The organism is Commensalibacter nepenthis (genome assembly GCF_029953305.1).
In the GTDB taxonomy this organism is placed as follows: Bacteria; Pseudomonadota; Alphaproteobacteria; order Acetobacterales; family Acetobacteraceae; genus Commensalibacter; species Commensalibacter nepenthis.
The window spans coordinates 1,192,843-1,308,185 of record NZ_JASBAN010000001.1; the positions used below are offsets into that span (position 1 = coordinate 1,192,843).

Here is a 115,343-nt window from a genome sequence, read left to right on the forward strand (position 1 = left end):
GCAGGCCAGACTGCTTTGGCGATACCTTGATAAGCTTGGTCAGGAATAGGGAGTTTGCTATTTCTTAATGCGGCAATAGCTAAACCAGCATTGCGGAATTGATGTTGCCCCAAAAGGCTAGGCAATGGCAACTCCAAAGTCCCTTTTGCATCTTTGTATATCAGTTGGTTGGCTGTAGGTGTAACGCTCCATTCTTGATCTTTAATAAAATAAGGGGCGTTTAATGTAATGGCGGTTTCTTTGATAACGGCCAGTGCCTCTGGATCTTGTTGATCTACAACCACAGGAATATTAGCTTTGATAATGCCAGCTTTTTCAGTGGCAATTTTTGCCAAATTATCGCCCAAGAATGCTTCATGATCCATTGAAATAGACGTAATGACGCTGACCATTGGGGTAATGATATTGGTTGCATCAAAACGCCCACCTAAACCGACCTCGATAATTGCTAGGTCAGCAGGATGTTTGGCGAATAATACAAAAGCAGCAGCTGTTAATACTTCAAAAACAGTGATTGGTTGTTGTTGATTAATCCGTTCAATTTCAATGAGAGTCTCAGAAAGTTCTTCTTCGCTGACCAACTGTCCAGCAATACGGAAACGCTCTGTCACATCAACAAGATGAGGGGATGTGGAAACATGAACTTTTAATCCAGCTTCTTCTCCTATTGCTCTCAAAAAAGCACAAGTGCTGCCTTTTCCATTGGTTCCAGCAACGTGGATAATAGGAGGCATATGAAGTTCTGGATTTCCAAGATCATTTAGTAATCTTATCAATCGATCCAGTGAAAGATCAATGAGAGCAGGATAGAGCTTGTTCAGACGCTCTAGGATTTCACCTGAGCGTCCTGAAAATTCTGTCAAGATAGGAGAGGAAGGAGAAGACATCAATTATGCAACTTTTTCAGAAGACTGAGTGGTATTGGATAATAATCTGAGTATTTTAGCCAAAGCAGGGCGCAGCTCTTTTCTGCTGGCGACAAGATCAACCATGCCATGTTCTAATAAATATTCCGAGCGTTGGAAACCTTCTGGTAATTTTTCATGCACCGTATTTTCAATAACGCGAGGGCCTGCAAACCCAATTAACGCGTTCGGTTCAGCAATATGAATATCACCCAGCATTGCAAAAGATGCGGTAACACCCCCTGTTGTTGGGTCTGTAAAGACAACAATATACGGGATTTGTGCTTCTTTAAGCATTTCCACGGCAATAACAGTGCGTGGCATTTGCATTAAACTGAGCATACCTTCTTGCATTCTTGCACCACCAGAAGCTGTGAAAACAACTAAAGGTGTTTTTTGCGCTAAGGCCAAACGTGCAGCAGCGATAAAGCCTTCACCAAATGCAGCCCCCATTGTGCCAGCCATAAATTCAAAAGCCATTACAGCGACAACTGTCTTTTGTCCTTCGATGGTTCCATGTGCCACTGCAATGGATTCATCAATCTGTGATTTGGTTTTGTTTTCTTTTAAACGATCTGCATATTTCTTTTTGTCTTTGAATTGCAAAGGATCAACAGGTGCTTTAGGCAGATCAAGGCGTGTGTAAGAATTAGGATCAAACGTCCAATCAAAGCGTTGTGTCACAGAGGCACGCATATGATGATTGCAATGCGGGCAAATATTCAGATTTTTTTCTAAATCTTTGATTAATAACATTTGACCACAAGAATCACAGTTTTTCCAGACATTATCAGGAACTTCTTTTTTTAAAAACCCTTGGATTTTAGGTCGGACATATTCGGTAAGCCAGCTCATAAGATAAACCTTTAAGTTTAATAAAATATTTTAATAGTATATGGTTATTTCAGAACGCTATGTGTGCCTTGGGCAAGCGATCTTGCATGTTCAATAACTTTGGTAACGGTATCTTTTGTTGGTTGATTATGTTGATCCAAAGTAGAGGTCAGCGTTTTTAACAAAGCAGACCCAACAACAGCAGCATCAGCGATTTTTACTGCATTTGCTGTATGTTCAGGGGTAGACAGCCCAAAACCAATTGCAATTGGTAAACTGGAAGCTTCTCTGATCATTGGAATTGCTTTTTGTAAACTATCGTTAGTTGCTGTGCTCGTGCCTGTAATCCCTGTGATACTAACGTAATAAATAAATCCAGAGGCTTCTTTTAACACCATTTTCAAACGATCAGCAGACGTTGTTGGTGCAACCAGATAAATAATATCAATTCCATGTTCAATGGCATAAGGTTTGATATTATCAATTTCTTCTGGAGGCATATCCACAATAATCAAACCATCAACCCCAGCTTTGGCAGCATCGTGACAGAATTTTTCATAACCATAATATTCAACAGGGTTTGTGTATCCCATTAAAATAATCGGAGTGTGTTGATTATTATTTCTAAATTCTGTAACCAGTTGCAACGTTTTTTGCATCGTTGCACCCGCTTGTAAAGCCCGAATAGCAGCGGCTTGCACCGTGGGACCATCAGCCATAGGATCACTGAATGGCATCCCAACTTCAATCAGATCTGCACCTGCTTTGGGCAGTGCCTTTAGGATTTCTAAAGAAGTTTGATAGTTCGGATCATTTGCCTCTAGATAAGGGATAAAAGCACCACGTTTTTGTTGTTTTAACGCGGCAAAACATTCTGCAATACGGCTCACAATTCCACCTTTAAATATTTAGCGACACTGTCAATATCTTTATCGCCACGCCCTGAAAGATTAATAATGATAATATCCTCTTTTGACATGGATGGGGCAATTTTTAACGCATGAGCAATAGCATGAGAACTTTCCAACGCAGGGATAATGCCTTCTTTGGTTGTGCATAGTTGAAACGCATCAATGGCTTCATCATCATTGATGGCGACATATTCAACGCGTTTAATATCATTTAACCAAGAATGCTCTGGTCCAACACCAGGGTAATCTAAACCAGCACTGATGCTATAGGGTTCAATGATTTGCCCATCTTCATCTTGTAGCAAATAAGTACGATTGCCATGCAATACACCAGGAGAGCCACGCTCAATGGAAGCAGCTGTTTCGCCACTATCCAGACCCATGCCACCTGCTTCTACGCCAATTAATTCAACAGAAGAATCATCAAGGAAAGGGTGAAAGATACCGATTGCGTTTGATCCACCACCAATGGCAGCAATAATTTTGTTGGGCAATTTGCCTTCGGCTTCTAAAATTTGATCTTTGGTTTCATTGCCGATCACACATTGGAAATCTCGCACCATGGCGGGATAAGGGTGAGGACCCGCAACGGTTCCCATGAGGTAATAGCTATTATGAACATTTGTAACCCAGTCACGCATTCCTTCGTTAATAGCATCTTTTAATGTACTATTTCCTGAGGTCACAGAGACGACTTTTGCTCCTAATAATTTCATGCGAAATACGTTGGGTTTTTGGCGTTCAATATCAACAGCCCCCATATAAATAACACATTCCATATTAAACAATGCACAAACCGTTGCTGTTGCGACACCATGTTGTCCAGCACCAGTTTCCGCAATAATACGTGTTTTACCCATACGACGTGCCAATAAAATCTGTCCCATCACATTATTGATTTTATGTGCGCCCGTATGATTTAAATCTTCACGTTTAAGATAAATTTTAGCGCCCTGACCAGCGTCAGTTAATCTTTGTGCAAGCCATAATGGGCTGGGTCTTCCAACATAATGTTTCAAATAGTAATTTAATTCCTTTTGAAAGGTCGGATCCTTTTGAATGTCTGCATAAGCTTGTTGTAGTTCAAGGATCAAAGGAATTAATGTTTCTGAAACAAAAATACCACCAAAAATGCCAAAGCGACCATGGTCATCAGGTCCTTGACGCAAGCTATTTAAAGGCAGGTCAGATTCTCGCCTCACGTTGTTCTCCTCAAAGATAACTTAAAAATTCATCGTGTTTTGTAATTTAATCTTTTAATATACCATTAATTACAAAGTTAGTCTAAATTATATGAATAGCAAGGTGAATGGGTTGGAAATTTTTTGGCATATAAACCCTGATATCGCTTGATAAAAACCGCTTGACATTCAAAAAAAATAAAAGTATTTTTTAGCAATAGTTTAGATATTTATATCTAAATATCCCTCTCGTATGGAATTATGTATTTTTAATTTTAACACTTAGTCTAAAATAAAAATCGCTGTTCATTCAATCTATATAGTTTTATGGTGTTTGAGCGATATTTCCTTTTTCATTCATGAGTTTTTCTATAATTAGAGCTATCAATGCAACTTGCCGACCTTAAGGCTCAATCTCCCGCAGAACTTCTTGCATATGCAGAGAGTTTAGAGATTGAGAATGCATCTTCGCTGCGCAAGCAAGATATGATGTTTGCAATCCTCAAAAAATTTGCAGATAATAATCAAGCAATTTATGGGGAAGGCACATTGGAAATTCTTCCTGATGGGTTTGGGTATTTACGTTCCCCCGAATCTAATTATTTGCCAGGACCTGATGATATTTATGTCTCTCCTGCTCAGTTAAGACGGTTTAGCCTAAGGACTGGGGATACAATCTCGGGGGAAATTCGTGCGCCTAAAGAAGGTGAACGGTATTTCTCTTTGTTAAAAGTAGATTCTATTAATTTCCAAGATCCAGAAGCTGTTCGTCATCGTATTAACTTTGATGACTTAACACCGTTATTTCCTAATGAGCGTTTACAAATGGAAATCCCCTCTTTGATGGAAGGCAAAAACCCCAGCAAAGATTTTACCCATCGTGTGATTGATTTGGTTACCCCAATAGGTAAGGGACAGCGTGCTTTGGTTGTTGCCCCTCCCAGAACGGGTAAAACCGTCATGTTGCAAAATATTGCGACTGCGATTGCGACTAACCATCCAGAAGCAGTATTGATCGTTCTATTGATTGACGAACGCCCAGAAGAAGTGACTGATATGATTCGCTCTGTAAAGGGCGAGGTGGTTTCCTCTACATTTGATGAGCCAGCCAACCGTCACGTGCAAGTTGCCGAAATGGTATTAGAAAAAGCCAAACGCTTGGTTGAGCATAAACGGGATGTGGTGATTTTATTAGATTCGATTACGCGTCTAGCTCGTGCTTATAACACGGTCGTGCCATCATCTGGTAAAGTATTGACAGGTGGTGTGGATGCTAATGCCTTGCAACGTCCAAAACGCTTCTTTGGTGCAGCTCGTAATATTGAAGAGGGTGGTTCTTTAACCATTATTGCGACGGCATTGATTGATACAGGAAGTCGTATGGACGAAGTGATTTTTGAAGAATTCAAAGGCACAGGTAACGCTGAATTAATCTTGGATCGCAAATTAGCTGATAAACGTACTTTCCCTGCGATTGATATTACCAAGAGTGGCACTCGTAAAGAAGAGTTACTTGTGGATCGTGCTAGCCTTTCCAAAATCTGGGTATTACGTCGTATCTTGGCTCCGATGGGAACAATGGATGCAATGGATTTCTTGCTTGATAAATTAAAATATAGCAAGAATAATCAAGATTTCTTTGATGCGATGAATACATAATCTTGGACAAATAAGTTAAAAGCCAGCTTTTATAATTAAACGCTGGCTTTTTTTATGTTTATTTAAAGAGGTGTTCCATATTTAATAGATATTCTTTTGTTTCAAGACCTTCTCCACCTGAATAGCCTCCAAGACCATTTTTACCAATCACTCTGTGGCATGGAATAATCAAAGGAAGAGGATTGGCACCATTGGCTCCGCCAATGGATCTGGGACTGCCACCAGCAATTTTGACAAGATCTTGATAAGAACGGGTTTCGCCATAGGGAATGGCTTGCAAAGCTTGCCAAACTTTTAATTGATAGTTGGTGCCAAAAGGGCGAACAGGTAAATCAAACTGTTTTAACTGACCATCAAAATAAGCATCAAATTGTTTCTTTACCTTAATTAGTAAGGGTGTTTCTTCTTGAATACTACCCCAACCCCAATCAACAGAAACGATAAATCCATTATCTTCGGCAATACTGAGTTCCCCTATAGGAGAATGAAATGACATTTGTGACATAGAAATAACTTTGTTTATTATGGAATGCTTAAAAGAGTATAGTATATGAAGAATAAAAATAAAGAATGATTTTGGTTGAGTACATTCTTTTATTGGTCTTGTCGCAAATATTGAATGAAGTTGTAATTATCTATAAAGCTAGCTAATTTAGACGGGTATATTATTTAAGCCGAAGATATTTTGAATGAGATTGATTTGCTCATTGATTGTCCATTTTCCTTTAAATCTCAGTCCTTTTTGAATCCAGAGTATAGCTTCATATCCTTTGAGTGTTTTTCTAGCTGTATGGAAAGACTGAAAACAGTCATTCTTTGGGATAACTTTCTTTACTCTAAATTTGTAGGAATTGTTCTGGTTATTTACAGATTTTGTTTAAAATAATCATCTAAGACCTCATAGGGTGTTTTTCCTTGAATGCCTTTATGGGGTTTAACAGTGTCATAATAATTTATAAAACTTTTCAACTTTAACTTTCGATCTTGAGCATTATCGAATACCTCTCTTTCATGCCACATTTCCATGAGTGTGCGAATGACGCGCTCTGCTTTGCCATTGGTTTGAGGGCAAGCTGGCTTGGTAAATTTCTGGTTAATCCGATTGGTATAACAAGATTTAACAAACAGATGTTCAAGCATTCCTTGGTATTCTCTGCCATTGTCAGAGTAAACGGTTTTGTCGCAAAGTTTAAATTTTACTAAAATTTTAGTAAAATTTAAACTTTGCGACAAAACCAGAGGGAGAGGATTAGGAATGTAGTGGTTTGCAATATTGTAACAAATTCTCTATTGCACAGTTGAAATAATTTTCCAAATTTTCTTGAGTGACATATCCGATGTGTGGAGTACATAAAATGTTCTTAGAAAAAAGAAGGTTACTATGATAAACAGGTTCATCATCAAAAACATCTAATACAAATGCAATAGATTTGTTAATTTTAAGTAATTTTTGAATAGAATTTTTTTCTAATAATTGTGATCTAGATGTATTAACAAAGATAGCATTTTCTTTCATTTTTGATAAATCATTAAAAGTGATACTCTCCCTTGTGTTATTACTTAAACGTAAATGGACAGAAATAATATCGCATGTTCGAAAAAATTCATCCCGACTGGATAAAAATTTATATCCATTTAACAATGATTCTTGTTTAGCACCTTCACTACCACAAACGACAACTTCTGTATCAAAAGAGCTTGCATATTTTGCAACCAATTTACCTATTTTTCCAAATCCTAGAATGCCAATCCGTTTATCTTTAATTTGTCTTCCAGTTACAGTTTGCCATAATCCATTTTTCATTGATTCTATTGATTCATATAATTTTCGATTGGCTGCCATAATTAATAACCACGTGAGTTCCGCTGCAGATGTTGGGTCGCCACCACCTTCTAATATTGTGATATTTAATTTTTTGCAAACATCCAAATCTATATGTTTGCCAACAGGACCTGTTTGACATATTAATTTTAAATTAGGCATTTTTTAAGAAGGTCTTGATTAATAATTGTTCTTTCACGGATTAATATTATCGCTTCTATGTCTTTAATTTGTTCTGCTAGATTTTCCTCTTCTTGAAGATTACCTAACACTAAAATTTCATGTTGATATAATTTTTTTATGCAATTTAATTGTAATGATGCGTTTTGATAATCATCGGGAATTAATATTTTCATTTTTATCTCTATTTAATAAAAACAGTCTTATCGCAAATTTGAAATTGGGTTGTATTTTGCTATAAAATGAGCGAGTTAGCAAGGAAGTGTATTATTTAATCCGAAGATATTTTGGAAGGTGTAGGAATTGATCGCGTTGTTTACAGTGATATGGAATATTACTGTAATGAACATGCATAGGAAAACGAAGCTTACACTGTATCATCGAGAAGAGATATGGCGGTTACATCATCAAGAGAAAGTCACGGTAACGGATCTGGCTAAGCGTTTTATGGTCAGCAGGTCTACGATTTATGCTGTATTAAGGCGTGCTCGGTTGCAATTATTTTTGCCGATGTCCGCACGAATGAGCGTTATAAAACGATCAAATATGGCATTAAACGCCTTGCTAAGATTGAAAAAACACTTGAGGACAACCTCAGACGGCAAGCCAAAAAATATAACAAATCTTATCCTAGGGAGATGGTGCATGTCGAGACTAAACAGCAAACTCGGGAGTATCTTTTTGTAGGTATTGATGATTTTTCTCGAGAACTCTATGTTGGGATTTACAACGATAAATCTCAGTTTAGTGCAGCTCAGTTCCTACAAGACGATGTGCAGGTTCAATGCCCTTATACGATCGAATGTGTTTACTCTGACAATGGCAGAGAATACCAAGGAACGCTTGAACATCTGTTTGTTAAATCTTGTTATACCAATCGGATTAACCAGAAATTTACCAAGCCAGCTTGCCCTCGAACCAATGGCAAAGCAGAGCGCGTCATTCGCACACTCATGGAAATGTGGCATGAGCGTGAATTGTTCGTCAATGCTCAGGATCGAAAGTTAAAGTTGAAACGATTTATTCATTATTATAACACTGTTAAACCCCATAAAGGCATTCAAGGAAAAACACCCTATGAGGTCTTAGATGGTTATTTTAAACAAAATCTGTAAACAACCCGAACAATTCTTACACGTGATAAAAACAAGATTAGAATCTAAAACTATTATTTTTAACCTTTGTCTGCCATTCATTCATAACAAAGAAATATTTGTTTTTTACTTGGAAAATTATCATAATATAGTGACCTAATGGTAATTTTTATTTTGAAATTTAATCGATTCAACCTCAAACAAAAAAGAGAATATTATTTATTTTCGTCCTAATAGTAAACTGTTAAAATATGACATAACATTCTTGATTATTAAAGGGAAGCGCATGAAGAAAATTGTTTTAACTGCAACTTTGCTGATGCTTTTACAAACCAGTAATTTTTGTTCTGCTGCCCCTTTAGGTGATACTGGCGATCCTTCTGCTATTCCCGCAGGAAATATAGAGGTTCTAGATCAATTTACTGATCCAGGTCCTTCAGGCGTTGCCATAACGCCTGACAAACGATTATTCGTCAGCTTTCCTCGACATGCACAAAATCATAAAGATGCTACGCTCGCAGAAATTATCGATGGAAAAAGAGTTCCTTTTCCTGATAATCGAATGAGTCTTCCCTCTGATCTTCCTTTGAAAGATCGTTTAATCTCTGTTCATGGAATTACATTGGACAGTAAAAATAACTTATGGGTAATTGATGATGGTAAACGCGCTGACATTATCGGCATTCCTGAGGGCGCTGCCAAAATCGTTGGTTTTGATATTCATACTCATACTCATACAGTAATCGCGTCTATTCCTATTCATGCACCGACATTATTACAAGATAGCCATCTCAATGACTTACGTGTTGATTTAACCCATGGAGAAAAAGGAACCGCTTATATTACGGATTCTTCTTTTGGCACCTCTCCAGCCCTTGTCGTTGTTGATCTTGCCACTGGCAAGCAACGCAGAGTTCTTGCGAATCATGTATCAACGCAACCTGAAAAAAAATTTGTTGCTTATTTAGCTGGAAAACCAAGGTTATATAATCCGCAACATCCTTCTTTTCCTGTTGGAGGAGCTGATGGGATTACACTGAGCAATGACTCTAAAACGCTTTATTATGCTCCATTAACCAGTCGGCGTTTATACTCCATTCCCACCGCTATTCTTTCTGACTTTCAAGCTAACGAAGAAACTCTTTCAAAAAATGTTACAGATTTAGGCGAAAAAGGATTTGCCGATGGACTCGCAAGCGATCCTCAGGATCGTATTTATACCACCAATGGAGAACATAATAGTATTTGGCGACGTTGGCCTGATGGTCACATGGATTTAATTGCCAGAGACCCAAGAATTGATTGGCCTGACGGTATTGCTGTTCAAAATAATATAGTTTACGTGGTGGCAGGACAATGGGAGAGATTAGCGGGTTTTCATCAAGGAAAAGATTTACGTGAACCTAATTATCTATTACTTGCTATTCCTATCAAATTACCGCCAATTATCAAACCTAGCCAAAACGCACAGTAACGATTATAAAAAAGCCTTACACTATTTTGTAAGGCTTTTTTATACTGAATTACATTGTTGGCATAGAGAATTGAACACCTTCTCTGCCTCCAGAAGATGGCCAACGTTGTGTCACAGTTTTACGTCTTGTATAAAAACGCACCCCATCTGGTCCATAAATGTGTAAATCACCAAATAAAGACCGTTTCCACCCACCAAAACTATGATAAGCCACAGGTACAGGTAAAGGAATATTCACACCAACCATTCCAACCAAAATATTGTCGCAGAAATAACGAGCTGCCTCACCGTCCCTAGTATAAATACAAGTACCATTGCCATATTCATGATCGTTAATCAATTTCATAGCTTCTTCCATTGTTTTCACGCGAATAACTTGTAAAACAGGTCCAAATATTTCCGCTTTATAACTATCCATATCGGGTTTAACGTAATCGATTAAGGTTGCCCCAACATAAAAGCCATTTTCATACCCACTTACCTGAGTATAACGTCCATCAACAATAATTTTTGCTCCTTGTTGCTCTGCGCTAGTAATGTGACCAATAATTTTATCTTTATGCTGTTTGGTAATCACTGGACCAAAATCATTGCTCATTTCAGAATATGCACCCAGCTTTAATTTTTTCATTGCTTGGGTTAATTCTTGAATAAGCTTATCAGCCATTTCATCACCAATGGTCACGGCAACTGATAACGCCATACAACGTTCACCAGACGATCCAAATGCTGCTCCTAATAAAGAGCTAACCACATTATCTAAATCTGCATCAGGCATAATGATTGCATGATTTTTTGCCCCACCCAATGCTTGGCAACGCTTACCATTCGCCGCAGCTGTTTTATAAATATATTCTGCAATCGGTGTAGAACCTACAAAACTAATGGCTTGCACTCTTGAATCATGTAACAATGTATCAACAGCTTCTTTGCCACCGTTGACCACATTCATCACCCCTTTGGGTAATCCTGCTTCATGCAAAAGTTCGGCAATAAATAGAGTAGAGCTGGGATCTCTTTCAGAGGGTTTTAAAACAAATGTATTTCCACATACAATCGCCATTGGGAACATCCATAAAGGCACCATGGCTGGAAAATTAAAAGGCGTAATCCCAGCAACCACACCTAATGGTTGAAAATCACTCCAAGCATCAATATTGGTTCCTACATTTTTAGTATATTCACCTTTTAATAATTCAGGAGCACCACAAGCATATTCAACGACTTCAATCCCTCTTTGCAATTCACCTCTGGCATCATGGATGATTTTTCCATGTTCTTCACCAATTAATTTGGTAATTTTATCTGCATTTTGTTCAAGCAACTCTTTAAAACGAAACATGATTCGAGCACGTTTTAAAGGAGGCGTATTTCTCCACTCTGGAAACGCTTTTTGTGCCGCAGCAATGGCTTGCTCTACTGTTGCTTTAGAGGCCAATGAAACTTGCTTGCTAACTTCCCCTGTAGAAGGATTATATACGTCTTGTGTTTGCGTTGAATCTTTTACAGTCTCACCGTTAATGAAATGTCCAATAATACTCCCAGTCATTATTTTTTCCCTTGCTAAATAATTTTAAAAATATCTTTCCAAAACAAAATAGAAAAATATAAATATAGAAATAAAATTCTATAAATTATTCAAAACAAAAACAATACATTTTCACGTGATACAACTTTAAATATGATATGACATCTCATTGAATAATAAAAAACTATTGTAGATTTACAAATAATATTATAAACCTTAGAAAATAGTATATTAATAAAAACACTTTTTAATTTGATAAAATAGATATAAGATATTACATATCTACTATTATTTTTATATCCTATAACAGACAGTTCCCTCATTATGACGTGCAACAACTCTAGCGCTTGGAAAATTTTGGCTGCTTTTTTAATGGTGGCACCTTTATCTTTTCAAACCATACATGCCAAAACAGTGACGTTATTAAACGTGTCATACGATCCGACACGAGCCTTTTATCATGCCTATAATCAAGCATTTGAAAAATATTGGAAAGAAAAAACAGGCGATAATGTCGTTGTTTATGAGTCCCATGGCCCTTCGGGAAAACAAGCACGATCCGTCATTGATGGAATGCAAGGAGATGTTGTTACCCTTGCGTTGTCAGGGGATATTGATGCACTCAATAAATACAAACCGCTTATTAATCCAAAATGGCAAGACAGGCTGCCTTATCATAGCTGCCCTTATTATTCAACGATCGTTTTTTTAGTTCGCAAAGGGAATCCTAAAAATATTCATGATTGGGATGATTTAATTAAACCTGGCGTGCAAGTGATGACTCCTAACCCCAAAACATCTGGCGTAGCACGCTGGAATTTTCTAGCTGCTTGGGCGTATGCTTTGGAAAAATATGGATCTGAAGACAAAGCATATGATTTCGTAAAGCAACTGTATCAACACGCCCCCATTTTAGATACAGGCGCGCGATCTTCCAGCCTCAGCTTTATTCAAAGAGGCTTAGGAGATGTCTTAATTTCTTGGGAAAATGAAGCCTATATGGCGTTAAACGAGTCAAAGCCGGGCGAATATGAATTAATTACACCTTCCGTTTCGATTTTAGCAGAACCCCCAGTAGCAATTGTGGATTCTGTAGTTGACAAAAAAGGTACTCGTACTGTCGCAGAAGGATATTTAAATTACTTATATAGTGACGAAGGTCAAAACTTGGCTGGGCAATATTATTATCGCCCCAGCAACCCAACAATTGCAGAAAAATATAAAAATAAATTTCATGACTTGAAATTAATCCCTATTGACAAAGTGTTTAAAGGATGGAAACAAATAAATAACAAATTTTTTAAGGATAATAAAATATTCGACAAAATTATGAGTGAAATTAACCGCTAACTTTTTTGAATTAAGGAACCATAATGTTTTCTTCTAGATATTCAGTTATTCCAGGATTCTGGCTAAGTTTAGGATATACGTTATCTTGGCTTTCCTTAATTGTTTTACTTCCTTTGGCTGCATTATTTTTATATGCCAGTCATATTCATTTCGACCAGCTCGTTACTATTCTAAGTAATAGACAACTTCAAAGCGCTTTAAAACTCTCTTTATATACCTCTTTCTATGCTTCTTTGTTGGCTTCAATTTTTGGTGCTTTTTTAGCATGGATGCTGACACGTTACTCCTTCACAGGTAAAAAAATCATTGATTCAATGATTGATCTCCCTTTGGCGTTGCCAACAGCAATTGCTGGTATTGCTCTAACCACTCTATATGCACCCAATGGATTATTAGGTTCTATTTTACCTTTCAAGGTTGCCTATACGCCTCTTGGAATCATTATTGCTATGGTATTCGTTACGATTCCTTTTACCATCAGAACGCTTGAACCGATTATCAACGATATTCCTTATTCTGTCGAAGAAGCTGCTAAAACATTGGGCGCAACGCCTTTACAAACATTTTTATATATTATTTTCCCCATGCTTTTCCCCGCTTGGCTGACAGGGTTTTCTTTGGCAATGGCACGCAGTTTAGGGGAATATGGATCTGTCGTATTCATTGCTGCAAATATACCTTATAAAACTGAAATTTTACCCATTTTGATTGTCTCTAAATTAGATCAGTTTGACTATACGGGGGCTACTGTCATCAGTTTGTTGATGTTGCTTATTTCTTTTGGTTTGCTATTTTTTATCACTATCGTTCAACGTTGGATTAAACCCCATCGGTTAATTTGGTTTATTACCCATTTATCGTTGCCCTTTTTTTCTAAAAAGAAATCATCATGACACCAATAAGATATAAACAAACTGCATTCAAAAGATTATTTCTTTTGACACTCACATGGATTGTGTTTGGTGTTATTTTTATAGCACCTTTGTCGGTTATTTTAATCGAAGGGCTTTCCAAAGGTTTAGGTTTTTTTTGGCATACTTTCGCCAATCCTATTGCTTTATCCGCTTTAAAACTAACTCTGTTTGCAACAATTGTTTCTGTTATTTTAAATGTAATTTTTGGGGTAATGGCTGCATGGTGTGTTACTAAATATGATTTTGTTGGGAAAAGCTTACTGACTACTTTGATCGATTTGCCTTTTTCTATTTCCCCAATCATTGTGGGGTTAATCTATACATTACTTTATGGTTCACAAAGTATTTTATACCCTTTTTTAATGGAGTATAATTTACAGGTGATTTACGCTGTTCCAGGCATTGTCCTTGCAACCATTTTTGTCACCTTTCCTTTTGTCGCTCGTTCACTGATTTCTTTGATGCAAGAACAAGGAACTATCGAAGAAGAAGCTGCACGTTTATTGGGTGCCAGTGGATGGCAGATTTTTTGGTTAGTGACCTTTCCCAATATCCGTTGGGCTTTATTGCATGGTGTGGTGATGTGTACAGCCAGAGCTATGGGAGAATTTGGTGCTGTATCGATTATTTCTGGTCATATTGAAGGACTAACCAATACCTTACCTTTACAAATAGAAATTTTATATAATGAATATAACGCCACTGCTGCCTTCAGCATCTCCATTATCTTGTTATTGATGGCAATAATTGTCTTATTTATAAGACAATGGTGCGAACGCAAGATCACTACTATAAATTCCAAAACAGGGCAATAAAATGAATATCCGTATTAAAGAATTGAATAAATATTTTAATCAATTTCACGTTTTACAAAATATCAACTTAGATATTCGTAAAGGCGAACTCATTGCCTTGCTTGGTCCTTCAGGCTGTGGAAAAACCAGCCTCTTACGTATTATCGCAGGGCTAGAACAACCCAGCTCTGGTCAGATATTTTTTAACGATCAAGATATTTCAAACAAAGATATCCGTGAGCGTCGCATCGGATATATGTTTCAACATTTTGCTCTGTTCCGACATATGACTGTATTGGAAAATATTTCTTTTGGATTGCGTGTAAAACCTAAAAAAGAAAGACCATCCGCCTCGGATATTTCAGCAAAAGCAAAACATCTATTAGATATGGTTCAACTGAGTAATCTAGCAAATCGATATCCAGACGAATTATCAGGCGGACAAAAGCAGCGCGTTGCATTGGCACGGGCTTTGGTAATCGATCCGAGTGTATTACTATTGGACGAACCTTTTTCTGCCTTAGACACCAAAGTCAGAAGAGAGCTGCGACAATGGTTATCGAACTTGCATCATGAGATTCAATTGACCAGCGTTTTTGTAACCCATGACCAAGAAGAAGCAATGGAGATCGCCGATCGTGTGGTGATTATGAACAAAGGAATTATTGAACAAATTGGCTCACCCAAAGAAATATTAGACACCCCAAAAAATGATTTTGTTTATCACTTTCTTGGCGAAACCAATCATTTTTCAGTGGGTGAACAAAATTTTCAATTCAGACCACATGAAGTTATTCTCAGCATTCATATTGAAAAAGCTGGATATTTCGAAGCAACAGCGCTGGATATTCGCCCTCTTGGTGCCGTGACGAAAATTATATTAAAACCCAAAGACAGCGACTATCCTATTGAAGCCCAGGTACCCAATACTACTCGTAATCTAAGTAGTTTAAAAAAAGGAGATATCGTTTATTTCAGACCTATTATGGATTTTGAGATTTAAAATCCCTAGAAAACCTAGGCGGAATAATTCACTATTTTATTTTGTTAATTATATGGAGATCCTATAAAAAACGATATTTTTATTGATTTATTTCAAAAAATTCATTAAATACATATAAATAAAGTATTATACAAATAACATTCTATTAACCATCTACCTTTTTCATATCTTTTTTGTTAAAAGATAGGTTCTAATCATACCAAAGGATTTTTGTTTTACATCGCTTCCTATTTTCTTTTTTCAGCAAAGCTTACATATAATGACCCCGATAGAACTATACTCTAAAAAACCCAGTGAATTTTATGAACGTAAACTGCTTGAAACTCAAGAAATCCTGCAAAATGCCGTCGCAGAATATGGTCCAATCGTTCAAGCCACTAGCCTTGGGGTAGAGGATATGGTCATTACAGATTTTATTCATCGTTTAGGATTACCTATTTCTATTGCGATGTTAGATACAAAGAAATTACATCAGCAAACGTTGGATCTTAAAGATCAAGCAGAATCTCATTATAATCTGGAAATCAAAACCTATTATCCTGATGAAGATCAAGTGGCTGAATATGTTCAAAAAAACGGTGAAAATGGGATTTTTGAATCCGTTGACCTGCGCAAAGAATGTTGCCATATTCGTAAATTAGTGCCTCTTAAAGCTCTTTTAAAAGGGCATGAAGCTTGGATTACAGGCTTACGCAAAGAACAATCAAATTTTAGAGCCAATTTAGAAGTCATTGAACAAGAGAACCCAAGCGATGCAACACAACCCAAAGTAAAAATTAATCCTTTATTGGATTGGACAATTGGGGATATTTGGCGTTATGTCAAAGAAAATAATGTTCCATATAATCCCTTACATGACCAGTTTTATGTTAGCATTGGATGCGAACCTTGCACCCGTGCGATTGCGTTGGGTGAAGATTTCCGTGCTGGGCGTTGGTGGTGGGAACAAGAAGGCGCAAAAGAATGCGGTTTACATGTTCACGCAACATCTTCTTTATCAAACAGACCTTCAAAATAATAACGATTTGAATTCAGACTTAAAGGCAATTTTATGACGTCTCATTCACCCAATTTATATACCCCTCTCTCTGATCTAGAAGAAGAATCTATCTTTATCATGAGAGAAGTTGCAGGTTCTTTTGAACGCCCTGCACTGCTATTTTCAGGCGGAAAAGATTCTTGTGTTATGTTACGTTTGGCGGAAAAAGCATTCGGGCAAGGTCAATTTCCTTTCCCCTTATTAATGATTGATACAGGGCATAATTTTCCAGAAGTTGTTGAATTCCGTGATCGTAGAGCCAAAGAACTTGATGCAAAGTTGATCGTTCGCAGCGTTGAAGATTCTATGAAACGCGGAACAGTTAGACTAAGCCATCCTTTGGAAAGCCGTAACCCTCATCAATCAGTTACTTTACTAGAAGCAATTGAAGAGTTCCGTTTTGATGCGTTGCTGGGTGGCGCAAGGCGTGATGAAGAAAAAGCTCGGGCAAAAGAACGTATTTTTTCTCATCGTGACTCTTTTGGTCAATGGCAACCCAAAGCTCAACGTCCTGAATTATGGAATATTTTCAATACACGCATTTTACCTGATGAGAATTTCCGTGTTTTCCCAATTTCAAATTGGACAGAGTTCGATGTATGGAAATATATTGCACAAGAAGAAATCCCACTGCCTAATTTATATTATGCACATCAACGCCAAGTGATCCCTCGCAAAGGGTTATTGGTTCCTGTAACCGATGTTACCCCCGTGCAAGAAGGAGAAACCATTGAAACCAGAACTGTGCGCTTCCGTACTGTTGGCGATATGACTTGTACTTGCCCGATCGAAAGTAATGCTGCTAATGCCAATGATATTGTCAAGGAAACTGCCGCTGTAACCATCAGCGAACGGGGCGCAACACGTATGGATGACCAAACCTCTGAAGCATCTATGGAGAAACGTAAACTTGAAGGTTATTTCTAAGTTCACGCTGTCATCATTTTAACTCTTGAGGAAACGATTTTATGTCATCTTTACAAAACAAACATACCCTTAAATTCTTAACGGCTGGCAGCGTCGACGATGGGAAAAGCACCCTGATCGGGCGTTTATTATTAGATAGCAAAGCCATCCTTGCTGACCAACTTTCTGGTATTCAACATAAACTTGCTGATGATGAATCCTATGATTTGGCAAAACTAACCGATGGATTACAAGCCGAACGTGAACAAGGCATTACGATTGACGTTGCCTATCGTTATTTTACCACGCCAGAACGTAAATTCATTATTGCAGATGCCCCTGGTCATGAACAATATACACGGAATATGGTTACTGCTGCCAGCAGCAGTGATGCTGCTGTAATTTTGGTTGATGTAACCAAAATCAATTGGGAAGATAAAGTTGTTAATCTATTACCCCAAACACGTCGTCATACCTTGTTGGCTAATTTATTGAAAGTGCCTTCTATTTTGTTTGCGATTAATAAATTAGACGCGATCAAAGACCCAGATACAGCTTTTATCAATGTCAAACGTACATTGGAAAAATTTACACAACAAGCAAATATCACGATTACCAATATTATTCCTATTTCCGCATTAAAAGGGTTAAATATTACCGCTCGTAATGCCGATAAACATGGGAATATTCTTTGTGAAAAAGTCTATCAAGGTCCTAGTCTATTAGAAGCCTTAACAGCCCTTCCTTCTCATGTTGCTTCGGATACACAAGCCTTTCATTTTCCCGTTCAATTTGTGCAAAAATTACAAGAAGCACATGATGGTTCATCAACCCAACATGGTCGTCGTATTTTTTGGGGAAGAATCGCAGCAGGAGGTGTTAAAATTGGAGATGAATTAATCGTTCAACCTTCTGGTGCCAAAGCAAAAATCAGCAAAATCTTTGCAAATGCATTACAAGGAGAACTACAACGCGCATCGACTGGACAATCTGTCGGATTAATCTTGGATCAAGAAATTGATGTGTCTCGTGGAGATTGGTTGCTAGCACCGTCGTCACCATCGGCACAAAAAGAAGCCAAAGCAACCTTGGCTTGGTTAGATGATGAACCTTTAGTTGTCGGACGTGCTTATTGGTTAAAACATGGGCATCGTTGGATTAAAACCAAAATTGCTTCAATTAATCATCATCTCAATATTCATACATTGGAAACCGAGCCTGCTGAAAATCTGGATAAAAACAGTATTGGAGAAGTTTCTTTAATCTTACAACAACCTATTCCTGTTTTGCCTTATCATGATGCCAAAGACGTTGGTGCTGCGATCCTTGTCGATACCGCCACCAACCGCACAGCAGGAGCTGTCTTATTTAAATAATTTAAAATCTTACAGAGGGATGAATGATTAGAGCATTTAAAGATGATGATTTAGATCAAGTAATGACTATTTGGTTAAAACAAAATCTACTGGTCTTGTCGCAAATAGTGAATTGATATGTAATATCCATAAAGCTAGCTAATTTAGACGGGTATATTATTATTTAGACCGAATATGCTTTGAATGAGTTTTATTTGTTCGTTGATTGTCCATTTTCCTTTAAAACCCAGTCCTTTTTTAATCCAGAGAATGGCCTCATATCCTTTAAGTGTTTTTCTTGCGGTATGAAAAGATTGAAAGCAACCATTCTTTGGGATAATTCTCTTTACTCTAAAATGATCATTTTCTATTCCCTGTTGTAAAGATTTCTTTGTTTCATGAACGCAGTGATTGGGAAGGATATACTCATTCTTCATGGTTTGTATGGTTTTTGGAAACGGTAATGCTTTATCTGTTCCAATATGGGTTGGAGCGAATAGACCCTCTTCTTTAAATGCTTTTATAAAAAAGCGTTGTGCTGCTTTGATATTTCTTTTAGCTGTTAATAAGAAATCAATAGCAGTTCCATTCTTATCAATGGCTCTATATAGATACTTCCACTGACCTTTTACCTTGATATAGGTTTCATCAATCCTCACCTCACCACAATGGGGTTTTCTATAGCTTCTCAAACGTTTTTCTAATAGTGGTGCATAGCGTAATACCCAACGATTTAACGTGCTATGATCAACGCTTACTCCACGCTCTAAAAACAATTCCTCAATATCTCGATAGCTAAGACAATAGCGTAAATACCAGTTTACCGCTTGGATAATCATCACCCCACTAAAGTGGCGACCTTTAAAATCATCCTTAGACCTTAATATAAGCTTGCTATAGATACCAATAGACATAAATCGTTCCTAAAATATAAATACTCACTCCATTTCTACATCATACTAAAATACATAATTAAATTTGCGACTAGACCGAAAAATCTGAAGCTTTAGGAAAAACTAATCCTTTTGAGAATATTACTGTAAACAACGCGAACAATTCCTACAATTTAAAAGCGATATAGTTTTTCTATATTGCTTTTTTTGTGCTAGAAAGAGTGTAATAATCACCCTTCAATCAATTGTAATTTAAACCAATGATTTCTGATTTCTTTAAAAAGAATTTTATTCAAAATTGCCTTGTTGTAATTCTAAGGGCGTATTTAAAATTTGCGCTGCAAACAACACGTTGGCAATTTGAAGTCGAATCAGAAGCACAATTATTATTGACATGCCAAGGGGATGAACCTGCTTTGGTTCTTTTTTGGCATGAGTGTTTGGTATTAAGCCCTCGTTTATGGTGGTGGGCATTACCACAAAATCCCTTTTTAAAACTTTATGTATTAATTAGCCGTAATACAGAGGGACGTTTAATAACACAGATTGTAAAACCTTGGGGAATTTTAGCAGTAAAAGGTTCATCCAGTAAAAATGGTCAAGATAAAGGTGGAACCGCAGCTTTTCGTGAGTTGTTAAAGTATATAAAAGCTGGACATTTGGTCGTTATTACCCCCGACGGTCCCAGAGGGCCGAGACATCATTGTCACGAGGGAGCTTTAAAACTGGCATTATATTCTAAAAGGAAAATTGTTCCCGTTGGTGCTTATTGTCATTCTATTCGATTAAACACATGGGACAAATTGATGATTCCTTTGCCATTTGGTAAGGGAAAGATAGTTTGTGGAAAACCTATGAGGGTAACCCGTGAAAATTATGATACAATCGCAACTGAAATTACCAATGCACTTAATGATATGACCAGTAAAGCACAAAAATAATGTCATCTCATCAGCAGTTTTCTACATTTTTATTTACTTGGAAAATGATTGGGGCTGTTTTACCCCCTTTACTCAAACCATATTTACGTCATCGCTGTAAAAAAGAAAAAGAGATAGAGGGACGATTATCTGAACGGATGGGAATGGCATCACTTCCTCGCAAGCCTGGCAGCCTGATCCATTTTCATGCGGCTAGTGTTGGAGAGGTGATTTCTATTTTTCCGATCGTTACTGAGTTATATAAAATCGATCGGCAGCAAAATTTCTTGATTACGACGGGGACGGTTACTTCATTTCACATTGTGCAACAACATTTTTCTAGTGATTCAGAATTATCAGAACATATCCAACATCAGTTTATTCCTTTGGATGTACCAAAATGGGTTGATCGCTTTGTTTCTTATTGGCAGCCATCATTAAGCGTCATTGTCGAGAGCGAGCTTTGGCCTAACCTTATTGATGCTTTTTCTAAACATTCTGTGCCAGTTGCATTAATTAATGCACGTTTATCGGATCGTTCTTTTAAGACATGGTATCGTTTTCAAAAAACAGCATTCTCTTTGTTATCAAAGTTTAAGTGGATTGCTGCGAGGTCTCTTCACGATCAATATAATTTTGAACAATTAGGTGTAAAAGCAGCATATCTGGGTGATATTAAACAAATTGCCCCAGAGCTTTCTTGTGATTTACAAGCGTTAAATTCTCTTCAAGAGTTATTTAAAAATAAACCAACTTGGTTAGCGGCATCTACGCATACTATGGAAGAAATCGTTATTGCTGAGGCGCATAAAGCTCTCAAAAAAACATATCCAGAATTGATTACGATCATTGTGCCACGCCATCCAGAACGTAGCACAGAGGTTATAGAACAGATTGGAAGGTTACCTCGGCGAAGTTTAAAACAACTGCCAGATGAGGGTGGATTATGGTTATGCGATACGTTGGGAGAGTTGGGATTATTTTATCGCTTGTGTGATATTGTCTTTATTGGAAATAGTTTAAACAACACGCCTAAGGGTGGGGGACATAATCCATTTGAACCAGCAAAATTACATTGTGCAATTGCTTCTGGGGATAAAATTTATAATTTTAAAGAGGCTTATCGTTTGTTAGAAGAGGCTGTGACCATTACACCTAATATAGAGGCTTTGGTTGCTTGGGTTGATGAGATGTTATGCAACTCTCAGAAACGCGAAGATTACGCACAAAAAGCCTTACAAATTATGGATCAGCAAAGTCTTCTTGCTTATGATATTGCCTCTCATTTATATTCTTTAAAAGTTTAATGATTATGAAAGCTCCGTCTTTTTGGCAAAAGAACCCTCCGACTTTGATGGCAAGGGCATTAACGCCTTTTTCTTTGATAACTCAATGGATTACAAAACGACGTTTGTCAAAACTACAATGGAAAGCCTCTGTTCCTGTGATTTGTTGTGGGAATTTAACCGTAGGTGGAACAGGAAAAACAACCATTGCTTTGGAGTTAGGAAAATATTTCCAACTAGAGTATAAGATTGCGTTTTTAACACGAGGATATAAACGTAAAAATCGAACAACAGATCCTGTTTTGGTCAATCCAACCTTTCATACGGTAGAAGATGTTGGGGACGAGGCTTTATTACTAGCACAACACGCACCTACATGGGTGGCCGCTAATCGTGCAGAATCAGCACAGGCAGCGATCCAGAATGGTGCTGAATTATTGATTATGGATGATGGATTTCAGAATCCGACTTTGTATCAAGATATGCCATTATTAGTGATCGATGGAGCAACAGGGTTTGGGAATTACAAAGCCTTGCCTGCTGGGCCTTTGCGAGAATCTTTTGATGATGGTTTATCTCGTGCCAAAGCTTGTATTTTGATCGGTGACGATCAAACCAATATTTTAAAAATACTGCCTAAAAACATGTTGGTTTTTCAAAGTTTTTTAGAGATGGATCAATCTATTGAGGAATATTCTGGAAAATCGGTGATTGCTTTTGCAGGGATTGGTCGTCCAGACAAGTTTTTCGATGCATTAATTGATAACCAACTGCATCTTATAGAAAAGAAATCTTTTCCCGATCATCATTTTTATAGTTCTATAGAGTTAGAACAATTACTATTGTTAAAGCATCACTATCAAATCCCTTTGGTTACGACCCCCAAAGACTATGTGCGATTACCCTCTGTATTTCAGAGCCATGTTATTCCTTTGGGGGTTCATTTGAAATGGCAGAATCAGCAGACTTTGCCTGAATTACAGAGGATTTTGGATGCCATGTTTGCCCAGGACGCATAGGGATAAATTGATTAACAGGCAATAAGCGATCTCTTAGAACACCATATAATGTATGAACAGGTTCATAGGCTTCTTCGCTGCTTAATTGAAACGTTCCCCAATGAATGCCAAGTGCTTGCTTTGCTCCACAATCAAGGAAAATCTTAACTGCTTCTTCTGGATCATTATGATGGCCTTTCAAAATCGCTCTGGGGGCATAGGCACCAATATTGATGACCGCGACATCTAAAGCAGGAAAGTGATCTTTAAGTTGTTTAAAAATCTTTTCATCACCATAGCTGGTATCCCCTGTGAAATAGGCATTATAATGAGGAGACGATACAATAAACCCGCCCCATAACGCATCGTTGCGATCATAAATACCCCGTGCAGACCAATGATAGGCTGGCCATAAAGTGATTTTTAATTGGTTATCTAAAAGTTTCTCTTCAAACCAATCCATGGTGTGAATGGTCATTACATTTGAAATATGCTTTTTTAAGACAATATCATTACCTAGAGGTGTAAAGAAAATAGGATCATATTTTTTATAAAGACGACGTAACGTACGAATATCCATATGGTCATAATGATTATGGGTAATCAGCACAGCATCAATAGGGGGGAGGTGTGAAAAAGGAACACCAGGTGGATTGACACGTTTTTTACCAATAAAAAATACAGGACCTATTCGCGGTGACCATACGGGATCGACAAGAATATTATACCCTTCGATTTGTAATAAAATACTGGCATGACCAATCATAGTCACTTTTAACTCTTTTTCTCGTTCTTTGGGATGGGCTTGAACAACATGAGGGGTTAACCCTGTCCAAGCATTGGTTATCATATGAAAATACCATTTAATCCCATCAAAGCTGTTGAGATATTTGATTTTCTCAGCTGTTGTCAGGTTCTGAAAATTATTTCCATTAAAATGGTCAGTGATGGGACCAGTATAGTATTTTTGCTTCATAATATTTCCTCTATAGCCCCTTGCGCTTTTATAATAAACATTCATACAATGTGAACAGGATCACCATTATATATTATATTTGAAATGCCAATTTTTAATCTTAAAAAAATATCATCACTGAGTTATCGATTTTTACAATATTACGAATATATTTTGGCAAAAGGATGTCTTTCTTTGTTGCGTTCTTTATCGCCTGAAAAAGCGTCTAATATCGGGGGTGTTATTTGTCGTTTGATTGGAATGAAATTACCTGTTTCAAAAGTCGCTGATAAAAATCTACAACTGGCAATGCCATATTTAACCTTTATAGAAAGAAAAAAGATCATCGCAGGGGCCTGGGAAAATCTTGGCAGAACGGTTGCAGAATTTCCGCACTTGGCGCGTTTAAAACAGAATACATCCGAAGGCGCAGGGTGGGAAGTTGTGGGTGGTGAGTATTTAACTGAACAATCTGCAAAAACAGGGGCTGTTTTATTTGTCTCTGGCCATATAGGTAATTGGGAAATGTTACCATTAGGGGTGGCAAAATATGGAATGCCTTTTTCTTCTTTTTTTAGAGCAGCTAGCAATCCTTATGTCAATCAGTTAATTTTGAACTTGCGTGATGAGGCGATGGGGCAAAAGATCCCAATGTTTGCCAAAGGTTCAAAAGGCGCTAGGCAAGCGTTAAAGCATTTGCTGCAAGGACATAGGTTGGGCGTATTAAGCGACCAAAAAATGAATGATGGGGTCGAGGTTCAATTTTTTGGTAGACCCGCTATGACCTCTTCTGCGGTGGCGAGTTTGGCGTTGAAATTGCAATGTCCGATTATTCCTGGATATGTGCAGCGTTTGGGACCAGCACGCTTACGTATTATTGTGGAGCCGCCGATTGATTATTCTCAATATGCCGAGAATAATTTGGATAATATTCATCGTCTGACACAAGTGATTAATGATAAAATAGAAAGGTGGGTTAAACAAAATCCAGAGCAATGGTTATGGCTACATAGACGTTGGTCAAAAGAATTATATAGATAATATGTAGGAATTGTTCGCGTTGTTTACAGTAATATTCCATATCACTGTAAACAACGCGAACAATTCCTACACATAATTAAATTTGCGACAAGACCGAATTGTATTTTCGTTGCAGTGATTTCCGGAAGATTAAGACAAAATAATTCAAACGTCATCATCTGATCTTCTCCCTTTTGCTTATTTTTGATCGCTATTGGATGAATCCCGTAAAAACGCTTCTAACGCTGGATCGACCTTGCCAATTTTAACTTGTAAAGCAACATATAAATCACCTGCTTCTTGATTACCCTTGGCTGATAAACCGCGCCCTTTTAAACGTAACACACTGCCTGTATCAGAATGCGCAGGAACATTTAAAGCTACTTCACCCTTGGGTGTCGGGACTGTTATTTTTCCACCTAATATGGCTGTTTTCAAATCCATAGACCACGTCAGACGAATATTTCTGCCTTCACGTTTGAAATGTGGATGTGCACGTACGTGAATGGTAATTAACGCATCCCCAGCAGGGGCGTTATTAAACCCAAGGTCTCCCTTGCCTCGCAACCTTAAAACTTGTCCGTCTTCTATGCCGGAAGGAATAGTAACATTCAACTCCCCGCCGCCAGGTAGCGTAATGCGTGATTTTTTACCATTTACAGCATCAAGAAAATCAATATCTAAATTATATCGACGATCTTGTCCTTTTTGTGCGCGAAAACCGCCACCGCCTTGTTGAAAATTTCCCCTGCCAGCACCACCAAACATACTAAAAATATCTTGCAAATCTTCTTCAGAAAAATTGCCTTGCGGTCCACCTTGTTGGCTATATCTGAACCCCTGAGCACCATCACCATGGCTTTGATATCGTCCACGACCTCCAGCAAATCCTTGCTCTTGACCATGAATATCAATTTCGCCACGATCAAAACGCGCACGTTTTTCTGGGTCAGACAATAAATCGTGAGCCACGCTTACAAGTTTAAATTGCTCTTCTGCTTTTTTATCCCCAGGATTTAAATCTGGATGATGTTTTTTTGCTAACTTACGATAAGCCTTACGGATATCATCCTGGCTAGCTGTTTTTGCAATTCCTAATATTTGATAAGGATCTGTACTCATGCACTGGTTCCTTTAATTCTTTACTATGTCTTTAAAATCTAATTCATCAGCCAAAGCAATAATTAATGCTTCAAATACATCCGCAGATATCCCCGCAATTGCAGCATCTTTGGCAACTTGTATTAATTTGGCCTTTATGAATTTTTTTGCAAAATGAGGATCTTTGTGAATATCATCGTCCATTATATATTATCTTCCCTAATCATTAAAAGCGTCTTTAGCACATCATAGTATGTTAACATAATTACCAATAATTATTTTATAAATTTACGAACGATATATAAAAATATGGGTCTTGTTGCAAATATTGAATGGTGCTGTGATTAGCCATAAAGCTAGCTAATTTAGACGGGTATATTATTATTTAGACCGAAGATATTTTGAATGAGTTTTATTTGTTCGTTGATTGTCCATTTTCCTTTAAAATCATCCTTAGACCTTAATATAAGCTTGCTATAGATATCAATAGACATAAATCGTTCCTAAAAAAATAATCAATCCATTTCTATATCGTACTAAAATACATAATTAAATTTGCGATAAGACCATTGTTTCCATTTTTATGGTATGGTGAATTGAGTATTAACCATAATAATTTCGAAGCATTAAAAATGAAAATTGGTATTGCAATTACAACCTATAATAGGGCTGAATATTTAATAGAGCAAATTAAACTTATCCGTAAGTTTTCTTTGGGTGATTATGAGTTGATCGTTTGTGACGATGGATCCTCAGATAATACGATTGAACTTTTAGAGAAAGAGGGAGTTTCTTATATATCTTGTGAAAATAAAGGGATTGCTTGGAATAAAAATAGAGGGTTATATTACTTAGCTAATTACACATCTTGTGATGCATTTTTATTGCTTGATGATGATATCTTGCCTTGTATGTATGGGTGGGACGTTGAATGGTGTCAAGGAGCATTGCTTCATGGTCATATGAATTATATTTCTGATTTTGTAAATGCACCCATTGTATTTGGTCGGTGTACAGCACATAACCCCGGGTTATGTGGTCTAGTACAAGGTGCTGCGCTTGCTATAAGTAGAGAGGCATTGCAATTTGTTGGGTACATGGATAATCGCTTTGGTCGTTATGGTCACGAACACACAGAATATACTCATAGATTTGTTAAAGCTGGATTTGGAGGAATTATCCGTAAAGACCAAACGATGCTTTTTGCCATTATGAATAGTGGATTAGAGATGAATCATCTTCCGTCTAGTGGAAGTTTAGAAGAAGCCAAGAAAAATGAACATTTGCTGCGTGAACTAAGTAATGAACCATTATATCGTTTTCCTTGGTTTAATGAACAGCAACGACAAGATTTTTTATCTGAATTCGATGGCGTAGGGTACAAAATCATTATTCCAGAATGGGAAATATTAAAAGATTTTGATAGGGATTTTTATCTAAACACATATCCTGATGTAAGAGCTTCTAATATAGATCCCGTGACTCATTATTTGTTACACGGATGTCGTGAAAATAGGAAGTGCAAACCAGACGAGAATTAAGGGTCTTGTCGTAAATTGATTTTATTAAGTTTAACCTGTTATAGAAATGGGATGAGTATTTTTATTTAGGATTGATTTATGTGTAGGAGTTGTTCGCGTTGTTTACAGTAATATTTCATATCACTGTAAACAACGCGATCAATTTCTACATCTATATCATACTAAAATACATAATTAAATTTGCGACAAGACCTTTTAAACTTGTATTTTAAAAGAGGCTTTGATATTGGTAATAGCACTTCTTAAACGGGTGCATAGCTCAGTTGGTAGAGCAGCTGACTCTTAATCAGCGGGCCCAAGGTTCGAACCCTTGTGCACCCACCATGATACAATAAACAGGGTCGCTATCATTGTATGACACTGTTTCTTTTTTTTCTCATGAACATAAAAGCTGCCTGTAAAATGATCAAAACAAAAGCAGCAATCACGGTTGCAGGACCAATTCCAGCCATTCCCCAGTAACCAATAGAACTATACAGCATAGGCAAAAAGATCAAGACATCTATTCCTCTGGCGCAAATGGCTCCAGTCGTATTGCCTGTGGTGATTAAAATAGGTTCTAAGGACATTCCCCATATCAAAACGAGCTCTGCCCCAGCCAACCAATATAGGAGTGTAAGCGTTTCAGGAGTTGAGTCTTTGTGCAAGAGTAAATGCATAACAGGCACAGCAATATAGGGTAGAATCAAAAAAACAAGAGAAGTAAAAACCCCTGCGAACATTGTGATTTGTAATGCCATTTTATAGAGGTGTGAAGGTTTACTGCTCTGCCAAGAACGTACCATTTCTGGGTATAATGTCGATTGTAATAAGGCGATTGGTTTAGCCATGGCTTCTGCGATTTTATTGGCGATATTATAATATCCAGCAGCAATAGGTCCCAAGGTTCCGCCAATAACGAGTGTTGTAATTTGTTTAAAAGCCAAAGAAAATGTCATATTTAAGTTAGTGTTCCAAGCAAATTTCCATATTCCAGGCAAATTTTTGGTTGGCCCTTGGTTAATCCCTTTTAAGAATCCTTTTAATAAACCATGTAGGTGTAGTTGATATAATGCAAAAGTAAGAAAAGAGATGAAATTAAGGATAGCTGCCAACATCCATATTCCCACGGCATCAACCAATTCTCCGCCTATATAAATTAAAACAAACATTCCTAAGACGCGAGTAAAATTTGCAACGGTGCCTTGTATCGCAATGAGATCATATCGATTGAGCAGTCTTAAAATTCCATTAGAGGTGGCGCTGGTGGTGAAAATAACGCTGAAACTATAAAAAATCCCAAGATAATGCCATTCAGCAGGCCACCCTAAGTAACTCCCGAAATAAACAGCACATAAAAAACCAATAATAAGCGCAAAGATCCCACTGCAAATATCCAGGAAAAAAGCAAATCTTAATACCCTTTGTAACAAAGGGATGTCGTTGTTCGTATAGGGTTTAAAGCCATAGTGCAATACTGTTTGCCAAGACTGAAACTCAGCCAAATCACCTATGGTTTGGGAAAAAGAATGGATTAAAATAAGAAAACCATAGCCTTTATCCCCCAACAGATGAATGGTTAAAGAAATTTGTAATAGACCAAGAGGGACATTAACGGCTTTACCACCTAGTAATTTTAGAAGATTGCGTCCCGAACGCCTTAAACTGCCTCTATTAGAGGGGGAGGTCGTTGTATGAGACACTATTTAACCCCAGATTGTTGATGATTATAATCATTATGAGTCTTCTTGTACAGGCAGTTATCGCAAATGTGATTAGGTTGACCAATGCTGTTTAGATAAAACAAGGTGAATAATGTTCACAATGAGGGATATTCATTGATTGTTAATCCACGCCAGTGATTCTGTTTTTTTTCTAAAACAGTTAAAGACAGATTAACAATAGAAAGCGATAATGCAGAATCTAAAGGAGTTTTTAAACTATGAGCGATGGCCGCTCGTATTGCGCCTCCATGAGAGATAATGATCACATCTTGCCCTTGATGTGATGTGGCAAGTTGTTCTAGTCTTTTGCCAACGCGTTTTATTACATCATACATTGTTTCGCCATTGGGGGGCATTTCTTTGGCGCAAAAAGGCCAAAAAGGATGGGGCGAGTATTGAAAATAGTGATCGGCGGTTCCGTGGGCTTTTCCTTGCCAATCGCCTAGGTTTTGTTCTAGGAAAGAATCGTCTGTTTGAATAGGGCATTGTCCATAACCAGCCTTTTGGATCAGTTTGGCAGTGTCTCGTGTTCGAGAAAGCGACGTTGTAAACCAAGATGTTGATTGGGGCAGCCTGTTCGCTAAATGCTGATAAATACGATGTTGTTGTTTTATATGATCTGGGCATAATGAGACATCCATAGTACCATACAGATATTCTCTGTCTTTTTGATTAACAATAGCATGGCGGATAAACCAAAAACGTGTTGTGTTTTGTAATAAAGCAGGATTATCCAAAAATTGATACGTATTTTTTGTCATTTTTTTTGATGAAGTCCCAGAATAGATGAAAATGTGTCATTTAATTTATGATATCTTATTATTATGGAAAGTAAATTACTTGATATTATACATAGACAAGGCTAAAAAAGAACAAAGTTTTAACTTTAAAGTTTTTTAAAGGTGTATTTTAGTTATGCAAATCCTTGTTACGGGCGGTTGTGGTTTTATTGGTTCTGCTGTAGTTCGTCATTTGATTAAAAATACAAAACATTCAGTAGTCAATGTTGATGTATTAACATATTCAGCTTCTCCTGAAACCGTTGCTGAAATTGAACAAGATGATCGATACCATTTTTGTCAGGTCAATATTACCGATGCCGTAGCATTAACAAAAGTTTTTGAAACGTTCAAGCCAGATGCCGTGATGCATTTAGCAGCAGAATCTCATGTGGATCGTTCGATTGATGGTCCAGGGGTATTTGTTGAAACAAACGTCGTTGGTACGTATACTTTGTTAAATGTGGCATATGAATATTGGAAAAATTTATCCGAAGATCACAAAAAGAATTTCCGTTTTCATCATATTTCAACTGACGAGGTTTTTGGTCACCTTGAACTCAATGACCCACCATTTACAGAAACAACACCTTATGACCCCCGTAGCCCTTATTCTGCATCAAAAGCAGCATCGGATCATTTAGTACGTGCTTGGTTCCATACTTATGGGTTCCCTACTTTTGTAACCAATACGACGAATAATTATGGTATTTGGCATTTCCCAGAAAAATTAGTCCCTTTAATTATTATCAATGCTTTGGAAGGCAAAGAGTTACCCGTTTATGGTAAAGGGGATAATATTCGCGATTGGTTATTTGTTGAAGATCACGCCGAAGCATTGGTAAAAGCAGTTGAAATTGGGTTGCCCGGTGAGACTTACGCTATTGGCGCAAAACAACCGCGCACTAATTTAGACGTTGTTAAAACAATTTGTTCTATTTTGGACGAGTTGAGACCTGATCCACAGGGAAAATATGAACGATTAATTAAATTTGTTGGTGATCGTCCTGGGCATGATTTCCGTTATGAAATTGATCCATCACATGCTGAAAAATCTTTGGATTGGAAAGCAAAACATAATTTTGAAACAGGGATTCGTAAAACCGTCCAATGGTATTTGGATAATCAAGCTTGGTGGCAAGCTATTCGTGATAAACGCTATAGCGGTCAACGTCTTGGGATGAAATGAGGAAATGAAGATGCAGGAAAAACCAATGAAAGGGATTGTTCTTGCGGGTGGATCAGGAACCCGTTTACACCCATTGACGTTGGCAACAAGTAAACAATTACTCCCTGTTTACGATAAACCTATGATTTACTATCCTTTATCTACGTTAATGTTGGCAGGTATTCAGGATATTATGATTATTTCGACCCCGCAAGATATCCCTCAGTTTAAAAGATTGTTAGGTGATGGGTCGGATTGGGGCGTTAATTTTGAATATTGTGTACAACCTAAACCAGAGGGATTAACACAGGCTTTTGTGCTTGGTAAAGATTGGTTGGATGGTGCTCCTTGTGCGTTAGTTCTGGGCGATAATTTAATTTTTGCAGATCATTTAAGTGTTTTGTTACAGCAAGCGGCACAACGCCAGAGTGGTGCAACAGTATTTGCATATCAAGTGCGTGACCCAGAACGTTATGGTGTTGTTTCTTTTGATGAAGAAGGAAAAGCACAACAAATTATTGAAAAACCAATCGACCCACCATCAAATTGGGCTGTAACGGGGTTATATTTCTACGATTCTAAAGTGACTGAATATGCCAAAGAGGTCAAACTTTCTCCTCGTGGTGAGTATGAGATTACTGATCTGAATAAAATGTATCTTGATAATCAGGAATTACGTGTTGAACGTTTAGGGCGTGGTTGTGCATGGTTGGATGCGGGAATGCCCGATAGCTTGATGCAAGCAGGTACTTTTGTACAGACCATTCAATCCCGTCAAGGAATGTTAGTTGGATCACCAGAAGAAGTGGCTTTTCGTCGAGGCTTTATTGATGCCGATCAATTGCGTGTATTAGCAAAAAGAGTGCATAAAACTGAATTAGGTCGTATGCTATTTGAATTGGCAAATGATGTTCATCACAAAGACAGTAAACAATTATAAAGAGATAGACGCATGAAAATAGAATTTTTAGCTATTCCTGAGGTTGCTCTTATTACGCCTCCTCGTTTTCAAGATAATCGTGGTTTCTTTTCTGAAACGTATAATGCGGAACGTTTAAAAGAGGCAGGTATTCATTTACCTTTTGTACAAGATAATCAAAGTCTTTCTACCCAAAGAGGCGTGGTGCGCGGGTTACATTGTCAATTGCAACCGCATGCACAAGGAAAGTTGGTTCGTTGTACGCAAGGCTCAATTTGGGATGTGGCGATTGATGCACGTACGGGGTCTCCTACCTATGGTCAATGGGTTGGTGCAGAGCTTTCTGCAGATAATTGGTCACAATTATGGATTCCTCCTGGGTTTTTGCACGGGTTTTGTACATTAACCGATAATGTAATGGTGCAATATAAATGTACAGGTTTATATGACAAAGCCAGTGAACGCGCCGTGCGTTGGGATTGTAAAGACCTTGCGATCGATTGGCCAATTAAGTCAGAAGAAGCAATTTTGTCTGATAAAGATGCACAAAATCCAGGTTTTGCCGAAGCTAAAGGTTGGTTTTCATATTCAAAATAGGGGAATATAATGACAATTCTTGTCATCGGTGGAAAAAATGGACAATTGGCAGAATCATTTAAACTGTTAAATGATGATCGTTTAGTATTTGTCGGTCGTCCAGAATTTGATTTCACACAACCAGATACATTAAAGATAGTTTTTCAAGGCGATCAAAAACCTAAATTAATTGTTAATACTGCAGCTTGGACAGCGGTTGATGCTGCTGAAACCAATCAAGAAGATGCTTATTTGGTCAATCGTGATGGACCCGCACAATTAGCAAAATTATGTGCCGTTTATGATGTGCCGTTAATTCATGTTTCAACAGATTATGTTTTTTCTGGTGACAAAGGGTCTCCTTATACAGAAACAGATCCTGTTTCCCCTGAAACCGTTTATGGGGCAAGTAAAGCAGAGGGTGAGCAAGCTATTTTGGCAGCACAACCTAATAGTGTGATTTTAAGAACCGCATGGGTTTACTCTGCGCATAATAAAAACTTTGTTTTGACCATGATTAATGCTGGGGCAAAAAATCCTGCACTAAAAGTTGTTGGTGATCAACATGGTAATCCAACTTGTTCTGATGATTTAGCATGGGCGATTATTCAAATTGCTGATCGTTATTTAAAAGAAGGTTGGAACTCTGAATGGAATGGTATTTATCATGCTGTTGGTACTGGGGATGCGACTTGGTATGAATTGGCTGTAGAGGCGCTGCAACAAGCGGCTTTATACGGTCAAAAAATGCCAGAAATATCCGCAATTAAAACAGAAGATTGGCCAACACCTGCAAAACGTCCACAAGATTCTCGTTTAAATACAGATAAACTATATCAAGTATTTAACGTGCGTTTACCTAAATGGCAGGATAGCGTTGCAAAAGTTGTGCAAACAGTTTTTAACGCTTAATTTTTTCTAATATATAATAGATATAAAAAGCTCTGATTATTTCAGAGCTTTTTTATTGGATTGTAATCCATTTTATGAATGATAACCATCATTTTGGAGATGATATACGCTATTTGGATTTTTCTCTTTTTCAAGTTCTGATTTGTTTCTTTCGGAGAGTTTTGCAACTATATCAAAATTCTCAACAAAATTCCTAATTTATAGAGAAGTTATTGAAAGATTATTTATACGATATGTAACTGTTGTAACTCGGTAATCATATGTTCAGGAGGTTCAGCAATTGTTGAGAGGTGAGGGGAAAAAGGTAAAGAAATCTCGCGACTAAAGAGATGTAAATAACGTTCTTTATTACTCTTCGGATTATAAACAGAATCCCCAATAATAGGATGTCCCAAAATTGCACAATGTGCTCTGGCTTGATGTGTGCGTCCCGTTAAAAGCTGTAACTCGAGGCAACTTATGTTTCCATTTGATCCTAATAATTTCCATTTTGTCACCGCAGCTTGTCCTTTGGGATTGGCCTGCATTGACCATTTTTTATCTTTGGTGATTTTTAAAAGGGGCATATCAATTTGCCCATTATTTTCTCGAGGTTTCCCTTGCACAATTGCCCAATAGATTTTAGTAACTTGCTTGGTTTCAAAACAATGTTGTGCAGAGATTAAAGCTTGCTTTCGTAAAGCAATAACAAGGCATCCTGCAGTATCCTGATCCAATCTGTGAACCAACCACGGACCGTCTTGACGTTTGGATAGAATAGGGAAGAAATCTTCTACAGATTTTTGGTTGGAATGCTTGTTATTATACACAGGCATTCCAGCAGGTTTGTTAATAATGATAAAATGATTATTTTGAAATAAAATAGGAAAGGGCAGCACAATATTGGGTCTTATTCGTTAGGAAGTTTATTGATTAAAATCTCTCTTTTTCCTACATGATTTGCAGGACTGACAATGCGTTCTTTTTCCATTTGTTCGATAATCTTTGCAGCACGATTATAACCAATAGATAAATGACGTTGGATGAAAGAGGTAGAGGCTTTTCCTTCTTTTGCGACCAGAGCAATGGCTTGGTTATAAAGTTCATCATCATTATTTCCAGACCGTCCAGTATTATTATTTTCTTCGACAGGTTCAGCCGTCACATCTTCAACATAAATGGGTTCACCTTGCTGACGAAGGTGATGCACTACTTTGTCCACTTCATCATCTGAAACAAAAGGACCATGTACACGTTGAATGCGTCCGCCAGCCTGCATGAATAGCATATCCCCTTGACCTAGTAATTGCTCTGCACCTTGCTCACCCAGAATGGTTCTACTGTCAAATTTACTAATGACTTGAAAGGAAATACGTGTCGGGAAGTTGGCTTTAATTGTCCCTGTAATCACATCAACAGAAGGGCGCTGGGTGGCCATAATCACATGAATACCAGCAGCACGTGCCATTTGAGCCAGACGTTGAACGGCTGCTTCGATATCTTTACCAGCGACCATCATAAGATCAGCCATTTCATCAATCACAACAACAATATATGGGAAATGTTCCAAGGGAATTTGTTGTTCTTCAAAAGTAGGTCTTCCTGTTTCAGCATCGAAACCCGTTTGTACGCGGCGTGTCATGACTTTGCTTTGGTTACGTGCATTGGTGATACGTTGATTATATCCGTCAATATTACGCACACCAAGTTGAGACATCAAACGATAACGACGTTCCATTTCTCTGACTGCCCATTTCAGAGCAGATAATGCTTTGTGAGGGTCGGTAACAACTGGGGTCAAAAGATGTGGAATGCCTTCATAAACCGATAATTCAAGCATTTTAGGGTCAATTAAAATTAATCGACATTCATCAGGGGATAAACGATACAGCAAGGATAAAATCATAGAATTTACCCCAACAGATTTCCCTGATCCTGTTGTTCCTGCAATCAAAAGATGCGGCATTTTGGCAAGGTTGGTATAAATGGGCTCACCAAAAATATTTTTACCCAAAGCAAGACAAAGTTTTGCTGTATGTCTGTGCCATGTTTCTGTTGTGAGCATTTCAGAGAAATAAACCATTTCCCTGCTGCTATTTGGTACTTCAATACCAATGATATTACGCCCAGGAACTGTTGCAATACGTACAGAGATGACTGATAAAGAGCGTGCAATATCATCTGATAATCCGATCACTCTGGCTGAACGAATACCAGGAGCAGGTTCAAGTTCGTATAATGTTACAACTGGACCGCATAAGATTTCGCCAATGGTTCCTTTGACGCCATAATCATCCAAGATCGTTTCCAACATACGCGCATTTGCTTGTAAAATTTGCTCGCTAGGTCTGTTGTTATTTCCTGCGGGATTTTCCCGTAATAAAGACACTGGAGGGAAAGACCATGAATTTTCACTCGCGTAAGGGTCTTGCTGTTTATAAGGGTCAGCAGCTTGCAGAGTTTCTTTGATGGGCGCGATATGTTCGTTTACGATATGTTCTTTAATTGGGGTCAGGCGTTCTTTGATCGGTTTATTGAAAAGTGAAAAAATATCTTTTACCTTGGGAGGGCTAACCGTTTCGCTTTCTTCATATACAGAGCTTTCTTCTTGATAGGTATTACTATTCGTTTCAATAGGTGGTGAAGCAGCAGTTATTTGTGCTGGAGCAGAAGAATAAGGAGCGTGTTTAATATTCTTTTCTTGAGCATCTTGAGGGTTAAAAATCGGGGTATTATCAGGTGCCATTTCGCTTGCTACTTGCTTTTTAGGTGCAGGAGCAGAGTAGGGCGTATGCGTTGTTGCTCTTATTGATTCTTGGTAAGAAGGTGGGGTATAATCTTGTTCGAAAACAGTATTTGGATCGGATTTAAAAGGGGTTTTATCATAGGAACGAACAGGGGCTGAATAGACACTATTGGTATATTGATCTGTTTCAGTCGCGGCTTTCTTCCTTTTGAAAATTAAATAAGCAATAATGCTAAAAATACGTTTAAAAAAGCGAAGAATTCGTTGCCATTCTTGCTTGGATAATCCCATTGATAAAGGAATGAGTAATGCACACAAGATCAATCCTAATGACCAAATTAAGATCTTACCAGACAGTCCCAACGCATCAAAAGCAGCAGTAAAAGAGGTTTGAGCAATCACGAACCCCACAGAGCCACCAATGCCCGATTCACTGGGCCATTCAGGCGAATAATTATTGGAAACAAAAAGTGGAATAGCAGCAATAACCGCAGCACAGACAGGCAAAGCAAAGAACATCGTAATAATACGTAGGATAAATCCCTGTAAATGTTGATGCTTAATAATACGCCATCCCCATGCCATAAAAACAATAACGGGAAAAAAACTGGCGATTCCAACCCATTGGATTAACATATCAGATAAATACGCCCCAATATATCCCAGTAAATTGGTAGGGGATTGCGTTGATGATGTGTTAAAAGAAGGATCAGCAGGATTATAACTAATCAATGCGACGATCAATAGTAAAGCAAATACCCAAAGAATCCAGCCACTAAGCTGCACTACTCTTTTTCCAAATGCAGACTGTAATTCAGAAGAAATAATTTTTTCTGTTTTGTTATGACCGACCACAATGATTATCCGTTTGTTTGTATGATGGTAAAAAAGATTCTTTTAAGAATAGAGCTTCACTCTACCATATTGTTATATTTCCAGAATTTCAAATATGCGGCTCCTACTTTTCGTTCATTGACCAATGTTAATGACTGATCCATTAGTAATGTTTCATCAATAGCTGTTTCGGTAATAATGAATGCATCTTTTGATATACATTGATTTCTTTGTAAATGTTCGAACGTAATAGGGATGAGTTGTTGATGATAAGGCGGATCAAAGAAAACCAGATTACATAAACAATTGCTGAGTGTAGAGGTTAAAACATCTTTATATAGGATACTTTGTGCGTTTGCACGGCAAAGTTGAATGTTTTTTTCCAAAACCTGTCGTGTTTGCATGTTTTTTTCGAAAAAATAGGCTTTTTGTGCGCCTCGAGACAGTGCTTCGAGACCCAACGCACCCGTGCCAGCAAAAGCATCCAGAATAATTGCATTTTCTATAAAGGCGTTTCCTGCCCACGGCGCATGTAACAAGATATCGAACAAAGTTTGTCTTGCACGATCTGATGTTGGGCGTGTTTCTTTGCCCGTTGGGGTATATAATGTGGTGCCTTTATAGCGTCCTGCAATAATACGCATAATGATTTACTTTTTTTTGGATTCTGTGGGGTTCCAACCAAGTTGTTCTTTGATGACTTTTAAGGTGACCTCATCCAATCCGCTTTTGGGTAAAGTTCCAAGTTGAAATGGTCCATAGGAAATGCGGATTAATCGATTAACTTGCAAGTTAATATGTTGCATTACCCGTCTAATTTCGCGATTACGCCCTTCTTGTAAGGAAACGGTTAACCATGTGTTATTCCCTTTTTGAGAATCAATTTTAACATCGATGGGGGCATAATGAACGCCTTCAACCGTTATGCCTTTTTTAAGTCTATTAAAATCGTCTGGATTAATGGTGCCAAAAACACGAACGCGATAGCGTCTGGTCCATTGGCTGCTGGGCATTTCCAGTTTTCTAGCCAAAGCACCATCATTGGTTAATAATAACAACCCTTCACTATTTAAATCCAGACGACCGACACTGACCACACGCGGCATTGTTTCGGGAAGAGCTTCAAAAACGGTTTTACGCCCTTCAGGATCTTTGTGTGTGGTGATTAAGCCTACGGGTTTATGATAGCGCCATAAACGGGTGCGATCTGGTGGGGAAATTACTTGCCCATCCACTCGGATAATATCGTTTTCTTGTACAAAAGTTGCTGGTTGAGTGACAGGCTCATTATTTAACGAGACTTTACCCGCTTCGATCATGGTTTCTGCTTCACGGCGAGAGGCAACGCCTGCTCTTGCCAACCATTTGGCGATACGCTCTCCTTTAACAGCAGTTGGAGCATCAGAATTATTATTTTTGTTGTGCATAGAGTTTCGCCTTGGCAATTAACGCAGAGAAAATTTTACGATCAGGATATTCTATTCCAAATTCGGGGTGCCATTGTACACCAACAAAGAAATCTCGTGAAGGATCTTCAATTGCTTCGATAAGATTATCCTCGGCAACTGCAGAAACAATACCTCGCCCAGTAGATTTAATACCTTGATGATGAGAGGAGTTAACAGCCCATTGCGGTCTTTGGCTTAAAGTTGATAAAATGGTATTGGGTTGAATGATAACGCTATGGCTGCCTTGGTGAGGGGGTAAGTCTTGTTCATGAGGCAAAGCATCAGGAAGATCGTCAGGAAGGTGTTGATAAAGTTCACCGCCTAAAAAAACAGCCATTAATTGTGCGCCACCGCATATTCCTAATATAGGGATATTTCTTTCCCATGCGGCTTTTAAAAGTGTCAGTTCAAACGCAGTGCGTGCTTCGTTTAATTTAACGTTTGGGTGTATTTCTGTGTTGTTATATAAAGAGGGATGAATATCAAAATCTCCACCGCTAATTATCAGTCCATCAATTTGATTTAAAAGAACATCAATATTTTTAGGATTGAGTGGTGGAAGCCCGATAGGAATTCCTCCTGCTTCAATAGTTATTGTTGTATAATTTTTACGCAAAGCAAGCCAAGGATAGGCAGAATATCCATTGGATGAACCATTTAAAGCGTCAAGGGTAATGCCGATAATGGGTGGGGATTGGTTTGTCATTAATAGAATGATCTATCTTATAGAGAATGTGGATGAATATTATTCTTGTTTAAAAAGAAGTGTTCTGTTTGTCAAAGTCTCTTTATACATTATAAAAAAATAAATTTAGTTTTGAATGTAATATAGATAGTTGATTACATTGATTGATAGGGATGTCAGGTTGCAAAAAAAAGAATATTCTTTTTGGAAAATGGATGTCGCGTTGCATTTGGCACAATGTGCATTTGATGCGAATGAGGTTCCTGTTGGGGCATTAATTATATCACCAGAACGACATATTGTCGCCCAAGCCTTTAATCAAGTAGAACGCTTAAACAATCCTACAGCACATGCAGAAATATTGGCATTAGAACAAGCCTGTAAACGGCTGAATCAAAAACGGTTGGTTGGATATACATTAGTGGTTAATCTGGAACCTTGCCCTATGTGTGCAGCGGCAGCGATGCATTATCGAATAGATCGTATTGTTTTTGGTGCATATGATTCCAAAGGTGGGGGGACAGAGCATGGGGCTTGTATTTTTTCCCATCGGCAGTCTTTGCATCGTCCAGAAATTATTGGTGGCGTCAGAGAACAAGAAAGTCAAAAATTATTAAAAAAATTCTTTCAAAAAAGAAGAATAACTTCTTGTCAATTTTTGCCATAATTACCAATCATAATATGTCTTAACTATTCAAGATGATGGATTTTAAAATTAGGTGTTCAATGATTAATCTTTTAAATAAAGACAAAATGGTTAAAGTATTCTCTCAACTTATCCCTTATATACGTCAAGGGGTGATGGTCTCTCTATTGATGGGAAGTTCCATATCGTTGGTTGGAATTCCTTCAGTTTATGCCGCTGAAGGATCAAATTTATTGAATGAACATAGTGGGGCGATAAAACCCGTTACTTCTGCACAAAACCTGCCTAATTTTGTGAGCTTGGTAAAACAAGTCAAACCAGCGGTGGTGTCTATTACGACTAAAATGACCGTTGGTGGTGACGATCAAATGATGAGCGGATTTCCTGACAATGGAAATTTCCCTGGCGGTGGTGGTTTTTCATCCCCATTTCCTTTTCCAATGTTTCCTCAGCAAATGCCTAAACAGGTGGTAGAAGCTCGTGGATCTGGATTTATTATTTCCCCTGATGGCTATGTGGTGACCAATAATCATGTCGTCAAAGGGGCAAAGAAAATCACTGTTTCCCTTGAGAATGGGGCTAAATATCAAGCTAAGGTAATAGGGCTGGATCCAAAAACAGATTTAGCATTGTTAAAAATCCAGTCCGACAAGCCATTCCCATTTATTCAATTAGGGGATTCTAATGGGGTAGAACCCGGGGAATGGGTTGTGGCTGTTGGCGATCCATATGGTTTGGGTGGAACGGTAACGGCTGGTATTGTTTCAGCACGTGGGCGTGATATTGGTGACAGCCCGTATGATTCATTTATTCAAATTGATGCCCCAATTAATCGTGGGAATTCTGGAGGTCCATTATTCTCTCAAAATGGTAAAGTTATTGGTGTAAATACAGCTATTTTATCTCCATCAGGGGGGTCTATTGGGATTGGTTTTGCCATTCCATCAAATACAGTAAAAACGATTATCACCCAACTTGAAAAAACTGGTCATGTAACCAGAGGCTATATTGGGGTTGCGGCGCAATCTGTGACTTCTTCTATGGTCAAAGCATTAAAATTGCCTGAACCTGAACATGGTATTGCCCCTCAAGGGGCTTTGATTGCTTCGATTTCTCCCGACAGTCCTGCTGAAAAAGGAGGGTTGAATGTGGGGGATGTTGTACTTACATTAGATGGAAAACCGGTTCAAAATCCTCGTGAATTGGCAGTTCGAGTTGCTGGTATTACTCCGGGAACGGTTGCTAAATTTGTTGTTTTGCGTGATGGTGTTAAAAAAGAGCTTTCTATCAAAGTTGCGAATTTAAATGATGGTAAAGAAGACGATAAGCAAGAGGTTAAAAAGCCAAGTAATATTGGGGTGGCATTGTCCCCTTTAACGCCTGATGTCAGACAGCAAATTGGGGTTGATGAAACGGTCAAGGGAGTGGTGATTAGTGCAATCAAAAGTGGTTCGCCCGCAGATCGTGCAGGTTTACAACCTGGTGATGTGATTGTTTCAGTGGATAATCATCCCGTCAATAATCCTAATGCTGCGACGGATGCAATTACAAATGTTCTGAAAAAAGATTCAAATGTTTTATTAAGAATATTGAGAGGAAACCAATCTTTATTTGTTTCCATTAGTATAAGTGATACTGAATAGATCAATATTGTGAATTAAGAACTTTAAAAGTCAGAGGTTTTTTCCTCTGGCTTTTTTATTTATTTGGTAAGATCAAAAGAATTTGACAGCTTTATAAAGCTGAATTAAAAGCTAATTCGAAATATATAGGAGATGATATCCTCCTTATAAACTGCCGCTTTTTTTGCGGATGATGATATCTACGTCAAGCCGGTTTTGTACGGAACGCGTAGATCTGTACCTATCTGGCAATGTTATTTGTATAAAAGGATAGAATATGTTTAATTCCATTTTGATGATTAGTAGTGGTGGTGCTTTAGGGTGTTTGCTGCGTTGGTGGCTTGGGTTGTCTTTGAACGCTTTGTTTCCGTACATGCCATTGGGCACATTTGTTGCTAATTGTATTGCTGGATATTTAATTGGTGTGGCGATGGCAATATTTTTACTCATCCCTTCATTAGAGCCTTGGTGGTTATTTATTGTCACTGGTTTTTTAGGGGGGCTATCTACGTTCTCAACCTTTTCTTTGGAAGTTGCAATGGCTTTACAAGAAGGACGTTTTTTTTGGGCAGGAACCGAGATTGTGACCCACGTTGTCTGTTCTGTTGTGTTAACGATACTGGGAATGGTAACGGTTAATTCGTTGCGATAACAATTCATATCTTTTAAAAATAAATTTAAGATTTTAATTGTAGGAATTGTTCGGGTTTTTTACAGATTTTGTTTAAAATAACCATCTAAGAGCCTGACTGATAATTAATTTGAGTGATTTCAGTATATTTATGATTCTCTGTTGTTAGCACAACGACGGAGGCTCAAATGACTTGGACCAAAATCACTCGCAAGCAATTCCTACACTTTATAGATAATTACAGCCTCATTCAATATTTGCGATAAACCCCTTCTTCATTCATGTTTAATGTTCTTTGATTTTTTCTAAAAATCATGCACATCATCAAGGTCGCTAAAGCGAGTAAATTCACCTTCGAAGAAGAGGTCAACTTTCCCCGTGGGACCATGACGTTGCTTTTCTAAGATTAACTCGGCTTTATTATGAACTTTATTCATATCAGCTTGCCATTTTTCCAAAGCAATTTGGTATTTATCTTCGCTTTCAAAAGCAATGGGTTTCGGCATACGTTGTTGTAGGTAGTATTCATCACGATAAACGAACATCACAGCATCTGCATCTTGTTCAATAGAGCCGGATTCACGAAGATCAGATAGCTGAGGACGTTTATCTTCTCTATTTTCAACTTGTCGAGAAAGCTGGGATAAAGCAATGACAGGAATTTCAAATTCTTTGGCTAGGGCTTTTAATCCTTGGGTAATTTGAGAAATTTCTAATACGCGGCTTTCTAGGCGATTGCCAACCGATGGGCGCATGAGTTGAAGATAATCTACAACAATTAAATTTAATCCTCTGGTTCTGGCTAGTCTACGGCAACGTGTTCGCATGACAGATAGGCTGATTGCTGGGGTGTCATCAATATATAAAGGCAGTTGTGAAAGCTCTCGGCTTACTTGAACGAATTTATCGAATTCTTTTTGTCCAATTTCACCACGGCGAATCCGTTCGCTCGATACTCTGGATTCTTCGGATAAAAGACGGGTGGCTAATTGTTCAGAGGACATTTCCAAAGAGAAAATCGCTACTGTGCCAATGGGTTTATTAGAGTTAATTTGTGTTTCAGCATTGCGTAACAGACTTTTTGCAGCATTAAAGGCAATTTTAGTGGCTAATGCTGTTTTTCCCATAGCAGGGCGACCCGCAAGAATAATGAGGTCGGCGGGATGTAATCCACCTGTTCTTTTATCTAGATCCTTTAGACCTGTTGATAAACCAGCAACGCCACTGGAATTTGAAAAAGCATGATTGGCAATATTGATCGCTTCAGTCAAAGCGTTTTCAAAGGAAACAAAACCGCTTTCTTGCCCTTTGTGGGTGGCAAGTTTAAAGAGTTTTTCTTCTCCCAAAGAAATTTGATCTGATCCTGTGATCTCCATATTAGACTCAAAAGCATCATTGACGATATCTTCGCCAATATCAATAAGTTGTCTTCTGATCCAAGCATCATGAATGGTTTTGCCATAGTCTTTGGCATTAATAATACCCACCATCGATTTTAAGAGTTGTCCAAGATACGCAATCCCACCGACCTCATCGAGAATGCCAGCATGTTCAAATTCAGCTTTGAGCGTAACGGCATCGGCAACTTGACCTGCTTCGATACGACGAACAATAGCATCATAGATCTTACCGTTGATAGGATCGGCAAAATGTTCGCTGATTAAAAACTCAGCAACTTTTTCATAGGCTTTATTATTGGTTAATAATGCACCTAGCAAAGATTGCTCGGCTTGAATATTCGCAGGAGGAAGGCGTTGAGAGATACCTAATAATGGAGAAGATGGCTCTGTTTTCGATTCTAAACTAGTCACGTTTTATAATATCACTTTTTAAAATTATTGTCTGTTGTGAATTGTGGGGAAATCTGTGGATAATGTGGATTATTTTAAAGTGTGATGCAGTTGCATATACCCGCTGATGATATGGTAAAAAGAACTGGTTGGAATTTTGCTATTATTATAAGTATAACAATGGGTTAACTGGTCTTGCCACGTGCCAGTCGGACAATTGTTAAAATAGCGTCGTAATAAATTATCAATGATTTTTCCAAGATGTTGATAACTTTTTTCATCATGCATCAAGCTGGTTGCACGAATTGCCTCTGTCTGCACCCATAATCGAGCAGATTTATTGACCATGGTTCCATCTTTTTGCACTTTATCAGCAACCAAGCCTGTGACTTGATCGACAGCATAATTTTCATTAAATTCATACATGCGTTTTATTTCAGTTCGATGGCTTATCCCTGTTAATCGTTCATATTCAGATAAAAGCCAAACCCATTCATATTGATGCCCCGGTTCGACTTCTGTTTTAGAAGGGTAAGGTGCAGAGATCCAATTTTCAACAAAATATTCCTCTAAAACGCCAGCATTGTGATTGAATAATTTGGTTTTAAAGAGATGAATCAGTTTATGCGCCATTCCAAGGTCTTGTTCTGCACCTGTTACTTCATATAAAGCTAAGACTGCTTCTAATAGATGCATATGTGGATTTTGTTGTCGATAATCGGGGATTAAAGGAACAATATTTTTATATCCCCCCTGAGGATACGCCATAAAGCGTTCAATCCATTGGATGGTTTGTCGAGCTTGTTGGATTGGTTTGCGATTATTGCTGAGGCGAGCATACCATGCCAAAGAAAAGATTATAAAAGCAAGATCATATAAATCTGAGGACGCATTTAATATCTGTCCTTCACGTGTCAGGCTCTTTGCCCATTGTCCTTCACCCAATTGAGCATTTTGCATAAAATGATAAATTTGCTCGGTAATTAAATTGGCTTGTGTCCACCCTAGTAAAGCACCTTGGGTAAAGCTGTATAATTGACGCGCTTGAACGCGGAGGCGTTTATATCCTGGTAGATCAGGAGAGCCATCCATTTTTAGTTGTTCATGTGCACCCCACTGAAATGGTTTTTGTTCAGAACCATCCCCACCGATTGTTCCCCAATAGGGAAGTGCAGAATCAAATAACCAACGGGTAAATAGGTCATATTGACTGTGGATATGATGGGGAATGCTCATTTTATTTCCATTAATGTACAAACGTCAAAAACCTTAAGAATTAGCAATCTTATCAATAATATTAGTTGTCGAAAAGCCTTCTTGTAACTCTGCCAAAATGACTTTTCCACCATTTTGTTCAACAATATCCCGACCAACCACTTCTTTATTGTGATAGTCTGCTCCCTTGACTAAAATATCAGGCTTAAAAAGATGTATCAGATTAAAAGGTGTATCTTCGTCAAAAGCAACCACGGCATCAACATATCGTATTGCGGCCATAACTTGGGATCTGCTGATCAGATTATTAATGGGTCTTTGATCGCCTTTCAGGGCTTTGATACTGCGGTCAGTATTCAGGGCAACAATCAAACGATCACATTGTGCTCGTGCTTTTTTAAGTAATGCAATGTGACCTGGATGAATAATATCGAAACAACCATTAGTGAAACCAACAACAAGATTTTGTTTTTTCCACGATTTGACTTGTTCTAATAATTGATCTGGATGTAACAAAGACGGTGAAATCGTTTCAGAAAAACTGCGTGGGTCTTGTGCCTTCAGCTCATTTATTACTTCGGCAATGGTTGTGGTAGAGGTTCCTGCTTTGGCAACAACAACACCCGCAGCAGCATTGGCAATATGCATGGCTTCGGTTAAATCATATCCAGCAGCATAGGCGAGGGTTAAGGTGGCAATTACCGTATCCCCAGCACCAGAAACATCGAACACTTCTCTGGCACGAGAAGGAATGGTTGCTGCAGGCTTTCCACGTTCAATTAAGGTCATGCCTTTTTCTGATCGTGTAATTAAAACAGCTTGCCCTTGAGTGGCTTGTAACAATGTTTTACCAGCTTGTTCAAAATCTTGGTCATTATTTAAAGGATATTGAACGGCTGTGCTTGCTTCTTTAATATTGGGCGTTACACAGGTTGCATATTGATATAATGAAAAATCAGATGATTTAGGGTCAACAAAAACAGGAAGGTTATGCTGTTTTGCTTGTTGCATCGTATGTTTCATAACAATGGGATGACATACACCTTTGCCATAATCAGAAATAATAATGGCATCGACTTTGGAGACTGCTTGGTCAATTGATTGTAATAATTGGGAGACTTCATCGTGATGCAGTGGGATCAAACTTTCTTCGTCAGCACGAATGACTTGTTGATTTGCAGCAATAAAACGAGATTTGCAAATAGTCGGACGATATTGAGATTTGACGAGGTAATGATCTGTAATATTTTGGGTTTGGGTAAGATTTTTAATATTTTCAGCATATTCATCTTGTCCAATAAGCCCAATTAAAATGGCTTTACCCCCTAACGATAAAATATTATTGGTAACGTTTCCTGCCCCGCCTAACATTTCTTTCTTATCGTTTAATTGTAGAACTGGCACAGGCGCTTCAGGAGAGATACGTTGCACGTTTCCATAAATGAAGCGATCTAGCATGACATCACCAATACATAAAATCGTAACTTTGGAAAAATCCATGAGGATTACTTTCGAACGTTAAAGAGTGAAAGAATGCGTAAAGGCATGTAAAAAATTTTGACGCTCAGTCTTTAAGCGTTCGGCTGTGAGGATTGCTTCTATTTGAGCAATAGCATCGTCAAGTTTATTGTTAATGACAACATAATCAAATTCTTCCCAGTGCTCTATTTCGCTCAAAGCAGCATGCATTCGTTTTTGAATTTCATCTGCATGATCCGATGCTCTGTTGGTTAGGCGTTTTTCCAGTTCTTCTAATGAAGGGGGAAGAATAAAGATGCTGACGACATCATCGGGCAATGCTGCTTTGATTTGACGTTGACCTTGCCAATCAATATCAAAAATAATATCTTTCCCTTCGCTTAGATGTTGTTCAACAGGGGCTTTGGGTGTGCCATAGCCTTTGTCAAAAACAATTGCCCATTCTAAAAGCTCACCATTGTCAGCTTGAGTATTAAATTGTTCTTTGGTGATGAAATGATAGTGAATGCCGTCTATTTCGCCTGGACGAGGCAAGCGCGTTGTTACTGAAATCGATGGAAATAAATTTTTCTGGGAGGCTCTAAGCGCATTGGCAATTGTTGATTTTCCAGCACCTGAAGGGGCAGAAAGCACAAAACAAATCCCTCTTCTTTGGGCAGGCTCAACGGGGTTAGAAGATAGCTTAGACATAAAATTCCTCCACGACGTATCTGTTTGATGATTATCTATACCAGAAATTATGTCTTTCATAAACAAGCAAGGTGACGATAAATAGAGATAATCAACATAAGATGTGAGAGAATGAATTTTAGTTAATCCCTTGGGTAGTTGACCAAGGGATATAAGGGAGTATCAATTAATAACGGATAACGGTTCGAATAGATTTTCCAGCATGCATCAAGTCAAAGGCTTGGTTAATTTGATCTAAAGGCAGCTCGTGCGTAATAAAATCATCTAATTGGAATTTACCTTGTAGGTAATCATTAACAATATTTGGTAGCTGTGAGCGTCCTTTAACTCCACCAAATGCAGAACCGCGCCATACACGTCCTGTTACCAGTTGGAAAGGTCGGGTTGAGATTTCTTCGCCTGCACCTGCAACACCGATAATGATCGATTCCCCCCATCCTTTGTGGCAACATTCCAACGCAGAGCGCATGACTTTGACATTACCAATACATTCAAAAGAAAAATCTACCCCGCCATTGGTTAGTTTAACAATGACATCTTGAATAGAGTTTTGGTAATCTCTTGGATTAATACAATCTGTTGCACCTAGTTTTTTGGCTAGGTCAAATTTGTCAGTATTGATATCAATGGCAATAATACGACCTGCTTGTGCAGCTTTTGCCCCCATAATGACAGAAAGTCCAATGCCGCCTAGTCCAAAAACAGCGATTGTATCACCAGGCTGCACTTTGGCAGTATTCGTAACAGCACCCATGCCCGTTGTAATACCACATCCTAGTAAGCATGCTTTTTCTAAAGGAGCATCTTTGCTGATTTTAGCAACAGAAATTTCAGGAACGATTGTATATTCAGAGAAAGTTGATGTTCCCATATAGTGAAAAATAGGCTTGCCATCTTTGAAAAAACGCGTCGTTCCGTCGGGCATTAACCCTTTACCTTGGGTGACGCGAATAGCTTGGCATAGATTGGTTTTCCCTGATAAGCAATAGTCACATTTCCCACATTCAGGAGTGTATAAGGGAATGACATGATCCCCTACGGAAAGACTGGTGACACCTTCACCAACAGCTTGAACAATTCCTGCACCTTCATGCCCTAAAATAGCAGGAAAAATCCCCTCTGGATCAGCACCTGATAATGTATAGGCATCCGTATGGCAAACCCCTGTTGCCATAATACGGATCAGCACTTCTCCTTTTTGAGGAGGCATTAAATCAACTTCTTCGATAGAAAGAGGCTGCTGAGCTTGCCATGCAACAGCAGCACGTGTTTTAATAAATTCCAATTTTAATCCTTTAAGTTTGTATTTTTAATCGTGAGGCACCAATTGAGGATGAGTCATTCGGTATCTCATTAAGATCATAATACAAATTGCAGCCAAACCTGCAACTATGGCAAGAGAAAGACCGTAATTATTATTAAAATATTCGGCAATATAAATTTGTATAATTAAATTGGCTGAAGCAAACAAATTGCCCATTTGATAAAAGAATCCAGGCAGAACCGTGCGTGTGCTGGCAGGTAATAATTCGTTTAGATAAACAGGAATAACGCCCCAAGCCCCTTGTACCATAAATTGCATAATAAAGGCACCAACGCCAAGTAAAATCATATCATTTGAAAACGCCCACAAAGGAATGGCAAACAAAGATAAACCAGCAGCCAATGCGATTGCTTTAGAACGCCCAATTTTCTGAGATAGACTGCCAAAAAAGATTCCCCCCATAATAGAGGCGATATTGTAGGCAATCGCAATTCCTCCAACAATATGAGACGTGAAATGATGTTGCTCTTTTAGGAATAAAGGATAAGAATCTTGAGTACCGTGGCTGAACAGATTAAAACAGGTCATTAATATGATGGCAAATAAACATACCTGCCAATTGTTCATAGCAATGGGTAAAATACGGGTTCGTTTTGCTTTTTCTTGGTTTTTTGCAGCCAACCATACAGCAGATTCTTGAACGAAAAAATGGATAAAAATAACAAGTAAGATTGGAAAAGCACCAATAATAAATAGATATCTCCAACCCAGAGAATCAAAGAATAAAGCATAAACAACCGATGCGGTTAAATATCCCAAAGGATATCCTGCTTGAAATAGCCCTGAAATAAACCCTTTTGATTCCTTAGGGATTGTTTCAAATGCTAAGGAAGAGGCTACTCCCCAAACGCCACCCATTGCAACGCCATAAACACATCTGATTAAAAGAAAGATGATTAAATTAGGTGCAAAGGCAGATAAAGCACTTAATATTGAAAATAAAGCAACATTTCCCATTAAAACAGGTTTTCGCCCATATTGCTCGGCCAATCTTCCGATAAAAAAGGCACCGACTGGGCGAAGGGCTAATGTTAAAAATATAGCAATGGATACCGATTTTTTGGTAACAGAAAAGCTGGTCGCAATATCGTCAATAACAAAAACAAGTAAAAAGAAATCGAAAGCATCTAGTCCCCAACTGCTGAGGGCAGCAAAAACAGTGTTTATTTGATTTGCAGACCATTTTTTCATAGATTTATCCTTTGGTTTGGTAGGAGTAATTTGAAATAAGGTTTTACGTTAAAGAGTTTTCAATTCTCCAGCAAATCACAACTATGCTATTTCGTTATTGAGGGATTATAATGGGTTTTTGTAATTATTTTCAAAGTGAGTGAGGTACATAGAATATATTATTTTGTTTGTCAGTTGTTGATTTTAACATATTGAAAAATAGGTTAATTATGGCGTAATTGCTTTATACGAGTTATTTATAAAGCATAATCTGACATCCTGAATTTCAGAGAGTATATTGTATATTAGTTACTCATTTAAAGTATTTTATAAAGATAATTATGATGCGGAATAAAACATTTCATTCAATATTAATTACAGGTGCTTCTTCTGGAGTAGGGCGTGTGGTGGCATTATATCTTGCTGCTCCTGATGTACGTTTATTTTTAGGAGGGCGAAACCAAACAAATTTAGAAAAAGTTGCTGATGAATGTAAATCTTTGGGTGCTGTTGTAGAGATGAAAAGTTTAGATGTCTGCGATCGGCAAGGCATGGAGGAGTGGATTTACTCTGTAGGTCATTTGGATTTTGTTTTGGCTTGTGCAGGGGTTTCGATAGGTACTGTGGATGCAACCTCTCAACATACTCTTCCTGAAAGTTCAGATAAAATTCGTCAAATTATGCGAACGAATATTGATGGTGTTTTAAATACAGTCTTGCCAGCCATTGAAGTGATGCGTCAACAAAACCTTAATTCGGACGATATTCGTGGTAGGATTGCTGCGGTTGCATCTGTGGCAGGGTTTGTGAATTCAGCTTGGGCACCTTCGTATTGTGCATCGAAATCAGCGGTTGATCGGTTTATGGTTTCAAGCGGTGGGTCTTTAGAAAAGTTAGATATTTATTTATCGAGTATTTGTTGTGGGTTTATTCGCACGCCTATGACAGCCAATCACAAATTTAAAATGCCAGGATTAATGGATGCAGATACTGCGGCAAAATTAATTGTGCAAGGCGTATTGAGTAAAAAGAGGCGTATTATATTTCCTGTGTGGATGGTGGTATTGGCTAGAATGATTGATTTATTACCAGTAACTTTGTTGGAAAAATTGTATTTACCCTATTTAGAAAAAAATCATAAAAATTGATATGGTGAAAGATAGAAAGAAGATTGATCTGCTGGTTATTATTAAAGTATTTTCTTGAAAAAAAGATCATCATTATTCTTAAAAGCTGATACAGTCGGGGCGATTGATTATATATTGTCTTGAATAAGGTTGTTTGATAGTGATGAAGACGTCTGCTGATACAAAAGCGTTTCATAAACCGCGTTTTTGTGAAGGCTCAATCATGCGGCATGTGGTTGTCATGGCTGGTACAGGTACAGTTGGATTAATGGCTGTATTTCTTGTTGATTTTTTAAATCTTTTTTATATTTCCAGACTGGGGAATTCTAATTTTACAGCAGCGATAGGCTTTGCAAATGCGATTGGTTTTTTACAGATGGGCGTTTGTATTGGTATGTCTATTGGCGCAGTTGTGATTACCGCACGATTAATTGGAGCGGGTCAACCAGAATGTGCCAAGAAAATGGTGACATCATTTATCATATTTACAATTTTTCTAATGATTATTATTGGTTTGTTGGTTGCAATTTTTAATCGTGAGATTTTATATCTTCTGGGTGCCAGAGATGTTGTTTTAATCCAAGCCAGCCATTTTGTAATGATTGTGTCTCCTTTTTTATTTTTGATTGCTTTGGGGATGGTATTGTCGGGTTTGCTTAGGGCAATGGGGGATGCCAGGCGTTCGATGAATGTCACAATCATTGGTGCTTTGGTCGCAGGGATTATGGATCCTATTATGATCCTTGTTTTGAATTTAGGATTAGAAGGCGCTGCGATTAGTACTATTTGTTCTCGATTGGGTGTGGCTGTGTTGGGATTCTATAGTTTAAAGCGCTATCAACTCATAGAGAAACCGCATTGGAATGATATTTTTTCTGATTCATTAAAAATATTAAAAATCTCGTTTCCAGCAATTCTGACGAATTTGGCAACGCCTGTGGGTGGGTTATTTGTGATTCATACGATGTCAAATTTTAACAGTGATGCGATTTCAGGTCAAACGGCTATTGATCGTATGATCCCAGTCGCATTTGCTTTTGTCTTTGCATTAACAGGATCTGTTGGACCTATTATTTCACAGAATTTTGGTGCAGGGCTCAGAGAACGTATGCAGGAAACTTTAGTTGTTTCTTTAAAACTCGTTTGTTTATGTGTTTTTTGCGCATGGGGGATTTTTTATATTGGTCAAGATATCTTTGTTAAAATGTTTGCTTTAAAAGCAGAGGGGGAGGCATTGATGCGATTATTTTGTAATTGGGTCATTATTAATAATTTGTTTCTAGGAATGTTGTTTGTTTCTAATACAGCGTTTAATAATCTGGGATATCCTTTATTTGCTACGTTCTTTAACTGGGGGCGTGCGACTTTGGGAACGATTCCTTTTGTGACAATTGGTGCTTCTTATGGTCCTCAAGGGGTGTTGATCGGGCAATCTTTGGGTGTTATTCCTTTTGGAATTATGGCGGTTTGTTGTGCATTTTTTCTTATAAAAACAATTCAAATGAACAAACCAATATAACGAGGATATATTTGATTTAGTGATTTAACATATCCTGTTTATATTGTTTGTTCCATTTATATAATATCGGTAAGAATAATAGTAAAATAACCAAAGCAATTCCTGCTAGACATAGCAGGTTCCAAAATAGCCCTTGATAAATAATTAACGTTTTTTCAGGGGAAAGGTTATTCATATCAGGTGGTGCTGCAATATTAGCAATAATCCCACCAATATACATTGCAATCCCTGATGCCATCAGATAAGACCCCGTCATAAATCCATTGATAGAGGCAGGGACATAACGTGCGACGACAGCTAAACCTAGACCGCTGGTTAATAATTCCCCTAAAGATAAAAAGAAATAACCACTCACCATGATCCAAGAAGATACATGAGGGGTTGTGTTATAAAGACATGCAAGCCACCAAATGAAGAACCCTATGGCGACAAAGAAAAATCCCGCGATAAACTTTGTTGCAATAGAAAAATCTTTTTGTTTGCGACCAAGAGTTGCATATAGTTTGGCTAAGAGTGGGCTGAGTATCATAATCCAAATAGGGTTTAATGCCTGAAACTGTCCTGGTGACCAGTTGAATAAGTGATAGGAACCAATTGCAAAGGACAAATCAACATTACGCAGGGCAAAAAAAGTCAAAGACGTTGACATTTGTTGATAAAATACATAATAGAGCATGCCTTCAAAAGTCAGTAAGTAAACAATCCTGAGACCTGAACGATAGGTTGAATCCATTTTAAAATATAGCTGTACCCACAAAGCCAAGATCAAGAGTGCAGCACCAATTACACACCATTGAGCAACGGCAGGAAATGTTATAATCACAGTAATCAAAGCAACGGAAGCAATGATACCTAAAAAGATATAGATTAGGATAGAGGCAGGGATAGGTCGTTGATCTGTTGATGACACATAAGAGGCAAGTCTTTTTTGTGTAAGTGAATAATTGGTAATTCCTAATAACAACCCAATAAAACACGCGATAAAAGCGGCATCCCATCCATAATGATCTTTTAAATATGGGCATAATAACATGGAGACCGTTGATCCGACATTAACAGCCATATAATAAAGTGTAAAAGCAACATCCAATTGACTGTCATTATCTTCATAAATACGGCGAACCAAAGTGGCTGCATTGGGTTTAAATAAACCATTTCCTGTGCTGATAATTGCCATGGTAATATAAATACCACCCGTATAATGCATGGCAGAGGCCAAAAGTAAATATCCCAAAGCAAGGATAATACTGCCATACAGCATGGCTCTTTGATTGCCTAAGATCTTATCCCCAATCCATCCCCCCAAGGCAGGGGCCGCATAAGTCATCGTGCCAAAAGCTGCGATTAATAGATTGGCATTATAATCACTAAATTTCATATATTGGCTAAGGAATAACACCAAAATGCTCTGCATACCGTAATAGCCAAAGCGTTCCCAAAGCTCAATGAATAAAACAACTGAAAAGGCATTGTTTTTTTGTTTTAATGAAGTGGATGTCATTACCATTTATGCCTAGATGAAGTGGGTGGATCAATTAAAGTAAACTTCTGAATAGTTTGCTTATTTCAATATTTGCTGATTTTCCGGTAAAGTCTATTAATATGTATATATAATTTTATCAATGTATATATTATATAAACAAATTGCGAATATATTGTATAAACAGATTGAAATATGACTATTATACTCTTTTGAAGTATTTTAATTTGAGAAGATCAAGATGTTTTCTAATATAGAAAAAAATAAATGGTTACAAGCTGTATCCTATCTTTTGATGGGGGCAACGCTAATGATAACTCATACGAATAATGTGATAGCAAAAACACCCAAAAAAGAGCCTGCCCCTAATATCTCACATGGCAACAATCCGAATTCCTCAGTCGATGTTATGGATTTATCTGTCCTGCCAGCGATCAAAGGGAATGTGAAGCAATATTTGCCAACCCCTTATGGAAACTTAGGAGGGCTATTATTAAGTGATGGTACTCAGATTATGTTTTCTACGATGTTTGGTGAGGCAGTCAAAACATTTGTTCGCCCAGGACAAAATGTTACTATTCGTGGATTGAAAGCAAAGCATTTACCTTTGTTACAGGCTTTTTTAATTGAGAATGAAAAGGGTCAGAAAATTCAAGAGGATAGTCCAGAGGCAGGATTCTCTCCAGTGCCGATTACAGGACCTGATTTGTTTGTACAAGGACAAGTTGCGCAGTTGTTGCATAATTTGCAAGGACAAGTGATGGGTGTGGTGCTTAAAGATGGCACCGTTGTGTATATTCGTCCATCGGATATTGGAAAGCTAGGGTTTGGTTTGCAACTTGGTGTTTCTTTGTATGTTCGAGGAATGGGCAGCTTTACGTCTATGGGGAAAGCATTGCAAGCTCGGTTGATTGGTCAAACAAAAGATCACATGGTTGAGTTGTTGCAGATTAATGCCCCCCCCTTTGGTGCTCCTGCTGGCAGTCCTGCTTATGATTATATTCCACAATAGTTGATTTTATTTAATTTAAATCTATAAAACGTTACACAATATGATAATTTTTTGATACGATAAAATTATAAAATTGCGTAATCGTTAGTATATAATGTTTGTGCTAAGAGAGTAGATAATATTTAAAGTAGTTGCCGATTTGCAAATGTGATGAATTAGCTGTGAGAAATGTAAAAAAAATATTGCCTTTCTTGCGTAAATAGTCTTTTTTACGAACTGAGTTAACTTGTGATGGACTTGAAGAAAGAGGAGGGGGTATCTTTGGAAGAAGATGCAAAAAAGAAACAGCTCGATTCTTTTGATAAGAAATTACAAGATTTTGAGTCACGATTGAATCCTTCGAAAAAGCATAATCACTCTCAATCTTTTGGGGGCGATAATGATTTGTGGAAGTTTGTTTTAAGGTCAGGAGTAGAGCTTTTCTCTGCGTTTTTAGTTGGGATTATGATTGGATATGGGCTCGATTATTGGTTATCAACCCGTCCACTATTTATTGTCATATTTTCCTTTCTAGGGATGGGTGCAGGTGTGCTTAATGTCTGGCGTATTGTTAAACCTGGTGATATAAAGTCAAAATGATTTTGTTTTTTCGTAAAAGATTCGATTTGGTGTTGGGAGAAAAATAGTGGCCGGTCACAAGATAGACGCACTCGGTCAATTTGAATTGCATGAAGTTTTTGGTGGATTGGGTGTTTATTTTACTCAATCTGAACTGATGATGGTTATTGCAGCAATTATTGTTCCTGTGGCGATTTATTTCGGAATGCGTCATAAAGCTGTTGTGCCTGGTCGTTATCAGAGCGCAACCGAGATGTGCTATGAATTTATTCATGGTATGGCTATTGGAACGATGGGAGCCAAAGGAAAGGGATTTTTTCCTTTTATATTTGCTTTGTTCTTTTTTATATTAACAGGGAATTATTTGGGGCTTTTACCATTTTCTTTTGCTTTTACCAGTCATATTGTTGTGACTGTAACGTTGGCTTTGATGGTGTTTGTTTTATCAATTCTTGTTTCGTTAAAAAACCAAGGATTGAAGTTTTTTGCTCACTTTATGCCTGCAGGGGCGCCAATTGCTATGGCACCTTTGCTTGTTCCTATTGAAATTCTATCTTACTTATCCAGACCAATTAGTTTGTCAATTCGTTTATTTGCAAATATGGTTGCTGGACATGTGATGTTGGAAATGTTCGCAGGCTTTACAATTTTGTTAGCTACAGGATTGGGATTGGCATTGGGTGGCCCGTTGGGGATTCTCCCTATTTTGTTGAATATGGCTTTGACTGCACTTGAATTATTGGTGGGTGCATTACAGGCCTATGTTTTTGCAATTTTGACTTGTATGTATTTACAAGAAGCAATAGAGCATTAACTTCAGTTTCGTATTAACTTTATTTATTTTTTAGTATCAAGGAAAGAAATCAAATGGATCTTACCCTTATTACAGCCGCAAAACAAATTGGTGCTGGTTTAGCTGTTATCGCATTGTCTGGTGTTGGTATCGGTATTGGTAATATTTTTGCAACCCTCGTCAGCAGCATTGCTCGTAATCCAGCTTCTCGCCCACATGTATTTGGTTTGGGTATGTTGGGATTTGCTCTCACGGAAGCTGTTGCGCTTTATGCACTACTGATCGCTTTCCTTATTCTCTTTATGTAAGGGGGGTCTTTACGTGAGACGCTTTTCAGCCCGTTTTTCCCGTCTGGTGGCGTCTCTCGTGGGTGGAGGGGTGCTTAGCTTATTGCTGGCGCCTGCTTTATCCACGAATGCCATGGCTGTTGGTATGCCCCAGATGGATTTTAAAAACCCGTTGGTTATGGCTCAGGTTATCTGGGTTTTAATCATCTTTTTTTGTTTTTTTCTTGCTGTAAAATATTTTTCTATTCCACAGATTGAACATGTTGTTCATAATCGCCGTTCAAAAATTGATGGGGATATGGATTCTGCTAGGCAAGCAAAGGCTCAGGCAGATAAAGCTGTTGAAGCGTTAAATAAAACACGTCGTGAAGCAGCAGCAGAAGCACAAACAAAAATAGATTCAATTATCCAAGAAACAAGGGTTGCTTCTGCAAAACAAATGCAAGAATTGCAAGCACGTCTTGACAATGAAATGCGTGAAGCAGAAACTCGTATTGTTGAAGCGCGTAATGGTGCTTTGAAACAAGTTGATCAAATGGCGAAAGATGTCGCGCAAAGTTTGCTGAAACAATTATTAAAAGAGGACGTTCAAGGCGAAATCGTTAATAATAAAGTTCAACAAGTTTTGACAGCAAAGTCTTAGTAGGCAGAGAAAAAATGGATTTATTAAACGACCCTCGATTTTGGTCTGCGCTTGCTTTTGTTTTGTTTTTTGTCTTTTTTGGTAAAAAAATATGGCATCCGTTGGCTGCGGCTATGGATAATAGAACAAACCGAGTAAGGCAAGAGCTTGAAGAAGCTAGCCGTCTACGTCGTGAGGCTGAAGAGATTTATACAGCTGCTCAGAAAGAGCATGAAGCGGCAAAGCTTGAAGCTGAAAAAATGCTTGCGGCATCTAAAGAGGCTGCAGAGCGTATTGCTGAAAATGCTAAGAAAGAAGCTGATGTAGCTGCTCGTCGTCATGAAGAGTTGGTTCGTCTTCGCTTGGCAGCATCCGAGCAAGACGCTATTAATATTGTTCGCCGTGAGGCAGCAGATGTTGCAGTTAAAGCTGCTTATGAAGTGATTTCTTCTGTATTAACAGAAGAAAAAGACAGTTCTTTGATTGATAATGCGATTGCTGATTTACCAAAAGCGCTTGCTGAAGAACGTCACGTTGCTTAATTTTTTTTCGTCTCGTTAGGGTCCAATGGCCAGTGTAATTTCAATTGTCGTTACGGTTTTAAACGAGGCGGAAAATATTTTTCCTGTTTGTCGCGAGATCGCGGGTATGCTTGTAGAACTTCCTGATTGTGAAGTGATCTTTGTTGATGATGGAAGTACGGATCAAACGTTAAATCAATTAATAGAAGTTAAAAATACGTTTTTACCTTCTTTGGTTATTTTATCTCATAATCATCGTTGTGGAAAATCTGGTGCATTATTGACGGCTATTGCTGGTGCTCAAGGTCAATGGATTGCTACGATGGATGGGGATGGGCAAGATGATCCCAAAGAAATAATTTCCATGTGGAAAAAATCTCAACAGTATAAAGGGCGTGAACCTTTAGTCGTTGGGGTTCGTTTAAAGCGAAACGATAATTTCTCTCGTCGCTTTGCAACGATTTTTGCCAATGGATTGCGCCGTAAATTATTAAAAGATGGTTGTGTAGATACAGGTGCGCCGATGAAGTTATTTCTTAGAGATGATTTTATGAAATTGCCTCATTTTGAAGGGTTGCATCGTTTTTTGCCAGCTTTATTAGGGCATTATGGTGTACCGCTGGTTTGTCACGAGGTTCATCATCGACAACGATTAAATGGTGTATCCAAATATACGAATTTTAACAGAGCTTTGGTTGGTATTCGTGATTTATTGGGTGTGATATGGCTGCTTAATCGGATTCGCCTACCTAAAAAAATTACAAAATATTAATTATAATCAAAGGGATAAAATGACCCTTTCTTCTTTACAAAAGTCTTTTCGTTTAAAGGCAAGTCATTATATATGGCTTGCCTTGTTTGTTTTTGTTTTGTTTTTGCCTGGACGTGCGACGCTTCCTCCATTGGATAGAGATGAAGCAAGATATATGCAAGCAACGTCTCAGATGATCGAAAGCCAAAATTATATCGATGTGCGTTTTCAAGATAAACCACGGTATTTACAGCCTGCAGGGATTTATTGGCTGGAGGCAATAGCGGTTAAAGCTGCCAAAGCAACAGGAATGGTAAAGGATAAATCGGTTTCGCCATATCGAATTCCTTCTTTGCTGGCTGCTGTTGGATCGGTTTTGTTAACAGTGTGGATTGGCAGTATTTTATTTGATTCATATATTGGTCTTTTAGCGGGATTATTTTTGGCAGTATCCGTTTTATTAACGGGTGAGGGTCGTATGGCTACGATTGATACGACTTTGCTTTTTTTTGTTTTATTGGCGCAAAGTTGTTTGGCTCGTGCTTGGATGGCTAGGCTGACGACCGAGAAACTTTCTGTTTCTGTAGGGATTATTTACTGGGGAGCAATTGGGTGTGGTCTGATGTTGAAAGGACCAGTGATGCTTATTCCTACTTTGTTGCCTCCGATTATTTTGGCATGGGTTAAAAAAGATAGAGCATGGTGGAAGCATTTACATCCTAAATGGGGATGGATTTTGATGCTTGTAATCGTTATTCCTTGGTGTGCTGCAATTTGGGTTATCAGTGATGGCAAATTCTTCACAGATGCTGTGGGAACGAATTTGCTCAGTAAAGTAGCATCAGGGAAAGAGTCTCACGGTGCTCCTCCAGGGTTATATTTAGGAATTTTCTTAATTACGTTTTGGCCGGGTTCTTTGTTTACGGCTTGGGCATTGCCCTATATTTGGAGAGAACGGAAATCTGAATCTGTTTGCTTCTTGTTATGTTGGATTATTCCTCATTGGATTGTTTTTGAGTTGGTGAAAACAAAATTGCCGCATTATGTATTACCAACATACCCTGCGATTGCGATTTTAACCTCAATGGCACTTTGGAATATTTCCAAAACTTGGGATGGTCCAACCTCCAGATGGGGGCGTTGGTTGCTGCATATTTATACAGTGTTATGGGTTGCGGTTGGGCTGTTACTTTCTGTGGGTGGGATTATTTATGCACATTATATGACAGGAACTTGGTTCTGGTCAGCAATGATTGGGGCAATAGCAGCATTGTCTTTGATTGGTTATGCTGTTGTATGTATATTGAAGTATAATATGCAGCGTGCTTCTTTGGTATCGATAGGAGCGGCGATTGTTATTTATCTAGAGTTGTTCGTGATTTTGATTCCTGGGTTAAGCTCTGAATGGTTAAGTGGAAAAATAGCAGAAACCGTTCGCCTTTTGAAACCTTGTGAGAATAGCATTGTTGCTTCGGCTTCTTACTCAGAGCCAAGTCTAGTATTTTTAGTCGGTAAAGAAACGAAATTGATTAATTCAGAAAAAACGGCACAATTTTTAAAAGATAATCAAGCCTGTGGATTAGGATTAGTCGATCGTCGGGATGAGAAGAAATTTATGGAATCTATAGAAAAAGAAAACTTAACAGTTAAAGAAATAGGTCGAATTCACGGGTTGAACTATTCGAATGGCAAACAGCTTAGTTTAGGATTGTTTAAAGTTGCCCAATAAATGTATAAAGGCGCTTCAAGCGCCTTTATATCGTTTACGAAATTTTTTTGTTAATATCCAAGAAGCATATAACGCAATATAGGTCGTATAACGAAATCAATCACAAGGAAAACGATAACTGGGCTGATATCAATAGTCCCTAAAGAGGGGAGGAGCTGTCTGATCGAGTTTAGTAAAGGGTCACACATTTGGCTAAGGAACATATATATCCCTCTGATAATGCTGCTGCTGGGATTAACAACGCCAAAACTGAGCAAAAAGCTGAAAATACAATATGCGAGTAAAATGAGCATATAGACATTTAGCAATATATTTAAAAGATTATATAACTCAAGCATGGTGTTTCCCTTAGCATCAATCTGTATGATTGCTATTTATATAAGAAAAATATCTTTTTACATAATTATTTATTTATGTTCGCGTTGCATGATGTTAATGCACAGGCAAAAAAAACTATAATGCTCCGAATCATTGTCCAAAATATATATGAATTAAATTCATATCATTATTGAGTTTTAATTATTAATTTTTTTTGCAAATAATAACATGTAGAGTGTTTATCGTTTTATTTTTTTTTTGCAGGTCAAAGAAATATTGAACAGATTTCAAGAAAAAAAAATTATCTATTGCGTATCTGTTCTGTATGTATTTATATGACATGTTAATAAAGAGTCTTAAGTTGTCTCTTTTACAAGATTAAAAATTCGTAGGTTATTATAGCATTTTTTGTTTTATTAAGCAAAGTTTTGTCTATATATTGAAGGAAAATAGGGAAGAAAAGTGACAATAACAGATTCTTTCTTGACTAAATGGCACAAAGAATGTGCCATATTGTGTGTTTTATTATTGCCACTTGCTGCATGTAAAGAACAAAAATCGGCTCCAAAACCACCAGCGAAGGCTAATTTCGTAGTGGCTAATCCTCAAGATGTGGAATTGCTGATTGATTTAACAGGTCGTATTACGCCGATGCGCGTGTCAGAGGTACGCCCACAAGTAAATGGCTATCTTTACAAACGTTTGTTTGAAGAAGGAACGGATGTAACCAAAGATCAACAATTATACCAAGTTGATCCTCGTCCTTATCAAGCAGCATTAGCGAATGCGCAAGGTAAGTTAAACAGTGATCTTGCAACGTTAAGAGCCCAAACTTTAAAGTTGAAACGGTATGGACCTTTGAAAAATATGGATGCCGTCAGTCGTCAGGATTATGATGATACTTTGGCAGCACAAGAATCAACCAAAGCAACCATAGAAAGTGATCGGGCAACCGTTCGACAAGCACAATTGGATTTGGAATATACTGGGATTAACGCAACAATTTCAGGTCGTATCAGTCGTTCTATTCAAACGCAAGGTGCGTTAATGTCAACGAATCAAACCAATCCGATTGCAATTATTACTCAATTAGATCCGATGTTTGTTGATATTATACAACCTACAGCAGAACAGCTGCGCTTACGTAGCCGTATGGCTAATGGCAAGTTAGAAACTTTGCGTGGCGCTGCTCATGTGCCTGTTGATTTAATTTTAGAAGATAATACACGTTATCCATTACAAGCGAATTTGTTATTTACAGAAGTGGTAACTGATCAAGAAACAGGGTCTGTGATTCAACGTGCTATTGTTCGGAATCCTGATAAATTATTGCTTTCTGGGATGTATGTTCGTGCGGTGATGCATGAGGGGATGGAAAAAGCCTTTTTGATTCCTCAAGAAGCTGTCATGCGCGGGTTGGACGAGAAGCCTTATTTGTATACTATCAATAAAGATAATGTCGTAGAGCGTCGTAATATTGAAACGCAACGAATGCAAGAAACCTTTTGGGTTACCACCAAAGGGGTCAACGCAGGTGATAAAATTTTAGTAAGTAATCCAACGTCTTACCGACCTGGGCAAAAGGTTCAACCAAAAGAAGGTCGTACCCCTGTTGGTGTTGTGCCTGAATAAGCGAAAGAATTTGGAATATTAATATGTCTTTATCACGTTTTTTTATTGATAGGCCAATTTTTGCTTGGGTAATAGCAATTCTTATTTCCTTGATGGGAATGATTGCGATTGTTACGTTACCTATTGCACAATGGCCTAATATTGCTCCGCCGCCGATTACGTTGAGTTTTACCTATCCTGGGGCGACGGCGGATACTGTACAACGTACGGTTGTTGATCCTGTCAGTCAGAATTTGTATGGTGTTGACCATCTAGAATATATGTCAACGGTTGCCAATGCCGACGGCACGGCAACGATTACTTTGACTTTTGAGCAAGGAACAAATCCAGACGTTGCACAGGTTCAAGTGTTAAACCGTGTGGATGTTGCACGTTCTTTATTGCCGTCTACTGTTGCGTTGCAAGGGATTCGTATTTCTAAATCTAATAAAAGTTATATGATGTTTTTTGCAATCCAGAGCATGGATCATTCATTGAATGAGGGTGCTTTAGGTGATTTGTTAGCAAGTGATATACAAAATCCAATTACACGTCTAAATGGACTTGGTGATTACACAGCTTTCTCTTCTGAATATGCAATGCGTGTGTGGCTTGATCCTGATAAATTACATAATTATCAATTAAATCCAACGGACGTAATGAATGAAATTTCATCACAAAACTCTGAACAGCCTTTGGGTGAATTTGGTAAGTTGCCAGCACTTCCGGATCAACGATTTGATATTTATACAGGTGGGATTAGACGCCTTGTGACACCAGAAGAATTTGGCAATATTGTTATCAAAACACAAACAGATGGGGCGCGTATCCGACTAAAGGATGTTGCAACAGTTGCCCTTGGTCCAATGAGTTACCAACCTGTTGGAACACTTGATAGTCAGCCGGTTGCTGCTTTCGGGGTGAAATTATCCCCTGGCTTTAATCAATTAGCTTTGTCCAATGCAATTCACAGTAAAATTGAGGAGCTTTCGAAGTATTTCCCACCAAATACAAGATATTTATATCCGCTAGATACATCAAAATATGTTGTTGAATCGATGGAAGAAGTTGTTCATACTTTGATAGAGGCGATTATTCTAGTGATCGTTGTGATGTATGTATTCCTTCAGAATTTTAGAGCAACTTTTATTCCGACGATTGCCGTGCCAGTGGTGTTATTGGGAACGTTTTTTATTCTAGAAATGGCAGGGTTCTCCATTAATACCTTAACTATGTTAGCGTTGGTGTTGGCGATTGGGTTGTTGGTTGATGATGCGATCGTTGTTGTAGAAAACGTAGAACGTGTGATGGAGGAAGAACATTGTGATCCCAAAACAGCGACGCAAAAATCAATGGATCAGATTAGTGGTGCATTGGTAGGTATTGCGCTCGTTTTGTCTGTTGTTTTTATTCCAATGGCATTTTTCAGTGGTTCTGCTGGGGTGGTTTACAGACAGTTCTCTCTTACCATTGTTTCTGCGATGACATTATCTGTTGTTGTTGCGCTGATTTTTACACCTGCTTTATGTGCGACAATCTTAAAACCGCATGATAAAAACGCAAAAACTGGACGTTTTTTTACTTGGTTTAATAGAAATTTTGAAAAAATGGTTGCAGGGTATATCTCTGGCGTTAAAGGTATGATTAACCATACACGTACCACCATGGTTGTGTATTTTGGGTTAACTGTTGGGGCTCTTGCAAGTTTCCACATGTTGCCAGAGGGTTTTTTACCTGATGAAGATCAAGGGGTTGTGTTTTTGCAATCTTCTCTTAGTCCCGGATCATCTGCAGCAATGACTGCGGCGGTTAACAAGCAAATAACAGATTATTTTTTAAAGAATGAAAAACAATATCTGCAATTTGTATATACAGCGATTGGGTTTAACTTTGGTGGACAAGCACAAAGTGCGTCTTTTGGTGTTGCTCGTTTAAAAGACTTTGATCAACGTAGTGGGGGGTATGAATCTTCTGCTCAGGCCGTTGCTGCACGTGCGATGAAGGCATTGGCTGCAATTCCTGGTGCAAACGTATTTGCTGTTCTTCCACCACCTGTAATGGATTTAGGAAGTGCAACAGGGTTTGACTTTGAACTTCTAAATCGTGGACATTTAGATGATGCTACTTTTGCAAAAGCAAGAGATGCGTTGTTGAGTAAAGCACGCGCGGACAAACGTCTAGTTGCTGTGCGTCTTAATGGTTTGCCAGAAGCCCCACAATATTATTTTAATATTGATCGGGACAAAGCACATACTCAAGGTGTCAGTATTGATTCAATTAACCAAACATTATCTATTGCGCTTGGTTCTGGGGATGCTGGTTTATTTAATTTAAGAGGGCGTGTAAAACACGTCTTTGTTCAAGGGGACGTTAAATCTCGTGCGTCACCAGATGATTTGCGCCGTTGGTTTGTCCGTAATAATAATGGCAATATGGTACCTTTAACTGCATTTATTAATGGAGAATGGAAAAGAACACCTCAAAAAGTTGAAACCTATAATGGGTATCCTTCTTTTGAAATCATGGGGCAAGGGGCTCGTGGGGTCAGTAATGGTACTGCCATGCAAATCATGGAGCAATACACCAACGAGGTTGCTAAAGAAATTCCTGGGATTGGTTTCGAATGGACAGGAATGTCTTATGAGCAAGTTCAATCCTCAGGGCAAGCGGGAAAATTATATGCACTCTCTATCTTAGCTGTGTTTTTATCTTTGGCTGCGCTGTATGAAAGCTGGGCTATTCCATTCTCAGTATTGTTGGTTGTTCCTTTGGGGGTTATCGGTGCTGCACTTGCAACGTATTTCCGTGGGTTAGATAACGATATTTACTTCCAAGTTGGATTGTTAACCACTGTCGGTCTGGCAGCTAAGAATGCTATTTTGATTGTTGAATTCGCCAAGGAGCATTTTGATGATGGTAAATCCTTGACGGAATCCGCAATATTGGCTGCTCACGAACGTATTCGTCCTATTTTAATGACTTCATTGGCGTTTGTTTTAGGGGTGATTCCGTTGGCGATTGCGACTGGTGCTGGTGCAGCCAGTCACGTTGCGATTGGTGTGGCGGTTGTTGGTGGTGTGATTACCGCAACTGTGCTTGCTTTATATTTTGTGCCTATTTTCTTTATTTTGGTGCTAAAATTATTCAAAGTGAAACCACATCCAATTAATAAAAATGCGGCAGAGCCTCAGGCTGTTAGTCTGAATAAAACAGAGGAATAGAACAATGGTCGTACAAAATACAAAAACTTGGAAGCGATCTTTGCAAGGAGCAGTTGCCTCGTTACTTGTGGTATCACTTGCTGCATGTACTTTGAGCCCTGACTATAAACGCCCTGCTTCTTCTGTTGCGCAAGAATGGCCTATTGGACCTGCGTATGGTGCACCTTTGACAGAAGGTGCAAAGCTACCGCAGGCTTATAATGTCGGATGGAAAGTTTTCTTTAGAGATCCTGTATTAAGTCAATTGATCTCTATGGCCTTGACCAATAACCGTGATTTGCGTGAAGCAATTGAAAATATTACAGCAACGCATGCCAGTTATATTCAACAAAGAGGCGAGTTATTCCCGCAAGTGAACGCGAATGCTGGGGCGTCCTATCAAACCAGCCCTGGTAAAACATTTGGTGTTGGTGGGATGACTTCTGTTCACGCAAACTCGTTATCAACAGGTCTAGGGATTTCAAATTATGAAATTGATTTGTTTGACCGTATCCGCAGCTTAACACGTGCTGCCAGAGAGCAATATTTGGCACAACAAGAAAGCACAATTTCTGTTCAGATTTCTTTGATTGGTGAAGTTGCAAACAACTATATGGCTTGGCTTGCAGATATGAATAGTTTGCAAACCATTAAGGAAAGCGTTCGTAACCGCGAAAAAAATCTTGCATTGGTTCAAGGGATGAATCGGTATGGGCAACAAAATGCTCAAGCGGTTGCTCAAGCGGTAGAGTTGTTGCAAGAGGCAAAAAGTCAAGAGCAGACTTATCTAAAGCTGGCTGCGAACGATTTGAACAGCTTGACACAACTAGTTGGTCAACCTATTCCACAATCACTCTTACAACAAGCAGGACCTAATCCTTCGTTGGATCATTTTGTTTCTATGCCTGACGTGGGTGCTGGAATGCCATCTGATTTGCTAGAGCGTCGCCCTGACATTCGTTTGGCAGAGCATCAATTAAAAGAAGCAAATGCGAATGTTGGTTTCGCAAGATCTGCTTTTTTCCCTTCTATTCAGTTAACGACCTCAGGGGGAACAGCGGGCTCTACATTTGCTCAAATGTTTGGTCCGTATTCTGCTGCGTGGAGTGTGATGCCAACGATGACTGTGCCTTTGCTGGATTGGGGTAAGAATATTGCTCAATTAAGGTCAGCAAAAGCTAAAGTACGTGCTGCTGCTGCGCATTATCAATCTGTTGTTCAAGTCGCCTTTAAAGAGGTTGCTGATTCTCTTGCAGCTAGAACCACGTTAAAACAAAAGTGGCAAGCTGAATTAGCGTCAGTGAATGCTAGCCAAAAAGATTATAATATTGCTTTGGCACGATATAAAAATGGTATTGATAGTTTTTTACCGACTTTGGTTGCTCAAAGAACGTTGTTGACTGCTAAAGTTACGGCGATTCAATCTCGTCTGCAATATATGCAGAGCCTTTCAACATTGTATAGAACATTGGGTGGGGGATGGAGCGCAGAAAATGCGTTTGAAGCCTCTGCTCAAACGACACAGAATACAATGCAATCTCCTGTTATGAAAAAGTAATATCTATATCACGAGAGAAATAAGAAAAAGGCATCTTATGTAAATAGGGTGCTTTTTTTATTGATAAATAAGATTAAAAAGCATGATAGATATTGATCTTTATGAATGACGGATTTATAAAGATAACCGAGCCATGTTAGATTTACTAAAGGTGATTTAGATTTATATGCGTATTACACCCCCCTGAATATCATTAATTGATATAAATACTTGGATATTTCCAAGCAAGGAACCCTTTTGAATTATCATAAGGGATAGCTGTCTTACGTTTAATTTTTTTCCAAAATTAAATAGTCTGTAAAAGGGCTAATAAAAATTATATAGGATTTTTGTATGCTATTGTCCTCAACGCGACAGGACTGGCTGGGTAACATTCGTGCGGATGTTCTGGCTGGGATCGTTGTTGCTCTTGCGTTGATTCCTGAATCAATTGCTTTCTCTATTTTTGCTGGGGTAGATCCTAGTGTGGGTTTATATTCAGCATTTTGTATTCCTGTTGTGCTTGCTCTTTTTGGCGGCAGACCAGCAATGATTTCTTCATCTACAGGATCGATGGCTTTGTTAATGGGAGGCTTGGTTCAGAGTCACGGATTAAATTATCTATTGGTTGCAGGAATATTGGCAGGTATTTTTCAAATGATTGCTGGTTATTTAAAACTTGGTAATTTGATGCGGTTTGTTTCACATTCAGTGGTGACAGGCTTTGTGAATGCATTGGCTATCCTTATTTTTATGGCGCAGATGAAAGAAATTATCGGTGGAGGATGGCAAGTCTATGTGTTGACTGTGGGTGGATTAGCGATTGTATATTTATTTCCGTATATAACAAAAACTATACCATCGCCTTTGATTTGTATTTTGATTATTACCAGCATTGCCATTGGTTTGGGATGGCATGTTCCAACAGTGGGTAGTAAAGGGCATTTGCCTGATGGGTTGCCTGCTTTATTAATACCCAATGTTCCATTTAATTTAGAAACTTTGTGGATTATTTTGCCTTATTCATTTGGACTGGCGGCAGTTGGACTATTGGAAACAATGATGACAGCAACCATCGTTGATGAATTTACGGAAACGGGTAGTGATAAAAACCGTGAATGTAAAGGGCAAGGAATTGCAAATATTGTTACCAGCTTTTTTGGTGGAATGGCTGGGTGTGCGATGATTGGTCAATCAGTCATTAATATCAAATCAGGTGGACGAGGTCGTTTATCAACGATGGTTGCTGGGGTGTTTTTATTAATCTTGGTGGTGTTTTTAAAGGATTGGGTTGCACGTATCCCGATGGCTGCTTTGGTTGCGATTATGATTATGGTCTCCATTAGCACTTTTTCATGGAAGTCTATTGTTGATTTGCGAACATATCCATTATCAACCAGCTTTATTATGATTTTAACCGTTGCCATTGTCGTAGCGACGGGGAATTTAGCTTATGGTGTTTTTGCGGGAGTATTGGTTGCTTCTTTGACATTTGCGAACAAGGTTTCTCATTTTATGATGGTCAAATCAAATTTGTCAGGGGCGACCAGAACTTATTTTGTGAATGGACAATTATTCTTCGCTTGCGCCAAACGGTTTATTGATAGTTTTGATTATCAAGAAAAACTCGAAAAAGTCATTATTGATGTTAGTCACGCGCATTTGTGGGATATTAGTGCAGTTGATGCGTTGGATAAGGTTGTTATTCAATACAGAAAACTTGATGTCGTTGTTGAGGTAAAAGGTATGAATGATGCTAGCGCAACGATTGTTGATCGTTTTGGTATTTATGATAAACCTGATGAAATTGAAAAAATTATAGGTTAAAGTGTAGTATCAAGTATTAAATTGTTGGGTAACATATGTCTTATGTTACCCAACAATTTATTTTTAGCTTTTTTTGTTTACGAGATATGCATCCATATAATTTTTCATATCTTCAGATTTATTATAAGAATTCCAAAAGTGTACAAAACCTTTTGGATTATTATGATCTAATTTTCGTGTCAAAGTAACGATGGCATCTCCTCCTACTTGTGTTCTCTCAGTGACAGGTGAAGGGTTGAAATCCTGTAACTTATATAAAACATAATTCAAAACATTTTGATCAGGATATGGTATACTGAATCTTCCGTATGTGGATGTGTAATTATTAATAGTTTTAAACGCTGTTTTAAATGAATTTTTATGATATTTCATATTGGGTATTAATAGAATTCCAGAGTTAAACCCTTCTGTTTTTGGAATATCAAAAGTATCTTGCTGAAATAAAACACCACCAGTAGACGTACAATCTTGTATTAAATTATAAGGTTCTATTTGAGCACTGCACTGTTTTGCTGTAGCAGCCTCTTGCAAAAATTCGTAAATATCTTTGTCAAATATAATATCAAGATCACTATATAAAATAGGTTGATAAGAATCTAAAATACCAGAGGATAATATATTGATTCTTGTGCTATAGAAGTCAAGCTTATCATACCCTTGAATATCAATAAAATGAACCTTATGCGCAATCTTCTCTGGAATATAGGATTGTAGATCTTTAGGTGGGGTATTTGTCACTATAAAGATATCATTAGAATAGTTTCCTACAAGGGTAAGGCTTTGTAGCGAGACTTTAAATTGATTTAAAACTTCGCCTTGTCCAAAAAGGATATATATAATGGCAGGTTTGATAAGATATGCTTTATATGCTCTCCAACCAATATTAAAAGAAAAGTTTAAAATGGTTCCATTATATTCATTATTATTATCAATGGCATCTAGAAACTCATTAAAATCTATCAGAAGATCACCAAAGGCAATATGTTGTTGAGTAGATGAATCTGAATTAACTTGTAGAACGTTTTTATTTCCAACAATATGCCATTTATTTTGTACTAATTGGATTAAAGCAGATAGCTCTTTTATAGTTAAAAGACGAAATTCTTCCCATAATAAAGGTGAAGATGTTTCGACAAAACTTATAGTATTCTTATTATACTTGTGTGCTTGCACGAATGAGGAGTTGTATCTTAAACGATAAATATCAGGATGTGCATTTTCAAGAGTAATAAAACCGTTTGGTATAGATCGATTTATTGTGTTAAGTTCAAAATCATACCATAGGTTTTGTTTATCGTTTGTAAAGCTATATTTGTCCATAACTTGACTAAGATAAGCAACTTCCGATAAGTCGGATATATTGATGATTTCTCTAGATGTTAGTCGTCCGTCTTCAAAACAAAGAATTCTGAAGTTATGTGTTAAAATGGCATATAACATATTAATTGATCGCTTGTTTTTGATTCTATATTATTAAAGATAAGGAGATAGCTTATTTGTATAAATAATACAACGCACGAAAGAGCAAAAAAATGAAAGCTATTTATTTACTTTTTGATGCTTTTCAATGGATTGTTTCAAACCATTTAATTTAGGACCTTTTTGAGTTTCAATATAGGTCTTGCCATTCCATCTCCAAACGTCCGCAGCACTGACGGATAAATCATGCATTCCTTTGTGGGTTGCTTTTTCAACGGTAATATCACCTGTAACGGCATCTAATACTTTGACCCATTGATTATTTCTTTTGATATATCCTGTTGTGGAACATCCTCCAGAGCCACATAGGCTTGCTGTTTGAATTTGGGTAAATAACACATTTTTTGGTCTTTTTGTACTGGATAAATTAAGGCTGCCAATAAGCAATAAAGGTTTTTCATTGCGTTGCATGGCAAAATTCATATCTGATTGATTTAATAAACGTGCCGTATTTTCTAATGCAGTTCCTGGTTGAGAGGTTAACATGACCTTGCCCAGAGGTGTCTTTTGAGCATGAGATTGCGTCCTTTTATGACGGCGTGAAACGGCGGCTTCTGCCGAAGATGAAAAAAGGAATGCTGCGATTAAAAAAAGGGAAAGCCATTGGTGTAATTTAGAGTAAGGCGCATATCGATGGAAACTCATGGTATGTTTCTTCCTAAAATATCTAAATATGAAAGTTTAGACCTTATCTTATTTTAATAAATTACTTTAATATATATTTTATTAAAAAAGAAAGATATATAGTATGTGTTGAATAAGTCATATATCTTGATTGTTATAAGGGGGATAATCGTTAATATTTATGGTTATATCAGAAAAACAAGATGAAATATGTGAAACGAATCAAGATCAACTGATTCAAAAATTGGTATTTCCAGAAGGTATAACATTAGAAAGCGGAAAAATAATTGCCCCTTTGGAAATAGCCTATCAAACTTATGGTCAGTTATCAGAATTTAAAGACAATGCCATTTTAATATGCCACGCTTTGACAGGGGATCAGTATGTTGCTGGGATTCACCCTGTTACAAAAAAGCCAGGCTGGTGGAGCAAGATGGTAGGTTCTGGCTTACCCATTGATACAGATAAATATTTTGTTATTTGTACCAATGTCTTGGGAAGTTGTATGGGAACGACGGGTCCTCGTTCTATAAGAGAGGATATTTCTCAACCACGATGTTGGGGGGCTGAATTTCCAGCCATTACCATAAAAGACATGGTGAATACGCAAAAAATACTGATTGATTATTGGGGAATAGAGCGTTTATTTGCCGTGATTGGTGGGTCGATGGGGGGAATGCAGGCATTACAATGGGCGGTGAGTTACCCAGATCAGGTTTATTCTGTAATGCCGATTGCGACTTCTTCTTTTCATTCAGCCCAGAATATTGCTTTTAACGAGGTGGGAAGGCAGGCTATTTTTTCAGATCCTGATTGGCGTGATGGCGAGTATTGGCGTTATGGGGTAACTCCGTATCGTGGTCTGGCTGTGGCTAGAATGATGGCGCATATTACCTATTTATCCGAAGATGCATTAAATCGTAAATTTGGTCGTAAATTACAAGAAAGCCTCAAAGGTTCTTCTTTACCTATTTTTGGAGATATGTTTCAGGTTGAAAGCTATTTGCATTATCAAGGGTCTAATTTTGTCAGACGTTTTGATGCAAATTCTTATGTGACGATTACCAGAGCGATGGATTGGTTTGATTTATCACAAACTCATGATGGTGATTTGGTCAAAGCATTTGCCCCTGTTCAGTCAAGATTTTGTGTGATTTCCTTATCATCTGACTGGTTATTTCCAACGTCTCGATCAAGGGTGATTGTGCAGGCATTAAACCGCGTCGGTGCCAAAGTTTCATTCGTGGAAATTACGACGGACAAAGGGCATGACGCATTTTTATTAGAAGAACCCAACTTAGATTTAACCATTCAAGGGTTTTTAGTAGGAATTGAAGAACAAAGGCGGTTAGAAAATTATGCGTCTTGATCAACGTTGTATAGTGGAGATGATTAAACCACAGTCGAAAATATTGGATATTGGGTGTGGTGATGGTTCTTTGATTGACTATTTATGTCGAGATCATCAGTGCGATGCCAGAGGTATCGAGTTGGATATGGCTTATGTAACACAATGTGTGGGTAAAGGATTACCTGTTATCCAAGGAAATGCAGATTTTGATTTGCAGCATTATCCAACAAATGGTTTTGATTATGTTGTATTGTCTCGGACATTACAGGCGGTTAATCATCCCAAAGAGGTATTACAACAAATGTTACGCATTGGTCGCCATGCCATTGTTTCTTTTCCTAATTTTGGGCATTGGACGTTAAGAGCGCAATTATTATTCAAGGGGCGCATGCCGATGACAACCGTTTGGGGAAAATATTGGTATGAAACCCCAAATATTCATCCTTGTACAATGACAGATTTTGTTCATTTATGTGAGGTAGAAGGACATCGTATAGAACGCTGGATGGCTATTGATGAACAAGGTGAGCGTGCGCCATGGCGTCGTTATGTAAGGCTTGCGAATTTCTTTGGAGAGCAAGCGTTATTTTTGTTAACGCGGTAACTTACTTTATCATTGAAGAAAATTGTAAAGAGGTAAAAGGGCAGCTGATGCCATGCCATTCGTTACAGTTTTCTTCTTTGACAATAGTTATATTTTGATTGGTATGAATAAAAGTAACTTGGCATTGATGCAGATCATCTTTTCTGGGGTCTGGAACGTCTGTGTGGATAACAAAGCGATTTCCTTGTTGTTTCGTATATCCTGATACATAAGCGCCACAATGAACATTCTTGATCTCGAGAATAGAATAAAGCTGATTCAATGGTATTTTTTTAATCTGTAAATATCCCATTGAACCTGTGGCATTGGTTCCAAAGAAAAGGCTGGACTGTGCATGGATACATGATGGATAGATCATGCAAATCATTATTCCCGTTATCAATCGATAATTCTTATACTGATAACGGGACAAGAAATATAAAAATCTAGATATAATATTCTTCAAGAGGGGTAAAGCCATTAAAACAGGTTGAGCAATAGGTAGAAACATACGCTCCTGTATTTAATAATGCAACACGATCCCCAGCCGTGAGTTGTAGAGGCAAATGATAGTTTGTTTTTTGGTATAAAACATCCACACCATCACAAGAGGGACCAGCTAAAATAACAGGACCAGTTGTTGAACCATCATACATTGTTGTAATAGGATAGCGGATGGCTTCTCCTTCTGTTTCTGCCAAGCCACCAAATCGCCCAATGTCAAGATAAATCCAACGAGGACCATTTGCTTTGCCGCGTTGGCTCGATTGTATAATTTCAGTGGATACAACGCCTGCATTGCCAACAATATAACGACCTGGTTCCAAGATAATTCTGGGAATAGTATCCCCAAAATAGTGTGTTAAGCTGTTTTGTATAGTGGTTGTAAATTGACTGATTTCAGGAACATCTTTGTGATATTGTATTGGAAAACCACCCCCTAAATTAATCATTTCCAAATAAATGTCTTGGGTAGCCAAAGCGTTAAATACCACAGCGGATTTTTCGATTGCATGAATATAAGCATGCGGATCAGTTTGTTGGCTGCCGACATGGAATGAAACACCATACGGATAAAGACCAGCTTTTTTGGCTTCTAAGAGCAGCTTTATTGCATGTTCAGTCGTAGTACCGAACTTACCAGATAATGGCCAATCAGCCCCCATATTATCAACGGCAAGACGACAATATACTTTTGCCCCAGGTGCATGTTGTGTTAGTTTTTGTAATTCTTCCAGCGTATCAAAGGCATAAAGTTCGATATTGGCTTGATATGCCGCTTGAATGGCAGAGACTTTTTTAATAGTATTTCCAAAAGATATCTGAGATGGCTTTGCCCCTGCACTCAGACAAGAATGTATTTCTTCCCAAGAGGCAGCATCAAAAAAAGAATTTAAAGTAATAAGTTTATTTAGAATCGGCAGGGCAGGATTTGCCTTGACAGCATAATATATGTCTGCGCTAGGAATGGCGTGATGTAATTGTCGATAATTTTGCTCTATTCGATCAATATCAACAACCAAGCAAGGGGTTGTCAGTTGATTAGCATTTAAAAATTGTGAGATTTTAGGATTCATCAATTTTTATCCCTTATATAGTTCACTCTGTTTGTACAAATCAGAGCGATGTTGCGGAACGGTCAACGGGACCGGCGAAAATAATGGCTTTGAAAGTGTCCATAGCCATTTGCCAGGCGCTTGACGTCGTTGCGTAATTGCTTTTAACAAGCTGGGCACGTGCGTTGCTGCGTTTGTGTCGATATGAGCTTTTTTTATTGTAAAATCAACCATAAAATAAATTTATTTTAACTTGTTTTGATGTTTGTTTTGGTAAGATATTGTTTTTGAATAATCTGGTTATAGAAATTTTATGCTTTTTCATGTAAAAGAAATAAGTATTTGTTAAAATGACAATAAAAAGGTTTGGAAAATAACAGTAATGAGTGACGTTAATCCATCACATTTATCAGAAATTCTTCAAGAAAAAAATTATTCCCCTTTGAAAATTTCTTTTCGTGGATGGAAGTTGATTGTTGTTAATACAGTTAAAACGTTAATTCAGGGACCTTCTATGTTGGTTGCTGCAGGATGTGCTTTTTTTACGACCCTTTCATTATTTCCAACAATTAGTAGCTTAATATCTATGTATGGGCTGGTTTTTGATCCACAAACGGTTGAGCCTCAATTAAACTTTTTGCAACATTTTTTACCCCCATCCGTATATAAATTTTTGCAACAAATGATTCATACGATTATTGACCAAACAGAATCAACTTTGACGATACAGTTGGCAATTTCTATTGTTTTAGCGTTATGGGCTTCTGCAGTAGGAACCAAGGCATTAATCACAGGGCTAAATGTTGTTTATAATAGAAAAGAGGAGCGTAATTTCTTTAAGTTCCAATTATTAGCATTGGCACTGACTTTTTGTGCTATTTTGGGGACGTCTTTAACTTTAGCTACTATTGTCGCAATACCGGCAATTATTAAGCTGCTGCCTTTAAATGTTTTTTACGAAATTATGAATTATTTTCCCAATCTTGATGAGTATTTGCCCGCAATTAATATGGCTCGAACCATCAGTAATATTGTGGTGCTAGTTTTTGTAATTTGGACATTTTCATTAATTTATCGTTTTGGTCCTTGTCGTGCCCTTGTGTTATGGCGTTGGATTTTACCAGGGGCTATTTTATCAACGATTTTATGGTTATTGGCTGCGTTTGGGTTTTCTTTTTACGTTGCGCATCTGGCAAATTTTACCAGTACTTATGGTCCATTAGGAACCATTGCGGCAGTTATGATGTGGTTTTGGGTTTCTTGTTACGTTGTATTGCTGGGGGCTCAGTTTAATTCTAAGATAGAAGAACATATCATAGAAAAAAGCCCGACCTTATGAAAATAGGTCGAACTCTTTGAGATAATTACTGATGTATAATATAGGCTATTCAGGAGCCATAGCAACTTCTGTATTGTCAATCGGGGTGACTGTTACGTGGGCTGTGCCTTGACGTAACATACCAATTTTGCCTGCGGCTGCTTTGGATAGGTCAATGATACGATTGCCCTTATAGGGACCTCTATCATTAATGGTTACAACCACTGAATTACCACTATCTTCAGAGCGGACTAAAACTTTCGTCCCTAGCGGCAATGTTGGGTGCGCAGCTGTAAGCTGTTTACTGTTGAATTTGCTACCAGAAGCAGTTCTTATTCTATTATGCCGTCCACCATACCAGCTGGCAGTACCACTCTCAGCTTGGGTATCGTCTAAATGATAGGCATTGGTTTGAGGTTCAGGATCAGCATTAGCATTAACTGTATCATCTTGGTATAAAGATTTTCTGTAGCGGTTACGGTGAGGTTTAACTTTTGTTTTGGTATGTTTAATTATCTTACGATAGGCACTCTTGTGAGTAGTATGCGCTTGTGCTGTTTGTGCAGCTTGGAATCCGATTCCAGTAATTAAGCAAAGACCCAATAATTTTGTACAACTTCGTCGCATTTTTCTTTCTGTTTACCTTGTTTAATCTCAGTTTTAAGATCACTCAGTAACACTGTCCAAATTGTTATATTTTACTTATCAAAACATCATTTTATCATAAAACACTATAAAGATGGCAAAAAAAAGATTATTTTCAAGTTGTTGCTGTCAAGTGTGGTACATAAGTTTTTACAATTTGGAAAATTAAGATATTTTATTCTTTTAATAAATAAAGTTCTTTATTATATAATATACAGTTTAATCCAAATTTAATTTGGTGTAATCTTAACAGTTGCCTATTAAAAAAAGTAGTTATATTGAGTTAAGATATATTTGTCTGAGAGTGTAACAGGTATGGAATTACCACTGGTATATGTTCTGAATGGACCCAATTTGAATATGCTTGGGATGCGTCAACCCGAAATTTACGGGAGTGCAACCCTTGATGACGTAGAGCAAATTTGTATTCAAAATGCAGAAAATCTTGAGATAGCTATTGATTTTCGTCAGACAAATGACGAGGGTGAGTTGATTTCTTGGATACAAGAATGCAAAGGTAAAGCAAAAGGGATTATTATTAATGCAGGTGCATATAGTCATACCTCGATTGCGACTTTGGATGCATTGCTGTCGGTGGAATTACCTGTTATAGAAGTTCATATTTCTAATATTTATCGTCGAGAATCTTTTCGACATCATTCTTATGTTTCGCATGCAGCAACAGGGGTTATTTGTGGACTAGGTCTGCAAGGATACGCTCTGGCTTTGGCTGCAATCGCTGATCTTATTCTAGAAGAGGATAATTAATGAGCAAGCTGCTCGTCGATGCCGAAGTTATTCGTGCTTTAGCAGATATTTTAACCGAAACCGGTTTAAGTGAAATTGAAATTGCAGAAAAGGATCAACGGATTCGTGTTGCTAGAAACCTTGGTGGCAGCACGGTTGTTGCACCTGTGGCAGCACCTGTTGTTGGTGGTGCGGTAGCCGAACAAGTTGTATCAAATCAAGATTTATCCAAAGATCCTGGGGCTGTTTTAAGCCCAATGATTGGGGTTGCTTATTTGACACCTGAGCCATCTGCGCCTCCGTTTGTAACCGTTGGGCAAATCGTGCAATCAGGGCAAGTCATTTTATTGATTGAAGCAATGAAAACATTTAATCAAATCCGTGCCCATAAATCAGGAAAAATCAAAAATATCCTTGTTTCATCAGGGGATCCTGTTGAATATGGTGAAGTGTTGGTAGTAATAGAATAAAAGAATGTTCTCAAAAATTTTAATTGCTAATCGTGGTGAAATTGCGCTTCGTGTTTTAAGGGCTTGTCGTGAGATGGGTATTAAAACGGTGGCTGTGCATTCAACGGCGGATGCTGACGCGATGCATGTGCGTCTTGCGGATGAAAGTGTTTGTATTGGACCGCCATCCCTTGCAGAAAGTTATTTGAACAAGGCAGCAATTTTGTCTGCGGCAGTGGTAACGGGTGCAGAGGCTATTCATCCAGGATATGGTTTTTTATCCGAAAATGCTGATTTTGCAGAGTTGGTTGAGGAACATGGATTGGTTTTTATTGGTCCATCTCCTCAACATATTCGTACAATGGGTGATAAGATCCAAGCCAAAACAACAATGGAAAGGTTCAATGTCCCATTGGTGCCTGGATCTGACGGGGCATTAAAAAACCTTGCTGATGCTCAAGAAGTTGCTGAAAGAATTAGCTATCCAGTATTAATTAAAGCAACAGCTGGGGGCGGTGGTCGTGGGATGAAAGTTGCCCACAGTGCCGAAGAGCTAGAAGAAGCATGGCAAGTTGCTAGAACAGAAGCAAAAATGGCTTTTGGTAATGATGAAGTTTATATGGAGAAATATCTCGATAAACCTCGTCATATCGAGATTCAAATTATGGCGGATCAACACGGCAATGTTGTGTATCTAGGTGAACGAGATTGCTCTTTACAACGTAGGCATCAAAAAGTACTAGAGGAAGCAACTTCTCCTGTGCTAACCGATGAGCAACGTCAATCAATTGGCGAAATTGCCTCTAATGCGATGCGTGAACTTGGTTATCGCAATGCTGGAACCTTAGAGTTTTTATATCAAGATGGTCATTTTTGTTTTATTGAAATGAACACGCGGTTACAAGTTGAACATCCAGTAACTGAGTTTATTTCAGGTGTTGATCTGGTCAGGGAACAAATTTGCGTTGCTGCTGGTGAAAAGTTAAGCGTTAAACAAGAAGATATTAAATTGCAAGGACATTCAATTGAATGTCGTATTAACGCCGAAGATCCAGAAACATTCGTTCCAAATCCTGGAAAAATCCAAGTGTTCCATGCACCAGGAGGTCTTGGTGTACGTTTAGACAGTGCATTATATGTTGGGTACTCTATTCCGCCTTATTATGACAGCATGATTGCAAAAGTTATCGTTCATGCCCCAGATCGTCCTTCAGCAATTGCACGTATGCAACGTGCTTTGGGGGAAATGGCGATTGACGGCGTGAAAACCACAATTCCTCTACAATTACAAATTCTAGCAGATAAAGAATTTCAAAAAGGGGAATATACCATTCATTGGTTAGAAAACTTTATTGAAAAAAATAAGAAAGTATAAAATACTTTCTTATCATTTTTAGTTATTTATAAGTAATAACAGAATGTAAAGGGACGTCGATTTTTTCACGTCCCTTTAATTCTTTTAATTCAATTAAAGCAGCTGCTCCAACGACGTTTGCACCGACTTTGCGTAATAGCTCAATAGAGGCTTGTAAAGTGCCTCCCGTTGCGAGTAAATCATCAATGACGACAACATTTTGACCGGGTTGAACGGCATCTTCTTGGATATGAAGGCAGTTTTGCCCATATTCTAGATCATAATTCAAAGAAATTGTTTTTCCAGGTAATTTTCCAGGCTTACGAATCATAATCATACCACAGCCTAGCGAAGAGGCTAGGGGGGATGCGCTGACAAAGCCTCTGGATTCAATACCGGCCACTAAATCCGGATTCCATTTTGCAACGCCATTTGCCATACGAGCAGCGGCAATTTGCCATGCGTCAGCATTTCTTAGGAGCGTTGAGATATCATAAAACAATATTCCTTTTTTAGGATAGTCAGGAATAGAGCGTATATATTGTTTTAAATCAATTTTAGGAGGATTGAATGATTCTGATTGTGTTGCGTTCATTTTCTATAGATCGTTCTTTTTATTAATAAAAAAATTAAAAGTAAACCTTTGTATGTAAAAGGTTCACCTTAATAGCGCAATCAATTTTTACATATCTATTTATTTTGGTGAGGATGATATTTGTTTATTATGCCAAGCTTTTTGACCTTGTCGACCCATTTTTTCTAATAATGGCATGATAAATCTGATTAAACCAGGCAGCAGCATCAATGGTTTAATTTGAAGTCCACTCCATTTAGGCAGGAAATATTCCAATTTACGTTGTCGAATGGCTTTGATCACTGTGGAGCAAACAATTTCTGTTGAAAGCGGTGGAGAACAAAAATTAAGGATCGAACCGCCACATTGCATTTCTTTATGCAACATTTGTGTTTCTATCGCGCCGGGGAAGATAGAGGAAACATAGATACGTTTGGGGCGTAATTCTAGTGACAAAGCTAGGGCAAAACCACGCAACCCAAATTTACTGGCGGAATATAAAGCACTATGTTTAAGGGGTAATAATCCACCCAAAGAGTTGATAAAAATAACTGAGCTGTTACGCTTTAATAAAGGGAGTAATCCTTTGGTAATAAGAATAGCACCTGTGAGATTAACCTGTATTTGATTGGCTATCATTTCATCGGTTTGTGTATCTAATGATCCAGGGCTGATTGTACCGGCACTGTGAATTAAAACATTAATTTGCCCAAAGCGAGACCGTATGTCATGGCATAAATAAGCAATTTCATTATTATGGGAAATATCGCAAAGACATCCTGTGACATCCTGGCCAAATTGTAGAGAAATTTGTTCAAGTTGTCTCATATTTCTTGCGATCATGATGATGCGATATTGTTTCTCTCGTAATCGTTTAACTAGGTCTTTGCCTAACCCACCCGTAGCCCCTGTAATCACAGCGACTTTTTTTGAACGTTTAAAAAATTTAAAGCGCATTTGACAAATCTCTGTCCCAGTAAAAATAGAATATATTTAATCTATGATAATTGTGAAAAATTATTTTAATGTGTTTTTTATGCATCTGTAAATGATTATAATAAATTTATTTAATATTTTCGAAGGATGAATAATGAAAAAGATTGTGGTTTTAACTGGCGCAGGGGTCAGCAAGGAATCTGGTCTAGATACTTTTCGAGATGCGAATGGAATCTGGGCAAAATATAATATGGAAGATGTCTGTACACCAGAAGGGTTTCGAAGGAATCCACAAAAGCTTCATGAGTTTTATAATAAATTACGACAAGATTTGCCCAACGTACACCCAAATGCAGCACATATTGCATTGGCTGAACTGGGAAATGCCATTGAGCGGAAACAAATCGAAGCACAATTAACATTGATTACACAAAATATTGACGATTTGCATGAAAGAGCAGGCAGCAAACATCCAATTCATATGCATGGGGATCTGTATCAATTATGGTGTTGCGGATGTGATGCCAAATTGGAGTGGCATCAAGCCTGTTTCATAGATACGCCTTGCCCTTCTTGTGGTCAGAATAAATTACGCCCTGATATTGTGTGGTTTGGTGAGATGCCGTACGATATGGATAAAATTCAAACAGCCTTGTTATCGTGCGATATATTTGTATCGATTGGAACTTCTGGAGTTGTATATCCAGCGGCTGGATTTGTGCAAATGGCTTCGTCTGCACATGCGAAAACAATAGAGTTGAATTTAGAAATTTCAGCAGGAACGTCTCTTTTTAACGAGAGTTTTTTGGGACCAGCCACTCAATTGGTTCCGCAATTTGTAGAGAAGCTATTAAAAGGAGAAATTTGAAAAGGGGATCGATACAAGTATTAGAAAAACTATTGCAAGAGGTAGAGATTTGTCATTTTTGTGAAAGGTTACCCTTTGACCCTAAACCTATTTTACAAGTTGGTTCTTCCAAGGCGCGTTTGTTAATCACAGGTCAAGCCCCAGGAACGCTGGCGCATGAAACTAGAATAACCTTTAATAATTCTTCTGGAGATCGGTTGAGGGAGTGGTTACAAATTGATCGGGAAATATTTTACAATCCATCTTTGATTGCGATTGTTCCGATGGGGTTTTGTTACCTTGGAAAGTTAAAGCATGGCGGTGATCTACCACCACGAAAAGAGTGTGCTCCTCGGTGGTGGAATAAGATATTGCAACAATTATCAGAATTACAAATGATGTTATTGGTCGGCTCGTATGCTCAAAATTATGTGTTAGGTAAAGGCAGGGTGACGAATCGTGTAAAAAATTATAAGGATTATTTACCTAATTTTTTCGTTTGCCTCATTCCTCGTGGCGGACTTTGGCTTGGAAAAAAAGAACCCATATTTTTGAAGATGAGATATTGAATGAGTTGAGGTAAAAAGTGAAACAGATATTAAAGTAAGTGATTATCTTATCCAATAGTTTAAAAACGATATTGTATAAGATAATCATATTAGGATTTAGGTCTGATGGAAAATAGGTATCAAGAAGCCTTGTATCCCCGTGCCGACAATTTGCACGCCAATACATAATAAAACAAGTGCAGCCAAGCGGGATAAAATGCGTGCTCTGGATTTTCCGAGAACTTTCATAATTTTATCGCAAAATGTATATGCTAATAGAATGATAAGGCATACGCTGACAATTGCTACAAGCAATCCACCATAAAAGTTAAATATTTTGGTAATATTTTCAGCAGGTCTGTAAGAGCTTAATGAAATTGCAACAGCGATACAGCCTGGTCCAATTGTAAAAGGCATGGTCAGAGGAAAGAATGCTGCATCAAGTCCATTAGGTAACGCCATCGTTCGCCCACCTTGTTCAGCTTCTTTTTGTTTACGATCTGCGTTTTGTTCTGGTGCGTTGAGCAAAGACCATGCTCTAACGGCAATAACCAATCCACCAGCAATACGAACCGCATGAAGACTGATCCCAAAAAAACGCAGTGCAAATTCACCAATAAACACAGAAAATGCTAGTATGAAAAAGGCATAGATGGCAATTTTTTTTGCTAAAAGCTGACGTTCTGCATCCCCTCGCTCTTCGGTAACTTGATAAAAAATGAGGCAAGAACCAAGCGGATCCGCAATTGGAATTAATGCAAAGAATGCAAATAAAAAACTGCCAGAAACGCTTGTAAAAGTATGGAGTAAAGGGAGGGATTCAGTAAGATGCATAATTTTACTTTGATATCATAAATGGAAAGATAGGATCTGAGTATATCTTTCCATGTTGTTTTTGAATATTTTCTCTTATAGATTACTCTTGTTCAGATGCAAGGGATTCTTCTGGTTCTGATTTCTCCAATCTTGGTGTTGTGGCAATTTTGCTGATTTCATTTAGATATTGCGATAAAATATCGCTTTTAACCGCATCTACACTGCTGGTTGGATTGACATAACAGGTAATTGAAATAACCAGAGCAATTTCTGTAATACTGTCAACTAAAACACTGGGTTTGGGTGTTTCAACGACCTCGGGATGATTATTCATAATCTCTAAAATAAGATTTTTGGCGATTTCCAGTTGCTTGGGTGTAATGACAGGGAGTTTGATTGAAATTAATCCCATGTGACGGCTGCGGGTAGAGTTTTGAACTGATGAAGTGATAAGTTGAGAATTTGGTACGATAAGGGTTGAAAAATCACTGAGTTGTATTTCAGTTGCACGTACTTTAATACTTTTAACCGTGCCTTTGACTCCACCAACGGTCACAGTATCGCCAAGGCGAACGGGACGCTCGGTTAAGAGAATGAGACCCGAGACAAAATTCTGAACAATTGCTTGTAAACCAAAACCAATACCAACAGACAATGCGCTGACGATCCAAGTGATATTCTGTGTTGTGACCCCAAGTGTGGATAAAATAATGACTGCAACAATAATCCAGCAACAATAATTAAAGATCGTGTCGATGGAGTTGCGTGTTGCATGATCCAATGTTGTTTTTGGAAATAATTTCTCATTAAGCCAATTTCGAATAATACCAATACAGTAAATGCTGACAATAAAGATGATAAATGCTTGGGTAATAGAAGCAAAAGAAATCGAAATATTTCCGATTTTTTGAGTTTGTAAAATCAGAGATAAATGTTGAGCAAATATTACGAGATCAAAATTTCCTGGTGATAGGAAAGAGGCAATAATTAATAATACAGTTAAAACGGTGATGGCTCCGGTAATAACGGTGGCAAGTTGCTCCATACGTTGAGGCTTAATGCCTAATAAGCGAATTTTTTGCCCCACCCATCTATCTGGATCGAAGAATAAGTTGGTTATGTCAATTAAGAGGATTTTAAGTAAGCTCAAAGTACTAAAAACGAGAATGACCCAGTTTAACCAAACGGACATTGAATAACCAAGATGGATATATCCTGTTAAAACAGTAATAATAGATATTATACAGAAAATAGGTAATCCAATGGCGATAAAGAAGAAACCAAGACCTGGACCGTTATTTGTTCCAGAGGATAATCTTTCGCTGCCTATTTGTCGCAATTTAATGGGAATGGATAAAAATAAAAAAGCAGCCAGAATGGTAAAAAACCCGTTACATAATTGTTGTGCAAAGATGCTGACACCGCTTGTAGAATTAATATACTTTACGACACCTAGTAAAAAAACCATCAAAGCATAAATGATGGGTAATATATTAACGGCTTGAGCTGTTTTATCGCCAATCGGTAATAATCGCCATTGTGGGCTTTTTACAGCCAGAAATCCACGATATAACCCTAAAATAAATCCACAAAAATAAAGTTGATGGATAATATGTTGTGAAAACTCATAGGCAGAATGGTTAATATTATCTTGATATCCCAAAGACGCAAAAATAACCGTTGCGGACACCCCAGCAGTAATAGAGGATAAAATTGCAGCACAAAGTGTCATTAAGCTACGTCTTAGACGCGTAGGGGGTACAGTCCTTTCAACAATTTTGGTAATAATTTTTTCGATAAAAGGGCGAGCGAAGAATATGATTAATAACGCAACAAGGATTCCCCCTAACATCTGTACACGGCTAAATGAATCATTATTCCATGTTTGTGAAAATAAATTACTGAAATCGGTATAGATTTTAGTTAGTCGTGCTTGATCAGATTTATGATATAAGTTTATCTGCACCCAAAAATCCCCACTTAAAGGAGAGGGAAGGTGGGTAAACATTTGCACTTGCTGAATGTTATCAAGGGCTTGTTGAATTCGTGCAATCTGACTATTGGCTTCAAGCTGAATGATGGTTGCTTGTTGAATTTTCAATTGTAAATCGCGACGGTTTTTCGCCAAAGATTGTTGGTAATCATCGACCGTTGCATTGCTGGGATCAGTGGTGGTTTTGTTTTCATCAGCCTTGGTCGTTGTGGTGTCTTTGGTTGTCTCCAATACTTTTAAGGCATTTGTGTATCCTGCTAGTCGAGGTTGTAAAACCTTAATAAGATCGGTTGCAGTTATTGAGATGTCTTGAACTTGACTTAATAAATTTTTAAAAGCATTTCGATCCTCAGATTTCCCCATCGATTGTAAGGATTTGCTGATTGATTTTAATTGCTTTGTCATTGAATCAAGTTGTGGTTGTGTTGTCGTATCAGGAAGATTCACAAAAACAGAAGGGGTAGAGGAACTACTCGTTGTCGTGGTTGTGGTAGTTTGTTGAGCAAGGGCTAAGTTTGCACTGTTAGTACTTACCCCCAGCGTCAATAATAATATAAAAAAAGAACGTATAATGAGTCTCATGAATATGCTTTCTGATAAGAAAAGAAAAAAAGATATTTATGTTAAGTATTATAAAAAGAAATGTTTTTATCAGGGAATTTTATAATCTTTCTTATAAAAAACCATAGTTTATCTGGATAAAAAATCAAGTTTTCTTGTGATATTTTTGTAAATAGGCATTCGTTAATATTCCAAATTACCAAATTTAACCCAAAGTAACTCAAATATTGCCATACCTTCAATAAGTCTTAAAATGGTCTTGTCGCAAAGTTTTAATTATAGGGGTTTTTAATATTATTTCTTCAAAATAGGATTTTTTAATTTATTGAATTATATAGATATTTTATAATAGCTAATGCTAGTAAAAACTTAAAATTTTATAAAGATTAAACTTTGCGACAAAACCGTAATTTAGGTAATGGGTAATATATGAATACTGCTGATACTATTTATCGATTAGTTGAGTCATATCAATATGAGAAGGAAATCAAGAAAAGTATTTTCCTTGCATATGCGATCCCAGTGGCATCAGAAGAACAAGCACAGGAATGGTTGCAAAAAATCAGCGTGCCAGAGGCAACTCATAATTGCTGGGCATATCGAATTGGACAGAACTATCGCAGCGACGATGACGGTGAGCCGTCAGGAACCGCTGGGCGCCCCATTTTGCAAGTTATTGAGAAGCAAAATTTCGATCAGCTGTTGATTTTGGTTATTCGATGGTTTGGTGGGATTAAACTTGGCGCGGGAGGATTAATCCGAGCCTATAGCGGTACTGCAGCAGAGTGTTTGCGCCAAGCACCCCGTATAGAATATATTCCGCAAAAAACAGCAAGTATTTTATGTTCTTTTTCAGATTATGAATTGCTAAAAGCGCGTATGGCTGAATACGATGCCCAAATTATCAATGAAGCGTTTGGGGCAGAGGTGGAAATGAAAATCACTGTTCCTGAAGATGCTTATATAGCACTATATGAACGTGTGTTGGATATTACACGGGGGCAGGCTGTTATTGTGGAATGTTGATAATACACAGAATTTTGCGTTGCTTTTAACGCTTTAAAACGTCGAGTATATGTGGAATAGAAATCTGATGAGAGGCCCATGCTGGGGGAATTCCTTCATTTTCAGAATTGCTCTGTGTAATGATACATTGATAAGGTAAATCTGCTACCATCGCAATTTGACGATAACACCAACGTACTAACGTATGTGGCATTAATTCAATGATTTGAGTACCTGGTTTACAAAAAACCATATTGGCTAACCCTGCTCCGTGTGCCCCGATAATATGGTCAGCATTGGCGAATAGATGTAATTGTTCATCAAAAGTCAGATACTCTAATTGAATAATTGCAAACTCATGTTGTTCTAAAATTTCGATAAGTTCATCTTCATTTTGTAATACACGATTAGAAGCCGCCCGCCGATCAATATAAAATTTTGTGGGTAAAGGCACCTCTAAAGGATCCAATACAAGGCTTAATTGCCGAAAAAAAGAAATAACACCTGAATGTGTATATCCAAAAAATACGGCAACAGCGTTCCATGGAAAAAATATTTTTTCAACTTCTATAGACTGTCCCCATTGAATCTTTTTAATTTCAATGGCTCGATCTCCAAAAACGAGTTTTAAAGCTACTTTAACAGCTCTATACTCAACATCAGTCAAATGATGGGGGATTAATACGCCATCGATCATTATGGCTTCATAAGGATTAATTTGAAATAGTTTCCCTATATTCATCACCAAACAATGATAATAATTATCTTGATTGGAAGATAATAAAGAAAGCCAACAGCCCGTAATTTTTTCTTGGGGTTTTGGAATGGCGACATGATGTGGATCGGTATATTGGAACAAATCCAAAGAAGATTGTGCATGATCGAATGTATCTGCGACCATACGACCATCGTGCGTTCGAATAAGACCGCTCTCAGAGCTAATAACAACTTGTTCGAACAATAAATTATAAGCAACATGTCGATAAGGGGGGGTGGTATCCCATTCGTCCTCTAATGAGAACTGCTGAAGACGATGATATGAAGAGGAAAAGTCAGGTTTGACCCATTCTTTATTATCTTTGATCGCTCTGATTATTTTTACCTCTGGATCAAAATCAGGGGGTGCCAATCGAAATATAAAAGAAGAAGGCAAATACTCAATCATATCATTGTCCCAATTGTAAAATTAAATCAATCCTTCAGCTTTAAATGCTGCTTGTACACCTTGATCTTTTTGCATTTTATTAAAATAGTTTTGTAAATTGGTAAAACCAGACAAATCGATATTCAAACGTTTTGCCCAAGTCAAAGTCATAAAGAAATACGGATCTGCAACACTACGGAAGCCCGCAATCCATTCTTTACCATTTAACTGTTCGTTAGCTTGTTCAAATAGCTTGTGCAAAATTGTACGAGCACCTTTTGATAATGCCTCAATCACAGCAGGATCGGAACTATATTTTGTGCCACCAAAAATCAATGTAAATTTGGGGTGAACATCAGAATTTACAAAAGATAACCAACGTAAAGCCTCTGTTTTTTGTTGTAGACTGCCATCACCTAACAATTTGGCATTCGGAAAAGATTCCGCAATATAGGTTAAAATTGCAACATTTTGGGTTATAACAAAATCCCCGTCTACTAAAACAGGGATTTGACCCATTGGATTTAATTCTAAAAATTTAGGATCTTTTAATAATTCAGGGGTTACATTATGAGATACAAACTTGGCATCACACCAACATAATGCAATATGATCTGCGGTAGAGCATGCGCCTGGTTTTGTATATAATTTCATGGTTATATTCCTTTTTGTTAAATTATTTAACCACTATAAAAAGGAAATTAAGGTGATAACAAGTCATTTTTCTTCGAAAAAGAACGTTTCATCAAAAATATCCCTAGCCCTGCAGACAGCGTAAATAAAACTGCGCTCAGGATAATTTGCCCGGTATGACCGATACGAACCCCACCACCTAGTAAAACAAATACAATCGTCTGAGGCATACTACCTAAAATGGTCGCAGCTAGGAAAGGGAGGTACCCCACGCCAACAACACCAGCTGTTGTATTCAAAACGACTGAGGATCCCACTGGCATTAAACGACACATTAATACGGCACTAAATGGATTGCTTCTGATAAAATGACTGATTTTCTTTAACTTAGAATGTGCCAAATATTTTGCACCCCAATCTTTACCCAACCACAATGCCCAACTATAAGTAATTACTGCACCAACAATCGTTGCTATTGTTGCATATAAAAATCCCAACCAAAACCCGTACACAACACCTGCTGTTAAACAAACAACTTGCCTGGGAAAACCAACAGCACACATTAAAATCGCAATGAGTAAAAATATAATCTGTCCTTGAATACCACTTTTTAACAAACGATGATCTTTTAAAAATAAATCTAGCCCATGAAAATAACGTGCAAAAAAAGCAACAAGAATAATACCTAAAACCATCAAACAAGGTTTGTAAAACTGTTTTAAAATAGAAGTTAAATTTGACGACTTTACATTATTATTCATAATCTATCTTTTAATCACTATTTAAAAGTGCGACTTGCTAAAAGCTGTTTATAAGACTAAAAATCAAACTAGAATATGTTTTTTCTTATAAAATACAACCTTATAACCCTTATGAAAATAATTCTCTAGCCATGCAATATAATAAATCTATCTCAAACTGGTTATTTTTTATTTGTTTCATGCTCTTGTGCATGATTGCTCTTGGTGGATATACACGCCTGACAGGCTCGGGTTTATCTATTATGGATTGGAAGCCCATTACAGGGATGATTCCCCCGTTAAATCATGCAGAATGGGTCAGAGAGTTTGAGCTCTATAAAACTATTCCACAATATAAAATTATCAATGATGGTTTTGGTTTGGATGGCTTTAAACAAATTTTCTGGGCTGAATGGAGCCATCGTTTTTTAGGACGGTTAATCGGGTTTGTGGTTCTGTTGCCGTTGATCTATTTCATGATTAAACGCGCAATTACCAAAAAATTAGCCATCATCCTCTTTGTCATTTTTATTCTAGGTGGTCTGCAAGGTGGCATTGGATGGTTTATGGTTCATTCAGGCTTTCGTCCAGATAGTACAGCCGTTGAACCCGTTCGCTTAGTCCTGCATTTATCTTGTGCTATTGCCCTTTACATCGCAATTTTATGGACTGGACTTTCTGTCAGAACTCCTCAACCAGACCTTTCCTTGGATAAAAATACCATTAAACCAATACGCACTTTATTATGGATTGATATTGTTTTGCTCTGTATCACAATTATTGCGGGTGGTTTTACTGCGGGAACCCATGCAGGGCACTCATTCAATACATTTCCTTTGATGAATGGACACTTAATTCCCACTGATTATGCTTCTCTTTCTCCTTTTCTAAACAATTTTATCGATAACGTTGCGACCATTCAATTTAATCATCGTCTCTTGGCAACAATCACAGCGATTATGATTTTGATTACCCTTTTCCTAGGATTAAAAGCCCCATTAACAAAACATATCAAAGATTCATTGATGCTGATGGGATGGGCTGTACTTATTCAATATGTGCTTGGAGTCACTACATTATTATTGGTTGTTCCCGTATGGGCTGGAACCATTCATCAAACATTTGCTGTTATTTTACTGACAACTTTAATTATTGCTCTACATCGTACTCGTATTAAAAATGCAATTTCTTTATAATTTCTAACGCTTATTTTACATCAGGAAAGCTTATACCCTATGACGGATTCCATTAATGCCCTTACAATGACAGATGATCTTTTCTTTAATTCTGCCTCCAGTCAGTTGGATCGTAACAAAACTGAAAAATCGGTTCATAACACATTAAACGGTATGGATGATGGAGAGCTTTTCTTAGAATATTGCGAAAGCGAGATGATATCTATTGATGATGGGACTATTCGCACAGCCACAACCGATATTACTTCTGGTTTCGGTTTGCGCTCTGTTTTAGATACAGAAACAGGCTTTGCACATTCAAATGAACTGAACGATCAGGCATTAACTCGTGCTGGTGAAACTGTCAGCCAACTTAAAATGGGACGCAGTGGCACTATGTCAGACAATCCCATTGCAACCAATCAACGTTTATATCATCCAGAAAATCCTTTGCAACAAGGCAGCTTTTCTGCCAGAGCACATTTACTCCATGAAATTGATGCCTATGCTCGTGGCAAAGATAAACGAGTAGTGCAAGTCAGTGCGTCTATTTCTGGGGAATGGCAAGCGATTCAAATTATTCGCGCTAATCATTTTAGAACAGCCGATATTCGTCCGCTTGTTCGTCTGAATGTATCGATCATTACCGAAGAAGATGGACGCAGAGAAATTGGCTCTTATGGATGTGGTGGTCGTTATGGATATGATGAAATTACCCAGGAATCCCTTTGGAAATCAGCTGTAGACGAGGCTTTGCGTCAGTCTTTAGTCAATCAAAAAAGCAAACCTGCCCCTGCTGGGGAAATGGATGTTGTTTTAGGAGCTGGCTGGCCTGGAATTTTATTACATGAAGCGATTGGACATGGGCTTGAAGGTGATTTCAACCGTAAAGGCACCTCTGCTTTTGCGGGCTTGATGGGGCAACGCATTGCTGCCCCTGGTGTAACTGTCGTGGATGATGGTACGATTGCTAGTCGTCGTGGCAGCCTGAGCATCGATGATGAAGGAACCCCAACACAACGTACGACTTTAATTGAAGATGGAATTTTAACAGGATTTATTTATGATCGTCTCAATGCACGGTTAATGGGGAAACAATCCACAGGAAATGGACGCAGACAATCTTTTGCGTATACGCCTATTCCTCGTATGACCAACACCTTCATGATGGAAGGTCAAGATTCCCTTGACGATATGATTGCCAATACTAAACGTGGCATTTACGCGGTTAATTTTGGCGGTGGGCAAGTGGATATTACCTCTGGTAAATTTGTTTTTTCTACCTCTGAAGCCTATCTGATCGAAAATGGTCAAGTAACGCATCCTGTTAAAGGGGCAACCTTGATTGGCAATGGTCCTGATGCATTAACAAAAATTACCATGATTGGTAATAAAATGGAGCTTGATAGAGGCGTTGGTACTTGTGGCAAAGCAGGACAAGGGGTTCCCGTTGGCGTTGGACAACCAGCGCTTAAGATGTCAGGATTGACCGTTGGAGGAACTGACCTTTAATAATTGTCAATTCATAATCATAATAATATTGTCGATGTGAAAAATAGAGTGATGATGGGTTTTATAAATGCTTAACTTTTCGTCACTCTCGAATAGTCAGTTATTCTTTCGTGTGCTTTACTTCAATAGTTGACATTATTGTTCACACAGCAGATAATTTCCACATATTAATGTGTATAGTCTAGTATTTTATTTTCATTATTAGGTAATTCTTGATAATGTAAAACGGCTTGTATAATTCCATCCATTACCATTCTTGCAGCAAAGGGACGATAATGAATAGGATCCCAAAAGCTTGTCCTTTGTTGGGTAAAATGGTTTGGAATTGCAAAATCAATGACTGTGCTGTTCGGTGCAGTTCGTGCAACAGAGGCAATATACGCCTTGCATGACTTCCAACTTGTATCTGTCCACCCACCCTCTTTACCATAAAATTCAGCAGAAAACGGTGGAATAATAATAATTTTAATAGTCTCTTTGGGCAGCTTATCGATCATTCGCTTTAATCTAGGCAGGGCAGGATGAACGGGGATACGACCATTGGGTGATGAGTTATCTTCTTGGGTCCACTCTGCAAAAGTTTTGTTGACTTTGCTAGGATCATAGACAGAGGATATTGGTAGCAAAGGCGTATAGCCATCAGACCCATAACGCTGTTTTTTTAACCCGATTAACCATGCAAATTGATTGACTGCCTCTTGCAGTGCATATTGGTTCGCCATTTTTAAATATCCAATCCATACAGATCCTTCGTACATCCATAAAGGCATTGGTCTTGCAGAATGCTGTGGGTCTTCAAAGCACCATATATTATCGGTATTAAAAATCATGACTTTTGGATTGGGATGATGTTTAAAGAAAAGATTGAGCATCTTTTCTTGTTCCCAAGGTGTAGAAGCATTCATCGACAAATTGACAAAGTGCGCGTTAAAAGCTGGGTTAAGGATCGCAGGTTGTAAAGGACGGCTGGTAGAGGTGCCAAGAATAGCCGAATCAAATTTGGTATCGATGGCTAATGCGGGGAAGCTGTAGCGTGCATTGGTGGAAATAGGAATACGATGAAATGGAGGAGACAATGGCAGCATTCCCCATGGATCGACAATGATGATAAACAACCAAACTAACAATGTTGCGCCACCAGTAATGCCAAGAAAAATAAAAGCAAATTTACGCCAAGAATTAGAAACGGAAGTAGATGAAGGCATCAGGAATGCGTCCCCCAATCAAAAGAATGAAAAATGCAGCCGCAATGCCTCCAACAATGGCAATCCATTTCGAAGGACGTAGATAATTATTGATTAAATTTTGGCTGGCAGGGCAAAATAATACTAATAAGATAGCCAGATAAAAAATGATATTATGACGGATTCTATAGGTTCCAAAGCCATTTAATCCGATCATTGATTGCCAAATATGAGCTGCGGTTAAAAAACTTTCAGCACGAAACAACACCCAGCTAAATATCAAAAATAACAAGGTAACGATCCAAGCAATTGGCTTTGGCAAAGCGAAAGGTGCAATTTTCTTCCATCCATGATTAATTGTTAATCCAACGCCATGCATTCCTCCCCATGCGATAAAACTCCATCCAGCACCATGCCATAATCCTGCCAGTAGCATCGTGGTGATTAAGTTGCCACTTTGTCGAACAGGGCCACATCGATTGCCACCTAATGGAATATAAAGATAATCTTTAAGGAAACGAGATAATGTCATATGCCAACGTCGCCAGAATTCTTGTAGATTATGAGATTGATATGGGGCATTGAAATTATAAGGAAGTTGTAAACCAAATAGCAACGCAGTACCAATAGCCATATCTGAATAACCAGAGAAATCAAAAAAGATTTGTAAGCTATATGCAATCGCAGCAACCCATGCTTCGGTGATATTTAAAAGATGTCCTTGTGCGGCTTGATCGAACAAGGGATTACAGGTCATTGCAATACTCTCAGCAATGCCTGCTTTTTTAACCAAGCCGATCAGGATTAAACACAGCCCTTTGCTGATATTTTCCCATAATTGAGGATTAACAGGATTTTTCTCAAATTGAGGGATAATCTCATTATGGCGGACAATAGGCCCAGAAATAAGTTGCGGAAAGAACGTCACAAATTCAAAAAAATCAACAAGGTTATAAATATGTTTATCGCCTCGCCTTAAATCGATCAAGTAAGAGATTTTTTGAAAGACAAAGAATGAAATCCCCAATGGCATGATAATATTCCATGGGGTATGATGAATCCCGAACAAATGATCAATATTCTCAGTAAAGAAATTGGCATATTTAAAGAAACCCAGCATGGCAAGATTCAAAATTACACCGCTTGTTAGCCAGATTTTATTTAAATTCTTGCTGTATTGGCATGCAATTGCCCAATTAATCAACGTCAGTAAAATTAAGAAAGGGACAAAGTGCCAATTCCACATACCATAAAATATTAAAGAGGCTGTGATAATAATCAGCTGTCTTGCCATTCTGACTTGAGCAAAGCTATAAAAAGCAATAAGGAAAAGAGGAAGAAATAGAATTAGAAATTCTTGCGTGCTAAATAACATGGACTCATTTCATTGGAATTGAAAACTATAGTTCTTCTTTTAGCTGAATGTTGGCATGGTTGATGATCTGATCTTCATTTAAAAGATAAAGCGTATCAAGTAAAGCCATTTGCAAACTTCCTGGACCTTTGGCATGTTGCGTTGCAATATCTCCGGCTATACCAATTAAAGCCATAGCATGTGCTGATGCTGCTAAATTATTTGTTTCTACGGCTAAACATGCGGCAGTTATGGCGGTTGGGCTGCATCCTGATCCTGTTACCTTGGTCATCATAATATGTCCATTATGATTTTCTATGACCTGATAACCATCAGTAATATAGTCTGTTATCCGCTAATTGATACGATGGTTTGACAAGATAAAGCCAATTTTTTTGCCGCTTCTAAGGCTTGTTAAGGCGGGGCTTTACTATCAACGCCTTGACCACTATGATGGGACGCTTGCTGCGTATATAACGCATATAAAGCGACCAATTCCTACATTTAATGTAAATGGAGAATGGGGATATTTAAGAATTTCAGTAAATCCACTGTCTTACTTCCGAAAACCATATTATAAAGCGAATTATTTTCAAATGCACCCATAAATAAAATATCGATACATTGTTCCTGCACAGTACGGATAACGGTATCCTCAATATTTCCGCCCCCTAAAATAAAAGAGGAAATGACCTTATATCCAGCATCTGCCAAGGTATGATGCGCCCAATCCAATTCCTCTTGGCGTTCGTCGGTTTGATTGCCCGACATGATCAAATATAAAGGGATAGATAAACAGTATTTTTCTTGTGCTAGATGTTTTACAAGACGTTTAGAAATCTCGCTGCCACTGAATGCCAACATACTATTCTTGGGTGTCTTAAACTCTTCAGCAATCGTTAAAATCGGTTTATGCAGAGTACGCATAATTTGTTGAATACTTTTACCAATAACCTCTTGATGTTTTTGGGTTTGTTCACCTCGTCTGCCCATGACTAACAAATCAATTTTTGACTCATATTGAATAATCTTTTCAATAAAATAGCCATATTCTTCATGGATGCCCAATAATGATGGTTCTACACCATTTTCCAAGGCGCGTTTATAATAGGTATTTAATAGTTGGCGACGAGGGGTTTTTTGATTAATGTTATTTGTTTCATTTGGGGATGGACAATCGCCAATATGAAGTAACTCTAGCGGTTTGTTTAAAGTATTTGCAAACCAAGCAGCATAATCGGTTACGTAAGCAGAGTAGGTTGATTGATCGATACAAGCAACGATTTTCGTGTTTTCCATAAAGATATTCCTACCCTTCGTTATTGTAGAATTTATTGTTACCCATAATACGTAAATTAATCAAATATATTCATTGTTTATTATATAAAATTACTTGGGTGTTGCTAAAATAAATAGTGGTTCATCAGTTTATAAAAAAGAGCTATCCAGTTTATTGGAATAGCTCTTGTTGTATTAAGTCATTTTGTAATCAACACCAGGTTGTTTTAATCGAATAAAATAAGTCAGGACAGCAGCAAAATAATATAAAAGTCCATAAATAATAAAGACCCCATAATTCCCAAAACCAATAAAGTAAATAACAGATACTAAGGCATTCCCAAGGAATTGGCTCAGACCTCCCCCAAGGTTTTGAATAGAAACAGCAGCTCCTTTTCTTTCGGGGGCTAACATTGGAAAAATAGCCCCCATTGGAACAAAGGAGGTAATGGTTAATGCAAAAAAGAGCATTGCTGCGATACTAGCGTAAACATTTCCTGGAAATAAGGTTGGAATATAATACAATAAGATGGTTGCTGTTCCACAACCAACAAATCCAACCCAGCGCATTTGTTTTAACCACCCAATACGATCCCCAATAATACCCCACAAGACATTGGTAAACGGTTGAATTGGATAGATAAAAATACTGATTAACTGCCATTGATGTAAAGTAAACTGTCCACCATCATTAGCGGTCATAAAATTCGGTAAAACAACTGTTAGCACGCCAAAAAGAGAGAAATTACAAATTGCTCTGATAATCAGTGCAATGGCCAGATCTCGGCTACGAAAAACAAGGGTTAAATCACTGCAAATTTCGCCTACTCTGGTGCCGAATGACACGTGTACTTTTTGCTCTTTTTCACTTTTCCTTTCGGCAGGCGTTTTTAAGAGAAATATTGTAATTGCGGCACCAGCAGTTGCCCAAATTAATGCTTGCCACAGGGTAAATTCTTCCCCCATTTTTTCGACAAAGAAATAAGGAATGCAATAGCCGATAATACCATATCCAATGGTAAACATTGACCAAATCCAACCAACAGCAGAGGCGAGTTGATTATCTGGCGTTTCCTTGACTACCCAATAAAAGAATCCATAAAAGAATAAAGGATAGGCAAATCCTCTTAATCCATAAAAAGCAAAAATTGCGTAATAATTATGTGGAACAATCCCAAATTGCATAAACGCAGCATGCAAAATAATCCACATGATGACACCAATAATCATAATTCTTTTGGCACCAAAGGTTTCAGCAAAAACCCCTGATAACCAACTGGATATCGCAGCAGTCAATCCGTAAATGGAGAAAATTAAACTGCCTTTATCCTCGGCTATACCTAAATTATGATGAATATAATGAGCCAAAAAGCTCTGTTCAAAGCCATCACCAGCCATAAAAAGGGCAACAGCAATATATCCCCAAAAAAGGGAAACGGGCATGCCAATTACCATACGCGATTTTGCTTGGGAGTTACTCATTTGTCATATCCACAAAAAGAGAAATAATAATTAAGGGGAAAAAAGCCCGTCATAATCATCATTATTATGACGGGCTTTTAATAGTCAAAAAAGTAAAATGATTTATTCAACCAGTTGGATTTGTAGCTTTACATCATCAGGTTTTGCAGATGCTGCACGTTCAAATGCTTCAATTGCTTTTTCAAATGGATAAACGCCAGAAATCAACGGTTTTAAATTAACTTTTCCAGACGCAATTAAGCTAACGGCACGATCATATACATTTGCATAGCGGAAGACTGTTTCCATACGTAATTCTTTACTTTGTGCTGTAACCAAGTCAAATGGAACTTTGTCAACAGGCATTCCCACAAATACAATGGTTCCACCAGGTCTGACACAAGCAAGCAACGGATCGTAAGAAGAAGGATGTCCAGATGCTTCCAATGCTACATCGACGCCCCAATCTTTGCCACATTCAGCTTTAACCTTATCAACCAAGGATTCTTTGGTAATATTAACAGGGATTAATCCTTCATATTGACCTGCGATTGCCAATTTTGGTGCCGCAACATCGGAAATAAAGACTTTACTTGCACCTGAAGCTAATGCAGCTAATGCGGTTAAAATACCAATAGGACCACATCCAGCAACTAAACAAACATCTCCTGGCTTGATTTGTGCTTTGACACAAGCATGTACGCCAGTTGCAAAAGGTTCGACAAAAGCACCTTCGGCAAATGAAACATTATCTGGTAATTTAAATGTATAAGCAGCAGGATGAACAACAGTTTCCGTTAAACATCCATGAATAGGAGGGGTCGCCCAGAAACGCACATCAGGATCAACATTATAAATTCCCAGTTGTGTTGCTTTGGAGTGTAGGTTTGGAATACCAGGTTCCATACAAACACGATCACCAACTTTGAGATTGGTAACGTCTTTACCGACTTCGATCACTGTGCCAGAAGCTTCATGCCCAAGAACCATCGGTTCATTAACAACAAAAGGTCCAATTTTTCCATGTGTGTAATAATGGACGTCACTGCCACAGACACCAACATTATGGATTTTGATTTTGACATCGTTTGCCCCGACATGACTGGGTAAATCAATGTCACGAATGCTCAGCTTACCTTTGCTTTCTAAAACAAGAGCTTTTGCCATAAAAAACCTCCTAAAAGACGAGAAAAAACAGTGTTATAGCGATAGCACCAACCTCATCCCTTTAACAATCACAAAAAAGTGATTTCAATAAAAGAAAGATTAGATAGCTGAGTTATTCGTTAATTTATTTGATTTGGTATTTGCCAGAAAAACGCTTTGCCTACCATAAGGAAGCGTTTGATTATTCCCAAGTCATTAAGAGGTTAATAAGGAATTCTGTATCATCAAGCATAGGTTTTATTAGAATAATGGTTGCACTGATGACAAAAGCTTTGAACCAGTTTATAAGCTTAAGAATATGCATTTTGCCTCCTATAAAATTATTAAAGGTCAAACCCTAATAAATGAACTATGCTTTGTTATGTTACGTATTAAGTTATCTTTCTGAAAAACTTCAATATTTGTCTGATTTTATGATAGCATATTGAAAATTAAGAGCAATTTATTCTTTTACATATTTTGGTCAAAATCATGTGATATCATTATTATGGGTTATAATAATGAGTAATCAAGATGAAAATCTAGTCTGTTATAAAATACTTTCTGTTTAGACTGTGCAAACGATTCCAGAGGGTTTTAAAAATCGTCACAATACTAAAATGGGAACATGGGCAAAATTGGTAATTTTATCTGGCTATTTAACGATGGAATTTATGTCAGATGATGGAGAAACTACCGATCAAGTTGAATATTCGAAAGAGTAGCAAGCGCTCTTCATTAAACCGCAACATTATCATCAGATTGCGTCTTATAGTGAGGATATTCGTTGTCAACTTTCTTTCTATACCAAAGTGTCTGTCGTAAATGAAAAGCCATTCTTAAAAAATAGTTAAGAATGGCTTTTCATTCATATCAAACACTCAATTCTTAGGAAGAAATAGCTTTCTTTTCATAATAAGAAATACGTTCTACCTTAGGTGTTGAGCCACCACCAGAAAATTCAGAATCCAACCAGGCTTTAACAACGGTTTTTGCTAATTCTGGTCCAATAACTCTTTCACCCAAAGTGATGATTTGTGCATCGTTGCTTTTTCTGGCACGTTCAGCAGAAAATGTATCATGACATTGCGCTGCACGAATTCCGGGGATTTTGTTGGCAGTAATTGCCATGCCAATGCCTGTTCCACAAACTAAGATTCCGCGTTCATGTTTTCCTTCTCTGATTGCTTGACCTACAGACCATGCAATATCAGGATAGAAATTGGATTCACGATTGGCATCTGTGCTGTAATCAACGACTTTGATGCCGATGGATTCTAACCATTCCACAAGTGTATTTTTTAAATTAACCGCTGCATCGTCACAGCCAATAGCAATAGGTAACATTACTTTTTCCTACGGTTTAAAGTTGTTGTTAATTAAAATTCTTAATTCGCTCTTAATAAATATCACGAAGAGTTCAATTATAACATATAAAAAATATATAATTTTTCACTATAATTGTTCTTGTAGAACGAGAATTTTTCTTAATTTACCCTTGTTGTTCTAATAATCTTCAAAGTCAAATCACAAGTATTTTATTTGTATAAAAAACCAAATTGTTAAATGATGTCAGGCTAGAATTAAACCTATAAAATGTTCAAGAAAGAGTAACATGATGACAGAAGTTAAAACTGGCCCAGTTGCTAAATTAGATAATATTCCTAAAACGATGCGTGCGATTGTTGCATACGCGCCTGGCGATTATCGTTTTGAGGAAGTGCCTGTTCCTGAAATTGGACCAAATGAAATTTTAGTCAAGGTCGAAGCATGCGGTATTTGTGCAGGAGATATTAAATCTTTTGAAGGCGCACCAAGTTTTTGGGGCGATGAAAAACAGCCTGCTTATATCAAAGCGCCAATGATTCCAGGTCATGAATTTATTGGTCACGTTGTTGCTTATGGTGAAGGGATTAGCGATTTTAAATTAAATGATCGTATTACCTCTGAGCAAATTGTTCCTTGTTGGGATTGTCGCTTTTGTAATCGTGGTGAATATTGGATGTGTGAAAAGCACGATTTGTATGGTTTCCAAAAGAACGTCAATGGTGCAATGGCTGAATACATAAAACTTCCAAAAGAAGGGATCAATCACCATGTTCCTGATGATTTGCCAATGGAAAAAGCTGTATTGATCGAACCATACGCATGTTCAATGCATGCTGTGCAACGTGCAAGCGTTAAATTGGGCGATGTTGTTGTGCTTTCTGGTGCAGGTACGCTTGGTTTAGGGATGATTGGCGCAATTAAAAAATCTGGTCCAGACAAATTGGTTGTTCTTGATTTAAACGAAGATCGCCTTGCTATGGCTAAAAAATTTGGTGCGGATATTGTGATGAACCCAGCTAAGGAAGATGTGGTTCAAAAAATCAAAGATATGACCGAAGGCTATGGTTGCGATATTTATATTGAAGCAACAGGTGCTGGTAAATCTGTTGAACAAGGATTGGCGATGATCCGTAAATTGGGTCGTTTTGTTGAATTTTCAGTGTTCAAAGACCCTGTGGCTGTAGATTGGAGCATCATTAGTGATCGTAAAGAGTTGGATGTATTGGGATCTCATTTAGGTCCATATTGTTATCCAATGACGATTAAAGGGATCCAAAATGGAGATTTCCCAACAGAAGGCGTTGTAACACACGTGTTTGCATTAGAGGACTATCAAGAAGCCTTTGGGTTAATGAAAAAAGGTGTTGGTTCTTTGAAAATTGTTTTGGATCCAAATAGAAAATAACTATTTTGGCCGATACAAAGCCTAGCGGATGGCTAGGCTTTTGTTTATAAGGGAAGAGTGTATGGGCAATATAATAAATAAAATCTTTGTTTCACCAAAATTGATGCTGGGTTATTTTGGGGTGATGATTTTTATGGCTGGTGAAGGTTTAGAACTTAACTGGTTACCTGACTATTTACAGCATAATGGTATGACTGAGGCTCAAACGGGTCTGATTTACACAATCTATGGACTGATGGTTGCCATTTCATCATGGTTTTCTGGCGTTTTGGCAGAAATCTTTGGTGTCAGACGCGTTATGTTCATAGGACTGGTTTTATTTTATATTGGTTCATTCTTCTTTCTGACCTTTGGTATCCCTACAAATAGTTTATATTGGATAATTCCGACTTATGCTGTTCGCGGGTTGGCTTATCCATTATTTGCTTATGGATTTTTGGTGTGGGTTGCTTATGAAGCCCCCGCAGAACGTTTAGGCTCAGCAGTTGGAATTTTTTGGTTTATGTATTCTGGCGGTGTTGCGGTAATTGGTACTAAATATTCCGATATTATGTTGAATTATTTTCACATGCAGCATTTGCATCTATTATGGACTGCATTAATTTTCGTCACATTGGGTGCGATTATTGCTTTGGCTCTAAGTGGCGGTGATTCTTCTGGCAATAATAATCGAAAATCAGAAAAAGCATCTTTTTCTTATTTACTTAATGGATTAACAATTTTAGCCAAGAAACCAAAAGTTGCAATGGGCGGTATTGTTCGTATAATTAATACCAGTGCTGCTTATGGTTTTCCTGTATTTATTCCAGCACTTTTAATTGCTGAAAGTTATGACAAAGCTGTTTGGTTGTCTGTTGTTTTCTGGTTATGGATGACCAATGTTGTCTTTAATTTGTTGTGGGGTATTATCGCAGACAGATTGGGTTGGCGTAATGTTGTGATGTGGTTTGGTTGTGTTGGCTGTGCGATTACAACATTCTTATTCTATTATGCGATAACATCACATGCATCAGTTTTAACAATTACAATTATTGCCAGTGTTTATGGTTGTTTTCTTGCTGCGTTTGTTCCGTTATCTGCAATTATGCCAATGTTGGCTCCAAATGACAAAGGTGCAGCGATGTCTATCCTTAATTTTGGCGCAGGGATGAGTTATTTCTTTGGATATTTTATTGTAACCTTGTTTATTTCTTCTATTGGCAGTGGTGGCGTGATTTATATCTATACAGCATTATATGTGGTCGCTGCTGTATTAATGATTTTTGTAAATGTGAAACAGCCTTCTGGAGATAGTGTTGAGCATGAGTTAAGCGTTGCAGTTAAAGAAGCTTTGTAAATTGTTAATAATTTGATCGTAAGGGATAAAATAATGTCTCAAAAAGAAATGTTTGATTTATCTGGTAAAGTTGCCGTTATTACGGGTGGTGGTGCAGGTATTGGCAATGAAATTGCCAAGGCATATTTGGAAAAAAATGTCAAAGTTGCATTACTAGATCGTGCAGAAAATATTGCAGAAATCGCCAAAGAATTAAGTGCAGACAATGTGATTGGATTACAACTTGATGTAACTAAAAAAGATCAAATTGATCAAACAATCAAAAGAGTCGTCGATCATTATGGTCGTATTGATATTTTGGTGAATTGCGCTGGCGTCGCAATATTAGATGCGGCTGAAGATGTCAGTGAAGAAGGTTGGGATGCAACGATTGCAATTAATTTAAAAGGTACATTTTTTGTTTCCCAAGCTGTCGGTAAGGTGATGTTGAAACAAAAACAAGGTTCAATTATCAATTTTGCGTCTCAAGCAGGCGTTGTTGCCCTTCCAAACCACCTGTCCTATTGTGCCAGCAAAGCTGGGGTTATTGGGTTAACCAAAGTATTGGCTTTGGAATGGGGGCCTTCTAATATTAATGTGAATTCGATTTCTCCGACTGTTGTATTAACGGCAATGGGTAAAACCGTATGGGCTGGTGCTGTGGGTGATGAATTTAAAGCAAAAATTCCATCACGCCGCTTTGCCGAACCTGAACAAATTGCTGCTGCTGCTGTTTATTTAGCAAGTAGTGAAGCATCCATTATTAATGGTGCAAATTTAGTTATTGATGGTGGTTTTACAATTCAGTAAGATAATCACATATTTGTTAATCAAGCCAAAGTGAATGAATGATGAAATTAAACAGAATTATTAATGATCCTAATCTTGTTGTTGAAGATGCAATTGAAGGATATGTAGCAGCTCATCCAGAGCTTTTTGCAAAAACAGATCATGAGAGAGTATTGAAATATCCATCTATCCCACAACAAGGAAAAGTTGGGATTGTTACAGGTGGTGGTTCTGGTCATGAGCCTGCGTTCTTGGGCTATGTTGGTAAAAACATGGTTGATGCTGTGGCTATTGGAGAGATTTTTTCTTCACCAACCGCAGGTGCTTTTCTTGATGCGATGAAAGCTGCTGACGGTGGGGCAGGTGTTGCTTGTCTTTATGGAAATTATGCTGGCGACAATATGAATGTCAAAATGGCGGTTAAAAAAGCGGCTGCTGCGGGTATTACTGTAAAAACAGTGGTTGCTAATGATGATGTTGCTTCTGCACCGATTGATGAAAAAGAAAAACGTCGTGGTGTTGCTGGTGAAATCCTGATGTGGAAAGTGGGCGGTGCAGCTGCAGCGGCTGGCTATGATCTGGATGGTGTTATTGCTGTTGCTCAAAAAGCTATTGATAATTGTCGTTCTATTGGCGTTGGTCTAAGTTCTTGTATTATTCCAGCTGTGGGTCATCCTAATTTCAATATTGATAATGGGATGATGGAAGTTGGTATCGGTCATCATGGTGAGCCTGGTATCAATGTTGTTCCTTTACAACCTGCCAAAGAAATGGCAGAAACCATGTTGGAACCTATTTTAAAAGAAGGACTTTTTGAATCTGGTTCTGAAGTTGTTGTTTTAGTTTCTGGTTTGGGTGCAACCCCTACGATGGAGCTTTATATTTATTATGCAGAAGTCGATCGCATTTTAAAAGAAAAAGGCGTTAAGGTTCATCGTAGCTACGTGGGTAACTATTTTACCTCTCTTGAAATGATGGGTGTTACTCTTTCTATGATGAAATTAGATGACGAGTTGAAAAAACTTGTTGATGCTCCCGTTCATTCTCTTGGTATGGTTCAAGGTTAATAAAATGTCTGAAGTTATTGTTATTAAAAATGGTGTTGATATCGTTGATGATTTAATCAATGTAATCGTTAGCAATCGGGACTACTTAAGTGAAATCGATGGTGCTATTGGGGACGGAGATCACGGTATTAATATGGCCAAAGGGTTTAATATTTGTAAAACCCGCATTGATGGTAAACAATTAACCCTATCTGAGGCTTTGGCTGAACTTAGTGATTCTTTAATGGAAGGCATTGGTGGTTCTATGGGACCATTATATGGTTGCATTTTCACAGGTTGGTCAGACAGCGTTCAAGGTAAAACAGAGCTGACCAAAGAAGATGTGCAAGCCATGTTGGCAAATGGGATGAGCGAACTGCAAGATATTAGCCCGGCTCAAAAAGGTGACAAATGTTTGGTAGATACTTTATTTCCAGCCGTTGAAAGTTTTGCACAAGCTGTTAAAGAAGAGAAAACTTTTAAAGAAGCATTAAATATTATGAAAGATGCTGCTGCAAAAGGGCGAGATTCGACCAAAGATTTAGTGGCTAAAATTGGTCGTGCAAGCCGCCTTGGCGAACGTTCAAAAGGTGTGTTAGATGCTGGTGCGACTTCTTGTTGTTTATTGGTAACTCAATTAGCAGATAGCCTTGAGGCAAAAATGAATTAATTCTTTTTATCTATTGGCTTAATTTTAAAACCGTGCTTTTGCCAAAAAAGCACGGTTTTTTGTTTATAATAAAGGATATCCTCTTACAAATGATTGATATAGTGATAGGTTAAGATATTATTTGTCTAGCAGATAAGTTGAAGGAGTGTTGAGGTTTAGTTTTACCCAAAAATCCTTTAAAGCAATATCTTGCGAAATATAGAATGATGACAGTTGATGATGGTAAAGCAAGCGACATCACAATGCATTATTTTTAGGAATTATAGAAAATAAAGTTTCACTAACTTTTGCGAAAATCAAACAAAGTAATATAAAGATATGTAAAAGGATAATTTCCACTTGGCTAGTGAATAAGATATTAACAGTATTAAAAAAGTCCTAGAAGTTGACTGTTGATCTTAATCCAAAAACAGCCTCATTTTGTATGCGTTTATGATAGCCCTCTTCTAAATTTAATCCTCCACCAGGATTGAATATATATTGGAAATCGGGTTTTATTTCCCACCAAGGCGTTGCTTGGATTTGCCATGCTAATTCTATGTGATGTTCTGTTTTTCTGGTGCGCCATGAGGGGTCATTGTTAAAGTAACGATAATCACGATCATATTGTCTGGCTCTATCTCCAAAACTACCAAATCCCCACGCAAACCCAAGAGAGTCGTCCTCTCTATTAAAAATACCTTTATAAACAATACCTGCATCACCCCCTAGATTAACGGGACTGCGATCGCCTGGTGATGTTTGGATGCGACCAAAGAGACCGACGGAATGGGTTTTATCTTTGTTACGCCAAATCATTTGATCGATAATGCCATATACAGACCAATTATGTCGGTGTTTCCACATGGTTTGGTCGTTATTAGGATCGGCAAGTGGTAGTCTTTGTGCATTATATCGTTGATCGGGAAAACCTGCACTGTCAAAATAAGCACCGATTCTGTATGTGCCTGGATAGCCAGTAGATACTGTTTTATCTTTTGCATCATCAGGGGCAGGGTTTAAATGATATTGTAATTCATTGATAATGAATACGCCTGTGTTAAAATTAAAATGTGTTCCAGAAAGGTGTGCTGCTTGTGGATCGCAAGTAAAGGCACCTGATGGGTTACAAAAAGGAACATCGTTAGGATTATCATTGGTGACTGCAAATAAATTGGTCCAATTAGCATTGGGTTGAAATGCGAATCGAATGCCAGGGGCAGCCAAAGGATAGTCAACACCACCACTATAGGTATCAACAGAGCTGACCATTGACCAACCAAAAGAAGAGTTGATAAACATGGTTGCGTAATCACTAATATTAAATTCTTGGTCTAAACTTAATTTACCAATACGTACTGTAAATTTATCATCCCAAAATCCTTGTTGGTACCACAGCTCCCATAATCTTGTGGAACGATCGGCTTCAATACCACTGATATTATTTAAGTCGCTTAGATTTTCACCTGTAAATTGGCGACCTCTAATTTGTAAAGCACTGATATTAAATACCCCATGTTTTATTCCTAGAACTTTTTCAGGATCCCAGTTTAAGGTAAGCGTGGTCATCCCTTCATAGGCGGCGCCTTGTTTCGTCCCACCATATGGATTTCCCCAAACTTCGTTAATATCAACAGCGGTGAACGTGATTCCATATTGTGCCAACCAAGGGCGAACGCCCCACATATCTTTTAACAACATATCCTGATCTTCTGGATGTTGCCCTGTATTTTGATCTAGAACTTTTGCGGGAGGCGGTGTTTTCTTTGTAGGGTTAGCACTGCTATTATTTGTTGAGGGTGATGCGTCTTGGCTAATAATAGCAGAAGAGCGGGCTGCATGGGCGTGATTTGTGTAAATAATTAAGGATAGAGGCACATAAACAGAAATGGAAGTTAGTTTTTTTCTATAGTATGAGGGGATATGTGCAAGATATTTCAAGAGTTTTTTCATTGTCTGATATCTCATATAAAAATGAAATTGATAATTATTATTAACAATTAAGATTAATATTTTACACTTGTCAATTTGATATAACGGTATATATAATTCTACATCAAAACTGTGGCATTTATATGTAGTTATCAGTTGAATTTTTCAGAAATCTGTTTCATATTGATGCAAGTAATTTGCATTTGCATATTAAATTAAGATAGCGAAATGTTACTTATACGATTGTCGATTCCATTAAAAAATAAATAATTTACAAGGAGATACCTTATGTGTATTAAAAAAACCCTTTTAGCAACAGGCTGTGCATTGCTTTTTTCAAGTCCTGCTTTTGCGGTTGAATATCCGATTGGTAAACCCCAAACATGCGGAGGGATGGAGATCGCTGCGGTCTATTTGCAACCGATTGAAATGGATCCCGAAGGGGTTATGCTGCCAGCATCTAAATCTGATATCCATCTTGAAACAGATATTCATGCAACCGCAGACAACAAAAATGGTTTCCCAGAAGGCAGCTGGATGCCATATCTGCAAGTTGCTTATGAGCTGAATAAAGTGAATGATACAAAAATTACCAAAGGAATTTTGCATCCAATGGTTGCAAATGATGGTCCACATTATGGTGAAAATATCAAAATGATGGGACCTGGAAAATATCATTTAAAAGTAACCATTTTACCCCCTTCTCGTGAATCAATGTTCGGCAGACATGTTGATAAAGAAACAGGGGTTGCACCATGGTTTAAACAATGTGTAACGGAATTTGATTTTACCTATGCTGGCACAGGTAAAAAAGGCGGATATTAATTAGTTGTTATTTTGTGTTTAAAAAAAGTTGTTAGGATATTGGAAAGATGAAAAGTTACTTCAAATATCCTGATAATTTTTGTGTAAGTTAACTCATTTAAAATCGTAATTTTACAGAGTTATTTTTATTGTTTTTAAATAAGTATTTTTATTGAGTGTTTGCATGTAAGCCTAAGAGGTTTTGATATGAGAAAATTGCGGACTATTTTGTTTTTGTTTTTGTTTATACCAATACCAGTATTTGCGACACCGCTTGCAAATTATGATATTACAATTAAAGATGGTGTTTTTTCCCCACAATCTATCGAGGTTCCATCCGATCAACGGTTTAAAATTACGATTAAAAATATTGGTCAAGGTCCAGCGGAATTTGAAAATTTATCATTAAGAGTTGAAAAAGTTTTGGCTGCAGGGGTTACGTCATTTGTTGTAATTCATCCATTGAAACCTAATACTTATCATTTTATTGATGAATTTCATATGGATATGCAAGGGTTTAATATCATTTCCAAATAGGAGTTTTCACTATGGGTGCGCCCTTATTTATCGTATGGCGTGAAAGCGTAGAAGCATTACTGGTTATTGGTATTCTATATGCGTGGTTACGAAGAGAAAATTTATTATTATTAACTAAACAGCTTTGGATTGGCACGGCTCTGGGCTTATTGCTTGCAGGATTATTGGCGGTTGCCTTTTGGGTGGCAGGTAGTTGGTTTGCAGGATCGGGTGGGGAATGGTTTTTTACCATCATGATGTTTGTTGCATCATTGTTAATTTTACAAATGGTGATTTGGATGCATCGTCATGGCAGTGGTATGAAAAAACACCTTGAACAAGAAGCTGCGGAAAGTTTGCACAAATCAGGTGGAGGCTTTGGAATTCTGATTCTAGCCATGTTGGCTGTTGCAAGAGAAGGATCGGAAACGGTTGTTTTCCTTGCTGGCATTGGTGCTCAACAAAAAGGAACGTCGATTGGTTTATTTATACTTGGGGGTGTGGTTGGTTTATTACTTGCGCTGTTGACATTCTGGCTTTTACAAAAATGCTCTAAGATCATTGCATGGAAATGGTTCTTCTTGATTAGTGAGTTTTTATTACTTCTGATCGGAGGAGGATTAATGATTAGTGCTTTTGATAAAGCAGCAGCACAAATTTCAGATTATGATTTGCCAGAATGGCTTTTTAATTTTATGGATAATGCGTTATGGAGTACATCTTGGCTGGTTCCAGATAATAGTACATTAACAGGATTAACAGGGTATCATGCTGAGCCTTCTTTGATGCAAGTATCTGTAATATTACTTTATTGGTTATGTGCGATCTTGTTGTGCAATATATCGTTCACGAAGAATCCAAGCACAAAATAATAGGTTTAAGTTACATTATATGATCAGTTCTTTATTTAAAATAACGACATATCGACTGGGTGCTGCGATGCAGCGTCATAAGGGGATTATACAAACCATTCAATGGATCATTGTTGGTTTTTATGTTGTATTGCTGGTGATCCCCGCTTTTATGGATTTACCTCCAAGACAAGCACATATACTTAATAATCTTGTTTTATTTGCTCAATTTGTTTTTTGGGGCATTTGGTGGCCATTTGTTATTTTATCGATGTTGGTTATAGGGCGTGTATGGTGTGGTGTCTTCTGCCCAGAGGGTGCTATTAGTGAATGGACTTCTAAAAAATTTGGTAAAAATAAAAAGATACCGCGTTGGATTAAATGGAAGGCGTGGCCCGCGATTGCTTTCATTTTAACGACATTATATGGGCAGTTGATTAGCGTGTATGATTATGCAGATTCTGCATTATTAATTCTTGGTGGATCAACGGTGGCTGCTATTCTTATTGGTTATTTATACGGCAGAGAAAATCGCGTATGGTGTCGGTATTTATGTCCAGTGAATGGTGTATTTAATCTGCTTTCACGGCTTTCACCGTTTTCGTTTAAAAGTGATGCCAAAAAATGGTCTGAATATCACGGGAATTCTGTAAGTAATCCTCATTGCCCACCAATGATTAATATCCGACAACTTCACGGTGTTTCTGGGTGTCATATGTGTGGACGTTGTGCTGGTTTAAGGGATGCAGTCAGCTTACAGCCAAGGTCTGTTAATGAAGAAATTATTACTTATGGCAATGAAAAAGATAATTTGTGGGAAACGCGCCTTTTATTGTTTGGAATGATTGGTGTTGCCATTGGGGCATTTACATGGACTGTTTCCCCTTGGTTTGTAACAGCGAAACAGTTTTTGGCGAATTGGTTAATTAATCATGACATATTATGGCCAATGAATGCTACGGCACCTTGGTGGATATTAACCAATCATCCTGAGAATAATGATAGTTTTAATTGGCTTGATGGGTTTTGCGTTACGTTCTATATTCTTGGTTCGGGGCTTTTATATGGGTTCGGACTAACAGGTGTTTATAAGTCATTGGCTAAGTTTTTATACAGACCTAATCTTTATTCCTATATCGCACAAGCATTAATACCCATAGCAGCGGCTGGTCTGTTTTTAGGTCTGACTGCTACGAGTGTTAAATTGTTACAATATGATGGGATCGTTTTCTGGTGGTTAAAGGATGCCCGTGTAACCATACTAGCGTTTTTCAGTCTGTGGAGCTTATATTTAGGGTATAATATCCTCAGAAAATCTACAGATATTTTTTATAAATTCATAATCTCATTTGGTTTGTTCGCTTTGTCTTTGGTGCCGATTGTTGGGGCATGGTGGTTAATGTTTATGGGGTGGTGACACAAGGGGATTGTAACAAGTCGAAAGTGTCTTATGGTGATGAATTCATTATTTATCTATAGGATAAATACTACCAATTGCTTGTATGAGCTTGTTACATTCTTCTTCGTTTCCGACCGTAATACGCAACCATTCTTTGATTCGAGCGGTGCTGAAGTGACGGATTAGAATATTCTTTTCTCTGAGTTTAGAGGCAAGTTCATCCCCAGCAATTTGGGGGTGGGAAACAAAAAGAAAGTTCGATTTCGAATCTAATACTTTAAATCCAAAATTTTGTAGAGATTTGGTTAAATAGTCTCTATTTTCAATAATACGATCAGCATTATTAATAGACCATTGAATGTCTTGTACGGCTGTTGTTGCTGCAATTTGTGCTAATCTATCCAAAGGATAAGAGTTAAAGCTGTCCTTGACGCGTCTGATGCCTTCGATTAATTCTGCATTACCAACAGCATAGCCAACTCTTAGTCCCGCCAGTCCATAGAATTTTGAAAAAGTTCGGACAACTAATAAATTGGGAAATTGATTAATTAAAGTAACGACAGATTCTCCACCAAAATCAATATAGGCTTCATCAACAATCACCACTTGTTGTGGGTGTTTGATAAGATATTTTTTGATGAGTTGTGGATTCAGTAATAATCCTGTTGGTGCATTCGGATTGGTAATAACAATTCCAGCACAATCTTCTTTTTCATAATCAGCAAGGTTGATTTCAAAATCATCTGTTAAAGGAATTATTTTGTAATTGATATTAAATAAATTACAATAAACAGGATAAAAGCTATAGGTAATATCAGGAAATAAAATGGGCTTTTCATGTTTTAATAATGCAAAAAATGCAAAGCCGAGAACTTCATCAGAACCATTTCCAACAAAGATATTATTCGTGTTAACAGAATGCAATTTTGCAAGTTCAGAACAGAGTTGTTGTGATGTTGGATCTGGATATAATTTTAAATGGTCATTAACAGCATCTTTTAAGGCTTGTAGTACTTTAGGCGAAACACCATAAGCATTTTCATTCGTGTTGAGTTTAATAAGGTTGGTTACTTTGGGTTGTTCCCCTGGCGTATAGGGAACAATATCATTCACAAAGGGACTCCAATATGGATTATTCATTACGACTTCCTGAAATAGTAATTTTAAATAATATTAATTTTGACTTTTTAATAAGTTAATCAGTTCTGCATCACCTTGGCGTTCTGCTAGTTGAATAGGGGTTACGCCTTCACCATCAGTATGGTGTGGATTAGCGCCTGATTCTATTAGAAATTGTGCCATGTCATTTCGTCCAAATAGGATTGCAAACATCAAGGCCGTGCGTTTCAGATTATTTTCGGAATCAATTTTAGCACCAGCGTTGACTAGTAATTTTGCAATAGGAATATATCCTTTGAATGCAACACCAGTCAAAGCAGTGGCGCCTTTATTATCGACAATGTTGGGGTCAGCGCCTTTTTCTAATAAGAGTTCAACAGCTTCAAGATGATTATGATAGCAAGCCAAGATTAGAGCGGTATGCCCTTCCTGATTTTGGTGATTGATGTCCATGCCAGCTCTGATAAATTCAGCCAGTAATTCTGTGTCCCCTTGGCGCGCGACATTGAAATATAAGGCTTCGATTTCTTCAGGGGTAAAAGTAGGTTTTGGTGTTGAATCAGACATGATGACTTACCTTGGCTATTTACGCTGAATGGTAGAATGATTTATTGCATTTTATCGTGATCGAGTAAAAAGGAAAGTAATCCTTTATAATTTTAATGTTTTTATCACTGTCACAAGTCCACAAAATAAAGTATTTCATTGCTAAAATTCAAACTTTCCTAGATATTTCAATTGATTATAGGAAGCTTTATATGGTTTTTGTGTATTTATTAAATTTGTTCTATACTGAGATTGTATATTTGTTATGTGATTTTTTGCTCGCAAGAGAAATATAAACCTAATAGTTTTTTTAATCAGTTTGTCGATGAGGAGTAAGGTTATTATTGAAATGGTTTATATTCTTTACGCAAACAATCACTTTTATCTGGGTATGCTTTTTGGTATAGTTTTTCGGATTTAATCGGCGCAATTGCTTTGTCTTTTTATCGTACGCTTACACGGTCGATGTAAGGGGATTTGCTTGTCGATCGTAGCTATTTTCTGTGTGCTATGTTTGAGGAAACTATTCTTGTCGCGGGAATAATAATAGTCATTGTTTTTGTTGGTATAGTTGAAAAAATAGTTGGTTGATGATTGATTGTTTTTATATATAACGTTATCGTAATACAATGATTTCTCTTATATTGAAAATGAATGATTTTTGTAGTTTTTAACATAATTTTGTGTTAATAATGACACGTGAAAACGATTAATAGCTTTTATTAGAATGAATACTTGCATTTTTTGATAAGTTTAAAATGGGTAATTTGATTTTATCAAGATTTTTGTTTTCTTTTTTTTAATGAGTATTAAGATCATATGTTAAGTATCCTAGGATTCAAGTTGGGATAAAAGACTTTTTAGGAGATATTTGAATGAATATTGATGAGCTTTGTATTAATACTATTCGTGGTTTAGCCATTGACCAAGTACAGGCTGCGAACTCAGGACATCCTGGAACCCCAATGGGTTTGGCACCAGCAGCTTATGCGTTGTGGAATAATGCGTTAAATTATGACCCAGCAAACCCATTATGGCCTGCACGTGATCGTTTCGTGCTTTCTGGTGGTCATGCATCGGCTTTATTATATTCAATGATTCATTTAGCTGGAATTCATAACGTTACTCATGATGGTAAAGTTGAACAAAAACCAGCGTTGACCCTGCAAGATTTAGAACAATTCAGACAGTTTAATTCAAAAACTCCTGGTCATCCAGAATATCGTCACACAACAGGTGTTGAAACAACAACAGGTCCTTTGGGTCAAGGGTTGGCAACTTCTGTGGGTATGGCAATTGCTCAGAAATGGTTATCCACAAGATATAATCAACAAGGTTTTCCTTTGTTTGACTATCACGTATATACATTCTGTGGTGATGGCGATTTAATGGAAGGCATTTCTTATGAGGCGGCTTCTATTGCGGGTCATTTAAAACTAGGAAATTTGGTCTGGGTATATGACCGTAATCGTATTTCTATCGAAGGCAATATTAATATTGCCTTTACCGATGATGTTGCAAAACGTTTCAAAGCCCAAGGATGGCATATCCACGAAGTAAAAGATGCAAATAATATTGCAGATTTCCAAGTAAAATTAAACGAAGCACGTCAAGCATCTGATGCGCCAAGTTTGATTATCCTTGATAGCATTATTGGATATGGTTCCCCTAACAAAGCTGGAACACATGGTGTTCATGGTGAACCTTTGGGTCCTGATGAAGTAAAGGCAACCAAAAAAGTGTATGGGATGCCTGAAGACAAAACATTCTATGTTCCAGATGGTGTCAAAGAGCATTTTGCAGCTGGGATTGGTAAACGTGGTGCAGAAGCAAGTAAAAAATGGAATGCGTTGTTTGCTGAATATAAAACAAAACATCCAGAGCTTGCTCAAGAAGTTGAAGATATTATTCATCATCGTCTTCCAAAAGGGTGGGACAAGGATATTCCAATTTTTGCTGCGGATCCAAAGGGTATTGCTTCTCGCGCAAGCTCAGGAAAAGTATTAAACGCAATTGCGAAAAATATTCCTTGGATGGTTGGTGGATCTGCTGACCTTGCTCCTTCTAACAAAAGTTGGTTAGAATTCGCAGATGCAGGTGTGTTCCAAAGTCCAAATTATCCAGAAGGTAATGGTACTTTTGGTGGGCGTAATATTCACTATGGTGTTCGTGAACATGCAATGGGCGCGGTTGCCAATGGGATTGCATTAAGTGGTCTTAGAACTTATGCGGCTGGGTTCTTTATTTTCTCTGATTATATGAAAAACCCAATTCGCTTGGCTTCTTTGATGCAGTTGCCAGTTGTTTATATCTTTACGCATGACAGTATCGGTGTGGGTGAAGATGGTCCAACCCATCAACCGATTGAACAATTGGTACATTTCCGTGCAACACCTGGAATTCGTATGATTCGTCCAGCAGATGCTAATGAAGTTGTCGAAGCATGGAAAATGACGTTGGAAAGTGCTTCTCATCCAACAATTTTGGCATTAAGTCGTCAAAATCTTCCAACCATTGATCGTTCAAAATATAATTCTGCTGCTGGTTTACGCAAGGGTGGATATATTGTTGCATGTTGTGGTGAACTGCCTGAAGTCATCTTAATTGCTTCTGGTAGTGAAGTTGGCTTGGCGATGGAAGCCTATGAAGTATTGATTAAAGAGGGGCAAAAGGCTCGTGTAGTTTCAATGCCTTCATGGGAAATTTTTGAGGAGCAACCACAATCTTATCGTGATGAAGTGTTGCCTCCACATATCACTGGTCGTGTTGCTATTGAGCAAGGATCCCCAATTGGTTGGGATCGTTACGCAGGTCCAACAGGAACGATTATTGCAATGCGTAGTTTTGGGGCATCTGCACCTTATGATAAATTACGGGAGCATTTTGGTTTTACACTAGAAAATGTGTTGGCTGCAGCAAAAGAGCAGCTTAAAAAATAAAGTTTAAACTCAATAAAGCCTTCTTTACAATAGCGTAAAAGAGGGCTTTATTATTTGTAATATTATATCAATAGTACATAATTTGTTTTTATATAAATTAATTTTAGAAGGAAAAACATCAAATGGCTGAGAATCCTCTTGTTCAACTTGAAAAATATGGACAATCTCCTTGGTTGGATTTTATCCAACGTTCTTTTACAGCGAATGGCAGTCTTAAAAAGCTGGTTGATGAAGATAACCTTAAAGGGGTGACTTCTAATCCTGCAATTTTTGAAAAAGCCATGGGTCATGGAACTGAATATGATCCTCAATTCAAAGAATTGATTGCATCAGGGGTAACGGATGTTTCAACATTATATGAAACCGCAGCGATTGAAGATATCCGTAATACATGTAAGGTGATGTTTCCTGTATGGGAAAAAACCAAAGGCGTGGATGGATATGTAAGTCTTGAAGTTTCCCCTTATATTGCGATGGATGGTCAAAAAACCATTGAGGAAGCACGCCGTTTATGGAAACAAGTTGCAGAAAAAAATCTGATGATTAAGATTCCAGCAACAGCCCCATGTATTCCTGCGATTGAAACTGCTATTTCTGAAGGGATTAATGTGAATGTAACGCTATTATTCTCTTTGGAAGCATATAAAAATGTTTTGGAAGCCTATATTTCTGGTTTGGAAAAACATTTAGCCAAAGGACATCATATTGGTCATATTGCCAGTGTTGCTTCTTTCTTTGTAAGCCGTATTGATACAGCGATTGATAAAGAAATTGATACGCGTGTTGCAGCGGGTGATAAAGAAAGTGCAGCATTAAAAGC

General features: G+C 37.8%; 110 protein-coding genes, 1 tRNA gene, 1 pseudogene and 1 riboswitch (2 of these 113 only partly in view). Of the genes and pseudogenes, 61 read left to right on the forward strand and 51 right to left on the reverse strand.

What is annotated here, in order from left to right; genetic code table 11:
- The 4 genes in view from QJV33_RS05500 to trpB are tightly spaced (at most 44 nt apart) and all read right to left on the reverse strand, a layout consistent with a single transcriptional unit that may run on beyond the window.
- A protein-coding gene (locus QJV33_RS05500) for a bifunctional folylpolyglutamate synthase/dihydrofolate synthase (protein ID WP_281462371.1) crosses the window boundary here: on the reverse strand, positions 1 to 887 show its 5' portion. Its footprint begins 412 nt before the window's first position; 887 of the gene's 1,299 nt are visible here — the first part of the coding sequence; the start codon lies at positions 885 to 887; its stop codon lies beyond the left edge, outside the window.
- A gap of 3 nt (positions 888 to 890) precedes the next feature.
- The gene (gene accD / locus QJV33_RS05505; protein ID WP_281462372.1) at positions 891 to 1,760 is read right to left on the reverse strand and encodes an acetyl-CoA carboxylase, carboxyltransferase subunit beta; all 870 of its coding nucleotides are present in this window, start codon (positions 1,758 to 1,760) and stop codon (positions 891 to 893) included.
- A 44-nt stretch (positions 1,761 to 1,804) separates the two neighbouring features.
- Positions 1,805 to 2,629: a tryptophan synthase subunit alpha gene (trpA, locus tag QJV33_RS05510; protein ID WP_281462373.1), complete on the reverse strand. Its 825-nt coding sequence runs from the start codon at positions 2,627 to 2,629 to the stop codon at positions 1,805 to 1,807.
- Positions 2,626 to 3,852 (reverse strand): tryptophan synthase subunit beta, encoded by a 1,227-nt coding sequence (trpB, locus tag QJV33_RS05515; RefSeq protein WP_281462374.1) that lies wholly within the window; start codon positions 3,850 to 3,852, stop codon positions 2,626 to 2,628. Before trpB ends, trpA begins: the two co-directional genes overlap by 4 nt.
- A 366-nt stretch (positions 3,853 to 4,218) precedes the next feature.
- Here trpB and rho point away from each other — a divergent pair, with 366 nt between their 5' ends.
- A complete protein-coding gene (gene rho / locus QJV33_RS05520; protein WP_281462375.1) occupies positions 4,219 to 5,490 on the forward strand; it encodes a transcription termination factor Rho in 1,272 nt (423 codons plus the stop codon).
- Between the two features lie 58 nt (positions 5,491 to 5,548).
- On the opposite strand, the gene QJV33_RS05525 is transcribed toward rho, so the two are convergent.
- The 4 genes from QJV33_RS05525 to QJV33_RS05540 form a co-directional block, all read right to left on the reverse strand.
- Positions 5,549 to 5,995, reverse strand: a complete 447-nt coding sequence (locus tag QJV33_RS05525; RefSeq protein WP_281462376.1) for a methylated-DNA--[protein]-cysteine S-methyltransferase — start codon at positions 5,993 to 5,995, stop codon at positions 5,549 to 5,551.
- 359 nt (positions 5,996 to 6,354) lie between these two features.
- Complete coding sequence (locus QJV33_RS05530) at positions 6,355 to 6,630, reverse strand: integrase core domain-containing protein (RefSeq protein ID WP_281462377.1); 276 nt, start codon at positions 6,628 to 6,630, stop codon at positions 6,355 to 6,357.
- Between the two features lie 109 nt (positions 6,631 to 6,739).
- Positions 6,740 to 7,474 carry an NAD(P)-dependent oxidoreductase gene (locus QJV33_RS05535; RefSeq protein ID WP_281462378.1) on the reverse strand — a complete coding sequence of 245 codons (735 nt, stop codon included), beginning with the start codon at positions 7,472 to 7,474 and terminating at the stop codon, positions 6,740 to 6,742.
- A complete protein-coding gene (locus QJV33_RS05540) occupies positions 7,462 to 7,668 on the reverse strand; it encodes a Rossmann-fold NAD(P)-binding domain-containing protein (RefSeq protein WP_281462379.1) in 207 nt (68 codons plus the stop codon). The genes QJV33_RS05535 and QJV33_RS05540 overlap by 13 nt, the downstream gene beginning before the upstream one ends.
- Positions 7,669 to 7,840: 172 nt before the next feature.
- Between QJV33_RS05540 and QJV33_RS12015 the strand changes: the two genes are divergently transcribed.
- From QJV33_RS12015 to QJV33_RS05550, 3 genes are all read left to right on the forward strand, one after another.
- Positions 7,841 to 8,179: a helix-turn-helix domain-containing protein gene (locus tag QJV33_RS12015; RefSeq protein ID WP_408869667.1), complete on the forward strand. Its 339-nt coding sequence runs from the start codon at positions 7,841 to 7,843 to the stop codon at positions 8,177 to 8,179.
- A complete protein-coding gene (locus tag QJV33_RS05545; protein ID WP_281462380.1) occupies positions 8,131 to 8,607 on the forward strand; it encodes an integrase core domain-containing protein in 477 nt (158 codons plus the stop codon). Before QJV33_RS12015 ends, QJV33_RS05545 begins: the two co-directional genes overlap by 49 nt.
- Positions 8,608 to 8,872: 265 nt before the next feature.
- A complete protein-coding gene (locus tag QJV33_RS05550) occupies positions 8,873 to 10,060 on the forward strand; it encodes an L-dopachrome tautomerase-related protein (protein ID WP_281462381.1) in 1,188 nt (395 codons plus the stop codon).
- A 49-nt stretch (positions 10,061 to 10,109) separates the two neighbouring features.
- Here the strand turns inward: QJV33_RS05550 and QJV33_RS05555 are convergent, their stop codons facing one another.
- Positions 10,110 to 11,609: a CoA-acylating methylmalonate-semialdehyde dehydrogenase gene (locus QJV33_RS05555; RefSeq protein ID WP_281462382.1), complete on the reverse strand. Its 1,500-nt coding sequence runs from the start codon at positions 11,607 to 11,609 to the stop codon at positions 10,110 to 10,112.
- A 303-nt stretch (positions 11,610 to 11,912) separates the two neighbouring features.
- On the opposite strand from QJV33_RS05555, the gene QJV33_RS05560 reads away from it, so the two are divergent.
- The 7 genes from QJV33_RS05560 (at position 11,913) to QJV33_RS05590 (ending at position 18,970) form a co-directional block, all read left to right on the forward strand.
- Positions 11,913 to 12,938: a sulfate ABC transporter substrate-binding protein gene (locus QJV33_RS05560; protein ID WP_281462383.1), complete on the forward strand. Its 1,026-nt coding sequence runs from the start codon at positions 11,913 to 11,915 to the stop codon at positions 12,936 to 12,938.
- Positions 12,939 to 12,961: 23 nt separating this feature from the next.
- A complete protein-coding gene (gene cysT / locus QJV33_RS05565; RefSeq protein WP_281462384.1) occupies positions 12,962 to 13,831 on the forward strand; it encodes a sulfate ABC transporter permease subunit CysT in 870 nt (289 codons plus the stop codon).
- Positions 13,828 to 14,667 carry a sulfate ABC transporter permease subunit CysW gene (cysW, locus tag QJV33_RS05570; RefSeq protein WP_281462385.1) on the forward strand — a complete coding sequence of 280 codons (840 nt, stop codon included), beginning with the start codon at positions 13,828 to 13,830 and terminating at the stop codon, positions 14,665 to 14,667. Before cysT ends, cysW begins: the two co-directional genes overlap by 4 nt.
- 1 nt (position 14,668) lies before the next feature.
- Positions 14,669 to 15,649, forward strand: a complete 981-nt coding sequence (locus QJV33_RS05575; RefSeq protein ID WP_281462386.1) for a sulfate/molybdate ABC transporter ATP-binding protein — start codon at positions 14,669 to 14,671, stop codon at positions 15,647 to 15,649.
- 259 nt (positions 15,650 to 15,908) lie between these two features.
- Positions 15,909 to 16,667 (forward strand): phosphoadenylyl-sulfate reductase, encoded by a 759-nt coding sequence (locus QJV33_RS05580; protein ID WP_281462387.1) that lies wholly within the window; start codon positions 15,909 to 15,911, stop codon positions 16,665 to 16,667.
- 33 nt (positions 16,668 to 16,700) lie between these two features.
- On the forward strand, positions 16,701 to 17,615 hold the full coding sequence (gene cysD / locus QJV33_RS05585) for a sulfate adenylyltransferase subunit CysD (protein WP_281462388.1): 915 nt from the start codon (positions 16,701 to 16,703) through the stop codon (positions 17,613 to 17,615).
- A 41-nt stretch (positions 17,616 to 17,656) separates the two neighbouring features.
- Positions 17,657 to 18,970 (forward strand): sulfate adenylyltransferase subunit 1, encoded by a 1,314-nt coding sequence (locus tag QJV33_RS05590; protein WP_281462389.1) that lies wholly within the window; start codon positions 17,657 to 17,659, stop codon positions 18,968 to 18,970.
- 143 nt (positions 18,971 to 19,113) lie between these two features.
- On the opposite strand, the gene QJV33_RS05595 is transcribed toward QJV33_RS05590, so the two are convergent.
- Positions 19,114 to 19,863, reverse strand: coding sequence for an IS6 family transposase (locus tag QJV33_RS05595; protein ID WP_281462390.1), 750 nt, complete (start codon positions 19,861 to 19,863; stop codon positions 19,114 to 19,116).
- Positions 19,864 to 20,102: 239 nt separating this feature from the next.
- Between QJV33_RS05595 and QJV33_RS05600 the strand changes: the two genes are divergently transcribed.
- Genes QJV33_RS05600 through lpxK form a run of 3 tightly spaced genes read left to right on the forward strand, consistent with a single transcriptional unit; the run spans position 20,103 to position 23,067 of the window.
- A complete protein-coding gene (locus QJV33_RS05600) occupies positions 20,103 to 20,783 on the forward strand; it encodes a lysophospholipid acyltransferase family protein (protein ID WP_281462391.1) in 681 nt (226 codons plus the stop codon).
- On the forward strand, positions 20,783 to 22,069 hold the full coding sequence (locus QJV33_RS05605; RefSeq protein ID WP_281462392.1) for a 3-deoxy-D-manno-octulosonic acid transferase: 1,287 nt from the start codon (positions 20,783 to 20,785) through the stop codon (positions 22,067 to 22,069). Before QJV33_RS05600 ends, QJV33_RS05605 begins: the two co-directional genes overlap by 1 nt.
- 5 nt (positions 22,070 to 22,074) lie before the next feature.
- Positions 22,075 to 23,067: a tetraacyldisaccharide 4'-kinase gene (gene lpxK, locus QJV33_RS05610; RefSeq protein ID WP_281462393.1), complete on the forward strand. Its 993-nt coding sequence runs from the start codon at positions 22,075 to 22,077 to the stop codon at positions 23,065 to 23,067.
- Here the strand turns inward: lpxK and QJV33_RS05615 are convergent.
- Entirely contained in the window at positions 22,973 to 24,022 is a 1,050-nt protein-coding gene (locus tag QJV33_RS05615) for an MBL fold metallo-hydrolase (RefSeq protein ID WP_281462394.1), read from the reverse strand. The genes lpxK and QJV33_RS05615 overlap by 95 nt on opposite strands.
- Positions 24,023 to 24,106: 84 nt before the next feature.
- On the opposite strand from QJV33_RS05615, the gene QJV33_RS05620 reads away from it, so the two are divergent.
- On the forward strand, positions 24,107 to 25,042 hold the full coding sequence (locus QJV33_RS05620) for a lysophospholipid acyltransferase family protein (RefSeq protein ID WP_281462395.1): 936 nt from the start codon (positions 24,107 to 24,109) through the stop codon (positions 25,040 to 25,042).
- A 177-nt stretch (positions 25,043 to 25,219) separates the two neighbouring features.
- Here the strand turns inward: QJV33_RS05620 and QJV33_RS05625 are convergent, their stop codons facing one another.
- From QJV33_RS05625 to QJV33_RS05635, 3 genes are all read right to left on the reverse strand, one after another.
- Positions 25,220 to 26,143 carry a J domain-containing protein gene (locus QJV33_RS05625; RefSeq protein WP_281462396.1) on the reverse strand — a complete coding sequence of 308 codons (924 nt, stop codon included), beginning with the start codon at positions 26,141 to 26,143 and terminating at the stop codon, positions 25,220 to 25,222.
- Positions 26,144 to 26,155: 12 nt separating this feature from the next.
- Positions 26,156 to 26,326 carry a hypothetical protein gene (locus tag QJV33_RS05630; protein ID WP_281462397.1) on the reverse strand — a complete coding sequence of 57 codons (171 nt, stop codon included), beginning with the start codon at positions 26,324 to 26,326 and terminating at the stop codon, positions 26,156 to 26,158.
- Between the two features lie 161 nt (positions 26,327 to 26,487).
- Complete coding sequence (locus tag QJV33_RS05635) at positions 26,488 to 26,616, reverse strand: hypothetical protein (protein ID WP_281462398.1); 129 nt, start codon at positions 26,614 to 26,616, stop codon at positions 26,488 to 26,490.
- Between the two features lie 102 nt (positions 26,617 to 26,718).
- Here QJV33_RS05635 and QJV33_RS05640 point away from each other — a divergent pair, with 102 nt between their 5' ends.
- Positions 26,719 to 27,663, forward strand: a complete 945-nt coding sequence (locus QJV33_RS05640) for a glycosyltransferase family 2 protein (RefSeq protein ID WP_281462399.1) — start codon at positions 26,719 to 26,721, stop codon at positions 27,661 to 27,663.
- A 248-nt stretch (positions 27,664 to 27,911) separates the two neighbouring features.
- Positions 27,912 to 27,987 (forward strand) — tRNA-Lys (locus tag QJV33_RS05645).
- Positions 27,988 to 28,010: 23 nt separating this feature from the next.
- On the opposite strand, the gene QJV33_RS05650 is transcribed toward QJV33_RS05645, so the two are convergent.
- Together QJV33_RS05650 and QJV33_RS05655 are read right to left on the reverse strand one after the other, a co-directional pair.
- Positions 28,011 to 29,345, reverse strand: coding sequence for a lipopolysaccharide biosynthesis protein (locus QJV33_RS05650; protein WP_281462400.1), 1,335 nt, complete (start codon positions 29,343 to 29,345; stop codon positions 28,011 to 28,013).
- A 116-nt stretch (positions 29,346 to 29,461) separates the two neighbouring features.
- Positions 29,462 to 30,127, reverse strand: coding sequence for a histidine phosphatase family protein (locus QJV33_RS05655; protein ID WP_281462401.1), 666 nt, complete (start codon positions 30,125 to 30,127; stop codon positions 29,462 to 29,464).
- A gap of 154 nt (positions 30,128 to 30,281) precedes the next feature.
- Here QJV33_RS05655 and rfbB point away from each other — a divergent pair, with 154 nt between their 5' ends.
- From rfbB to rfbD, 4 genes are read left to right on the forward strand one after another with little or no spacing between them, the layout of a single operon-like run.
- Positions 30,282 to 31,334 (forward strand): dTDP-glucose 4,6-dehydratase, encoded by a 1,053-nt coding sequence (gene rfbB, locus QJV33_RS05660; protein WP_281462402.1) that lies wholly within the window; start codon positions 30,282 to 30,284, stop codon positions 31,332 to 31,334.
- 10 nt (positions 31,335 to 31,344) lie between these two features.
- Positions 31,345 to 32,253 (forward strand): glucose-1-phosphate thymidylyltransferase RfbA, encoded by a 909-nt coding sequence (rfbA, locus tag QJV33_RS05665; protein ID WP_281462403.1) that lies wholly within the window; start codon positions 31,345 to 31,347, stop codon positions 32,251 to 32,253.
- Between the two features lie 12 nt (positions 32,254 to 32,265).
- Positions 32,266 to 32,829, forward strand: a complete 564-nt coding sequence (gene rfbC, locus QJV33_RS05670) for a dTDP-4-dehydrorhamnose 3,5-epimerase (RefSeq protein ID WP_281462404.1) — start codon at positions 32,266 to 32,268, stop codon at positions 32,827 to 32,829.
- A gap of 9 nt (positions 32,830 to 32,838) precedes the next feature.
- Positions 32,839 to 33,720 carry a dTDP-4-dehydrorhamnose reductase gene (rfbD, locus tag QJV33_RS05675; protein ID WP_281462405.1) on the forward strand — a complete coding sequence of 294 codons (882 nt, stop codon included), beginning with the start codon at positions 32,839 to 32,841 and terminating at the stop codon, positions 33,718 to 33,720.
- A gap of 224 nt (positions 33,721 to 33,944) precedes the next feature.
- Here the strand turns inward: rfbD and QJV33_RS05680 are convergent, their stop codons facing one another.
- From QJV33_RS05680 to QJV33_RS05700, 5 genes are read right to left on the reverse strand one after another with little or no spacing between them, the layout of a single operon-like run.
- Positions 33,945 to 34,598: an RluA family pseudouridine synthase gene (locus QJV33_RS05680; protein WP_281462406.1), complete on the reverse strand. Its 654-nt coding sequence runs from the start codon at positions 34,596 to 34,598 to the stop codon at positions 33,945 to 33,947.
- 11 nt (positions 34,599 to 34,609) lie between these two features.
- Positions 34,610 to 37,300: a DNA translocase FtsK 4TM domain-containing protein gene (locus QJV33_RS05685; RefSeq protein ID WP_281462407.1), complete on the reverse strand. Its 2,691-nt coding sequence runs from the start codon at positions 37,298 to 37,300 to the stop codon at positions 34,610 to 34,612.
- A gap of 56 nt (positions 37,301 to 37,356) precedes the next feature.
- The gene (gene rsmD, locus QJV33_RS05690) at positions 37,357 to 37,923 is read right to left on the reverse strand and encodes a 16S rRNA (guanine(966)-N(2))-methyltransferase RsmD (RefSeq protein WP_281462408.1); all 567 of its coding nucleotides are present in this window, start codon (positions 37,921 to 37,923) and stop codon (positions 37,357 to 37,359) included.
- Positions 37,924 to 37,929: 6 nt separating this feature from the next.
- Positions 37,930 to 38,706 (reverse strand): pseudouridine synthase, encoded by a 777-nt coding sequence (locus tag QJV33_RS05695; RefSeq protein ID WP_281462409.1) that lies wholly within the window; start codon positions 38,704 to 38,706, stop codon positions 37,930 to 37,932.
- On the reverse strand, positions 38,690 to 39,433 hold the full coding sequence (locus QJV33_RS05700) for a gamma-glutamyl-gamma-aminobutyrate hydrolase family protein (RefSeq protein WP_281462410.1): 744 nt from the start codon (positions 39,431 to 39,433) through the stop codon (positions 38,690 to 38,692). Before QJV33_RS05700 ends, QJV33_RS05695 begins: the two co-directional genes overlap by 17 nt.
- 190 nt (positions 39,434 to 39,623) lie before the next feature.
- On the opposite strand from QJV33_RS05700, the gene QJV33_RS05705 reads away from it, so the two are divergent.
- The 3 genes from QJV33_RS05705 (at position 39,624) to crcB (ending at position 42,332) form a co-directional block, all read left to right on the forward strand.
- Positions 39,624 to 40,079 carry a nucleoside deaminase gene (locus QJV33_RS05705; RefSeq protein WP_408869668.1) on the forward strand — a complete coding sequence of 152 codons (456 nt, stop codon included), beginning with the start codon at positions 39,624 to 39,626 and terminating at the stop codon, positions 40,077 to 40,079.
- 59 nt (positions 40,080 to 40,138) lie between these two features.
- On the forward strand, positions 40,139 to 41,701 hold the full coding sequence (locus QJV33_RS05710) for a Do family serine endopeptidase (protein WP_281462412.1): 1,563 nt from the start codon (positions 40,139 to 40,141) through the stop codon (positions 41,699 to 41,701).
- A gap of 119 nt (positions 41,702 to 41,820) precedes the next feature.
- Positions 41,821 to 41,890: riboswitch (Fluoride riboswitch) on the forward strand.
- A 67-nt stretch (positions 41,891 to 41,957) separates the two neighbouring features.
- Positions 41,958 to 42,332, forward strand: a complete 375-nt coding sequence (gene crcB / locus QJV33_RS05715; RefSeq protein WP_281462413.1) for a fluoride efflux transporter CrcB — start codon at positions 41,958 to 41,960, stop codon at positions 42,330 to 42,332.
- A 284-nt stretch (positions 42,333 to 42,616) separates the two neighbouring features.
- On the opposite strand, the gene QJV33_RS05720 is transcribed toward crcB, so the two are convergent.
- From QJV33_RS05720 to QJV33_RS05745, 6 genes are all read right to left on the reverse strand, one after another.
- Positions 42,617 to 44,122 (reverse strand): replicative DNA helicase, encoded by a 1,506-nt coding sequence (locus tag QJV33_RS05720; protein ID WP_281462414.1) that lies wholly within the window; start codon positions 44,120 to 44,122, stop codon positions 42,617 to 42,619.
- Positions 44,123 to 44,191: 69 nt separating this feature from the next.
- On the reverse strand, positions 44,192 to 45,337 hold the full coding sequence (locus QJV33_RS05725; RefSeq protein ID WP_281462415.1) for an AGE family epimerase/isomerase: 1,146 nt from the start codon (positions 45,335 to 45,337) through the stop codon (positions 44,192 to 44,194).
- Positions 45,338 to 45,370: 33 nt separating this feature from the next.
- Complete coding sequence (gene hldE, locus QJV33_RS05730; protein ID WP_281462416.1) at positions 45,371 to 46,816, reverse strand: bifunctional D-glycero-beta-D-manno-heptose-7-phosphate kinase/D-glycero-beta-D-manno-heptose 1-phosphate adenylyltransferase HldE; 1,446 nt, start codon at positions 46,814 to 46,816, stop codon at positions 45,371 to 45,373.
- A gap of 18 nt (positions 46,817 to 46,834) precedes the next feature.
- On the reverse strand, positions 46,835 to 47,485 hold the full coding sequence (gene gmk, locus QJV33_RS05735; RefSeq protein ID WP_281462417.1) for a guanylate kinase: 651 nt from the start codon (positions 47,483 to 47,485) through the stop codon (positions 46,835 to 46,837).
- 166 nt (positions 47,486 to 47,651) lie between these two features.
- Positions 47,652 to 48,761, reverse strand: coding sequence for an S-(hydroxymethyl)glutathione dehydrogenase/class III alcohol dehydrogenase (locus QJV33_RS05740; RefSeq protein ID WP_281463393.1), 1,110 nt, complete (start codon positions 48,759 to 48,761; stop codon positions 47,652 to 47,654).
- 33 nt (positions 48,762 to 48,794) lie between these two features.
- The gene (locus tag QJV33_RS05745) at positions 48,795 to 50,000 is read right to left on the reverse strand and encodes an MFS transporter (protein ID WP_281462418.1); all 1,206 of its coding nucleotides are present in this window, start codon (positions 49,998 to 50,000) and stop codon (positions 48,795 to 48,797) included.
- Between the two features lie 320 nt (positions 50,001 to 50,320).
- On the opposite strand from QJV33_RS05745, the gene QJV33_RS05750 reads away from it, so the two are divergent.
- Both QJV33_RS05750 and QJV33_RS05755 read left to right on the forward strand, forming a co-directional pair.
- On the forward strand, positions 50,321 to 51,127 hold the full coding sequence (locus QJV33_RS05750; RefSeq protein ID WP_281462419.1) for an SDR family NAD(P)-dependent oxidoreductase: 807 nt from the start codon (positions 50,321 to 50,323) through the stop codon (positions 51,125 to 51,127).
- Positions 51,128 to 51,269: 142 nt separating this feature from the next.
- Positions 51,270 to 52,625: an MATE family efflux transporter gene (locus QJV33_RS05755; RefSeq protein ID WP_281463394.1), complete on the forward strand. Its 1,356-nt coding sequence runs from the start codon at positions 51,270 to 51,272 to the stop codon at positions 52,623 to 52,625.
- Positions 52,626 to 52,641: 16 nt separating this feature from the next.
- On the opposite strand, the gene QJV33_RS05760 is transcribed toward QJV33_RS05755, so the two are convergent.
- Positions 52,642 to 54,126: a peptide MFS transporter gene (locus tag QJV33_RS05760; protein ID WP_281462420.1), complete on the reverse strand. Its 1,485-nt coding sequence runs from the start codon at positions 54,124 to 54,126 to the stop codon at positions 52,642 to 52,644.
- A gap of 220 nt (positions 54,127 to 54,346) precedes the next feature.
- On the opposite strand from QJV33_RS05760, the gene QJV33_RS05765 reads away from it, so the two are divergent.
- The 8 genes from QJV33_RS05765 to QJV33_RS05800 all read left to right on the forward strand — a co-directional run bounded on the left by QJV33_RS05765 (position 54,347) and on the right by QJV33_RS05800 (position 60,378).
- A complete protein-coding gene (locus QJV33_RS05765) occupies positions 54,347 to 55,117 on the forward strand; it encodes a hypothetical protein (RefSeq protein WP_281462421.1) in 771 nt (256 codons plus the stop codon).
- Between the two features lie 231 nt (positions 55,118 to 55,348).
- Positions 55,349 to 55,696 carry an AtpZ/AtpI family protein gene (locus QJV33_RS05770; protein ID WP_281462422.1) on the forward strand — a complete coding sequence of 116 codons (348 nt, stop codon included), beginning with the start codon at positions 55,349 to 55,351 and terminating at the stop codon, positions 55,694 to 55,696.
- A 43-nt stretch (positions 55,697 to 55,739) separates the two neighbouring features.
- Positions 55,740 to 56,489, forward strand: a complete 750-nt coding sequence (locus QJV33_RS05775) for a F0F1 ATP synthase subunit A (RefSeq protein WP_281463395.1) — start codon at positions 55,740 to 55,742, stop codon at positions 56,487 to 56,489.
- A gap of 53 nt (positions 56,490 to 56,542) precedes the next feature.
- On the forward strand, positions 56,543 to 56,776 hold the full coding sequence (locus QJV33_RS05780) for an ATP synthase subunit C family protein (protein WP_034339894.1): 234 nt from the start codon (positions 56,543 to 56,545) through the stop codon (positions 56,774 to 56,776).
- Positions 56,777 to 56,789: 13 nt separating this feature from the next.
- On the forward strand, positions 56,790 to 57,398 hold the full coding sequence (locus tag QJV33_RS05785) for a F0F1 ATP synthase subunit B family protein (RefSeq protein ID WP_281462423.1): 609 nt from the start codon (positions 56,790 to 56,792) through the stop codon (positions 57,396 to 57,398).
- 14 nt (positions 57,399 to 57,412) lie between these two features.
- Positions 57,413 to 57,919, forward strand: coding sequence for a F0F1 ATP synthase subunit B (gene atpF, locus QJV33_RS05790; RefSeq protein WP_281462424.1), 507 nt, complete (start codon positions 57,413 to 57,415; stop codon positions 57,917 to 57,919).
- A gap of 25 nt (positions 57,920 to 57,944) precedes the next feature.
- Positions 57,945 to 58,670, forward strand: a complete 726-nt coding sequence (locus QJV33_RS05795; protein ID WP_281462425.1) for a glycosyltransferase family 2 protein — start codon at positions 57,945 to 57,947, stop codon at positions 58,668 to 58,670.
- 19 nt (positions 58,671 to 58,689) lie between these two features.
- Positions 58,690 to 60,378 (forward strand): ArnT family glycosyltransferase, encoded by a 1,689-nt coding sequence (locus QJV33_RS05800; protein WP_281462426.1) that lies wholly within the window; start codon positions 58,690 to 58,692, stop codon positions 60,376 to 60,378.
- Between the two features lie 50 nt (positions 60,379 to 60,428).
- On the opposite strand, the gene QJV33_RS12020 is transcribed toward QJV33_RS05800, so the two are convergent.
- Positions 60,429 to 60,716, reverse strand: a complete 288-nt coding sequence (locus QJV33_RS12020; protein WP_408869649.1) for a YggT family protein — start codon at positions 60,714 to 60,716, stop codon at positions 60,429 to 60,431.
- 442 nt (positions 60,717 to 61,158) lie between these two features.
- Here QJV33_RS12020 and QJV33_RS05805 point away from each other — a divergent pair, with 442 nt between their 5' ends.
- From QJV33_RS05805 to QJV33_RS05820, 4 genes are all read left to right on the forward strand, one after another.
- A complete protein-coding gene (locus QJV33_RS05805; protein WP_281462427.1) occupies positions 61,159 to 62,328 on the forward strand; it encodes an efflux RND transporter periplasmic adaptor subunit in 1,170 nt (389 codons plus the stop codon).
- Positions 62,329 to 62,351: 23 nt separating this feature from the next.
- A complete protein-coding gene (locus QJV33_RS05810; RefSeq protein ID WP_281462428.1) occupies positions 62,352 to 65,528 on the forward strand; it encodes an efflux RND transporter permease subunit in 3,177 nt (1,058 codons plus the stop codon).
- 4 nt (positions 65,529 to 65,532) lie between these two features.
- On the forward strand, positions 65,533 to 67,065 hold the full coding sequence (locus tag QJV33_RS05815; protein WP_281462429.1) for an efflux transporter outer membrane subunit: 1,533 nt from the start codon (positions 65,533 to 65,535) through the stop codon (positions 67,063 to 67,065).
- A gap of 333 nt (positions 67,066 to 67,398) precedes the next feature.
- Complete coding sequence (locus QJV33_RS05820) at positions 67,399 to 68,871, forward strand: SulP family inorganic anion transporter (RefSeq protein WP_281462430.1); 1,473 nt, start codon at positions 67,399 to 67,401, stop codon at positions 68,869 to 68,871.
- Between the two features lie 63 nt (positions 68,872 to 68,934).
- On the opposite strand, the gene QJV33_RS05825 is transcribed toward QJV33_RS05820, so the two are convergent.
- Positions 68,935 to 70,311 (reverse strand): glycosyltransferase, encoded by a 1,377-nt coding sequence (locus tag QJV33_RS05825; RefSeq protein WP_281462431.1) that lies wholly within the window; start codon positions 70,309 to 70,311, stop codon positions 68,935 to 68,937.
- Positions 70,312 to 70,410: 99 nt separating this feature from the next.
- Positions 70,411 to 70,995, reverse strand: coding sequence for a hypothetical protein (locus QJV33_RS05830; RefSeq protein WP_281462432.1), 585 nt, complete (start codon positions 70,993 to 70,995; stop codon positions 70,411 to 70,413).
- A gap of 160 nt (positions 70,996 to 71,155) precedes the next feature.
- Between QJV33_RS05830 and metX the strand changes: the two genes are divergently transcribed.
- On the forward strand, positions 71,156 to 72,343 hold the full coding sequence (gene metX, locus QJV33_RS05835) for a homoserine O-acetyltransferase MetX (protein WP_281462433.1): 1,188 nt from the start codon (positions 71,156 to 71,158) through the stop codon (positions 72,341 to 72,343).
- The gene (metW, locus tag QJV33_RS05840) at positions 72,333 to 72,929 is read left to right on the forward strand and encodes a methionine biosynthesis protein MetW (RefSeq protein WP_281462434.1); all 597 of its coding nucleotides are present in this window, start codon (positions 72,333 to 72,335) and stop codon (positions 72,927 to 72,929) included. Before metX ends, metW begins: the two co-directional genes overlap by 11 nt.
- A 1-nt stretch (position 72,930) precedes the next feature.
- On the opposite strand, the gene QJV33_RS05845 is transcribed toward metW, so the two are convergent.
- Both QJV33_RS05845 and QJV33_RS05850 read right to left on the reverse strand, forming a co-directional pair.
- Positions 72,931 to 73,287: a hypothetical protein gene (locus QJV33_RS05845; RefSeq protein ID WP_281462435.1), complete on the reverse strand. Its 357-nt coding sequence runs from the start codon at positions 73,285 to 73,287 to the stop codon at positions 72,931 to 72,933.
- A 67-nt stretch (positions 73,288 to 73,354) separates the two neighbouring features.
- Positions 73,355 to 74,485 (reverse strand): type III PLP-dependent enzyme, encoded by a 1,131-nt coding sequence (locus QJV33_RS05850; protein ID WP_281462436.1) that lies wholly within the window; start codon positions 74,483 to 74,485, stop codon positions 73,355 to 73,357.
- Between the two features lie 361 nt (positions 74,486 to 74,846).
- On the opposite strand from QJV33_RS05850, the gene QJV33_RS05855 reads away from it, so the two are divergent.
- Positions 74,847 to 75,803 (forward strand): YihY/virulence factor BrkB family protein, encoded by a 957-nt coding sequence (locus tag QJV33_RS05855; protein WP_281462437.1) that lies wholly within the window; start codon positions 74,847 to 74,849, stop codon positions 75,801 to 75,803.
- 45 nt (positions 75,804 to 75,848) lie between these two features.
- On the opposite strand, the gene QJV33_RS05860 is transcribed toward QJV33_RS05855, so the two are convergent.
- Complete coding sequence (locus QJV33_RS05860; protein WP_281462438.1) at positions 75,849 to 76,409, reverse strand: septal ring lytic transglycosylase RlpA family protein; 561 nt, start codon at positions 76,407 to 76,409, stop codon at positions 75,849 to 75,851.
- A 333-nt stretch (positions 76,410 to 76,742) separates the two neighbouring features.
- On the opposite strand from QJV33_RS05860, the gene aroQ reads away from it, so the two are divergent.
- The 3 genes from aroQ to accC are packed head-to-tail and all read left to right on the forward strand — an operon-like array spanning position 76,743 to position 78,998.
- Positions 76,743 to 77,195 carry a type II 3-dehydroquinate dehydratase gene (aroQ, locus tag QJV33_RS05865; protein ID WP_281462439.1) on the forward strand — a complete coding sequence of 151 codons (453 nt, stop codon included), beginning with the start codon at positions 76,743 to 76,745 and terminating at the stop codon, positions 77,193 to 77,195.
- Positions 77,195 to 77,644 carry an acetyl-CoA carboxylase biotin carboxyl carrier protein gene (locus QJV33_RS05870; RefSeq protein ID WP_281462440.1) on the forward strand — a complete coding sequence of 150 codons (450 nt, stop codon included), beginning with the start codon at positions 77,195 to 77,197 and terminating at the stop codon, positions 77,642 to 77,644. Before aroQ ends, QJV33_RS05870 begins: the two co-directional genes overlap by 1 nt.
- Before the next feature lie 4 nt (positions 77,645 to 77,648).
- Positions 77,649 to 78,998 carry an acetyl-CoA carboxylase biotin carboxylase subunit gene (gene accC, locus QJV33_RS05875; RefSeq protein ID WP_281462441.1) on the forward strand — a complete coding sequence of 450 codons (1,350 nt, stop codon included), beginning with the start codon at positions 77,649 to 77,651 and terminating at the stop codon, positions 78,996 to 78,998.
- A 22-nt stretch (positions 78,999 to 79,020) separates the two neighbouring features.
- Here the strand turns inward: accC and QJV33_RS05880 are convergent, their stop codons facing one another.
- Entirely contained in the window at positions 79,021 to 79,572 is a 552-nt protein-coding gene (locus tag QJV33_RS05880) for an adenine phosphoribosyltransferase (RefSeq protein ID WP_281462442.1), read from the reverse strand.
- A 99-nt stretch (positions 79,573 to 79,671) separates the two neighbouring features.
- Positions 79,672 to 80,508: an SDR family NAD(P)-dependent oxidoreductase gene (locus tag QJV33_RS05885; protein ID WP_281462443.1), complete on the reverse strand. Its 837-nt coding sequence runs from the start codon at positions 80,506 to 80,508 to the stop codon at positions 79,672 to 79,674.
- 133 nt (positions 80,509 to 80,641) lie between these two features.
- Between QJV33_RS05885 and QJV33_RS05890 the strand changes: the two genes are divergently transcribed.
- Positions 80,642 to 81,355 carry an NAD-dependent deacylase gene (locus QJV33_RS05890; protein ID WP_281462444.1) on the forward strand — a complete coding sequence of 238 codons (714 nt, stop codon included), beginning with the start codon at positions 80,642 to 80,644 and terminating at the stop codon, positions 81,353 to 81,355.
- Positions 81,352 to 81,903, forward strand: a complete 552-nt coding sequence (locus QJV33_RS05895) for a uracil-DNA glycosylase family protein (RefSeq protein ID WP_281462445.1) — start codon at positions 81,352 to 81,354, stop codon at positions 81,901 to 81,903. Before QJV33_RS05890 ends, QJV33_RS05895 begins: the two co-directional genes overlap by 4 nt.
- A 96-nt stretch (positions 81,904 to 81,999) precedes the next feature.
- Here the strand turns inward: QJV33_RS05895 and QJV33_RS05900 are convergent, their stop codons facing one another.
- Both QJV33_RS05900 and QJV33_RS05905 read right to left on the reverse strand, forming a co-directional pair.
- Entirely contained in the window at positions 82,000 to 82,716 is a 717-nt protein-coding gene (locus QJV33_RS05900) for a MarC family protein (protein WP_281462446.1), read from the reverse strand.
- An 82-nt stretch (positions 82,717 to 82,798) separates the two neighbouring features.
- Positions 82,799 to 85,273, reverse strand: coding sequence for a mechanosensitive ion channel domain-containing protein (locus tag QJV33_RS05905; protein ID WP_281462447.1), 2,475 nt, complete (start codon positions 85,271 to 85,273; stop codon positions 82,799 to 82,801).
- Between the two features lie 408 nt (positions 85,274 to 85,681).
- Here QJV33_RS05905 and QJV33_RS05910 point away from each other — a divergent pair, with 408 nt between their 5' ends.
- Complete coding sequence (locus QJV33_RS05910) at positions 85,682 to 86,278, forward strand: IMPACT family protein (RefSeq protein WP_281462448.1); 597 nt, start codon at positions 85,682 to 85,684, stop codon at positions 86,276 to 86,278.
- A 25-nt stretch (positions 86,279 to 86,303) separates the two neighbouring features.
- On the opposite strand, the gene QJV33_RS05915 is transcribed toward QJV33_RS05910, so the two are convergent.
- Genes QJV33_RS05915 through QJV33_RS05925 form a run of 3 tightly spaced genes read right to left on the reverse strand, consistent with a single transcriptional unit; the run spans position 86,304 to position 88,795 of the window.
- Entirely contained in the window at positions 86,304 to 87,422 is a 1,119-nt protein-coding gene (locus QJV33_RS05915; RefSeq protein ID WP_281462449.1) for a glycosyltransferase family 61 protein, read from the reverse strand.
- A 21-nt stretch (positions 87,423 to 87,443) separates the two neighbouring features.
- A complete protein-coding gene (locus QJV33_RS05920) occupies positions 87,444 to 88,055 on the reverse strand; it encodes a glutathione S-transferase family protein (protein WP_281462450.1) in 612 nt (203 codons plus the stop codon).
- A gap of 47 nt (positions 88,056 to 88,102) precedes the next feature.
- Positions 88,103 to 88,795, reverse strand: coding sequence for a TVP38/TMEM64 family protein (locus QJV33_RS05925; protein ID WP_281462451.1), 693 nt, complete (start codon positions 88,793 to 88,795; stop codon positions 88,103 to 88,105).
- Between the two features lie 131 nt (positions 88,796 to 88,926).
- On the opposite strand from QJV33_RS05925, the gene QJV33_RS05930 reads away from it, so the two are divergent.
- Positions 88,927 to 89,970, forward strand: coding sequence for a COX15/CtaA family protein (locus QJV33_RS05930; RefSeq protein WP_281462452.1), 1,044 nt, complete (start codon positions 88,927 to 88,929; stop codon positions 89,968 to 89,970).
- A 39-nt stretch (positions 89,971 to 90,009) separates the two neighbouring features.
- Positions 90,010 to 91,461 (forward strand): metalloprotease TldD, encoded by a 1,452-nt coding sequence (gene tldD, locus QJV33_RS05935; RefSeq protein WP_281462453.1) that lies wholly within the window; start codon positions 90,010 to 90,012, stop codon positions 91,459 to 91,461.
- 167 nt (positions 91,462 to 91,628) lie between these two features.
- On the opposite strand, the gene QJV33_RS05940 is transcribed toward tldD, so the two are convergent.
- The 6 genes from QJV33_RS05940 to QJV33_RS05965 form a co-directional block, all read right to left on the reverse strand.
- Positions 91,629 to 92,666, reverse strand: a complete 1,038-nt coding sequence (locus QJV33_RS05940) for a hypothetical protein (RefSeq protein WP_281462454.1) — start codon at positions 92,664 to 92,666, stop codon at positions 91,629 to 91,631.
- A complete protein-coding gene (locus tag QJV33_RS05945) occupies positions 92,641 to 94,020 on the reverse strand; it encodes an MBOAT family O-acyltransferase (RefSeq protein ID WP_281462455.1) in 1,380 nt (459 codons plus the stop codon). The genes QJV33_RS05940 and QJV33_RS05945 overlap by 26 nt, the downstream gene beginning before the upstream one ends.
- A 25-nt stretch (positions 94,021 to 94,045) precedes the next feature.
- The gene (locus QJV33_RS05950) at positions 94,046 to 94,351 is read right to left on the reverse strand and encodes a hydroxyethylthiazole kinase (protein ID WP_346771136.1); all 306 of its coding nucleotides are present in this window, start codon (positions 94,349 to 94,351) and stop codon (positions 94,046 to 94,048) included.
- Between the two features lie 152 nt (positions 94,352 to 94,503).
- Positions 94,504 to 95,298, reverse strand: a complete 795-nt coding sequence (locus QJV33_RS05955; RefSeq protein ID WP_281462456.1) for a universal stress protein — start codon at positions 95,296 to 95,298, stop codon at positions 94,504 to 94,506.
- A gap of 174 nt (positions 95,299 to 95,472) precedes the next feature.
- Entirely contained in the window at positions 95,473 to 96,759 is a 1,287-nt protein-coding gene (locus tag QJV33_RS05960) for an MFS transporter (protein ID WP_281462457.1), read from the reverse strand.
- 102 nt (positions 96,760 to 96,861) lie between these two features.
- On the reverse strand, positions 96,862 to 97,905 hold the full coding sequence (locus QJV33_RS05965; RefSeq protein ID WP_281462458.1) for an NAD(P)-dependent alcohol dehydrogenase: 1,044 nt from the start codon (positions 97,903 to 97,905) through the stop codon (positions 96,862 to 96,864).
- Positions 97,906 to 98,459: 554 nt separating this feature from the next.
- Here QJV33_RS05965 and QJV33_RS05970 point away from each other — a divergent pair.
- Positions 98,460 to 98,609 carry a DUF1971 domain-containing protein gene (locus QJV33_RS05970; RefSeq protein ID WP_281462459.1) on the forward strand — a complete coding sequence of 50 codons (150 nt, stop codon included), beginning with the start codon at positions 98,460 to 98,462 and terminating at the stop codon, positions 98,607 to 98,609.
- A 163-nt stretch (positions 98,610 to 98,772) separates the two neighbouring features.
- On the opposite strand, the gene rpiB is transcribed toward QJV33_RS05970, so the two are convergent.
- Positions 98,773 to 99,231: a ribose 5-phosphate isomerase B gene (gene rpiB / locus QJV33_RS05975; RefSeq protein ID WP_281462460.1), complete on the reverse strand. Its 459-nt coding sequence runs from the start codon at positions 99,229 to 99,231 to the stop codon at positions 98,773 to 98,775.
- Between the two features lie 268 nt (positions 99,232 to 99,499).
- On the opposite strand from rpiB, the gene QJV33_RS05980 reads away from it, so the two are divergent.
- From QJV33_RS05980 to dhaL, 5 genes are all read left to right on the forward strand, one after another.
- Positions 99,500 to 100,618, forward strand: coding sequence for an MDR/zinc-dependent alcohol dehydrogenase-like family protein (locus QJV33_RS05980; protein WP_281462461.1), 1,119 nt, complete (start codon positions 99,500 to 99,502; stop codon positions 100,616 to 100,618).
- Positions 100,619 to 100,679: 61 nt separating this feature from the next.
- Positions 100,680 to 101,954, forward strand: a complete 1,275-nt coding sequence (locus QJV33_RS05985; protein WP_281462462.1) for an MFS transporter — start codon at positions 100,680 to 100,682, stop codon at positions 101,952 to 101,954.
- A gap of 33 nt (positions 101,955 to 101,987) precedes the next feature.
- The gene (locus QJV33_RS05990) at positions 101,988 to 102,743 is read left to right on the forward strand and encodes an SDR family oxidoreductase (RefSeq protein ID WP_281462463.1); all 756 of its coding nucleotides are present in this window, start codon (positions 101,988 to 101,990) and stop codon (positions 102,741 to 102,743) included.
- Between the two features lie 38 nt (positions 102,744 to 102,781).
- On the forward strand, positions 102,782 to 103,789 hold the full coding sequence (locus QJV33_RS05995) for a dihydroxyacetone kinase subunit DhaK (protein WP_281462464.1): 1,008 nt from the start codon (positions 102,782 to 102,784) through the stop codon (positions 103,787 to 103,789).
- Between the two features lie 4 nt (positions 103,790 to 103,793).
- Positions 103,794 to 104,438: a dihydroxyacetone kinase subunit DhaL gene (gene dhaL, locus QJV33_RS06000; RefSeq protein WP_281462465.1), complete on the forward strand. Its 645-nt coding sequence runs from the start codon at positions 103,794 to 103,796 to the stop codon at positions 104,436 to 104,438.
- 378 nt (positions 104,439 to 104,816) lie between these two features.
- On the opposite strand, the gene QJV33_RS06005 is transcribed toward dhaL, so the two are convergent.
- Positions 104,817 to 106,370 carry a carbohydrate porin gene (locus tag QJV33_RS06005; RefSeq protein ID WP_281462466.1) on the reverse strand — a complete coding sequence of 518 codons (1,554 nt, stop codon included), beginning with the start codon at positions 106,368 to 106,370 and terminating at the stop codon, positions 104,817 to 104,819.
- A gap of 267 nt (positions 106,371 to 106,637) precedes the next feature.
- Between QJV33_RS06005 and QJV33_RS06010 the strand changes: the two genes are divergently transcribed.
- The 4 genes from QJV33_RS06010 (at position 106,638) to QJV33_RS06025 (ending at position 109,937) form a co-directional block, all read left to right on the forward strand.
- The gene (locus QJV33_RS06010) at positions 106,638 to 107,174 is read left to right on the forward strand and encodes an iron transporter (protein ID WP_281462467.1); all 537 of its coding nucleotides are present in this window, start codon (positions 106,638 to 106,640) and stop codon (positions 107,172 to 107,174) included.
- Between the two features lie 186 nt (positions 107,175 to 107,360).
- Entirely contained in the window at positions 107,361 to 107,690 is a 330-nt protein-coding gene (locus QJV33_RS06015) for a cupredoxin domain-containing protein (RefSeq protein WP_281462468.1), read from the forward strand.
- A gap of 11 nt (positions 107,691 to 107,701) precedes the next feature.
- Complete coding sequence (locus QJV33_RS06020) at positions 107,702 to 108,541, forward strand: FTR1 family iron permease (protein ID WP_281462469.1); 840 nt, start codon at positions 107,702 to 107,704, stop codon at positions 108,539 to 108,541.
- 19 nt (positions 108,542 to 108,560) lie between these two features.
- Positions 108,561 to 109,937: a 4Fe-4S binding protein gene (locus QJV33_RS06025; protein WP_281462470.1), complete on the forward strand. Its 1,377-nt coding sequence runs from the start codon at positions 108,561 to 108,563 to the stop codon at positions 109,935 to 109,937.
- 48 nt (positions 109,938 to 109,985) lie between these two features.
- On the opposite strand, the gene hisC is transcribed toward QJV33_RS06025, so the two are convergent.
- Both hisC and QJV33_RS06035 read right to left on the reverse strand, forming a co-directional pair.
- On the reverse strand, positions 109,986 to 111,059 hold the full coding sequence (gene hisC / locus QJV33_RS06030; RefSeq protein WP_281462471.1) for a histidinol-phosphate transaminase: 1,074 nt from the start codon (positions 111,057 to 111,059) through the stop codon (positions 109,986 to 109,988).
- Between the two features lie 33 nt (positions 111,060 to 111,092).
- Positions 111,093 to 111,605: an ankyrin repeat domain-containing protein gene (locus QJV33_RS06035; RefSeq protein ID WP_281462472.1), complete on the reverse strand. Its 513-nt coding sequence runs from the start codon at positions 111,603 to 111,605 to the stop codon at positions 111,093 to 111,095.
- A gap of 854 nt (positions 111,606 to 112,459) precedes the next feature.
- On the opposite strand from QJV33_RS06035, the gene tkt reads away from it, so the two are divergent.
- Both tkt and QJV33_RS06045 read left to right on the forward strand, forming a co-directional pair.
- On the forward strand, positions 112,460 to 114,523 hold the full coding sequence (gene tkt / locus QJV33_RS06040) for a transketolase (protein ID WP_281462473.1): 2,064 nt from the start codon (positions 112,460 to 112,462) through the stop codon (positions 114,521 to 114,523).
- Between the two features lie 122 nt (positions 114,524 to 114,645).
- Positions 114,646 to 115,343, forward strand: a pseudogene (locus tag QJV33_RS06045) (bifunctional transaldolase/phosoglucose isomerase); it runs 2,165 nt beyond the window's last position.

What these genes read in the sequence shown, in the direction of transcription:
- accD (WP_281462372.1), bottom strand. Translation starts at nt 1,760, where the DNA reads ATGAGCTGGCTTACCGAATATGTCCGACCTAAAATCCAAGGGTTTTTA.
- rho (WP_281462375.1), top strand. Translation starts at nt 4,219, where the DNA reads ATGCAACTTGCCGACCTTAAGGCTCAATCTCCCGCAGAACTTCTTGCA.
- QJV33_RS05525 (WP_281462376.1), bottom strand. Translation starts at nt 5,995, where the DNA reads ATGTCACAAATGTCATTTCATTCTCCTATAGGGGAACTCAGTATTGCC.
- QJV33_RS05530 (WP_281462377.1), bottom strand. Translation starts at nt 6,630, where the DNA reads ATGCTTGAACATCTGTTTGTTAAATCTTGTTATACCAATCGGATTAAC.
- QJV33_RS05535 (WP_281462378.1), bottom strand. Translation starts at nt 7,474, where the DNA reads ATGCCTAATTTAAAATTAATATGTCAAACAGGTCCTGTTGGCAAACAT.
- QJV33_RS05540 (WP_281462379.1), bottom strand. Translation starts at nt 7,668, where the DNA reads ATGAAAATATTAATTCCCGATGATTATCAAAACGCATCATTACAATTA.
- QJV33_RS12015 (WP_408869667.1), top strand. Translation starts at nt 7,841, where the DNA reads ATGCATAGGAAAACGAAGCTTACACTGTATCATCGAGAAGAGATATGG.
- QJV33_RS05545 (WP_281462380.1), top strand. Translation starts at nt 8,131, where the DNA reads ATGGTGCATGTCGAGACTAAACAGCAAACTCGGGAGTATCTTTTTGTA.
- QJV33_RS05550 (WP_281462381.1), top strand. Translation starts at nt 8,873, where the DNA reads ATGAAGAAAATTGTTTTAACTGCAACTTTGCTGATGCTTTTACAAACC.
- QJV33_RS05555 (WP_281462382.1), bottom strand. Translation starts at nt 11,609, where the DNA reads ATGACTGGGAGTATTATTGGACATTTCATTAACGGTGAGACTGTAAAA.
- QJV33_RS05560 (WP_281462383.1), top strand. Translation starts at nt 11,913, where the DNA reads ATGACGTGCAACAACTCTAGCGCTTGGAAAATTTTGGCTGCTTTTTTA.
- cysT (WP_281462384.1), top strand. Translation starts at nt 12,962, where the DNA reads ATGTTTTCTTCTAGATATTCAGTTATTCCAGGATTCTGGCTAAGTTTA.
- cysW (WP_281462385.1), top strand. Translation starts at nt 13,828, where the DNA reads ATGACACCAATAAGATATAAACAAACTGCATTCAAAAGATTATTTCTT.
- QJV33_RS05575 (WP_281462386.1), top strand. Translation starts at nt 14,669, where the DNA reads ATGAATATCCGTATTAAAGAATTGAATAAATATTTTAATCAATTTCAC.
- QJV33_RS05580 (WP_281462387.1), top strand. Translation starts at nt 15,909, where the DNA reads ATGACCCCGATAGAACTATACTCTAAAAAACCCAGTGAATTTTATGAA.
- cysD (WP_281462388.1), top strand. Translation starts at nt 16,701, where the DNA reads ATGACGTCTCATTCACCCAATTTATATACCCCTCTCTCTGATCTAGAA.
- QJV33_RS05590 (WP_281462389.1), top strand. Translation starts at nt 17,657, where the DNA reads ATGTCATCTTTACAAAACAAACATACCCTTAAATTCTTAACGGCTGGC.
- QJV33_RS05595 (WP_281462390.1), bottom strand. Translation starts at nt 19,863, where the DNA reads ATGTCTATTGGTATCTATAGCAAGCTTATATTAAGGTCTAAGGATGAT.
- QJV33_RS05600 (WP_281462391.1), top strand. Translation starts at nt 20,103, where the DNA reads ATGATTTCTGATTTCTTTAAAAAGAATTTTATTCAAAATTGCCTTGTT.
- QJV33_RS05605 (WP_281462392.1), top strand. Translation starts at nt 20,783, where the DNA reads ATGTCATCTCATCAGCAGTTTTCTACATTTTTATTTACTTGGAAAATG.
- lpxK (WP_281462393.1), top strand. Translation starts at nt 22,075, where the DNA reads ATGAAAGCTCCGTCTTTTTGGCAAAAGAACCCTCCGACTTTGATGGCA.
- QJV33_RS05615 (WP_281462394.1), bottom strand. Translation starts at nt 24,022, where the DNA reads ATGAAGCAAAAATACTATACTGGTCCCATCACTGACCATTTTAATGGA.
- QJV33_RS05620 (WP_281462395.1), top strand. Translation starts at nt 24,107, where the DNA reads ATGCCAATTTTTAATCTTAAAAAAATATCATCACTGAGTTATCGATTT.
- QJV33_RS05625 (WP_281462396.1), bottom strand. Translation starts at nt 26,143, where the DNA reads ATGAGTACAGATCCTTATCAAATATTAGGAATTGCAAAAACAGCTAGC.
- QJV33_RS05630 (WP_281462397.1), bottom strand. Translation starts at nt 26,326, where the DNA reads ATGGACGATGATATTCACAAAGATCCTCATTTTGCAAAAAAATTCATA.
- QJV33_RS05635 (WP_281462398.1), bottom strand. Translation starts at nt 26,616, where the DNA reads ATGTCTATTGATATCTATAGCAAGCTTATATTAAGGTCTAAGGATGAT.
- QJV33_RS05655 (WP_281462401.1), bottom strand. Translation starts at nt 30,127, where the DNA reads ATGACAAAAAATACGTATCAATTTTTGGATAATCCTGCTTTATTACAA.
- rfbB (WP_281462402.1), top strand. Translation starts at nt 30,282, where the DNA reads ATGCAAATCCTTGTTACGGGCGGTTGTGGTTTTATTGGTTCTGCTGTA.
- rfbA (WP_281462403.1), top strand. Translation starts at nt 31,345, where the DNA reads ATGCAGGAAAAACCAATGAAAGGGATTGTTCTTGCGGGTGGATCAGGA.
- rfbC (WP_281462404.1), top strand. Translation starts at nt 32,266, where the DNA reads ATGAAAATAGAATTTTTAGCTATTCCTGAGGTTGCTCTTATTACGCCT.
- rfbD (WP_281462405.1), top strand. Translation starts at nt 32,839, where the DNA reads ATGACAATTCTTGTCATCGGTGGAAAAAATGGACAATTGGCAGAATCA.
- rsmD (WP_281462408.1), bottom strand. Translation starts at nt 37,923, where the DNA reads ATGCGTATTATTGCAGGACGCTATAAAGGCACCACATTATATACCCCA.
- QJV33_RS05695 (WP_281462409.1), bottom strand. Translation starts at nt 38,706, where the DNA reads ATGCACAACAAAAATAATAATTCTGATGCTCCAACTGCTGTTAAAGGA.
- QJV33_RS05700 (WP_281462410.1), bottom strand. Translation starts at nt 39,433, where the DNA reads ATGACAAACCAATCCCCACCCATTATCGGCATTACCCTTGACGCTTTA.
- QJV33_RS05705 (WP_408869668.1), top strand. Translation starts at nt 39,624, where the DNA reads ATGGATGTCGCGTTGCATTTGGCACAATGTGCATTTGATGCGAATGAG.
- QJV33_RS05710 (WP_281462412.1), top strand. Translation starts at nt 40,139, where the DNA reads ATGATTAATCTTTTAAATAAAGACAAAATGGTTAAAGTATTCTCTCAA.
- crcB (WP_281462413.1), top strand. Translation starts at nt 41,958, where the DNA reads ATGTTTAATTCCATTTTGATGATTAGTAGTGGTGGTGCTTTAGGGTGT.
- QJV33_RS05725 (WP_281462415.1), bottom strand. Translation starts at nt 45,337, where the DNA reads ATGAGCATTCCCCATCATATCCACAGTCAATATGACCTATTTACCCGT.
- hldE (WP_281462416.1), bottom strand. Translation starts at nt 46,816, where the DNA reads ATGGATTTTTCCAAAGTTACGATTTTATGTATTGGTGATGTCATGCTA.
- gmk (WP_281462417.1), bottom strand. Translation starts at nt 47,485, where the DNA reads ATGTCTAAGCTATCTTCTAACCCCGTTGAGCCTGCCCAAAGAAGAGGG.
- QJV33_RS05745 (WP_281462418.1), bottom strand. Translation starts at nt 50,000, where the DNA reads ATGAAAAAATGGTCTGCAAATCAAATAAACACTGTTTTTGCTGCCCTC.
- QJV33_RS05750 (WP_281462419.1), top strand. Translation starts at nt 50,321, where the DNA reads ATGATGCGGAATAAAACATTTCATTCAATATTAATTACAGGTGCTTCT.
- QJV33_RS05755 (WP_281463394.1), top strand. Translation starts at nt 51,270, where the DNA reads ATGAAGACGTCTGCTGATACAAAAGCGTTTCATAAACCGCGTTTTTGT.
- QJV33_RS05760 (WP_281462420.1), bottom strand. Translation starts at nt 54,126, where the DNA reads ATGACATCCACTTCATTAAAACAAAAAAACAATGCCTTTTCAGTTGTT.
- QJV33_RS05765 (WP_281462421.1), top strand. Translation starts at nt 54,347, where the DNA reads ATGTTTTCTAATATAGAAAAAAATAAATGGTTACAAGCTGTATCCTAT.
- QJV33_RS05770 (WP_281462422.1), top strand. Translation starts at nt 55,349, where the DNA reads ATGGACTTGAAGAAAGAGGAGGGGGTATCTTTGGAAGAAGATGCAAAA.
- QJV33_RS05780 (WP_034339894.1), top strand. Translation starts at nt 56,543, where the DNA reads ATGGATCTTACCCTTATTACAGCCGCAAAACAAATTGGTGCTGGTTTA.
- atpF (WP_281462424.1), top strand. Translation starts at nt 57,413, where the DNA reads ATGGATTTATTAAACGACCCTCGATTTTGGTCTGCGCTTGCTTTTGTT.
- QJV33_RS05795 (WP_281462425.1), top strand. Translation starts at nt 57,945, where the DNA reads ATGGCCAGTGTAATTTCAATTGTCGTTACGGTTTTAAACGAGGCGGAA.
- QJV33_RS05800 (WP_281462426.1), top strand. Translation starts at nt 58,690, where the DNA reads ATGACCCTTTCTTCTTTACAAAAGTCTTTTCGTTTAAAGGCAAGTCAT.
- QJV33_RS12020 (WP_408869649.1), bottom strand. Translation starts at nt 60,716, where the DNA reads ATGCTTGAGTTATATAATCTTTTAAATATATTGCTAAATGTCTATATG.
- QJV33_RS05810 (WP_281462428.1), top strand. Translation starts at nt 62,352, where the DNA reads ATGTCTTTATCACGTTTTTTTATTGATAGGCCAATTTTTGCTTGGGTA.
- QJV33_RS05815 (WP_281462429.1), top strand. Translation starts at nt 65,533, where the DNA reads ATGGTCGTACAAAATACAAAAACTTGGAAGCGATCTTTGCAAGGAGCA.
- QJV33_RS05820 (WP_281462430.1), top strand. Translation starts at nt 67,399, where the DNA reads ATGCTATTGTCCTCAACGCGACAGGACTGGCTGGGTAACATTCGTGCG.
- QJV33_RS05825 (WP_281462431.1), bottom strand. Translation starts at nt 70,311, where the DNA reads ATGTTATATGCCATTTTAACACATAACTTCAGAATTCTTTGTTTTGAA.
- QJV33_RS05830 (WP_281462432.1), bottom strand. Translation starts at nt 70,995, where the DNA reads ATGAGTTTCCATCGATATGCGCCTTACTCTAAATTACACCAATGGCTT.
- metX (WP_281462433.1), top strand. Translation starts at nt 71,156, where the DNA reads ATGGTTATATCAGAAAAACAAGATGAAATATGTGAAACGAATCAAGAT.
- metW (WP_281462434.1), top strand. Translation starts at nt 72,333, where the DNA reads ATGCGTCTTGATCAACGTTGTATAGTGGAGATGATTAAACCACAGTCG.
- QJV33_RS05845 (WP_281462435.1), bottom strand. Translation starts at nt 73,287, where the DNA reads ATGATCTATCCATCATGTATCCATGCACAGTCCAGCCTTTTCTTTGGA.
- QJV33_RS05850 (WP_281462436.1), bottom strand. Translation starts at nt 74,485, where the DNA reads ATGAATCCTAAAATCTCACAATTTTTAAATGCTAATCAACTGACAACC.
- QJV33_RS05855 (WP_281462437.1), top strand. Translation starts at nt 74,847, where the DNA reads ATGAGTGACGTTAATCCATCACATTTATCAGAAATTCTTCAAGAAAAA.
- QJV33_RS05860 (WP_281462438.1), bottom strand. Translation starts at nt 76,409, where the DNA reads ATGCGACGAAGTTGTACAAAATTATTGGGTCTTTGCTTAATTACTGGA.
- aroQ (WP_281462439.1), top strand. Translation starts at nt 76,743, where the DNA reads ATGGAATTACCACTGGTATATGTTCTGAATGGACCCAATTTGAATATG.
- QJV33_RS05870 (WP_281462440.1), top strand. Translation starts at nt 77,195, where the DNA reads ATGAGCAAGCTGCTCGTCGATGCCGAAGTTATTCGTGCTTTAGCAGAT.
- accC (WP_281462441.1), top strand. Translation starts at nt 77,649, where the DNA reads ATGTTCTCAAAAATTTTAATTGCTAATCGTGGTGAAATTGCGCTTCGT.
- QJV33_RS05880 (WP_281462442.1), bottom strand. Translation starts at nt 79,572, where the DNA reads ATGAACGCAACACAATCAGAATCATTCAATCCTCCTAAAATTGATTTA.
- QJV33_RS05885 (WP_281462443.1), bottom strand. Translation starts at nt 80,508, where the DNA reads ATGCGCTTTAAATTTTTTAAACGTTCAAAAAAAGTCGCTGTGATTACA.
- QJV33_RS05890 (WP_281462444.1), top strand. Translation starts at nt 80,642, where the DNA reads ATGAAAAAGATTGTGGTTTTAACTGGCGCAGGGGTCAGCAAGGAATCT.
- QJV33_RS05900 (WP_281462446.1), bottom strand. Translation starts at nt 82,716, where the DNA reads ATGCATCTTACTGAATCCCTCCCTTTACTCCATACTTTTACAAGCGTT.
- QJV33_RS05905 (WP_281462447.1), bottom strand. Translation starts at nt 85,273, where the DNA reads ATGAGACTCATTATACGTTCTTTTTTTATATTATTATTGACGCTGGGG.
- QJV33_RS05910 (WP_281462448.1), top strand. Translation starts at nt 85,682, where the DNA reads ATGAATACTGCTGATACTATTTATCGATTAGTTGAGTCATATCAATAT.
- QJV33_RS05915 (WP_281462449.1), bottom strand. Translation starts at nt 87,422, where the DNA reads ATGATTGAGTATTTGCCTTCTTCTTTTATATTTCGATTGGCACCCCCT.
- QJV33_RS05920 (WP_281462450.1), bottom strand. Translation starts at nt 88,055, where the DNA reads ATGAAATTATATACAAAACCAGGCGCATGCTCTACCGCAGATCATATT.
- QJV33_RS05925 (WP_281462451.1), bottom strand. Translation starts at nt 88,795, where the DNA reads ATGAATAATAATGTAAAGTCGTCAAATTTAACTTCTATTTTAAAACAG.
- QJV33_RS05930 (WP_281462452.1), top strand. Translation starts at nt 88,927, where the DNA reads ATGCAATATAATAAATCTATCTCAAACTGGTTATTTTTTATTTGTTTC.
- tldD (WP_281462453.1), top strand. Translation starts at nt 90,010, where the DNA reads ATGACGGATTCCATTAATGCCCTTACAATGACAGATGATCTTTTCTTT.
- QJV33_RS05940 (WP_281462454.1), bottom strand. Translation starts at nt 92,666, where the DNA reads ATGCCTTCATCTACTTCCGTTTCTAATTCTTGGCGTAAATTTGCTTTT.
- QJV33_RS05945 (WP_281462455.1), bottom strand. Translation starts at nt 94,020, where the DNA reads ATGTTATTTAGCACGCAAGAATTTCTAATTCTATTTCTTCCTCTTTTC.
- QJV33_RS05955 (WP_281462456.1), bottom strand. Translation starts at nt 95,298, where the DNA reads ATGGAAAACACGAAAATCGTTGCTTGTATCGATCAATCAACCTACTCT.
- QJV33_RS05960 (WP_281462457.1), bottom strand. Translation starts at nt 96,759, where the DNA reads ATGAGTAACTCCCAAGCAAAATCGCGTATGGTAATTGGCATGCCCGTT.
- QJV33_RS05965 (WP_281462458.1), bottom strand. Translation starts at nt 97,905, where the DNA reads ATGGCAAAAGCTCTTGTTTTAGAAAGCAAAGGTAAGCTGAGCATTCGT.
- rpiB (WP_281462460.1), bottom strand. Translation starts at nt 99,231, where the DNA reads ATGTTACCTATTGCTATTGGCTGTGACGATGCAGCGGTTAATTTAAAA.
- QJV33_RS05980 (WP_281462461.1), top strand. Translation starts at nt 99,500, where the DNA reads ATGATGACAGAAGTTAAAACTGGCCCAGTTGCTAAATTAGATAATATT.
- QJV33_RS05985 (WP_281462462.1), top strand. Translation starts at nt 100,680, where the DNA reads ATGGGCAATATAATAAATAAAATCTTTGTTTCACCAAAATTGATGCTG.
- QJV33_RS05990 (WP_281462463.1), top strand. Translation starts at nt 101,988, where the DNA reads ATGTCTCAAAAAGAAATGTTTGATTTATCTGGTAAAGTTGCCGTTATT.
- QJV33_RS05995 (WP_281462464.1), top strand. Translation starts at nt 102,782, where the DNA reads ATGATGAAATTAAACAGAATTATTAATGATCCTAATCTTGTTGTTGAA.
- dhaL (WP_281462465.1), top strand. Translation starts at nt 103,794, where the DNA reads ATGTCTGAAGTTATTGTTATTAAAAATGGTGTTGATATCGTTGATGAT.
- QJV33_RS06005 (WP_281462466.1), bottom strand. Translation starts at nt 106,370, where the DNA reads ATGAAAAAACTCTTGAAATATCTTGCACATATCCCCTCATACTATAGA.
- QJV33_RS06010 (WP_281462467.1), top strand. Translation starts at nt 106,638, where the DNA reads ATGTGTATTAAAAAAACCCTTTTAGCAACAGGCTGTGCATTGCTTTTT.
- QJV33_RS06015 (WP_281462468.1), top strand. Translation starts at nt 107,361, where the DNA reads ATGAGAAAATTGCGGACTATTTTGTTTTTGTTTTTGTTTATACCAATA.
- QJV33_RS06020 (WP_281462469.1), top strand. Translation starts at nt 107,702, where the DNA reads ATGGGTGCGCCCTTATTTATCGTATGGCGTGAAAGCGTAGAAGCATTA.
- QJV33_RS06025 (WP_281462470.1), top strand. Translation starts at nt 108,561, where the DNA reads ATGATCAGTTCTTTATTTAAAATAACGACATATCGACTGGGTGCTGCG.
- hisC (WP_281462471.1), bottom strand. Translation starts at nt 111,059, where the DNA reads ATGAATAATCCATATTGGAGTCCCTTTGTGAATGATATTGTTCCCTAT.
- QJV33_RS06035 (WP_281462472.1), bottom strand. Translation starts at nt 111,605, where the DNA reads ATGTCTGATTCAACACCAAAACCTACTTTTACCCCTGAAGAAATCGAA.
- tkt (WP_281462473.1), top strand. Translation starts at nt 112,460, where the DNA reads ATGAATATTGATGAGCTTTGTATTAATACTATTCGTGGTTTAGCCATT.